This is a genomic window from Amycolatopsis sp. NBRC 101858 (genome assembly GCF_030269325.1).
GTDB classification, from domain to species: domain Bacteria; phylum Actinomycetota; class Actinomycetes; order Mycobacteriales; family Pseudonocardiaceae; genus Amycolatopsis; species Amycolatopsis ponsaeliensis.
This window is the reverse complement of sequence record NZ_BSTD01000005.1, coordinates 553,959-664,649: the sequence shown is the minus strand read 5'-3', so window position 1 is coordinate 664,649 and position 110,691 is coordinate 553,959. Positions and strand designations below refer to the sequence as shown.

General features: G+C 69.9%; 113 protein-coding genes and 2 pseudogenes (2 of these 115 running past the window's edge). 55 read left to right on the top strand and 60 right to left on the bottom strand.

The window, feature by feature from the left end; all coding sequences use genetic code 11:
• Positions 1 to 839: the 3' portion of a hypothetical protein gene (locus QSK39_RS37325; RefSeq protein WP_285482522.1), read on the top strand. The gene continues 460 nt to the left of window position 1, outside the view; 839 of the gene's 1,299 nt are visible here — the last part of the coding sequence; the start codon falls outside the window, past its left edge; its stop codon occupies positions 837 to 839.
• On the opposite strand, the gene QSK39_RS37320 is transcribed toward QSK39_RS37325, so the two are convergent.
• The 8 genes from QSK39_RS37320 to QSK39_RS37285 form a co-directional block, all read right to left on the bottom strand.
• On the bottom strand, positions 805 to 1,995 hold the full coding sequence (locus QSK39_RS37320; RefSeq protein WP_285482521.1) for a sensor histidine kinase: 1,191 nt from the start codon (positions 1,993 to 1,995) through the stop codon (positions 805 to 807). The two genes, QSK39_RS37325 and QSK39_RS37320, sit on opposite strands and share 35 nt — an antisense overlap.
• Complete coding sequence (locus tag QSK39_RS37315) at positions 1,992 to 2,639, bottom strand: response regulator transcription factor (RefSeq protein ID WP_285482520.1); 648 nt, start codon at positions 2,637 to 2,639, stop codon at positions 1,992 to 1,994. Before QSK39_RS37315 ends, QSK39_RS37320 begins: the two co-directional genes overlap by 4 nt.
• 64 nt (positions 2,640 to 2,703) lie before the next feature.
• A complete protein-coding gene (locus tag QSK39_RS37310; protein ID WP_285482519.1) occupies positions 2,704 to 3,984 on the bottom strand; it encodes a cation:proton antiporter in 1,281 nt (426 codons plus the stop codon).
• Positions 3,981 to 5,246, bottom strand: a complete 1,266-nt coding sequence (locus QSK39_RS37305) for a cytochrome P450 family protein (protein ID WP_285482518.1) — start codon at positions 5,244 to 5,246, stop codon at positions 3,981 to 3,983. Before QSK39_RS37305 ends, QSK39_RS37310 begins: the two co-directional genes overlap by 4 nt.
• Positions 5,243 to 6,313 carry an alpha-hydroxy acid oxidase gene (locus QSK39_RS37300; RefSeq protein WP_285482517.1) on the bottom strand — a complete coding sequence of 357 codons (1,071 nt, stop codon included), beginning with the start codon at positions 6,311 to 6,313 and terminating at the stop codon, positions 5,243 to 5,245. The genes QSK39_RS37305 and QSK39_RS37300 overlap by 4 nt, the downstream gene beginning before the upstream one ends.
• Positions 6,313 to 7,851: an NAD(P)-binding domain-containing protein gene (locus QSK39_RS37295; protein ID WP_285482516.1), complete on the bottom strand. Its 1,539-nt coding sequence runs from the start codon at positions 7,849 to 7,851 to the stop codon at positions 6,313 to 6,315. The genes QSK39_RS37300 and QSK39_RS37295 overlap by 1 nt, the downstream gene beginning before the upstream one ends.
• An 83-nt stretch (positions 7,852 to 7,934) precedes the next feature.
• Positions 7,935 to 8,858: an aldo/keto reductase gene (locus tag QSK39_RS37290; RefSeq protein ID WP_285482856.1), complete on the bottom strand. Its 924-nt coding sequence runs from the start codon at positions 8,856 to 8,858 to the stop codon at positions 7,935 to 7,937.
• 50 nt (positions 8,859 to 8,908) lie between these two features.
• A complete protein-coding gene (locus tag QSK39_RS37285) occupies positions 8,909 to 9,310 on the bottom strand; it encodes a MerR family transcriptional regulator (protein WP_285482515.1) in 402 nt (133 codons plus the stop codon).
• Between the two features lie 84 nt (positions 9,311 to 9,394).
• On the opposite strand from QSK39_RS37285, the gene QSK39_RS37280 reads away from it, so the two are divergent.
• On the top strand, positions 9,395 to 9,997 hold the full coding sequence (locus QSK39_RS37280) for a TetR/AcrR family transcriptional regulator (protein WP_285482514.1): 603 nt from the start codon (positions 9,395 to 9,397) through the stop codon (positions 9,995 to 9,997).
• On the opposite strand, the gene QSK39_RS37275 is transcribed toward QSK39_RS37280, so the two are convergent.
• Together QSK39_RS37275 and QSK39_RS37270 are read right to left on the bottom strand one after the other, a co-directional pair.
• Positions 9,984 to 11,240 (bottom strand): hypothetical protein, encoded by a 1,257-nt coding sequence (locus QSK39_RS37275; protein ID WP_285482513.1) that lies wholly within the window; start codon positions 11,238 to 11,240, stop codon positions 9,984 to 9,986. The two genes, QSK39_RS37280 and QSK39_RS37275, sit on opposite strands and share 14 nt — an antisense overlap.
• A complete protein-coding gene (locus QSK39_RS37270) occupies positions 11,237 to 11,779 on the bottom strand; it encodes an RNA polymerase sigma factor (protein WP_285482512.1) in 543 nt (180 codons plus the stop codon). Before QSK39_RS37270 ends, QSK39_RS37275 begins: the two co-directional genes overlap by 4 nt.
• Before the next feature lie 133 nt (positions 11,780 to 11,912).
• Between QSK39_RS37270 and QSK39_RS37265 the strand changes: the two genes are divergently transcribed.
• Positions 11,913 to 13,316: a hypothetical protein gene (locus QSK39_RS37265; RefSeq protein WP_285482511.1), complete on the top strand. Its 1,404-nt coding sequence runs from the start codon at positions 11,913 to 11,915 to the stop codon at positions 13,314 to 13,316.
• Here QSK39_RS37265 and QSK39_RS37260 read toward each other — a convergent pair.
• From QSK39_RS37260 to QSK39_RS37250, 3 genes are read right to left on the bottom strand one after another with little or no spacing between them, the layout of a single operon-like run.
• Positions 13,298 to 14,242: a pentapeptide repeat-containing protein gene (locus QSK39_RS37260; RefSeq protein WP_285482510.1), complete on the bottom strand. Its 945-nt coding sequence runs from the start codon at positions 14,240 to 14,242 to the stop codon at positions 13,298 to 13,300. The genes QSK39_RS37265 and QSK39_RS37260 overlap by 19 nt on opposite strands.
• Before the next feature lie 4 nt (positions 14,243 to 14,246).
• Positions 14,247 to 14,870, bottom strand: a complete 624-nt coding sequence (gene upp, locus QSK39_RS37255; RefSeq protein ID WP_285482509.1) for a uracil phosphoribosyltransferase — start codon at positions 14,868 to 14,870, stop codon at positions 14,247 to 14,249.
• Positions 14,871 to 14,875: 5 nt separating this feature from the next.
• Positions 14,876 to 15,310, bottom strand: a complete 435-nt coding sequence (locus tag QSK39_RS37250; protein ID WP_285482508.1) for a protein-tyrosine phosphatase family protein — start codon at positions 15,308 to 15,310, stop codon at positions 14,876 to 14,878.
• 85 nt (positions 15,311 to 15,395) lie between these two features.
• On the opposite strand from QSK39_RS37250, the gene QSK39_RS37245 reads away from it, so the two are divergent.
• The 8 genes from QSK39_RS37245 to QSK39_RS37210 all read left to right on the top strand — a co-directional run bounded on the left by QSK39_RS37245 (position 15,396) and on the right by QSK39_RS37210 (position 21,882).
• Entirely contained in the window at positions 15,396 to 16,010 is a 615-nt protein-coding gene (locus QSK39_RS37245; RefSeq protein WP_285482855.1) for a DUF1707 SHOCT-like domain-containing protein, read from the top strand.
• Positions 16,011 to 16,094: 84 nt separating this feature from the next.
• On the top strand, positions 16,095 to 17,069 hold the full coding sequence (deoC, locus tag QSK39_RS37240; RefSeq protein ID WP_284747996.1) for a deoxyribose-phosphate aldolase: 975 nt from the start codon (positions 16,095 to 16,097) through the stop codon (positions 17,067 to 17,069).
• A complete protein-coding gene (locus QSK39_RS37235) occupies positions 17,069 to 18,502 on the top strand; it encodes an aldehyde dehydrogenase family protein (RefSeq protein WP_285482507.1) in 1,434 nt (477 codons plus the stop codon). Before deoC ends, QSK39_RS37235 begins: the two co-directional genes overlap by 1 nt.
• A complete protein-coding gene (locus QSK39_RS37230) occupies positions 18,495 to 19,361 on the top strand; it encodes an aldehyde dehydrogenase family protein (protein WP_285482506.1) in 867 nt (288 codons plus the stop codon). Before QSK39_RS37235 ends, QSK39_RS37230 begins: the two co-directional genes overlap by 8 nt.
• A gap of 138 nt (positions 19,362 to 19,499) precedes the next feature.
• Positions 19,500 to 20,216: a hypothetical protein gene (locus QSK39_RS37225; RefSeq protein ID WP_285482505.1), complete on the top strand. Its 717-nt coding sequence runs from the start codon at positions 19,500 to 19,502 to the stop codon at positions 20,214 to 20,216.
• A complete protein-coding gene (locus QSK39_RS37220) occupies positions 20,213 to 20,527 on the top strand; it encodes a hypothetical protein (protein ID WP_285482504.1) in 315 nt (104 codons plus the stop codon). Before QSK39_RS37225 ends, QSK39_RS37220 begins: the two co-directional genes overlap by 4 nt.
• A gap of 24 nt (positions 20,528 to 20,551) precedes the next feature.
• Positions 20,552 to 21,298 carry a hypothetical protein gene (locus QSK39_RS37215; protein WP_285482503.1) on the top strand — a complete coding sequence of 249 codons (747 nt, stop codon included), beginning with the start codon at positions 20,552 to 20,554 and terminating at the stop codon, positions 21,296 to 21,298.
• The gene (locus tag QSK39_RS37210) at positions 21,280 to 21,882 is read left to right on the top strand and encodes a hypothetical protein (protein ID WP_285482502.1); all 603 of its coding nucleotides are present in this window, start codon (positions 21,280 to 21,282) and stop codon (positions 21,880 to 21,882) included. The genes QSK39_RS37215 and QSK39_RS37210 overlap by 19 nt, the downstream gene beginning before the upstream one ends.
• Here the strand turns inward: QSK39_RS37210 and QSK39_RS37205 are convergent.
• Together QSK39_RS37205 and QSK39_RS37200 are read right to left on the bottom strand one after the other, a co-directional pair.
• Positions 21,848 to 22,702: a GH12 family glycosyl hydrolase domain-containing protein gene (locus QSK39_RS37205; RefSeq protein ID WP_285482501.1), complete on the bottom strand. Its 855-nt coding sequence runs from the start codon at positions 22,700 to 22,702 to the stop codon at positions 21,848 to 21,850. The two genes, QSK39_RS37210 and QSK39_RS37205, sit on opposite strands and share 35 nt — an antisense overlap.
• 74 nt (positions 22,703 to 22,776) lie before the next feature.
• A complete protein-coding gene (locus QSK39_RS37200; RefSeq protein WP_285482500.1) occupies positions 22,777 to 23,427 on the bottom strand; it encodes a TetR/AcrR family transcriptional regulator in 651 nt (216 codons plus the stop codon).
• A 179-nt stretch (positions 23,428 to 23,606) separates the two neighbouring features.
• Between QSK39_RS37200 and QSK39_RS37195 the strand changes: the two genes are divergently transcribed.
• The 6 genes from QSK39_RS37195 (at position 23,607) to QSK39_RS37170 (ending at position 28,726) form a co-directional block, all read left to right on the top strand.
• Positions 23,607 to 24,830 (top strand): cytochrome P450, encoded by a 1,224-nt coding sequence (locus tag QSK39_RS37195; protein WP_285482499.1) that lies wholly within the window; start codon positions 23,607 to 23,609, stop codon positions 24,828 to 24,830.
• Between the two features lie 10 nt (positions 24,831 to 24,840).
• Positions 24,841 to 26,040, top strand: a complete 1,200-nt coding sequence (locus tag QSK39_RS37190; RefSeq protein ID WP_285482498.1) for a cytochrome P450 — start codon at positions 24,841 to 24,843, stop codon at positions 26,038 to 26,040.
• A 34-nt stretch (positions 26,041 to 26,074) separates the two neighbouring features.
• Positions 26,075 to 26,269, top strand: coding sequence for a ferredoxin (locus QSK39_RS37185; protein WP_285482497.1), 195 nt, complete (start codon positions 26,075 to 26,077; stop codon positions 26,267 to 26,269).
• Between the two features lie 194 nt (positions 26,270 to 26,463).
• Positions 26,464 to 26,820 carry a WXG100 family type VII secretion target gene (locus tag QSK39_RS37180; RefSeq protein ID WP_285482496.1) on the top strand — a complete coding sequence of 119 codons (357 nt, stop codon included), beginning with the start codon at positions 26,464 to 26,466 and terminating at the stop codon, positions 26,818 to 26,820.
• On the top strand, positions 26,817 to 28,121 hold the full coding sequence (locus QSK39_RS37175; RefSeq protein WP_285482495.1) for a putative T7SS-secreted protein: 1,305 nt from the start codon (positions 26,817 to 26,819) through the stop codon (positions 28,119 to 28,121). Before QSK39_RS37180 ends, QSK39_RS37175 begins: the two co-directional genes overlap by 4 nt.
• Entirely contained in the window at positions 28,121 to 28,726 is a 606-nt protein-coding gene (locus QSK39_RS37170; RefSeq protein WP_285482494.1) for a hypothetical protein, read from the top strand. The genes QSK39_RS37175 and QSK39_RS37170 overlap by 1 nt, the downstream gene beginning before the upstream one ends.
• A gap of 60 nt (positions 28,727 to 28,786) precedes the next feature.
• On the opposite strand, the gene QSK39_RS37165 is transcribed toward QSK39_RS37170, so the two are convergent.
• The 5 genes from QSK39_RS37165 to QSK39_RS37145 are packed head-to-tail and all read right to left on the bottom strand — an operon-like array spanning position 28,787 to position 33,965.
• A complete protein-coding gene (locus QSK39_RS37165; protein WP_285482493.1) occupies positions 28,787 to 29,860 on the bottom strand; it encodes an ABC transporter ATP-binding protein in 1,074 nt (357 codons plus the stop codon).
• A gap of 2 nt (positions 29,861 to 29,862) precedes the next feature.
• Complete coding sequence (locus tag QSK39_RS37160) at positions 29,863 to 30,705, bottom strand: carbohydrate ABC transporter permease (protein WP_285482492.1); 843 nt, start codon at positions 30,703 to 30,705, stop codon at positions 29,863 to 29,865.
• Complete coding sequence (locus tag QSK39_RS37155) at positions 30,702 to 31,634, bottom strand: carbohydrate ABC transporter permease (protein WP_284747982.1); 933 nt, start codon at positions 31,632 to 31,634, stop codon at positions 30,702 to 30,704. The genes QSK39_RS37160 and QSK39_RS37155 overlap by 4 nt, the downstream gene beginning before the upstream one ends.
• On the bottom strand, positions 31,634 to 32,968 hold the full coding sequence (locus QSK39_RS37150; protein ID WP_285482491.1) for an ABC transporter substrate-binding protein: 1,335 nt from the start codon (positions 32,966 to 32,968) through the stop codon (positions 31,634 to 31,636). Before QSK39_RS37150 ends, QSK39_RS37155 begins: the two co-directional genes overlap by 1 nt.
• Entirely contained in the window at positions 32,961 to 33,965 is a 1,005-nt protein-coding gene (locus QSK39_RS37145) for a zinc-dependent alcohol dehydrogenase family protein (protein ID WP_285482490.1), read from the bottom strand. Before QSK39_RS37145 ends, QSK39_RS37150 begins: the two co-directional genes overlap by 8 nt.
• 128 nt (positions 33,966 to 34,093) lie before the next feature.
• Here QSK39_RS37145 and QSK39_RS37140 point away from each other — a divergent pair, with 128 nt between their 5' ends.
• On the top strand, positions 34,094 to 35,074 hold the full coding sequence (locus tag QSK39_RS37140; protein WP_285482489.1) for a sugar-binding transcriptional regulator: 981 nt from the start codon (positions 34,094 to 34,096) through the stop codon (positions 35,072 to 35,074).
• A gap of 129 nt (positions 35,075 to 35,203) precedes the next feature.
• Positions 35,204 to 35,854, top strand: a complete 651-nt coding sequence (locus tag QSK39_RS37135) for a hypothetical protein (protein ID WP_285482488.1) — start codon at positions 35,204 to 35,206, stop codon at positions 35,852 to 35,854.
• Here the strand turns inward: QSK39_RS37135 and QSK39_RS37130 are convergent.
• Positions 35,745 to 36,068 (bottom strand): winged helix-turn-helix transcriptional regulator, encoded by a 324-nt coding sequence (locus QSK39_RS37130; protein ID WP_285482487.1) that lies wholly within the window; start codon positions 36,066 to 36,068, stop codon positions 35,745 to 35,747. The genes QSK39_RS37135 and QSK39_RS37130 overlap by 110 nt on opposite strands.
• 68 nt (positions 36,069 to 36,136) lie before the next feature.
• Here QSK39_RS37130 and QSK39_RS37125 point away from each other — a divergent pair, with 68 nt between their 5' ends.
• Both QSK39_RS37125 and QSK39_RS37120 read left to right on the top strand, forming a co-directional pair.
• Entirely contained in the window at positions 36,137 to 36,724 is a 588-nt protein-coding gene (locus tag QSK39_RS37125) for an NADPH-dependent F420 reductase (protein WP_285482486.1), read from the top strand.
• Between the two features lie 10 nt (positions 36,725 to 36,734).
• Positions 36,735 to 37,475: a suppressor of fused domain protein gene (locus QSK39_RS37120; RefSeq protein ID WP_285482485.1), complete on the top strand. Its 741-nt coding sequence runs from the start codon at positions 36,735 to 36,737 to the stop codon at positions 37,473 to 37,475.
• Here QSK39_RS37120 and QSK39_RS37115 read toward each other — a convergent pair.
• Together QSK39_RS37115 and QSK39_RS37110 are read right to left on the bottom strand one after the other, a co-directional pair.
• Positions 37,438 to 38,553 carry a C45 family autoproteolytic acyltransferase/hydrolase gene (locus tag QSK39_RS37115; protein WP_285482484.1) on the bottom strand — a complete coding sequence of 372 codons (1,116 nt, stop codon included), beginning with the start codon at positions 38,551 to 38,553 and terminating at the stop codon, positions 37,438 to 37,440. The two genes, QSK39_RS37120 and QSK39_RS37115, sit on opposite strands and share 38 nt — an antisense overlap.
• 38 nt (positions 38,554 to 38,591) lie before the next feature.
• Complete coding sequence (locus QSK39_RS37110; protein WP_285482483.1) at positions 38,592 to 41,096, bottom strand: DEAD/DEAH box helicase; 2,505 nt, start codon at positions 41,094 to 41,096, stop codon at positions 38,592 to 38,594.
• A 151-nt stretch (positions 41,097 to 41,247) separates the two neighbouring features.
• On the opposite strand from QSK39_RS37110, the gene QSK39_RS37105 reads away from it, so the two are divergent.
• Positions 41,248 to 42,513 (top strand): SatS C-terminal domain-containing protein, encoded by a 1,266-nt coding sequence (locus tag QSK39_RS37105; RefSeq protein WP_285482482.1) that lies wholly within the window; start codon positions 41,248 to 41,250, stop codon positions 42,511 to 42,513.
• A gap of 363 nt (positions 42,514 to 42,876) precedes the next feature.
• Here QSK39_RS37105 and QSK39_RS37100 read toward each other — a convergent pair whose 3' ends face one another.
• The gene (locus tag QSK39_RS37100; RefSeq protein WP_285482854.1) at positions 42,877 to 44,082 is read right to left on the bottom strand and encodes an MFS transporter; all 1,206 of its coding nucleotides are present in this window, start codon (positions 44,080 to 44,082) and stop codon (positions 42,877 to 42,879) included.
• Positions 44,083 to 44,173: 91 nt separating this feature from the next.
• Positions 44,174 to 45,268: an adenosine deaminase gene (locus QSK39_RS37095; RefSeq protein ID WP_285482481.1), complete on the bottom strand. Its 1,095-nt coding sequence runs from the start codon at positions 45,266 to 45,268 to the stop codon at positions 44,174 to 44,176.
• A 212-nt stretch (positions 45,269 to 45,480) separates the two neighbouring features.
• Between QSK39_RS37095 and QSK39_RS37090 the strand changes: the two genes are divergently transcribed.
• Complete coding sequence (locus QSK39_RS37090; RefSeq protein WP_285482480.1) at positions 45,481 to 46,605, top strand: coiled-coil domain-containing protein; 1,125 nt, start codon at positions 45,481 to 45,483, stop codon at positions 46,603 to 46,605.
• 93 nt (positions 46,606 to 46,698) lie between these two features.
• Here the strand turns inward: QSK39_RS37090 and QSK39_RS37085 are convergent, their stop codons facing one another.
• From QSK39_RS37085 to QSK39_RS37055, 7 genes are all read right to left on the bottom strand, one after another.
• Entirely contained in the window at positions 46,699 to 47,982 is a 1,284-nt protein-coding gene (locus QSK39_RS37085; protein ID WP_285482479.1) for a thymidine phosphorylase, read from the bottom strand.
• Complete coding sequence (locus tag QSK39_RS37080; protein ID WP_285482478.1) at positions 47,979 to 48,368, bottom strand: cytidine deaminase; 390 nt, start codon at positions 48,366 to 48,368, stop codon at positions 47,979 to 47,981. The genes QSK39_RS37085 and QSK39_RS37080 overlap by 4 nt, the downstream gene beginning before the upstream one ends.
• Positions 48,368 to 49,645 carry an ABC transporter permease gene (locus QSK39_RS37075; RefSeq protein WP_285482477.1) on the bottom strand — a complete coding sequence of 426 codons (1,278 nt, stop codon included), beginning with the start codon at positions 49,643 to 49,645 and terminating at the stop codon, positions 48,368 to 48,370. The genes QSK39_RS37080 and QSK39_RS37075 overlap by 1 nt, the downstream gene beginning before the upstream one ends.
• Complete coding sequence (locus QSK39_RS37070; RefSeq protein WP_285482476.1) at positions 49,645 to 50,742, bottom strand: ABC transporter permease; 1,098 nt, start codon at positions 50,740 to 50,742, stop codon at positions 49,645 to 49,647. The genes QSK39_RS37075 and QSK39_RS37070 overlap by 1 nt, the downstream gene beginning before the upstream one ends.
• Positions 50,739 to 52,310, bottom strand: coding sequence for an ABC transporter ATP-binding protein (locus tag QSK39_RS37065; RefSeq protein WP_285482475.1), 1,572 nt, complete (start codon positions 52,308 to 52,310; stop codon positions 50,739 to 50,741). The genes QSK39_RS37070 and QSK39_RS37065 overlap by 4 nt, the downstream gene beginning before the upstream one ends.
• 78 nt (positions 52,311 to 52,388) lie before the next feature.
• Positions 52,389 to 53,531, bottom strand: coding sequence for a BMP family lipoprotein (locus QSK39_RS37060; RefSeq protein WP_285482474.1), 1,143 nt, complete (start codon positions 53,529 to 53,531; stop codon positions 52,389 to 52,391).
• A gap of 321 nt (positions 53,532 to 53,852) precedes the next feature.
• On the bottom strand, positions 53,853 to 55,844 hold the full coding sequence (locus QSK39_RS37055; RefSeq protein WP_285482473.1) for an NPCBM/NEW2 domain-containing protein: 1,992 nt from the start codon (positions 55,842 to 55,844) through the stop codon (positions 53,853 to 53,855).
• A 395-nt stretch (positions 55,845 to 56,239) separates the two neighbouring features.
• Here QSK39_RS37055 and sdhC point away from each other — a divergent pair, with 395 nt between their 5' ends.
• Genes sdhC through QSK39_RS37035 form a run of 4 tightly spaced genes read left to right on the top strand, consistent with a single transcriptional unit; the run spans position 56,240 to position 59,641 of the window.
• A complete protein-coding gene (gene sdhC, locus QSK39_RS37050) occupies positions 56,240 to 56,683 on the top strand; it encodes a succinate dehydrogenase, cytochrome b556 subunit (protein ID WP_086861784.1) in 444 nt (147 codons plus the stop codon).
• Position 56,684: 1 nt separating this feature from the next.
• Entirely contained in the window at positions 56,685 to 57,098 is a 414-nt protein-coding gene (locus QSK39_RS37045; RefSeq protein WP_247060758.1) for a succinate dehydrogenase hydrophobic membrane anchor subunit, read from the top strand.
• A gap of 18 nt (positions 57,099 to 57,116) precedes the next feature.
• Positions 57,117 to 58,871, top strand: coding sequence for a succinate dehydrogenase flavoprotein subunit (gene sdhA, locus QSK39_RS37040; protein WP_285482472.1), 1,755 nt, complete (start codon positions 57,117 to 57,119; stop codon positions 58,869 to 58,871).
• A complete protein-coding gene (locus QSK39_RS37035; RefSeq protein WP_285482471.1) occupies positions 58,871 to 59,641 on the top strand; it encodes a succinate dehydrogenase iron-sulfur subunit in 771 nt (256 codons plus the stop codon). The genes sdhA and QSK39_RS37035 overlap by 1 nt, the downstream gene beginning before the upstream one ends.
• Before the next feature lie 377 nt (positions 59,642 to 60,018).
• On the opposite strand, the gene QSK39_RS37030 is transcribed toward QSK39_RS37035, so the two are convergent.
• A complete protein-coding gene (locus tag QSK39_RS37030; RefSeq protein WP_285482470.1) occupies positions 60,019 to 61,419 on the bottom strand; it encodes a S8 family peptidase in 1,401 nt (466 codons plus the stop codon).
• A 63-nt stretch (positions 61,420 to 61,482) separates the two neighbouring features.
• A complete protein-coding gene (locus QSK39_RS37025) occupies positions 61,483 to 61,719 on the bottom strand; it encodes an SCO4848 family membrane protein (protein ID WP_285482469.1) in 237 nt (78 codons plus the stop codon).
• A 43-nt stretch (positions 61,720 to 61,762) separates the two neighbouring features.
• Here QSK39_RS37025 and QSK39_RS37020 point away from each other — a divergent pair, with 43 nt between their 5' ends.
• The gene (locus QSK39_RS37020; RefSeq protein ID WP_285482468.1) at positions 61,763 to 63,001 is read left to right on the top strand and encodes a D-alanyl-D-alanine carboxypeptidase family protein; all 1,239 of its coding nucleotides are present in this window, start codon (positions 61,763 to 61,765) and stop codon (positions 62,999 to 63,001) included.
• On the opposite strand, the gene QSK39_RS37015 is transcribed toward QSK39_RS37020, so the two are convergent.
• From QSK39_RS37015 to QSK39_RS36985, 7 genes are all read right to left on the bottom strand, one after another.
• Positions 62,998 to 63,444: a winged helix-turn-helix transcriptional regulator gene (locus tag QSK39_RS37015; RefSeq protein ID WP_285482467.1), complete on the bottom strand. Its 447-nt coding sequence runs from the start codon at positions 63,442 to 63,444 to the stop codon at positions 62,998 to 63,000. The genes QSK39_RS37020 and QSK39_RS37015 overlap by 4 nt on opposite strands.
• Positions 63,441 to 64,445 carry an NADP-dependent oxidoreductase gene (locus tag QSK39_RS37010; protein WP_285482466.1) on the bottom strand — a complete coding sequence of 335 codons (1,005 nt, stop codon included), beginning with the start codon at positions 64,443 to 64,445 and terminating at the stop codon, positions 63,441 to 63,443. The genes QSK39_RS37015 and QSK39_RS37010 overlap by 4 nt, the downstream gene beginning before the upstream one ends.
• A gap of 8 nt (positions 64,446 to 64,453) precedes the next feature.
• Entirely contained in the window at positions 64,454 to 65,560 is a 1,107-nt protein-coding gene (locus tag QSK39_RS37005) for an acyl-CoA dehydrogenase family protein (RefSeq protein WP_285482465.1), read from the bottom strand.
• 56 nt (positions 65,561 to 65,616) lie between these two features.
• The gene (gene yhjD, locus QSK39_RS37000; protein ID WP_285482464.1) at positions 65,617 to 66,627 is read right to left on the bottom strand and encodes an inner membrane protein YhjD; all 1,011 of its coding nucleotides are present in this window, start codon (positions 66,625 to 66,627) and stop codon (positions 65,617 to 65,619) included.
• A 45-nt stretch (positions 66,628 to 66,672) separates the two neighbouring features.
• Positions 66,673 to 67,176, bottom strand: a complete 504-nt coding sequence (locus QSK39_RS36995) for an ATP-binding protein (protein ID WP_285482463.1) — start codon at positions 67,174 to 67,176, stop codon at positions 66,673 to 66,675.
• Positions 67,173 to 68,207, bottom strand: coding sequence for a tryptophan--tRNA ligase (trpS, locus tag QSK39_RS36990; RefSeq protein WP_285482462.1), 1,035 nt, complete (start codon positions 68,205 to 68,207; stop codon positions 67,173 to 67,175). Before trpS ends, QSK39_RS36995 begins: the two co-directional genes overlap by 4 nt.
• Positions 68,208 to 68,667: 460 nt before the next feature.
• A complete protein-coding gene (locus QSK39_RS36985; protein ID WP_284745529.1) occupies positions 68,668 to 69,018 on the bottom strand; it encodes a hypothetical protein in 351 nt (116 codons plus the stop codon).
• A gap of 468 nt (positions 69,019 to 69,486) precedes the next feature.
• Here QSK39_RS36985 and QSK39_RS36980 point away from each other — a divergent pair, with 468 nt between their 5' ends.
• The gene (locus QSK39_RS36980) at positions 69,487 to 70,215 is read left to right on the top strand and encodes a chitinase (RefSeq protein ID WP_285482461.1); all 729 of its coding nucleotides are present in this window, start codon (positions 69,487 to 69,489) and stop codon (positions 70,213 to 70,215) included.
• Positions 70,216 to 70,273: 58 nt separating this feature from the next.
• Here the strand turns inward: QSK39_RS36980 and QSK39_RS36975 are convergent, their stop codons facing one another.
• A complete protein-coding gene (locus QSK39_RS36975) occupies positions 70,274 to 70,774 on the bottom strand; it encodes a MarR family winged helix-turn-helix transcriptional regulator (protein WP_285482460.1) in 501 nt (166 codons plus the stop codon).
• Positions 70,775 to 70,856: 82 nt separating this feature from the next.
• On the opposite strand from QSK39_RS36975, the gene QSK39_RS36970 reads away from it, so the two are divergent.
• On the top strand, positions 70,857 to 71,333 hold the full coding sequence (locus QSK39_RS36970) for a cupin domain-containing protein (RefSeq protein WP_285482459.1): 477 nt from the start codon (positions 70,857 to 70,859) through the stop codon (positions 71,331 to 71,333).
• Here QSK39_RS36970 and QSK39_RS36965 read toward each other — a convergent pair.
• A complete protein-coding gene (locus QSK39_RS36965) occupies positions 71,330 to 72,136 on the bottom strand; it encodes an exodeoxyribonuclease III (RefSeq protein ID WP_285482853.1) in 807 nt (268 codons plus the stop codon). The genes QSK39_RS36970 and QSK39_RS36965 overlap by 4 nt on opposite strands.
• 34 nt (positions 72,137 to 72,170) lie before the next feature.
• Between QSK39_RS36965 and QSK39_RS36960 the strand changes: the two genes are divergently transcribed.
• From QSK39_RS36960 to QSK39_RS36950, 3 genes are all read left to right on the top strand, one after another.
• Positions 72,171 to 72,908, top strand: coding sequence for an MBL fold metallo-hydrolase (locus QSK39_RS36960; RefSeq protein ID WP_285482458.1), 738 nt, complete (start codon positions 72,171 to 72,173; stop codon positions 72,906 to 72,908).
• Positions 72,909 to 73,394: 486 nt separating this feature from the next.
• Positions 73,395 to 73,970 carry a TetR/AcrR family transcriptional regulator gene (locus tag QSK39_RS36955; protein ID WP_285482457.1) on the top strand — a complete coding sequence of 192 codons (576 nt, stop codon included), beginning with the start codon at positions 73,395 to 73,397 and terminating at the stop codon, positions 73,968 to 73,970.
• A 79-nt stretch (positions 73,971 to 74,049) separates the two neighbouring features.
• Positions 74,050 to 74,598 carry a permease gene (locus QSK39_RS36950; RefSeq protein ID WP_285482456.1) on the top strand — a complete coding sequence of 183 codons (549 nt, stop codon included), beginning with the start codon at positions 74,050 to 74,052 and terminating at the stop codon, positions 74,596 to 74,598.
• A 9-nt stretch (positions 74,599 to 74,607) separates the two neighbouring features.
• Here QSK39_RS36950 and QSK39_RS36945 read toward each other — a convergent pair whose 3' ends face one another.
• Together QSK39_RS36945 and QSK39_RS36940 are read right to left on the bottom strand one after the other, a co-directional pair.
• Positions 74,608 to 74,904 carry an SH3 domain-containing protein gene (locus tag QSK39_RS36945; RefSeq protein ID WP_284745521.1) on the bottom strand — a complete coding sequence of 99 codons (297 nt, stop codon included), beginning with the start codon at positions 74,902 to 74,904 and terminating at the stop codon, positions 74,608 to 74,610.
• A 180-nt stretch (positions 74,905 to 75,084) separates the two neighbouring features.
• A complete protein-coding gene (locus QSK39_RS36940; protein WP_285482455.1) occupies positions 75,085 to 76,308 on the bottom strand; it encodes an NADP-dependent isocitrate dehydrogenase in 1,224 nt (407 codons plus the stop codon).
• 259 nt (positions 76,309 to 76,567) lie between these two features.
• Here QSK39_RS36940 and QSK39_RS36935 point away from each other — a divergent pair, with 259 nt between their 5' ends.
• From QSK39_RS36935 to QSK39_RS36925, 3 genes are read left to right on the top strand one after another with little or no spacing between them, the layout of a single operon-like run.
• Positions 76,568 to 77,077, top strand: a complete 510-nt coding sequence (locus QSK39_RS36935; RefSeq protein ID WP_285482454.1) for a hypothetical protein — start codon at positions 76,568 to 76,570, stop codon at positions 77,075 to 77,077.
• Between the two features lie 25 nt (positions 77,078 to 77,102).
• Positions 77,103 to 77,483 carry a DUF2203 domain-containing protein gene (locus QSK39_RS36930; RefSeq protein ID WP_284745518.1) on the top strand — a complete coding sequence of 127 codons (381 nt, stop codon included), beginning with the start codon at positions 77,103 to 77,105 and terminating at the stop codon, positions 77,481 to 77,483.
• Positions 77,484 to 77,492: 9 nt separating this feature from the next.
• Positions 77,493 to 78,110 (top strand): class I SAM-dependent methyltransferase, encoded by a 618-nt coding sequence (locus tag QSK39_RS36925; protein ID WP_285482453.1) that lies wholly within the window; start codon positions 77,493 to 77,495, stop codon positions 78,108 to 78,110.
• Between the two features lie 21 nt (positions 78,111 to 78,131).
• Here the strand turns inward: QSK39_RS36925 and QSK39_RS36920 are convergent, their stop codons facing one another.
• Complete coding sequence (locus tag QSK39_RS36920; protein ID WP_285482452.1) at positions 78,132 to 78,620, bottom strand: hypothetical protein; 489 nt, start codon at positions 78,618 to 78,620, stop codon at positions 78,132 to 78,134.
• A 78-nt stretch (positions 78,621 to 78,698) separates the two neighbouring features.
• Positions 78,699 to 79,112, bottom strand: coding sequence for a DUF2000 domain-containing protein (locus tag QSK39_RS36915; protein WP_285482451.1), 414 nt, complete (start codon positions 79,110 to 79,112; stop codon positions 78,699 to 78,701).
• 50 nt (positions 79,113 to 79,162) lie between these two features.
• On the opposite strand from QSK39_RS36915, the gene QSK39_RS36910 reads away from it, so the two are divergent.
• From QSK39_RS36910 to QSK39_RS36900, 3 genes and pseudogenes are all read left to right on the top strand, one after another.
• Positions 79,163 to 79,939, top strand: coding sequence for a helix-turn-helix transcriptional regulator (locus QSK39_RS36910; RefSeq protein WP_285482450.1), 777 nt, complete (start codon positions 79,163 to 79,165; stop codon positions 79,937 to 79,939).
• 30 nt (positions 79,940 to 79,969) lie between these two features.
• Positions 79,970 to 80,068: pseudogene (locus tag QSK39_RS36905) on the top strand (HhH-GPD-type base excision DNA repair protein); the annotation flags it as partial.
• 133 nt (positions 80,069 to 80,201) lie between these two features.
• Complete coding sequence (locus tag QSK39_RS36900) at positions 80,202 to 80,783, top strand: HhH-GPD-type base excision DNA repair protein (RefSeq protein WP_285482449.1); 582 nt, start codon at positions 80,202 to 80,204, stop codon at positions 80,781 to 80,783.
• 389 nt (positions 80,784 to 81,172) lie between these two features.
• On the opposite strand, the gene QSK39_RS36895 is transcribed toward QSK39_RS36900, so the two are convergent.
• Entirely contained in the window at positions 81,173 to 81,580 is a 408-nt protein-coding gene (locus QSK39_RS36895) for a hypothetical protein (RefSeq protein ID WP_285482448.1), read from the bottom strand.
• Between the two features lie 69 nt (positions 81,581 to 81,649).
• On the opposite strand from QSK39_RS36895, the gene QSK39_RS36890 reads away from it, so the two are divergent.
• From QSK39_RS36890 to QSK39_RS36870, 5 genes are all read left to right on the top strand, one after another.
• Positions 81,650 to 81,790, top strand: a complete 141-nt coding sequence (locus QSK39_RS36890) for a hypothetical protein (RefSeq protein ID WP_285482447.1) — start codon at positions 81,650 to 81,652, stop codon at positions 81,788 to 81,790.
• A gap of 25 nt (positions 81,791 to 81,815) precedes the next feature.
• A complete protein-coding gene (locus QSK39_RS36885) occupies positions 81,816 to 82,832 on the top strand; it encodes an SMODS domain-containing nucleotidyltransferase (RefSeq protein WP_285482446.1) in 1,017 nt (338 codons plus the stop codon).
• Between the two features lie 62 nt (positions 82,833 to 82,894).
• Positions 82,895 to 85,045, top strand: coding sequence for a ThiF family adenylyltransferase (locus QSK39_RS36880; RefSeq protein ID WP_285482445.1), 2,151 nt, complete (start codon positions 82,895 to 82,897; stop codon positions 85,043 to 85,045).
• Positions 85,046 to 85,074: 29 nt separating this feature from the next.
• Entirely contained in the window at positions 85,075 to 85,848 is a 774-nt protein-coding gene (locus QSK39_RS36875; RefSeq protein WP_285482444.1) for an SAVED domain-containing protein, read from the top strand.
• Positions 85,848 to 87,236 carry a nucleotide-binding domain-containing protein gene (locus QSK39_RS36870; RefSeq protein WP_285482443.1) on the top strand — a complete coding sequence of 463 codons (1,389 nt, stop codon included), beginning with the start codon at positions 85,848 to 85,850 and terminating at the stop codon, positions 87,234 to 87,236. The genes QSK39_RS36875 and QSK39_RS36870 overlap by 1 nt, the downstream gene beginning before the upstream one ends.
• Before the next feature lie 122 nt (positions 87,237 to 87,358).
• On the opposite strand, the gene QSK39_RS36865 is transcribed toward QSK39_RS36870, so the two are convergent.
• Positions 87,359 to 89,614 carry an ATP-binding protein gene (locus QSK39_RS36865; protein WP_285482442.1) on the bottom strand — a complete coding sequence of 752 codons (2,256 nt, stop codon included), beginning with the start codon at positions 89,612 to 89,614 and terminating at the stop codon, positions 87,359 to 87,361.
• A 297-nt stretch (positions 89,615 to 89,911) separates the two neighbouring features.
• Here QSK39_RS36865 and QSK39_RS36860 point away from each other — a divergent pair.
• A pseudogene (locus QSK39_RS36860) lies at positions 89,912 to 90,409 on the top strand (HhH-GPD-type base excision DNA repair protein); the annotation flags it as partial.
• A gap of 56 nt (positions 90,410 to 90,465) precedes the next feature.
• On the opposite strand, the gene QSK39_RS36855 reads toward QSK39_RS36860, so the two are convergent.
• A complete protein-coding gene (locus QSK39_RS36855; RefSeq protein ID WP_285482441.1) occupies positions 90,466 to 90,900 on the bottom strand; it encodes a TrmH family RNA methyltransferase in 435 nt (144 codons plus the stop codon).
• Between the two features lie 194 nt (positions 90,901 to 91,094).
• Here QSK39_RS36855 and QSK39_RS36850 point away from each other — a divergent pair, with 194 nt between their 5' ends.
• Positions 91,095 to 91,283, top strand: a complete 189-nt coding sequence (locus tag QSK39_RS36850) for a DUF1918 domain-containing protein (RefSeq protein WP_284745509.1) — start codon at positions 91,095 to 91,097, stop codon at positions 91,281 to 91,283.
• Positions 91,284 to 91,545: 262 nt separating this feature from the next.
• Here the strand turns inward: QSK39_RS36850 and QSK39_RS36845 are convergent, their stop codons facing one another.
• Positions 91,546 to 92,721, bottom strand: coding sequence for an MFS transporter (locus QSK39_RS36845; protein ID WP_285482440.1), 1,176 nt, complete (start codon positions 92,719 to 92,721; stop codon positions 91,546 to 91,548).
• Positions 92,722 to 92,830: 109 nt separating this feature from the next.
• Between QSK39_RS36845 and QSK39_RS36840 the strand changes: the two genes are divergently transcribed.
• On the top strand, positions 92,831 to 93,154 hold the full coding sequence (locus QSK39_RS36840) for an ArsR/SmtB family transcription factor (protein WP_285482439.1): 324 nt from the start codon (positions 92,831 to 92,833) through the stop codon (positions 93,152 to 93,154).
• A gap of 194 nt (positions 93,155 to 93,348) precedes the next feature.
• A complete protein-coding gene (locus QSK39_RS36835) occupies positions 93,349 to 94,530 on the top strand; it encodes an MFS transporter (protein WP_285482438.1) in 1,182 nt (393 codons plus the stop codon).
• Here QSK39_RS36835 and QSK39_RS36830 read toward each other — a convergent pair.
• The gene (locus tag QSK39_RS36830) at positions 94,527 to 94,850 is read right to left on the bottom strand and encodes a DUF3017 domain-containing protein (RefSeq protein ID WP_285482437.1); all 324 of its coding nucleotides are present in this window, start codon (positions 94,848 to 94,850) and stop codon (positions 94,527 to 94,529) included. The two genes, QSK39_RS36835 and QSK39_RS36830, sit on opposite strands and share 4 nt — an antisense overlap.
• A complete protein-coding gene (locus QSK39_RS36825) occupies positions 94,847 to 95,713 on the bottom strand; it encodes a bifunctional methylenetetrahydrofolate dehydrogenase/methenyltetrahydrofolate cyclohydrolase (protein ID WP_285482436.1) in 867 nt (288 codons plus the stop codon). Before QSK39_RS36825 ends, QSK39_RS36830 begins: the two co-directional genes overlap by 4 nt.
• Positions 95,714 to 95,901: 188 nt before the next feature.
• On the opposite strand from QSK39_RS36825, the gene QSK39_RS36820 reads away from it, so the two are divergent.
• Positions 95,902 to 98,682, top strand: coding sequence for a glycohydrolase toxin TNT-related protein (locus QSK39_RS36820; RefSeq protein ID WP_285482435.1), 2,781 nt, complete (start codon positions 95,902 to 95,904; stop codon positions 98,680 to 98,682).
• A 40-nt stretch (positions 98,683 to 98,722) separates the two neighbouring features.
• Here the strand turns inward: QSK39_RS36820 and QSK39_RS36815 are convergent, their stop codons facing one another.
• Positions 98,723 to 99,310: a pentapeptide repeat-containing protein gene (locus QSK39_RS36815; RefSeq protein WP_285482434.1), complete on the bottom strand. Its 588-nt coding sequence runs from the start codon at positions 99,308 to 99,310 to the stop codon at positions 98,723 to 98,725.
• A 28-nt stretch (positions 99,311 to 99,338) separates the two neighbouring features.
• Complete coding sequence (locus tag QSK39_RS36810) at positions 99,339 to 99,797, bottom strand: VOC family protein (protein ID WP_285482433.1); 459 nt, start codon at positions 99,795 to 99,797, stop codon at positions 99,339 to 99,341.
• A 75-nt stretch (positions 99,798 to 99,872) separates the two neighbouring features.
• Between QSK39_RS36810 and QSK39_RS36805 the strand changes: the two genes are divergently transcribed.
• From QSK39_RS36805 to QSK39_RS36795, 3 genes are read left to right on the top strand one after another with little or no spacing between them, the layout of a single operon-like run.
• Positions 99,873 to 100,682 (top strand): helix-turn-helix domain-containing protein, encoded by an 810-nt coding sequence (locus QSK39_RS36805; RefSeq protein ID WP_285482432.1) that lies wholly within the window; start codon positions 99,873 to 99,875, stop codon positions 100,680 to 100,682.
• Complete coding sequence (locus QSK39_RS36800) at positions 100,651 to 101,079, top strand: acyl-CoA thioesterase (protein WP_285482431.1); 429 nt, start codon at positions 100,651 to 100,653, stop codon at positions 101,077 to 101,079. Before QSK39_RS36805 ends, QSK39_RS36800 begins: the two co-directional genes overlap by 32 nt.
• Positions 101,080 to 101,111: 32 nt before the next feature.
• Positions 101,112 to 101,840 carry a class I SAM-dependent methyltransferase gene (locus QSK39_RS36795; protein WP_285482430.1) on the top strand — a complete coding sequence of 243 codons (729 nt, stop codon included), beginning with the start codon at positions 101,112 to 101,114 and terminating at the stop codon, positions 101,838 to 101,840.
• Here QSK39_RS36795 and QSK39_RS36790 read toward each other — a convergent pair.
• From QSK39_RS36790 to QSK39_RS36770, 5 genes are all read right to left on the bottom strand, one after another.
• A complete protein-coding gene (locus tag QSK39_RS36790) occupies positions 101,833 to 105,138 on the bottom strand; it encodes an error-prone DNA polymerase (protein WP_285482429.1) in 3,306 nt (1,101 codons plus the stop codon). The two genes, QSK39_RS36795 and QSK39_RS36790, sit on opposite strands and share 8 nt — an antisense overlap.
• Positions 105,139 to 105,663 (bottom strand): hypothetical protein, encoded by a 525-nt coding sequence (locus QSK39_RS36785; RefSeq protein ID WP_285482428.1) that lies wholly within the window; start codon positions 105,661 to 105,663, stop codon positions 105,139 to 105,141.
• 2 nt (positions 105,664 to 105,665) lie between these two features.
• Positions 105,666 to 107,228, bottom strand: coding sequence for a DNA polymerase Y family protein (locus tag QSK39_RS36780; protein WP_285482852.1), 1,563 nt, complete (start codon positions 107,226 to 107,228; stop codon positions 105,666 to 105,668).
• A gap of 280 nt (positions 107,229 to 107,508) precedes the next feature.
• Positions 107,509 to 108,234 carry a DnaE2-dependent mutagenesis accessory factor ImuA' gene (imuA', locus tag QSK39_RS36775; RefSeq protein ID WP_285482427.1) on the bottom strand — a complete coding sequence of 242 codons (726 nt, stop codon included), beginning with the start codon at positions 108,232 to 108,234 and terminating at the stop codon, positions 107,509 to 107,511.
• 153 nt (positions 108,235 to 108,387) lie between these two features.
• A complete protein-coding gene (locus tag QSK39_RS36770; RefSeq protein ID WP_285482426.1) occupies positions 108,388 to 108,948 on the bottom strand; it encodes an HD domain-containing protein in 561 nt (186 codons plus the stop codon).
• Positions 108,949 to 109,003: 55 nt separating this feature from the next.
• Here QSK39_RS36770 and QSK39_RS36765 point away from each other — a divergent pair, with 55 nt between their 5' ends.
• From QSK39_RS36765 to QSK39_RS36755, 3 genes are all read left to right on the top strand, one after another.
• Positions 109,004 to 109,471 (top strand): GNAT family N-acetyltransferase, encoded by a 468-nt coding sequence (locus tag QSK39_RS36765; RefSeq protein WP_285482425.1) that lies wholly within the window; start codon positions 109,004 to 109,006, stop codon positions 109,469 to 109,471.
• Between the two features lie 68 nt (positions 109,472 to 109,539).
• Positions 109,540 to 110,289: a hypothetical protein gene (locus QSK39_RS36760; protein ID WP_285482424.1), complete on the top strand. Its 750-nt coding sequence runs from the start codon at positions 109,540 to 109,542 to the stop codon at positions 110,287 to 110,289.
• Positions 110,286 to 110,691 carry the 5' portion of a GNAT family N-acetyltransferase gene (locus QSK39_RS36755; RefSeq protein WP_285482423.1) on the top strand. It continues 110 nt past the right edge of the window, so only the first 406 of its 516 coding nucleotides appear in the window; its start codon is at positions 110,286 to 110,288; its stop codon lies off the right edge, out of view. Before QSK39_RS36760 ends, QSK39_RS36755 begins: the two co-directional genes overlap by 4 nt.

Below are 110,691 nucleotides of genomic sequence, written 5' to 3'. Positions count from 1 at the left end.
TTCACGGGGAAGCGATCGGGCTCTTGTCCCGCGAACGGCTGCTGGACATTTCGCTGCGGGACCAGGACTTCGTGGTTCGCGCGCTGTGCGGCACCGTGCTGCTGGACCGCGGCGAATGCGTCGAGGAACTGCTGGCGGCCGGGGCACCGAAGGTCCGGATGCGGGCCCTGACCCTGGTCGGCCGGGCCGAGGAGTACTTGGCCGACCGGACTTCCGCCGTGCGCTCGATGGCCCAGAGCTTGGTGCTCAAGGCGGGCGGCGACCCGGCCGCGCACTACCGCGTCATGCCGGTCTCCCCCGGCATGCTCGCCGGGCTCGGCGAGACCGGGTCCGCCGTCGACGCCGAGTTGCTGGAACGGCACCTCACCGACGGTCGCCCGCTGATCCGGCGGACGGCGGTCCGCGGCCTGCGCCGGGTCGCGCCGGAGTCTCCGGCGGTCGAGCCGTTGCTGACCGACCCATCGCCCGCGGTGACCCGCGAGGTGGTGGCCTTCCTGCGTGGCAGGCCGAGCAGGACGGCCTCCTGGCAAGCCCTGCTGGCGGAGGGGCATCCTCCGCACACGCGACGCGCGGCGGCGACGCTGCTGCGCGCCGGTGATCCCTGGCGGCGGCTGCACACGGACCTCGCCCTGCTGGCGGACCCGGACCTGCGCGCGGCCGCCGAGCAGGACCTCCACGCCTGGGCGCAGCACTCGAGCGGGATCTACACCGCGCCGTCCCCGGGGCTGGCGGCCGAGATCGAGGCGCTGCTCCCGCTCGCACCGGGGGAACCCGCCCGGCTGATCAGGTTCAGCTTGAGCGTCGTCACGCGGGGTCGGCCCGCAGCAGCCGGAGGGTGAACGTGGCCCCGTCGCCGGGACGGCCGGCGGCCGCGATGGTGCCGCCGTGACCCGTCACCACCTCGCGGACCAGGGCCAAGCCCAAGCCGAACCGGCGGCCGTCGCCGTCGGAACCCCGGGCGAACCGCTCGAAGATGCGTTCCGCGTCCGCCGACGGGAAGCCGATGCCCGTGTCGCGGATCCGCAGCTCCACGTGCCTTTCGTCCGGCACGCCCAGCCACACCTCGATCGAGCCGCCCGGTGGGGTGTGGCCCAAAGCGTTGTCCAGCAACGCCGAAAGCACGCGCCGCAGGGCCGTCGGGACGCCTTGCACCACGTACGGCCGCCGCTCCCGGGACACCGCGAGCCGGACCTTGCCCTCCCCCGCGCGGACGGCTTCCGCCGCCACCGCCTCCTCGGCGAGCCCGCCCAGCTCCACCAGCTCGAACTCCGGCCGGTCGCACGCCTGGGCCGACAGCAGCAGGTCTTCGACGACTTCGCCGAGCTCCCGCGTGCCGCGGACCAGCTGCTCGAGGTCGTGCGCGTCGCGGCCGGTCGCGCGCCGGGCCAGCAGCTGCGCGCGGGTGTGCAGCCGGGTCAGCGGGGCGCGCAGTTCGTGGGACGCGTCCGCGACGAACGTCCGCTGCCGGCGCAGCGCGTCGGCCAGGGGCCGGATCGCCCGGCAGGCCAGCACCCGGCCGCACAGCACGGCCGCGAGCAGCGCCAGCACCTCGGCGACCACCAGCCCGGACACCAGCGCCGAACGGTCCTGGATCTGGTACAGCTCCTCGAAGTACGCCTGCGAAACGACACCTCCGCGGTTCTCGACGCGGATCGTGTACGTCATCCCGCCGATCGGGCGCCGTTCCGTGTGGACGTCGCCGGGTGAGGGCACCGTCGCGTTCAGCGCCGCGATCGGCATCCCGGCCGGCGGTGCGCCCGCGGGCGCGTGCAGGACCGGGGTGAACAGCCAGACGCAGCCGGGCGGGGTCGCGGCCGGACCCAGCTCGGTCGTCCTGGCCAGCGTGCGGTCGGCCTCGGCGTGCTGCCGCGACAGCAGCATCGCGTAGGCGATCCCGCCCGCGATCGCCACGAGCATCGACACCACCACGGCGACCTGCGCGGTGATCGCCCACCGCGCCCGCCGCAGGGCTCGCTCCTCCGGGTCGGGTCTCATACGGCGCCGAGCTGGTAGCCGAGGCCGTGCACGGTCCGGACGACGTCGCGGCCGAGCTTGCGCCGCAGATAGTACACATAGGTGTCCACAATGGACTCGCCGGTCGAGTCGGCGAAGACGGCTCCGCGCAGCGACGCGCGCGGGTGGATCGCCTTGGGCCGCTGCGCGAGCGTCCGCAGCAGCTCGAACTCCCGTCCGGACAACGTGATCCGCTCCCCTCGCGGCAGCACGACCTCGTGCCGCTGCAGGTCGAGGGCCGCCGCCCCGAGCGGAAGGCACTCCGCGCCCTCCAGGTCACGACGGCCCAGCGCGCGCAGCCGGGCCAGCAGCTCCTCGGCCTCGAACGGCTTGACGAGGTAGTCGTCGGCACCGGCGTCGAGCCCGCCGACGCGGTCGGCGAGCTCGCCCAGCGCCGAGAGCACCAGGACGCGCGTGGTCACCGCCTGCGCGCGCAGGCGCGCGAGCAGTGCGAGGCCGTCCAGCACCGGGAGGCGGCGGTCGATGATCATCACGTCGTACTGCCCGGTGAGGCCGAGGTGCAGGCCCCGCTGCCCGTCGTGTGCCGCATCGGTTTCGTAGCCTTCGTCCGCGAGGAGCTCGGCGAGCATGCCCGCCAGTTCCCGGTCGTCTTCGACCAGGAGCACTCTCGGTTTTCCGACCCCATCGTGCACGTACCCATACTGGCAGTGATTTTCCGAAATTGAACTGTCAACTTTTCCCGGTTACCGGGACCGGTTCGGCCATCAGGAGCACCTCGGTGCTCCCCTTGCGGGTATCGCGCCGGTCGAGCCAGCTGAGCACCGGCGCCGTCATGACGGTGGTCACCAACGCGACCAGCACCAGCACCGTGAACAACGCCGGCGAGACGATCCCCGCGGCGAGCCCGACGTTGAGCGCGATCAGCTGCATCAGCCCGCGCGCGTTGATCAGCGTGCCGACGCGCAACGCGACCGGCTGCGACTCCCCCACCAGCCGCGCCGCACCCCAGCAGGCACCGAGCTTGCCCACGATCGCGACGACCACGCACAGCACCGCGAACGCGAGCAGCTTCGGGTCGGCGAGCAGCGCGAACCGGGTGTTCAGGCCGGAATAGGTGAAGAACAGCGGGAGGAACACGATCCGCCCGATCGGCATGATCTTCGCGAGCACGGCGTCGGCGGCCGGAACGCGGGGGAACACGATGCCGACGCAGAAGGCGCCGAACACCGCGTACAGCCCGATGATGTCGGTGAACCAGGCGGCCGCGAACAGCGTCAACGCGGTGATCAGCATCTTCTGGTCGGCGGTGATCCGCTCACTGCCCATCGCCTTCGCGAGCACCCGGCGTCCGACGAGCACCAGCAGCAACGCGAACAGCAGGCCGCCGCCGACAGCCAGCGCGACCGGCCCCGCCGAGTCCGCGTGCATGCCCAGCACGACGGCCAGCAGCACCCACGCCAGGACGTCGTCGAGGGCGCCGCAGGCCAGCGCGAGCGAGCCGAACCGGGTGCCGCCGAGCCCGCGTTCGGTGATGATCCGGGCGAGCATCGGGAACGCGGTGATGGCCAGCGCGACCCCGACGAACGCCGCCGACGTCGCGAGCGAGACGCCGTCCTTGGCGATGCCGGCCCAGCTCGTGCCGAACACGGCGACGCCGACCCCGAGCGCGAGCGGCACCACGGTGCCCGCGGCCGAGATCGCGCCGACCGACTTCCCCGAGCCGCGGATGCTGCGGAGGCTGAACTCGTAGCCCGCGCCGAACATGTAGATGACCAGGCCGATCTGCCCGCCGACGTAGAGCAGCGGGCGGATGCCGTCCGGGAACAGCGCCGTCTGCACCCCCGGGAGGAGCAGGCCCAGCAGGGACGGGCCGAGCAGCACGCCGGAGATCATCTCCCCGACCACCGGCGGCTGGCCCAGCCGCACCGCCACCAGGCAGACCAGCCGGCACACCACGAGGATGACCGCGACGGCGAGGAAGAACGCTGGTGCCGCTTCGGTGGGGGTCATGAGTTTCCTCCGGCGAAGTAGGTCGAGCAGAGGGCCTTCTTGCGGGCGTCGAGCACCATGTACGTGCCGAAGACGAGCTGGGCGAAGCTGCGCCAGACGTCTTCCCAGCGGTCGCGGACCGCGATCCACACCAGGGGCGCGCGCTTGCGGCGCGCACCGCGGGGCGTGAGCAGCGCCGGACCGCGGTTGGGGATGGACCGCGTGTGCCCGGCGGTCGAGGCCAGGCTGAACCGGCGCAGGACCTCGCGCGTCACGACCCGCATGGTCGGCGGCGCGAGACCGCGGGCCGGGCAGGCGCGGTTCTGCGCGACGCCGAACGGGATGAACTCGTCCTTCGCGGTCCGGGCCGCGAAGCCCGGGTAGCTGAAGCACAGCACCGTGCCCGCCGGGATGGTCAGGTCCGCCAGGTCGATGTCGGCGGTGGAGATCCGGTGCGCGATGCCGAACAGCGGGTACTCGCGCAGCCCGTCGTCGATGACCCGGTCCAGGTAGGCGTCGTCGTCCGGGTGCTCGGCGAGGTGCCGCTGGACCTCCGGGCGCTGCGCGACGATCATCAGCAGGTGCGCCATCGCCTCGGACATCTGCACGACCGCGGTGTTGAAGAACGTGCCCTGCAGGTAGTAGGCCTGCTCCTCCGGCGTCAGGGACTGCGGCAGCGGGTGCGGGACGTCGGCGAGGCGCCGCCGCAGGTACTTCGTCAGCCGGGCCCGGCGGCGCATGTTCCGCGGCCGCACGCACTTGAGCGCCGAGACGACGTCGTCGGCGTGCCCCACGATGAGGTCGCGCGCCTCGGGCGGGCACGGCTCGTCGAACACCAGCTCGTAGTACAGCTCGGCCCAGATCGGCATCATCGCGTCGCGGAAGCGGACGAGCCCGGGCCGGACGCCGTCCAGCACGTGGGCGGCGACGCGGCGGGCCAGCTCCTCGGAGTCCTTTTTGGACCGCACCAGGATGTGGCGGGTGCACTTGGCGACCTCGTCGTAGCGCGGCCCGGCTTCGAGGTGCTCCTGGTGCACCTCGGGTCCGGGCGCGAGCCAGTACCAGAACAGGTCGGACAGCGCGGCACCGCGGCTGCGGCCGTTGGCCGCCGGGTCGGCGTAGACGCGCCGGAAGTCCTCGACGCCGACCTGCTCCCCCGGGATCGTCACCACGTCCTGGCCGTTGACCAGCGAGAAGATCCGCATCCGCAGCGCGACGACCCGGCTGGGCAGCCACGCCGGCGCCGTCACCACCGCGGCCGCGGCAAGCGCTTTCCCGATCATCGCCGCACCTGGTCCGGGGTCAGGTCCGCCGGGTGCCGGCCACCGCACATGGCCAGCGCCTGGTCGAAGTCGTCGCGCAGCAGCTCCAGGACCCGCGTGACGCCTTCGCGCCCGCCCGCGGCCAGGCCCCAGACGACCGGGCGGCCGACGCCGACCGCGTCCGCGCCGAGGGCCAGCGCCTTGACGACGTCGGTGCCGCGGCGGATCCCGCCGTCGAGCAGGACCGGGATCGCGCCGCCGACCGCCGCCGCGATCTCCGGGAGCACGTCGATGGTGGCGGGCACGGTGTCGAGCTGGCGGCCGCCGTGGTTGGACACGACGATCCCGGCGACGCCGTGGTGCACGGCCAGCCGCGCGTCCTCGGGGTGCAGCACGCCCTTGATCAGCACCGGGAGCTTGGTCTTCGACCGCAGCCACGCGATGTGCTCCCAGTTCAACCCGGCCGACATGACGATCTCGCGGACGTGGCTCGCGTTGCCGCCGCTGCGGTTTTCGCCCAGGTTGCGGAGGTTTTCCACGACCAGCCCCGACGGCAGGTCGTGGAAGTCGTTGCGGTCGTCGCGCTCGCGGCGGCCGAGCACCGGCGAGTCCACGGTCACGACGAACGCCTTGACGCCGGCGTCCTCGGCCCGGCGCACGATCGCTTCGGTGAATTCCAGGTCCGGCTGCAGGTAGAGCTGGAACCACAGGCCCGGGTCCGGCGCGACTTCGCGGGCCGCCGCGGCGATGTCCTCGATCGCCGTGGTGGCGGCCATGCTGACGATCATGATCGTGCCCGCCCGGGCCGCCGCGCGGGCGGTCGCGAGCTCGCCGTCGGCGTGCGCCAGCCGGTGGAACGCCGTGGGCGCGACGAGGATCGGCATCGAGGACGACGTCCCGAGCAGCTCGATGCTCAGGTCCCGCTTGTCGCTGCCGCGCAGCACCCGGGGCAGCAGCTTCAGCCGTTTGTACGCGGCTTCGTTGTCGGCCACGGTGAGCTCGTCCTGCGCGCCGCCCGCGAAGTAGTCGTAGTGCACCGGGTCGAGGCGCTGCCGGGCCGCCGCCTCGAACTCCGCGATCGTGCGCATCACAGCTCCCGGGCGAAGAACGCCGTCAGCGGTTCGACGTGCACCTCTTTGTCCCACTCGTTCTCGAGGTTCTCGGTGACGTGGTGGGTCGCGACGAGCTCGCCGCGGCGGTAGTGCCGGACGATCGGGTGCAGGTAGTGGCCTTCGCCGTGGTCGTTGGCCTGGTCCTGGGCGGCGCGGGCGACGAAGTCGAACGGGTCGATCTTGTCGTGGTCGGGGCCGTAGTCGAGGGTGACGACGTAGGCGTCGTCCGGCGGGTCCGCGAGCACCCGGTCGACCGGCACCTCTTCGAGGTAGCGGGCGGTGTCGCCGTCGACGGTGAGGACGTCGCCGAGGAAGCCGAACTGCTGGTACAGCGCGGAAGTCCGGTTGATCCGGGTGATCACGGCGTCGGTCAGCGCGTCCGGTTTGGCGGACAGCTCGGTGCTCGGCCACGGCGTGTCGTGGTGGCGCTCGTTGAGGACCTTGGCCAGCGCGCGGACGCCGTAGCGGAAGCCGTGGATGAACGCGCTCGTGGCCTTCTTGAAGTCGCGGACCTGCGTGATCGTGCCCGCGAAGTAGAGGCCGGGCACGTTGACCGACTCCCAGTCGGGCGTCTGGGCCGGGAAGCGGTCGTCGATGGTGAGCTGCGGGCGGCTGTCCTCGTCGAACAGCGACGCGTCGAACCGGAAACCCGTGCAGCAGATGACGCGGTCGTAGCGGATTTCCTTGATGACCTCGTCGGCGCGGGCGAAGGCGAACTTGACGTGGTAGCCGTCGGCGTCCTTGCGGATCTCGCGGACGTCGCCGTCGAGGATCGCGTGCTGGAGCTTCAGCTGGTACATGTCGAGGATGCCCGCGTTGTAGGCGCGGAGGTGGCCGACGAAGTGGGTGCGCCAGGCGAGCTTCACCGGCCGCGGGCCGCCGACGTGCACGACCGCGGCGGTCTCGATCAGGCTGTCGGCGGTCTCGAAGGCGGAGTTCCCCTTGCCCAGCACGAGAACGCGCTGGCCGGTGAAGCTCTGCGGGTCGATGTCGAAGTCCACGTACTGGTCGACGAGCTCGATGCCGGGGACCTGCGGGATGTGCGGCTTGGTGACGCCGGTGGCCATGATCAGCCGGTGCGCCCGGAACTCTTCGTCGCCGGCGGTGAGAATGAAGACAGCGCTTTCCGGGTCTCGGCGGATGCGCGTCACCCGGGTGTCGTAACGGACATCGATCCGGTGCTTCGCGACGTAATCGGCCAGATAGCGCAAGAGGTCCGGTGCGTCCGGGAAGAGCTTCTCGCTGTAGTCGGTGAACAGGACCGGGTCGGCGTCGCCGTCCGCGAGGATCGAGTTCCAGTCCATCCGCAGGCGCAGCTCCGGGTCGTCGTACCCGGTGTGCTTCTTGTTGATGGAGATGAGCGTCCGGTGCCGGGGAAAGGTCTCGAAGAAGTGGCCGGGCGCGGAACCGGCCTCCAGCACCAGGTACCGGTGCCCGGCGCGGCCGAGGAACTGCCCCAGCTGCAGCCCGGCGGGACCGGCCCCCACCACCAGATAATCGAGCACTTCCGCCACGACGACCTCCTGAGGCTCGGCACCGACCTTGATCGGCGCCGAGCCTGCTCCGGAGATCTCAGAAAAGGCTCAGAAGGAGGTGCTCACTTACCGGCGGCGCGAGCCAGCCGCTCCGGGTAGCGCTCCCCCGCGACGGCTTCGGCGGGCGCCGACGCGGCGATGGCCGCGAGGTCGTCCGCCGTCAGCTCCAGCGAAGCCGCCGCCACGTTCTCCTCCAGGTACTTGCGGCGCTTCGTTCCTGGGATCGGGACGATGTCCTCGCCCTGCGACTGGACCCACGCGAGCGCGAGCTGCCCCGCCGTGACGCCCTTCTCCTCGGCCAGCTTCCGCAGCGCGTCGACGATCGCCATGTTGCGCTCGAAGTTGCCCTCGGCGAACCGCGGCAGGCCGCGGCGCATGTCGTCCTCGGGCAGGTCCTTCATCGACGTCACCGCGCCCGTCAGGAATCCGCGGCCCAGCGGCGAGAACGGCACCACGCCGATGCCGAGCTCCCGGCACGTGTCCAGGATCTCGCCCTCGATGCCCCGGGTCCACAGCGACCACTCGCTCTGCAGAGCCGTGACCGGGTGCACCGCGTGCGCGGCGCGGATCGTCGCCGCGCTCGCCTCGGAAATCCCGGCGTACCGGATCTTCCCGGCCTCCACCAGCGAGGCCAGTGCGCCCCAGGTCTCCTCGATCGGCGTGTCCGGGTCGACGCGGTGCTGGTAGTACAGGTCGATGTGGTCGACGCCGAGCCGGCGCAGCGACTCGTCGCAGCTCTGCTTCACGTACTCCGCGTCGCCGCGGGCCCCCATCGCGCCGTCGGTCCACACGATGCCGAACTTCGTCGCGAGCACGACCTCGTCGCGGCGGCCGGCGATCGCGCGGCCGACCAGCTCCTCGTTGACGCCGTTGGCGTAGACGTTCGCGGTGTCGAGCAGCGTGACGCCGAGGTCGAGGGCCCGGTGGACGGTCGCGATCGACTCTTCGTCGTTGTCGCGGACGCCGTAGGCCTGGCTCATCCCCATGCAGCCGAGTCCCTGGGCGCTGACCTCCAGACCGCCGAGCTTCCTGGTCTTCACGCGGAAATCTCCTCCATGCCGGGTTCGATGCCGAGCACCTTCTGCTCGACCCGTTCGTAGTTTTCGATCTTGTAGTCCAGGACGTCGAGGCAGCCCTGCAGCTCGGCGATCCGCTCGGCGACCGACCGCCGCTGCTCCACCAGCAGGGCCTTGCGGCGGCCCGCGCTGGCGACGCCGTGGCGGCGCAGCGACGCGTACTCGCGCATGCTCTTGATGGGCATCCCGGTGGTGCGGAGCTTCGTCAGGAACCCCAGCCAGCCGAGGTCGTCGTCGGAGTAGGCCCGGCGGCCCGCGGTGTCCCGTGCGGGCGGGTCGAGCAGTTTGATGCGCTCGTAGTACCGGAGAGTGTCGATGGACAGTCCGCTACGTCGCGCGGCTTCCGCTATCGAGTAGCTCATGAGCTCGACACTACGACCTGGAGTGCACTCCAGGTCAAATCCTGGTTCTGGTCAAAAATAACAGCGTTCCGATACGCTGTGTGCATGGCTCGACCACGGACACACGACGAAGCGCTCCGGCTGAAGCTCCTCGACCGCGCCGGGGAGCTCATCGCCGCCGACGGGCCGAAGGCGCTTTCCCTGCGGAAGCTGGCTGCCGACGCCGGGACGTCGACCACCGCCGTGTACTCCCTCTTCGGCAGCAAACCCGATCTGGTGAACGCCCTCTACACCGAAGGGTTCCGCCGCTTCGGCGCCCGGATGGCCGGCACCGTGCTGACCGGCGACCCGGTCGACGACCTCGTCGCGCTCGGCAGCGCCTACCGCACCAGCGCGCTGGCCGACCCCAACCTGTACGGGATCATGTTCACCAGGTCGGTGCCCGGGTTCGAGCCCAACGAAGACGCCGAGAAGCTGGCCCGCAAGACCCTCGAGCCGCTGGAGGCGATCATCCGGAAGGCCATCGCCGACGGCGTCTTCCTCGACGTCCCGCCCGAGACGGTCGCGGTCGGCTGCTGGGCCTTCGTGCACGGGCTCGTCTCGCTCGAGCTCACCGGCAACCTGCCGGAGGAGTTCGACGTCACGGGCTCCTACGAGACGGCCCTGCGCGCGAACGCCTCCGGCTGGCTGCGGCTCACATCTGCATGAGCGACCCGTCGTAGACGACCTTGCCCTGCGCGTCGCGGGCCTGGACGTGGACCATCGCCTCCAGGCTGAGGTGGACGTTCTGCGGGACCCACGTGGCGACCATGCCGTCGACGACATCGGCCTCGACGCTCGTCCCGATCCCGAAGTCGATGGTCGCCTTCACCGCCGTCGTGGGCAGCGCCGCGACGTACGGGCGGCGTGCCTTCCCCTGCGCCGCCTCCGACTCGGTCCCGCCCAAGGTGTCCACCGGCAGGGTGCGCGCCGGCGGGGTCTGGGGTCCGGTGTAGTCGATGTAAGCGCGGTACTTCGTCTTCCCCGGCCGTTGGCGGTCGGGCTGAGCCGCGCAGACCACGACCCGGCCGTCGTGGCGGCCGAGGACCACCTGGTAGCCGTCGGCCTCGAGCAACGGTCCCGGCGCGTACGCCGCGGCGTCGGGGATCACTTCGATCTCCGCGAAGTTCAGGCATTCGCCCAGCGCCCGGCCGGCGGGTGACGTCCGTTCGGCGGTCACCGGCCGGTCGACGGCCATGACCAGCCACGGCGGCGGCGTGGGCAGCACGGTCCCGCCCGGTGCCGGCGGGTTTTCGAGGCTGAGCGTCGTCGTCCAGAGAGCCGACCGGGTCATCGCGACGAACTGGCCGGTGACCGTGGAAGGGCGGATCGACTGCGACATGTTGTCCCCGCCTTCGGTGCGCGAGTCGAGGAACGGAGGCGCCGATCCCGCGTCCACGACCCCGGCGACCACGCCGGTCGCGCTGTGCAGCAGCAGCCCGACGTGTGTGCCCGGCGCGTAGGCGGGGGCGGCTCCCGGGTCCGACAGCGTCACGGTCGTCGCGGTGGTCTCGCAGAACATCGGCTTGCCCGCGGCGGTCACGGCGACCACCGAGTCCGCCCCCAGGACCTCCGTGAACAGCGGGACCCATTCCTCGCGCGGGGGCACGCGGTCCTCCTTGCCCGCCGCTCGCACGGCCGCCCAGCAGCGGTCCAGCGAGGACGTCGCCACCTTTGCGTCCAGGGTGAGGTGGTTTCCCGGGTCCGGGGCCGGCGGCGGGCCGGCGACGGGCTGCTGCCGGATCACCTGCGTCGCGACGACCGCGCCCACGGCCAGCACGACGACGGCGGCCGCGGCGGCGTACCAAACGCGCGTCGGACGGCGCTTCGCGATGCCCTGCCGAACCTCGGCGCGCAGCCGGTCGCGGACGTCGTCCGGCAGCGTCCGCCGCGGTGGAAGGTGGTCGCTCATTTCTCCTCCAGCAGCGTGCGCAGCCGGGTGCGGGCCCGCGACAGGTGGGCGCGGACGGTGACCTCGGCGACGGTCAGCAGCTCGGCCGCGTCGGCGACGCTCAGGTCGCCGAGCAGGCACAGCTCGACGACGGCGCGCTGCGACTTCGGCAGCGTCCGCACGGCTTCGACGATCTCACGCAGCCGCTGCTCGCCGTCGATCCGCGCGGCCACCGCGTCGGCGTGGTCGGACACGACCGGCGGGTCCGGGATCTTGCGGAGCAGCCGCAACCGCCGTCTCGCGCCGCGGTGTTCGTCGCGGGCGGCGTTGCCGGCCACCGTGTAGAGCCACGGCAGGGCGCTGTCCCGGATCAGCGTCACGTCGGCGCGGCGGCGCCAGGCGGTCAGGAAGGTGTTCGACGTGAGGTCCTCCGCGGCGGACCACGAGCCGGTCAGCCGGTAGGCGTGGTTCCAGACGGCTTCGGCGTGCCGTTCGAAGAGTTCGCCGAACGCCGCTTCGTCGCCGCGGGAAGCCCGGTCCCACAGCGCGCGGTCACCCACGACGCGATCACCCGGTGCCCCGTCCTCCACCCGTACCCCCGTCGCATGGCTGGTCACACCCCTCAGTGGCCGGCACCGCCCCGGTTGTTGCGCGCAACTTCCGCGCACCGGGCGGCCACTTCCGGTCGTGATCATGGAGCAGGTCCGGACCACGGACAAGCAGACCCGGCCCTGGCGGCTTCCGGCGGCGGTCGCGGGTGTGTCGGCGGCGGTGTTCCTGCTGGCCCGGCCGCACCTCGTCGACGACACGTTCATCACGCTCGCCTACGCGCGCAACCTCGCGTTCCACGGGCACTGGGGACTGCTGGCCGACGCGACGTCGAACTCGGCGACGTCACCGGCGAACGTTCTCGCACTGGCCGCCCTGACTTTCGTGGTGCGGGACGCCGTCTTGGCGGCCGGAGTGCTGTACGTGCTGTGCCAGGTCGCGCTCGTCCTGGCCCTGCGCCGGCTCGGCACGGCGTTGCCGCGCTGGTTCCCGGCACTGGCGTTCGCGGCGCTGACGGTCAACCCGCTGCTGCTCTCGTCGATCGGGCTGGAGGTCGCGCTGGGTGCCGCGGTGCTCGGGTGGCTGGCCGTGTTCGCCACCGAACGACGGCTGCTCGCCTTCGGTCTCGTAGCGGGCGCGCTCGCGCTCGTGCGGCTGGACCTGCTGATCTTCGCGGTGGTTCTGGGTTTCTCACTGCGTTCCGGACGGGCCTTGTTCGGCGCCGCGCTGGTCGCCGTGCCGTGGTTCGCGTTCAGCTGGGTCGTGCTCGGCGCGGCCGTGCCCGACACGTTCGTGATCAAGACACTGCAAGGCGCCCAACGGGCTTGGGGTGACTGGACTTTCGCCAACGGCCCGCTCTTCTACGCACGGGCCGATTTGTGGATGGCGGTGCTGTCGTTCCTCCCGCTCTTAGCAGTCCCTTTCGCACTCCGGCGGTCGCCGACGCTCCGGCCGTTCGCGCTTCTGGCCCTGGGAGGCGTGCTCTACCACGGGATGTACGTGCTGCTGACGGTTCCGCCGTACCACTGGTACTACGGCCCGGGCATCACCGTGGCGACGATTTTCGCCTGCGCCTGGGCGGCTTCTCATCGCGTCGCGACCGGTTGCGTCCTCGCGGTGGTGGTCGCTTCGGTGGTCGCGTACGCGGCTCCGGGACTGCCCCGGGAGTTCGCGCCGCTGACGTCGAACTACGCCTCGACGGCGAAGTACGCCGAGATCGGCCGCGACCTGCACGCGCTGGCCGGGTCACGCGTCGTCGGCAGCGCCGGGGAGATCGGTGTGCTGGCCTACACCTGCGAGTGCGCGATCGTCGACGTCTTCGCCGACCGCGGCCTGCTCCCCGCGGCCATCGACGCCCGCGGCGCCGGCGACCGGTGGGTCCGCGCGGCGCTGCGGGTGGACTACGCGTTCTTCGACTTCGACGTCCGGCCACGACGGCCCGACCTGGTGCTGCGCCGGCTGCCGAGCCCGCCGCCGGACGCGCTGGCCCATTGGACGCTCGACGCGCCGACGCTGGGCCGGCAGGAGCTCTACTTGGTGCCGTCCTGAGGGAATCGCGCGTCCGCCAGGTCGAGTTCGGCGTGTTCGCCGCCCTCGAAGTCGGCTCCCCCTTCGAAATTCGTGTGGGAACACTGGAACAGGCCGCCTGAGCGAATCCGGGTGAAGCGGACGTCGCGGGCGAAGTGCGCCCAGGAGAAGAACGCACCCTCCTCGAACACCGACTGGTCGAAGTTCGCGATGTCACCGAACTCCGTGCCGTAGAACCCGGCCCGGCGTGTGAAGGTCGTGCCGCGGATGTGGACCGCGCCGACGAACTCGGCGCGGCTGAAGTCCGCGGCGGCCAGGGTGCAGCCGCTCAGCCGGAAGTCGACGAGGACGGCCCGCTGCAGGTCGACCGACATCCCCGGCCAGAAGCCCGGTTCGTCGTGGCTCAGGTGCGTCTTGAGCAGTTCCTGCGCGGCCAGCCGGACCAGGAGCTCGGGATCCTCTTCGTCCTTGAGTTCGGCGCCGGTCCGGCCACGCAGTCCCGTCGGCGGTGCCTTGAACGGCATCCGCAGGTACGCGCACAGGACGTTGACGATCGTCTGGCGCTGCTTCGGGTTGTCCTGCCCGAGCCGTTCCAGCGCGTAGAGCCCGCCGAGCCGCACCGGCGCCTTGTCGCTGCCGAGCTGCTCGACGGCCTTCGTGTACAGCTCGGTGACCCGCCGCTCCTCGAGGTCGCGTTCGGTCACGCCCGCGACGCGGGTCGTCTCGGCAAGCTGCAGCTCCATCGTGCGCTGGCGGCGCGTCGCGAGCCACAGCGCGAAGACGCCGCCGGCACCCGCGCCGATGCCGAACGCCGTCTTGACGGCGTCGATGCGCACCGGCGCGTCCGGCGACCCGGACCAGCCCAGCAGCAACCACAGCAGACCGGCCGTGACGACCGCGACCACGCCGGCGGCCGCGGCCACCCACCGCCACTTGAGGAGGGGCAAGGCCTCAGACAGCGCCGTACTGGCGGTCACCCGCGTCGCCGAGGCCCGGGACGATGAAGCCCGAGTCGTTGAGGCGCTCGTCGATGCTGGCGGTGACGACGCGGACGGGCAGGCCGGTCTTTTCCAGGTGCGCCAGGCCTTCCGGCGCGGCCAGGGCGCAGATGGCCGTGACGTCGTCGGCGCCGCGGTCGGTGAGCAGCCGGATCGTGTACTCCATCGAGCCGCCGGTGGCGAGCATCGGGTCGAGCACCAGCACCGGCCGGTCGGCGAGCGACTCCGGCAGCGATTCGAGGTACGGCGTCGGCTTCAGCGTCTCCTCGTCGCGCGCGAGGCCGACGAAGCCCATCTGCGCGTCCGGGATCAGCTTGTGCGCCTGGTCGGCCATGCCGAGGCCGGCCCGCAGCACCGGGACGAGCAGCGGCGGCTTGGCCAGCTTGTAGCCCTCGGTGCGCGCGACCGGCGTGTGGATCCGCTCGGTCTTGACCGGCACGTCGCGCGTGGCTTCGTAGACCAGCATGACGGTCAGCTCGTGCAGCGCGGCCCGGAACGCGGCGCTGTCCGTGCGCGCGTCGCGCATCGTGGAGAGCCGGGCCTTCGCGAGGGGGTGATCGACGACGTGCACATCCATGCGGGTCAATCTAGCCGCCCCGCGAAGCTTTTCACCCAGCCGCGCTGCCAGGGCGTTTCGACGGCGCGTTCGTGGTAGTGCTCGCGCACCCAGGCGATGGCTCGGTCCGCGGGGACGCCGGAGAGGATCGCCAGGCAGGACATCACCGTGCCGGTCCGCCCGGCACCGCCGTAGCAGGCGACTTCGACGGTTTCGACCTTCGCTCGCTCGTGCAGGGCCTTGATCTTTTCGCGGGCGTCGGCGGGTTTGACGGGCAGCAGGAAGTCCGGCCAGGTGACCCATTCGTGCGGCCAGGTGATGCCCCCGCCGTACTTGCGCCGCAACCGGCTCGTCCCCAGGTACAGCCCGAAGTCCGGCTCGGATTCGTCCGGCCGCGGGCGACCCAGCCCGCGGCCGCGGACCCGGACGCCGTCCGGGAATTCCACTGTTGTCGACCCCATCGGGCCAGTGTCCTCCGGAAGGTGGACACGCAGGGTGGTTTTCGCCGCTAAGCTCCGCCGGGTGAGCGAACTGACGCCCGACCAGATGAGGGCTTCCGACGCGGACCGCGAGCGCGTCGCGCAGGTGCTGCACAACGCCCTTTCGGAAGGGCGGATCACCGTGAACGAGCTGGAAGAGCGGCTCTCGACGGTGTACGCGGCGAAAGTGGTGGGTGAGCTCAAGCCGGTGACGGCGGACCTGCCGACGTCCTCCGCCGCGCTCGAACCGGCGCCGACGCGGGCCTTGGGCTTCCCCGACCAGCGCATCGGCGGCCACCCGGGCAGCCCGGTGTCGATCGGCGTGCTGTCGGGAGCGGTCCGCAAGGGCAGCTGGGTCCTCCCGCCCCAGCACAACAGCTTCGCGTTCTGGGGCGGCGCGGAGATCGACCTGCGCCAGGCCCGGTTCGCGGACCGCAACTGCACGATCACCGCGGTCGCCATCATGGGCGGCATCCAGATCACGGTCCCGGACGACATCAACGTCGACGTGACGGGGATCGGCTTCATGGGCGGGTTCGTCCTGGAGGACAAGTCGGGAGCCCCACCGGCCCCGGCGACGGCACCGACGGTGAAGATCAACGGCCTGGCCTTCTGGGGCGGGGTGGTCGTCTACCGGAAGCCGGCCAAGCGGGTCGAACCGCCGCAGATCGAGGGGGCCTGACCTCGACGTTGTGACGCGTCGCGCACCCAGCGTCACACCCGATGGGGGCTCGCGCTGTCGGACCCGCCGCCTAGACTCAGGCCCATGACAGCCACGACCAGTACGTCAGCGGCGCCGGCCACCCCGGCACCGCTGGTGGACGCGACTCGCGACGACGCGAGCCTGCGCCGCTTCCTGCTCGGGCTGCCCGGTGTCGACCAGGTCGGCGTCGAGCAGCGCGCGGCGGGCCTCGGCACGCGCAGCATCAAGAAGGACGCCAAGCGGTGGGCCATCGACACCGCCATCTCCATGGTCGACCTGACCACGCTGGAGGGCGCCGACACCCACGGCAAGGTCCGGGCGCTCGCCGCGAAGGCCGTCCGCCCCGACCCCGAGCGCCAGGACACCCCGCGCGTCGCCGCCGTCTGCGTGTACCCGGACATGGTCGCCACCGCCGTCGAGGCGCTGAAGGGCAGCGGCGTCCACGTCGCGAGCGTCGCCACCGGCTTCCCCGCGGGCCGCACCTCGCGGGAGATCAAGCTGGCCGACACGAAGATCGCCGTCGACGCGGGCGCGCACGAAGTCGACATGGTGATCGACCGCGGCGCCTTCCTCGAGGGCCGCTACATGGACGTCTTCGAGGAGATCCAGGCCATCAAGGCTGCCTGCGGCGACGCCCACCTCAAGGTCATCCTCGAAACCGGTGAGCTGGCGACCTACGACAACGTGCGGCGCGCGTCGTGGCTGGCGCTGCTGGCCGGCGGTGACTTCATCAAGACCTCCACCGGCAAGGTCTCCCCCGCCGCGACGCTGCCGGTCACCCACATCATGCTGCAGGCCGTCCACGACTGGCACGTCCAGACCGGCGAGCTGCGCGGCGTCAAGCCCGCGGGCGGCATCCGGACCACGAAGGACGCGATCAAGTACCTCGTCGCGGTGCACGAGGTCGCCGGCGAGCAGTGGCTGGTCCCGGACCTCTTCCGCTTCGGCGCGTCCAGCCTGCTCAACGACCTGCTGCTGCAGCGCCGCACCCAGGTGGACGGCCACTACAGCGGCCCCGACTACGTGACGGTGGACTGATGCCTGTTTTCGAGTACGCACCGGCGCCCGAGTCGCGCGCCATCGCGAACCTGAAGGACCACTACAAGCCCTTCATCAACGGTGAGTTCGTCGACGGCTCGGGCGAGCCGCTCAAGACGATCAACCCGGCCACCGAAGAGGTCCTGGCCGAGGTCGGCACCGCGTCGAAGTCCGATGTGGACATCGCGGTCAAGGCCGCGCGCAAGGCGTACGACACCGTATGGTCGAAGATGCCGGGCACCGAGCGCGCGAAGTACCTCTTCCGCATCGCACGGCTGATCCAGGAGCGTTCGCGCGAACTGGCGGTGCTGGAGAGCCTCGACAACGGCAAGCCGATCAAGGAGTCGCGCGACTCCGACATCCCGACCGCCGCGGCGCACTTCTTCTACCACGCCGGCTGGGCCGACAAGCTGGACTACGCGGGCTACGGGCCCAACCCGCGGCCGCTGGGCGTCGCGGGCCAGATCATCCCGTGGAACTTCCCGCTGCTGATGCTGGCGTGGAAGATCGCCCCGGCGCTGGCCACCGGCAACACGGTCGTGCTGAAGCCGGCCGAGACGACGCCGTTGACCGCCCTGGTGTTCGCGGAGATCTGCCGGCAGGCGGAGCTGCCGCCGGGCGTGGTCAACATCCTGCCGGGCGCGGGCGACATCGGCGCGTCCCTCGTGGAGCACGCCGGCATCGACAAGATCGCCTTCACCGGCTCGACGGAGGTCGGCAAGGCGATCCAGCGCGAGGTCGCGGGCACGCCGAAGAAGCTGACGCTGGAGCTGGGCGGCAAGGCCGCGAACATCGTGTTCGAAGACGCGCCGCTCGACCAGGCCATCGAAGGCATCGTCAACGGCATCTTCTTCAACCAGGGGCACGTCTGCTGCGCGGGCTCGCGGCTGCTGGTGCAGGAGTCCGTCGCCGAAGAGGTGCTCGAGAAGCTGCGCTACCGCGTCTCGACGTTGCGCGTCGGCGACCCGCTGGACAAGAACACCGACGTCGGCGCGATCAACTCGGCGGAGCAGCTGGCGAAGATCCGCGGGCTCGTCGAGTCCGGGGACGCCGAAGGCGCGCAGCGCTGGACCAGCCCGTGCCCGGTGCCGGACCGCGGGTTCTTCTTCGCCCCGACGGTGTTCGCGAACGTGCACCAGTCGATGCGGATCGCGCGCGAGGAGATCTTCGGGCCGGTGCTGTCGGTGCTGACGTTCCGCACGCCGGACGAGGCCGTCTCGAAGGCCAACAACACGCCGTACGGGCTTTCGGCCGGCATCTGGACCGAAAAGGGCTCCCGGATCCTGTGGATGGCGAACCAGCTGCGCGCCGGCGTGGTCTGGGCCAACACGTTCAACCGCTTCGACCCCACCGCCCCCTTCGGCGGCTACCAGGAATCCGGCTTCGGGCGCGAAGGCGGCCGCACCGGGCTGGAGGCGTACCTCGATGTCTGATCGCATTTCCGTCGCCAAGACGTACAAGCTGTACGTGGGCGGCAAGTTCCCGCGCTCGGAGTCCGGCCGGGTCTACCCGGTGACCGACGCGAAGGGCAAGTTCCTGGCCAACGCGGCGCACGCGTCCCGCAAGGACGTCCGCGACGCGGTGGTGGCGGCCCGCAAGGCGTTCCCGGGCTGGTCGTCGGCGACGGCGTACAACCGCGGCCAGGTGCTGTACCGGGTGGCCGAGGTGCTGGAAGGCCGCCGCGACCAGTTCATCGCGGAGGTCTCGGCATCCGAGGGCCTGTCGGCGAAGAAGGCCGAGTCCACAGTGGACGCGGCGATCGACCGCTGGGTCTGGTACGCGGGCTGGACGGACAAGATCGCGTCGGTCCTGGGATCGGCCAACCCGGTGGCGGGACCGTACTTCTCGTTCACGGTCCCGGAGCCGACCGGCGTGGTGGGCATCCTGGCGCCGCAGGGATCGTCGTTGCTGGGCTTGGTCGAGGTCTTGGCCCCGGTCCTGGCGACGGGCTCGACGGCGGTGGTGGTCTCGAGCGCGGAGAGGCCCCTGCCGGCGATCACGCTGTCGGAGGTCCTGGCGACGTCGGACGTCCCGGGCGGAGTGGCGAACATCCTGACTGGACGGGCGTCGGAGCTGGGGCCGTGGCTGGCCTCGCACGGCGACGTGAACGCGCTGGACCCGACAGGTGCCGCGCCTGATGAGCGCGTGGAGTTGGCGCGCGAAGCGGCGAACACGGTGAAGCGGGTACTGACGGTCCCGTCGGCCGAGCCGGACTGGACAACGGCCCCGGACCTGACCCGGCTGCGGCGCTACCTGGAGGCGAAGACGGTCTGGCACCCACTGGGCGTCTGAGTTCCCGAACGGAGGCCACCACCCGGACGAACCCGGGTGGTGGCCTCCGTCGCTTTCCCGATCTTCGGCTGACGCCCGCCTCGATCACCGGTACAGTCCCAGCCAGGTACGGAGCGTGACGCATCGGGGAGGGTGCAGATGCCGGACGACGAAGAGTGGGCTTTCGAGGCAGAAATCAACCTCTGGGACGACGGCGAGAGCCCAGCGCAGGCGCAGGAAGACGAACCGGAGCCGAGCGGGCCAACCGGCCGCGACCCGGATCGGGTGGTGACGGTCGTCGTCTCTGCAGAGGGCGCGATCCTGCAGGTCGAGCTCGCTGCGGACTGGAAGAGCAAGGTCGACCCCCGCGCACTGGACATGAGCGTGCTGACCGCCGCCAACGCGGCGACCATCGACGCACTGCTGCGGCACGCCGAGGACGTTCGGAGGAATCCGCCCTCTCCGCCCCGTGGGAATGAGGACGAAAGCCCGCTCACTGCCCAGGACGTCCTCCGGCTCGGCGATGCCGTCCTAGCGGAAGTCGACGAAATTTCGGCCCGCCTGGAGGTCACCGACCGCCCGGTCGCCGCGACGAGTTCCGGCGGACATGTCTCGGGGAGTGCCCAGAGCGGACGCTACGTCGGCTTGGACATCGATCCGACCTGGGCCTCGATAGCGAGGAACGCGGAGGTCGAGGCCGAACTGACCGAGGTCTTGAAGTCGCTCCACCGCGATTCGGTGCCGGACGGCACGGGTCGTCAGATCGGAAAGGCCACGGCCGAGCTCCTGAGCCTGGTCCACGATCCCGACCGATTGATCCGCCGTGTTCAGGGTGCAAGGTCCGCCGGCATCGAACGGAGAGGTGAAGACGGATGAGTGACATCGAAGTCGCCTTGGAGGCCCTGCAGTCGGACGCTGCCGCCTGGGACGAAGCCGCCGGCGGACTCGGCGAGGCAGGGGCCGTGGTCGCGCCGCTCGGTCTGACGCCGGCAGATGTCATGAGCTACGCAGCGGGCCGGGGTTTCGACCACCAGTACGGACTGACCCTCGCCAAACTCGAAGACTCCCTTCGGCGGGGCGCTCTCAACTTCCACCGGATATCGGACAGCCTCCACCGGGGCGCCGCGATGTACCGGGTCTCCGAAGAAGAACACCAGCGGAAGCTGCGTCAGGCCGGCGGACGCTGACGGCGCGAGGGGGGAACCAGAACGATGACCAACGACGTGATCGACCAAGCGCTCGCCGGGTACGACAAGTTCAGGCAGCTCGTGGAAGAGCTGTTCCAGCGGGCCCGCGACATGCTGTCCTGGATCCCGGACGCTCTGGCCGACCTGGTCAAGCCGATCCGCGACGGTCTCGCCTTCATCGGGGACAAGGTCGCCGAATTCGAGAAGGCCCACGAGAAGTTCGAGCGGGACAAAGGCGACCCCGACAAGCTACGGGCCTACGCTGCCGAGTGGGGTGACAAGTTCACGCAGCGACTCGACACGGCCGCCGGCTCTTTGGATCCGGCATCCATGAAAACCACGCTGTACTGGAGCGGTCCCGCGGCCGAAACCTACAAGATCGCGCTGTCGGAACAGCTCAAGAAGGTCGACGCCGCCAAGGACCTCGGCAGGCAGATGCGTGACTCGCTCACCAACCTCGCCAATGCCGTCGAGACGTTCTGGCTGACCTACAACTCGATCATCTGGGGTCTGGTCGGGGCGACCGGGGCTGCCATCGTCAGTGCGGCGACCGTCGTCGGGCTACCGGCGGCGCTCGGCATCCTCAGCGCGGAGATCGCGGCCGGTATTCCCGCGATATTCGCGATCATCAGCGTGATCGATACGACAGTGGACACCATCCAGAACGAGCTGGTGGCGATCCACGACAAAGCCGACGACCTCGGCGAAGGCTGGCAGCCGACCGACACGAGCACTATGTCGCACCCGGGTGATTGGCGGACGGCCGGATGATCGGCTCCGCTCCGGTGCCCAGTATCTGGATCCCGCCGAAACTGGCACACCGGATCCGCCGCGTCAGCACCGCCGCCGGCGCTGTCACCTTGGCCGCCGCTCTCGTGGTCGGCGTCGGCATGCCGATGATCGGCCCGGCCCTGCCCACCGCGACGAGCCCGGTCACCATGCTCACCACCAGCTCCGGCATCTTCCTCGGGCTGTTTCTGGCGGTCTCCGGAGTGACGATGACCGTGGCCCGCGGTTGGGTCTCGCTCGGCCGGCACCCAGGTGGCAGGGACTTCATCCTCGACGCCCGCCCGGCGGCGACCGGATCCGTCGTCCTGGTCTCGGCGGCCGTGGCCTCGATCCTCTCCGCACTGTTCTTCTACACGAGCTACACCGCCACCATCACCTGGTCCAGCGGCCCCCACCCGGCCAACGTCCACCCGGTGACGCCGTCGATCGCGCTGTTCCTGCTGCTGCCCGCGCTCGCCGTCGGCCTGACGCTGGCCAATCTCGTGGTCGGCTGGCGGTTGTTCCGCCCTTCCCAGCAGACCATCCGCCGCGCTAGCTCATCGTCACCGAGAAGTCCGTCAGCGTGAACCTCGCTTTACCCCCGCCCGTCGAGCAGAACTCGATCCCGTAGCCGATCTGGTTCACCGTCGGGTTGGGTGGGATCAGGCCCTTGCCGATCGCGAACGCGATCATCGCCTTCAGGTCCAGGCTTCCCGAGTACTGCGTCGCGCGCGATACGAACGCCACGTACCCGTCGTCGTCGGCCCAGACGTCGTACGTCGCCCCGCCCGCCGTGTACGTCTCCAGCTTGTCGCCGGACGGCCGCTGCTTCAGGTTCTCCGTCCACACCATCAGCTCGCTGACGCCGTTCCCGTCGCCCACGCCGTTCAGCCACAGGTCGTACGCCACGTCGTAGATGCCCACCCCCGGGCCGCGACCGGCGAACGTCGTCTTGATCACCGAATAGTCGTTGAACGGTTTCCCCTTCTGTTCGTTGATGTCCTTGTGCACGTTCGGATAGGTTTTCACCGACGTCGAGTCGGGCTGAGTGGAATCGACGTACCAGTTGTCGTACGCGCACGCGCGCAGCGTTTCCGGGCCCGCCTCGTCCGCGTTCCACATGTTGTTGTGGACGTAGTAGCCACCGTCCGACCAGCCGCCGTCGGTCTCGGACGTCGTGAACTCCGGACTGCGGCAGCCACGCACCGGCGTCGTCGACGGCGGGGTCGGAGTCGGTGCCACCGAAGGAGAAGACGGCGGCGGAGCGACCGACGACGACGCGCTGGGCGACGTCGTCGTGGGAGTCACCGGAGCCGGGATCGACGCCGGTGCCGCGACACCGCCGACCGGGCCGTCACCGCAGCCGGCGACCACCACAATGGGAATCGCCAACACCAAAGCCAGCATTCTTCGTCGCATTTTCCCGCCCGCAACCCGAATTCGGCAGAACGAGGCGGAACCCTAACACGGAAACCAAGGAATCAGCTGTGCTCGTCGGCGGGGTCCAGGTCGTGCGACGTGATCGGGCGGCCCGGGAGCTCCGTGCCCGGCCGCGAGCTGAGGCCGTCGATCATGATCCCGACGCACCGGCGGGCCGCCAGCTCCGCCACGTCCGGGGACTTCGCGCGCACCTGCCGCAGCAGCGTCGCGAACAGGATCGCGATGTCGCCGGAGCCGACGTCGAGGCGCAGCTTCCCCTCGGCCTTGGCGCCGTCGACGAAGTCGTCCAGGACCACCAGGATCTCGTCGCGCAGCCGGCGGACCTCGGGGTCGTTCTTCAGGATCACCAGCGCGCGCGGCGACACCATCGCCAGCTGGACGCTGAGCTGCAGCTCCACCGACTGCCGCAGCAGCCGGGACAGCGCGCTCCACGCCGACGTCTCCTCGGCGGCGATCACGCGGGCGTCGATCAGCACCCGCTCGAAGTTGTCCATCGCGACGGCGCGGACCAGTGCGTCCCGGTCCGGGAACCGCCGGTAGAGCGTGCCGACGCCGACGCCGGCCGCGCGGGCGATCTCCTCCATCGGCACCTCGGGACCGGAAACGGCGAAGATGGTCTTCGCGGCAGCCAGGATCTGGTCGCGGTTGCGCCGCGCGTCCGCCCGCAGGGTGGTCTCGGGGTCTGCCGTCATGCCGTTCGCCTCTCGCTGGATCGCGCGGGGTGATTCTCGCATGGTCAAGCGGCCACGCACTCGAACTCAAGTGAGTCACCCGTTAGCTAGTGGACGACTTCCCTCCACTTCGGTACCTTGGACTGCAGAACCGGAATGTAATCCTCCGCATACTGTAAGTCCGTTTTAGGGGGCCCGAAATGACCGAAGTCGCCGATCCCACCACGAAGGACGAAGTCTTCCCGCTGGAACGCACCTGCCCGTTCGCGCCGCCGCCGGCGTACGGGAAGCTGCGCGAAGCGGGGCCGGTCCAGCGCGTCGAGCTGCAGTCCGGCCAGGAGGCGTGGGCGATCACCCGGCTCGAGGACGTCCGGCAGATGCTCACCGACCCGCGGTTCAGCTCCGACCGGTTCAACCCCGGCTTCCCGTTCCTGACCAAGCAGGGGCGCCCGGTCCGGCGGACCAACTTCACCGCGTCGCTGATCAACATGGACCCGCCGCAGCACGGCGCGGCCCGCCGCGAGGTCGTGGGCGAGTTCACGGTCAAGCGGATGAAGGCGCTCCAGCCGCGGATCCAGCAGATCGTCGACGAGCACATCGACGCGATCCTGGCCGGCCCGAAGCCCGCCGACCTGGTCACCGCGCTCAGCCTGCCGGTGCCGTCGCTGGTCATCTGCGAACTGCTCGGCGTCCCGTACGCCGACCACGACTTCTTCCAGGTCCGCAGCTCGACGCTGCTCAACCGCGACGTCGACCAGGACACCCGGATCAAGGCCGTCGACGAGCTGCAGGAGTACCTCGACCAGCTGGTCACCACCAAGGAGACCGAGCCGGCCGACGACCTGCTCAGCCGCCAGATCGCCAAGCAGCGCGAAGAGCACGGCGAAGCCGACCACGACTCGCTCGTGTCGCTGGCGTTCCTGCTGCTCATCGCCGGCCACGAGACGACGGCGAACATGATCTCGCTCGGCACCGTCGCGCTGCTGGAGAACCCGGACCAGCTCGAGCTGATCAAGAACGACCCCGGCAAGACGCTCGACGCCGTCGAGGAGCTGCTGCGGTACTTCACGATCGCGGAGTTCGCGACGTCGCGGGTCGCCACCGAGGACCTCGAGATCGGCGGCCAGCTGATCCGCGAAGGCGAGGGCGTGCTCGGCCTGAGCTATTCCGGCAACCGCGACCCGGAGGCGTTCGACAACCCGGACGAGCTCGACCTGGAGCGCGGCGCGCGGCACCACGTCGCGTTCGGCTTCGGGCCGCACCAGTGCCTCGGCCAGAACCTGGCCCGGATGGAACTGCAGATCGTCTTCGACACGCTCTTCCGCCGCATCCCGGAGCTGAAGCTGGCCGTGCCCGTCGACCAGCTGCCGTTCAAGCACGATTCGTCGATCTTCGGCCTGTACTGCCTGCCCGTGACCTGGTGAAGGGGACGCCATGACGACAGTCGAGAAGCACGAATTCCCGATGACCCGCACCTGCCCGTTCTCGCCGCCGCCGGCGTACGAGGAGATCCGCGAAGAGGATCCGGTCACGAAGGTGGGGCTGCCCGACGGCGGCTGGGCCTGGGTGGTCAGCAGGCTCGACGACGTCCGGACCGTGCTGAACGACCGGCGGTTCAGCGCCGACCGGCAGCGCCCGGAGTTCCCGCAGCTGGTCAAGGGCGGGTTCCGGCGGCAAGGCGACGAGCGCACCATGATCACCATGGACGCGCCCGAGCACGGGCCGGCCCGCAAGGCCGTGCTCGGCGAGTTCACCGTGCGCCGGATGGAGGCGCTGCGGCCGCGGATCCAGGAGATCGTGGACGGCCAGATCGACGCGCTGCTGGCCGGGCCGAAGCCCGGTGACCTGGTCGAGGCGCTGTCGCTGCCGGTGCCGTCGCTGGTGATCTGCGAGATGCTCGGCGTGCCCTACGCCGACCACGACTTCTTCCAGGAACACACGGCGAAGCTGATCAAGCGCTCGACGACGCCGGAGGAGCGGCGGGCGGCGTTCGACACCATCCGCGGCTACATGGAAGACCTGATCGCGACGAAGGAGGACAACCCGCCGGACGACCTGCTCGGCAGGCAGATCGTCAAGCTCCGCGAAGACGGCACCTACCGGCGGGCTTCGCTGGCCGCGACCGGCTTCCTGCTGCTGGTGGCCGGGCACGAGACGACGGCGAACATGATCTCGCTGTCCACCGTGGCGTTCCTCCGCAACCCCGAGCAGCTGGCGGCGATCAAGGCCGACCCGGGCAAGACACTCGACGCCGTCGAGGAGATGCTGCGCTACTGGACGATCGTCGACGCGGCCACGGCACGCCTGTGCGTCGAGGACGTCGAGGTCGGCGGGCAGCTGATCCGGGCCGGCGAGGGTGTGCTGGCGCTGGGTTACGCGGCGAACCGCGACCCGCGGGCGTTCGAGAACGCCGACGAGCTGGACATCGAGCGCGGCGCGCGCCACCACGTCGCGTTCGGCTTCGGGCCGCACCAGTGCCTCGGCCAGAACCTGGCACGGATGGAACTGCAGATCGTCTTCGACACGCTCTTCCGCCGCATCCCGACGCTGGCGCTGGGCGCGGACGTCGACGACCTGGCGTTCAAGGACGACGCGAACATCTACGGCCTGTACCGGCTGCCGGTGACCTGGTAGAGATCGAACTGCCATCCCACCACAGGAGAGAACCATGAAGATCATCGCGGACACCGGCAAGTGCGTCGGCGCCGGGCAGTGCGTGCTGACCGAGCCCGAGCTGTTCGACCAGAGCGAAGACGACGGCACGGTCATCGTGCTGAACGAGGAGCCGGAGGGAGCGCTGGTCGAGAAGGCTCGCGAAGCGGTGCACGTCTGCCCCAGCCAGGCCCTCTCGCTGCAGGAGTAACGGCCGCGCGACTCCAGCCGTGGGTGGTGAACCCGGGATCCGACCCGGCTCACCACCCACGGTTTTTGCGCTCGAACGGTCGCCTGCCGCGTAACACGGCGTGAGGAACAGCCGATCTGCACAGCTACAACCTTCGGGGGCCAACGGCACCACGGGTACCCGGGGGATGGTCGGCACCGGCGAGGAGACCGTGGATGTCAGGTGGCTACGAGGTCGATCCGGGGCGGATGAGGTCGCTCATCGCCACCTTGGAGCAGGCCCAGGAGCGGATGACCAGCGCGGGCAACGCGCTCAAGGACGCTTCGCCCCACGATCTGGGCAGCCGCGACATCGACGCGGCGGGCGGCCGGTTCCGGGACCGCTGGGAGTACGGCATCGGCAAGATCGGTGCCTTCTCCGGGAGCGTCGCCGAAGGACTGACGCGGGCCGAGCAGGTCTACGCCGAAACGGAGCAGAAGGTCGCCGGCGCGCTCGACCGCGGCGGGCTGGCACCACCGCCGCTCGCCGGTGAGTCGGAGATCTGCCACCGGCTCGACGGGACAACGGCGTGAACTGGGAGCAACTCGAAGACGCCGTCGCCCCGGTGCAGAGCGCGGACTACCCGGCACTGGGGTTCGATCCCGCCCCGGGCGCGGTGGCGCGGGTCGAGGAGATCGCCACCACGTTGAGCGCGGTCGCCACCGAGCTGGGCCAGGCCTGCGACGAGCTGACCGGGCTCGGGAAGTCCGGTGGTTTCTGGGAAGGCGACGGCGCGGACGCCTTCCGCGAGACCGTCGGCAAGGTTCCCGACTACCTGGACAAGGCGCATCGTTCGCTGTCGGGCGCGGCGGGCACGCTCACCGGCTGGGCCGACGACCTGTCCACGCTGCAGCGGCACGCCATCGACCTGGAAACCCAGGCGGAGACGGCCCGATCCCAGTTGACGACGGCTCGGGCCAACCCCCACCTGCAGCTGGCCGGGCAGGTGTTCGCCGGCCCGGCCGAGCTCCACCGGGCCGAGGTGGCGCTCAGCCGCGCGCAGCACGAGCTGGCCCAGGCCCAGCACGGCCTCGACGCGCTCCGGGCGGATGCGAAGCGCCTGCGTGCCCAGCACCTCGAACTGGCCGGGCGGGTCGCCGCCGCACTGCGCAAGGCCACGGACGAGGCCCCGGAAGAACCGGGCTGGCTGGACAAGATCAGCGACGCCGTCGGCAAGATGGTCACCGGCGTCAAGGACCTGGCCGGGAAAGCCTGGGCGTGGACTCAGGAGCACGCCGGCGCCATCGCCGAGGTCGGCACCGTGCTCTCGAAGATCGGCAGTGTGCTGGGGGTCGTGGCCATCGCCACCTCCTGGATCCCGGGCGTCAACGCGGTCACCGCGGCGGCCGCGGTCGGGGTCAGCGCGGCGGCTGCGGGAACGAAGCTGCTGGCCAAAGCGGCCGGCGCCGACGTGTCGTGGTCCGGGATCGGGATGGACGCCATCGGTGTCCTCCCCGGCGGCAAGGCCTTGGCCGGTCTGAAGAACGCGGTTGGTCAAGCCGCGAAAGGCGCCGCTCTCGCGAAAGCGGAGAAGGTCCTTCCGGTGATCAGCAAGGTTCCATTCGTGAAGCAGCAGGTCGTCCACCTGGGTGGTGAGAGCTTCGCTCCCGTCACGCTGGACACTTTGCGCTCCCACCCGGCCGAGGCTCTCCACCAGGCTGCCGAGTACTCCCACGCGAGCGCCGTCAACACGGCGAACCGGCTCCTGAAGGTCGAGCTGGATCCCTTCAGCAGTGCCGGAATCGCCACCGGCGTCGGCATCAACTCCGTGAAAGGCGTGGGGCTGGCCGAAGCGAAGGACTTCGTCAAGGACAAGATCGGCGACCACCGGTAGTGCCCGTTCCGGAGTTCTCGCTGCTCCTGCCCGACGGGTTCCTCACGCTGCCCGCGCGGGAACTCGACGAGACGGGATTCCGCGCGCTGGCCGCCGCGGTGGCGGACCGGTTCGGCTTGGACGGTGAAATCGACCAGGGACTCGCCGAAACGACCGTCATGCTCGCGACGACCGCCGCGGCGGCCCGGGCCGGTGGTTCAGGCCATACCTCCGCCGGGTTCTTCCGGTCCCCCGATGATCCGGACCGGCCGATCATGGTCCTGGTCAGCTGCTTCTTCCTGGAGTCCGGGCATCCGTCGGCCGCCGTGGTGATCACCGGTCTGCGGCAGGTGCACGAAGCCACCGCGTCCGGGCCGGTGAACGTCGTCGAACTCCCGGTGGGCCCGGCGGTGGTCGTGCAGTCCGTCACGCACAGCCAGATCCCGGCCGGCGCGGGCACCGTGCGGATCACCCAGCACGGGATCACCGCGTGGATCCCCGGCCCCGACGGGCTGGTCGGGCTCGCCGTCACCAGCAACAACACCGAGGACTGGGCCCACGTCGCGGAGCTGGCCCACGGGATCTTCGAGACCTTCGCGTGGGCCGGCGCCGGAAGTCAGGAGTAGCGAAGGAAACGGCCACCTCGCGGGTAAGGGGTTCTCGCGAGGTGGCCGTGGCCTGTTCTTTCAGGAGAGGCGCAGCGTTGTCTCCGGGTGGAACGCGTGGGTCTCGCCTTCGCCGCGCAAGCCCACCCGGACGTTGTCGCCCATCCGGGGTGGTGTGCGGCCGTCGACGCGGACGACGAAACGGTCGTCGCCCACCTTGCCGTGCAGGTACGCGTCCGCGCCCAGTTCCTCGACCAGCTCCACCACCAGCTCGAAGCCGCCCTCGGACACCAGCTGCAGCGACTCCGGGCGCACGCCGAAGACCACTTCGCGCAGATCCCCGGCCGCGGACACCACCGACCGCGGCAGCGGGAGCACCACGTCGCCGAGCTGGACGCCGCCTTCGGTCAGCGGCAGCGTTGCCAGGTTCATCGCCGGCGAGCCGATGAAGCCCGCCACGAACGAGTTCGTCGGGTTCTCGTACAGCTCCCGCGGCGACGCGCACTGCTGCAGCACGCCGTCCTTGAGCACCGCGACGCGGTCGCCCATCGTCATCGCCTCGACCTGGTCGTGGGTGACGTAGATGGTCGTCGTGCCCAGGCGCTGCTGCAGCTTCGCGATGTTCGCCCGGGTCTCCACCCGCAGCTTCGCGTCCAGGTTGGACAGTGGCTCGTCCATCAGGAACACGCTGGGCTCGCGCACGATCGCCCGGCCCATCGCGACGCGCTGCCGCTGCCCGCCGGACAGCGCCTTGGGCTTGCGGTCCAGGAATTTGGTCAGGTCCAGCATCTTGGCGGCCTCGGCCACCTTGGCGTCGATGTCCGCTTTGGACAGTCCGCGCAGCTTCAGCGCGAAGCCCATGTTGTCGGCCACCGTCATGTGCGGGTACAGCGCGTAGGACTGGAACACCATCGCGATGTCCCGGTCCTTCGGCGGCAGGTTCGTGACGTCGCGCTCGCCGATGTGGATGGCGCCCTCGTCGACGTCCTCCAGCCCGGCGAGCATCCGCAGCGCCGTCGACTTGCCCGAGCCCGACGGTCCGACCAGGACCAGGAACTCGCCGTCCGGCACCGACAGGTCGAACTTGTCGACCGCCCGCACCTCGTTCGCGCCCGGGTAGATCCGCGACGCCTGTTCGTAACTGACAGCTGCCATGACTACTTCACCGCTCCCATCGACAGGCCCCGGACGAGGTGGTTCTGCGCGATCCAGCCGACGATCATCACCGGCAGCGAAGCCAGCAGCGCGGCGGCGGAAAGCTGGGCCCAGTACAGGCCCTCACTGGTGATGAACCCGACGAGGAACACCGGCACGGTGCCGGCGCGCGCCGCCGTCAGGTTGACCGCGTAGAAGAACTCGGTCCAGGAGAAGATGACGCAGATCAGCGCGGTCGCCGCGATCCCGGGTGCGACCACCGGCATGATGATCTTGCGCAGCAACGTCGGCAGGTTCGCGCCGTCGATCCGGCCCGCCTCGATCATCTCGTGCGGCACTTCCAGGAAGAACGACCGCATCATCCAGATGGCCAGCGGCAGGTTCATCGACGTGTAGAGGATGACCAGCGCCCACACCGTGTCCAGCAGCTCGGTGTTCTGGGAGATGATGTACAGCGGGATGATCGCCGCGACGATCGGCAGCATCTTCGTCGAGAGGAAGAAGCCCAGCGCGTTCGACGTGCCCTTGACCGGCGCCAGCGACAGCGCGTACGCCGCCGGGACGCCGAAGAGCAGCACCAGGATCGTCGAGAGGATCGTGACGAACGCCGAGTTGGAGACGTACGGCAGGAACCCGCCGTTCAGGACGTTCGCGATCTGGTCGAACGTCGGGCTGAACAGCAGCTTCGGCGGGTCGGTGTAGGCGTCCGCTTCCTGCTTGAACGCCGTGAGGATCATCCACAGCAGCGGGAAGACGAACAGGATCGCGAGCACCCAGGTCGCCAGGGTCAGCGAGCCCTTGCCGTACTGCTTCTTGCGGGGACGTCCCGCGACGGCCGTGGTCATTTGATCCCTCCGCTCACGGAGAAGGTGCGGAACATCAAGCGCAGCGCGAAGGTCGCGACGATCATCGTCAGGATCACGACGATGACACCCATCGCCGACGACTGGCCGACGTCGAAGCCTTCGAACGCGCGCTGGTAGATGTAGTACGGCAGGTTCGTGCTGGCCGTGCCCGGCCCGCCCTGGGTCATCAGGAAGATGGCGTCGAAGCTGTTCACGATGTAGATCGCGCCCAGCAGCGTCGCCAGCTGCAGGAACCGGGACAGGTGCGGCAGGGTGATCGAGCCGAACGTGCGCCACCGGCTCGCGCCGTCCACGGAGGCCGCTTCCAGCACCTCCTTGGACTGGCTCTGCAGGCCGGCCAGGATCAGCAGCATCATGAACGGCGTCCACTGCCACACGATCTGCGCCATCACCGAGGCCAGCGGGAACTCCGACAGCCAGTCGGTGTCGGTGCCGAAGACGAAGTGCAGCAACCCGTAGGTCGGGTCGAACACCGTCGTCTTCCACAGCAGCGCGCCCGCCGCGGGCAGGATCAGGAACGGCGTGATCAGCAGCGTGCGGACGACACCGCGGCCGAAGAACTTCCGGTCGAGCAGGATCGCCAGGCCGAGGCCCAGCAGCAGCGCGACCAGCACGCACACCACGGTCAGCAGCACCGTGTTGAGGAGCGCGACCAGGAACGTCGTGTCACTGAAGACGTCGATGTAGTTGTCCAGGCCGACGAAGTGCCGCGAACCCGGCCGGACCAGGTTCCACGACTGGAACGAGTAGAACACGGTGAGCAGGAACGGCAACTGCGTCACGGCGATGACGAAGATCAACGCCGGCAGCAGCGGCAGCCGCCGCTTGGCCGCGGTGCTCAGGCCTTTCTTTTCCTCGGCCTTCGCGTGGGAGTGGGAGGTGGGGGTATCTACCGACAGCGTGGACATCACTGCACCGCCTTGTAGGAGTCGCCCACTGTCTGGGCGTAGTCCTGGGACTGCTTCAGGGCGTCGTCTACCGATTCGCGGCCGGCGATCGCGGCCGACAGCTGCTGGCTCACCCGGGTGCCCAGGTCCTGGAACTCGGGGATGCCGACGAACTGGATGCCGGGGTAGGGCACCGGGTTCGCCATGGCCTTCTGCTGGTTCGCGTCCGCGATACCGTCCAAAGTGGGCTTCGCGTAGGCCTGCGCGGCCTTGGCGTAGTCGGGGATGTCGTAAGTGGACTGACGCACCCCCGGCGGGACGCGGTTCCAGCCGTAAGTCGCGCCGACCTTCTGCACGTACGCCTTGTCGGTCATCCAGGCCATGAACTTCCAGGCCGCGTCCTTGTCCTTGGCGACCTTGGGGATGCCGAGCGCCCAGGTGTAGAGCCAGCCGCTGGCCTGGGTCTTGACGACCGGCGCCGGCGCGTACCCGGACTTGCCGACGATCTTGCTGCTCGACGGGTCCTCGTTGGTGCCCGCCATGACCGTCGCGTCGTACCACATCGCCGCGTTGCCCTGCGTGTAGCGCGTGCCGCACTCGGAGAACCCTGCGCTGGACGCGCCGACCTCGCCGTGCTCGCGGATCAGGTTGACGTAGAAGTTCGCGGCTTCCTTGAACTCCGGCGACGTCAGCTTGGCGTTCCAGTCCTTGTCGAACCACTGGGCGCCGAAGGTGTTGGCCACCGTGGTGAACGGCGCGAGGCTCTCGCCCCAGCCGGGCTTGCCGCGCAGGCAGATGCCCGAGACGCCGGCGGCCTTGTCGTCGAGCTTCGCCGCGTACTCGGCGATCTGCTGCCAGGTCGGCTTGGCCGGCATGGTGATCCCGGCCTTCTCGAAGAGGTCCTTGCGGTAGGCCAGGAACGACGACTCGCCGTAGAACGGCACCGCGTACATCTGGTTCTGGTACGACAGCGACTGCTTGATGCTGGGGATGAAGTCGCCTTCGTCGTAGCCCGGGGTGGCCGCCATGTGCGGTTCGAGGTTCTCGAGCCAGCCGTTGGCCGCCCACTGCGGGGCCTCGTAGTTGCTGATCATCACGACGTCGAACTCGCCGCCCTCGGTGGCCGTCGACGCGGTGATCTTGGCGCGGGCCTGGTTCTCCGGCAGCGAGACGAACTTGAGGTTGATCCCCGTCGCCTTCTCGAACTCCGGGGCGAGGGAGATCGCGTCCTTCATCTGCGGGTTGGACACGATCGCGATGACGAGAGTGCTCCCGCCGGTGCCGACCGAGCCGGCCCCGGCGCACCCGGTGACCAGCAGCGACGTCGCGGCGAGGAGGGTGAGCAGCTTACGCACGGCTACCTCCCGGAAGTACCTGCACCTTGAGGCCCGAGCCGCTGCGCATCTTGGCGAGCGCCTCGGGGTACTGCTCCAGCGGCAACGTGTCCGTGAGCAGCGAATCGGTGTCGATCGCACCGGACGCGACGAGGTCGAGCGCGGTGCCGAAGCTGTGCAGCACGGCCATCGAGCCGACGATGGTGATTTCGTCGTTGTAGATGCGGAACGGCGAAAGCGCGACGCGGGCTTCGGCCGGGGCGACGCCGAAGACGAGCAGCCGGCCGCCGCGGCGGATCGAGTCGAACGCGGCTTCGATGGCGGGGGCGGCGCCGGTGGCGTCGACGGCGACGTCGAACTTCTCGCCGTTCAGGTCGCTGACGTCCTTCGCGGTGGCGACGGCGCCGAGGCTTTTCGCCCGTGGCAACCGGGCTTCGTTGCGGTCGACCACCGTGACCTGCGCGCCGGAGCGCTGCAGCAGCTGCTGCATGATCAGGCCCATGGTGCCGGCGCCGACCACGAGGAAGCGCTCTCCGGCTTCGACGCCGACGCGGCGCACGCCGTGCACCGCGCAGGAGACGGGCTCGACCAGCGCGCCCTGCTCCCAGGTCATCGAGTCGGGCATGCGGTAGCAGGTGGACGACGGGACGGCGACGTACTCGGCGAAGGCGCCGTTGACGGTGTCGCCGGTGGCACCCCAGTTCGCGCAGAGGTTGCCGTGGCCGGCGCGGCACGGGCCGCAGTAGCCGCAGAACAGCGACGGGTCGACGGCGACGCGGTCGCCGATCTTCCACTCGCCCGGCACGTCCGCGCCGAGCTCGACGATCTCCCCGGCGAACTCGTGCCCGGGGACGATGGGATACGGCGTGGGCGGGAAGTGCCCGTCGGCGATGTGCAGGTCGGTCCCGCAGATCCCGCACGCTCCGACCTTGACGACGACCTGACGTTCCCCGGGTTTCGGATCGGGCACCTCGCCGACCCTGATCTCACCGGGCCGGTCGACGATGGCGGCACGCATGCCTAGCCCCTTCCTCGCGCTCATATGAGCGGCGTTGACCTATGGCGTCGAGAACATGTGAAGGCATTACAGGACTGACCTCGGTGTTACGTCAACCTTTCCGGCAGATTTCGGGCTATAGTGCTCATATGAGCGCGTCCAAGAAGCAGTCGTCGCTGACTGAAGCGATCCTGCTGGCCACCATCGCCCGGCGCTTCTACGTGCAGGGACGCTCCAAGCTGGAGATCGCGGACGAGTTCGGCGTCAGCCGCTTCAAAGTCGCGCGCATGCTCGACACGGCCCGGGAGTCCGGCCTGGTCAGAGTCGAGTTCTCGCTGCCCGCGCCGGTCGACCTGGCGCTGTCCGACGAGGTCCGTTCGGCGTACGGGCTGGAGCGAGCCCTGGTGCTCGAACGCTCAACCGAGCGCGAGCCGAGGGAGGTCGTCCGGGCCAAGATCGGGACCCTGTCGGCCCGGCTGCTGGAGGAGATCGCGACCCCTTCGGACGTCATCGGGCTGTCCTGGGCGCGGTCGGTGAACGCGATGACCGAGGCGATCCGGGCGCTGCCGCGGTGCCCGATCGTCCAGCTGTGCGGGGTGCAGGCGGGGATGGACATGCGCGGCCGTTCGGTGGAGACGGTCAGCCGCGTGACCTCGGTGTCCGGCGGCGATGCGTACCCGATCTTCGGCCCGCTGGTGCTGCCGGACCGCCGGACGACGGAAACGCTGCGGCGCCAGCCGGGCATCGCGGAGACGTTCGGGCAGTTCCGCAACCTGACGAAGGCGGTGGTCAGCATCGGCGCGTGGCAGCCGGGCGAGTCGACGGTGTACGACGCGCTGGACGAGGCCGAGCGAGCGGCGATCGCGGCCCGCGGCGCCACGGCGGAGGTCGCGGCCCGGCTGTTCGACGCTTCCGGGAACGCTTTGTCGACCGGGCTGGCCCACCACGTGCTGGCGATCAGCCACGAAGAGCTGACGGCGGTGCCGGAGGTGATCGCTTTGGGCTACAGCCGGCCGAAGGCGGCGGCGGTGGACGCGGTGCTGCGGTCGGGCATGGTCACCACGCTGATCACGGACGCCGCGGCAGCGGTCCCGCTCCTGGCCTTGGCCGCCAAGAACCCGCCGCGCTGATACTCCCGCCGGAGTACCTTTCCGCGGACTTCGTACCCCGGCGGGTGCAGAGCGCGCGGCGCCGGGTCGGGGGCGAAACCCGGGTCGCGCCCGATGTGCGCTCGCGACCGCTCGGCGAGCCTTGAGCGGGTGAAGACTTCCCCACGCTGGCGCCAAGCCGTCGTCTGGCTGCACGTCGTCTCGTCCGTCGCCTGGATGAGCCAGGCCCTCGCCCTCGTCGTGCTGATGTCGGCCGGCGTGCCCTCGATGGCCGACCGGCTCGACTCCGTCCTGCTCGCCCCCATGGCCAACGTCTCCGCGTTCACCGGCCTCGTCCTCGCCGGCGCGACCGCGTGGGGCTACTTCCGGCACTGGTGGGTGCTCACGAAGTTCGCCCTGACGTTCATCCAGCTCTACGCCGGGATCTTCCTGCTCTCCCCCGCGCTGCGCGACTCCGCGGACACCGGCGCCGTCAGCTGGGTACAGATCGCCGGAGCGTCGCTGATGGCGAGCGCGCTCTCGTTCCAGGCGTGGCTCTCGATCGCGAAGCCGGGTCGCAAGACGCCTTGGTCCCCCGCCGCGAAGCCGCCGACGGCACCGACCTGGGTGTTCGTCGCCGGGGTCGCCGCGCCCGCGTTCGACGTCGTCGCCGGGATCCTCGCCGGCTATCCGCTGCCCGCGTTGTCGCTGGTCACGCTGATCGTGCTCGGTCTTGAGCGGCGACGACGGCGTCGCCGTGCTCAGCCGCCCAGCGCCCGAAGCCTTCGATCGGCGCCAGCAGCGTCTCCCCCAAGGGCGTAAGCGCGTACGCGCCTTCGCGACGCTCGACGAGACCGTCGAACTCCAGGCGCCGCAAGGCTTCCGTGAGCACCTTCGCGCTGATTCCGCCGATCGTGCGCCGGAGGTCGACGTGCCGGCGCGGGCCGTGGCGCAGCGCCCACACCACGACCGGGTGCCACGTGTTGGCGACCAGGTCGAACGCGAGCCGCGTCCGGCAGTCGGCGAGGAAGTCCATGGTTACCGTTCGGTTCCTTCCCGGGTTCCTACCGTCGTGCTGGTACCAGCCAAGCACAAGGAGGACGCATGCGGATCGGGATCTTCGGCACGGGCGGGATGGCGGACGCGCTCGGCACGCACTGGGCCCGCGCCGGCCACGAACTGCTGGTGAGCGGCCGCCGCCCCGACGTACTGGCGAAGCAGCTGGGCGCGCGAAGCGGAACCTGGCGCGAAGTGGCTTCACAGGCCGAAGTGCTGCTGCTCGCGCTCCCCGCCGACGCCGTCTTCGAGGTCCTCGCCGAGGCGGGCCCGCTGACCGGCAAGGTCCTGGTCGACTGCACCAACCAGCCGGGCCCGGACGGCGGTCTCCCGCCGGGCACCGCGGTCGCGGCCCGCATCGCGGCCGCGGCGCCGGACGCGCACGTCGTCAAGGCGTTCAACCTGGCCCACGTCGACATCTGGCGCACCCCGCCCCGGTCGCTCACGGTTCCGCTCTGCGGCGACGACCCGGCGGCGCTGGACGTGGTCCGCACGCTGGTCCGCGACGTCGGCTGCAAACCGGTCCTCGGCGGCGGTCTCGACCGCGCGGCGCTGCTGGAGGCGACGGCGGCGTTCGTCATCGGCCTGTGGTTCGCCGGCGAGGACGCCCGCGCGATCCTGGCGCCGGCCGGGTGAGAATGGCCCGGTGGGACTGATCGAGCACCTCGAAGCCCGGCTGGGCGCGCTCACCGGCGGCTGGAAACGCGACGGCTTCCAGGTCGGCGCGTACGCCGGCGCGTTCGGCGCGAAGTGGTTCGCGACCGCCGGGCTGAGCCGGCACCCGCTGCATTCGCGCACGTCAGGGCGGCACCTGCGGCAGGAGCTGATCGTGGGCAGCTACCCGAGCGGGCCCACGGAGGGGCTGCCGCACCTGCTGGGCCAGGTCGCGGGCGAACTGCTCGCGTCCGGGCAGGCACTGCTGCGTGGCGACGTCCTCGGCCCGCGCGGACCGTTCGCGCCGGGCAGCGCGATGGAAGCGCTGTACGCGTCGAGCCCCAGCTACTTCGACGACGAGTTCGCGGTCGCCGAAGTCGACGACGGCGCCCGGGCGGCGATCGTCTGGCTGGTCCCGATCTCGGCCGTGCGAAGCGGCGTACGTCGCTTCGCACGGCTGGAACGCGTTCGAAGACGAACTGGTCCGGCACGACCCGGATCTGCTGGACGTGGGCCGCGCCGGACTCCCGGTGTGCTGACCCGTCAGAGGCCGTATTCGATGGCGGTCGCGTCGGTGCCGTACTCGACCGCGGTGGGCGCCAGCGCGTACTCCACCATCGAGGCGGCCGACGCGGCCGGCGCCAGGCCCACGACCACCGCGGCGGCGACGAAGATCCCGGCCAGCAAACGCTTCATCATGGTCCCTCCCAGGTTGGGCGAACCTCCACGCTAACCCCGGAACCGCCCGGAGCGGTTGCGCCATTGAGCGCACCCACTGCGTCCACGTCGCCCGAGGCCAGGTCCGCCACCCGGGCGTGCAGGGGCGCTCCGCCGCGGGGCACCACCGTCACCGTCCCGTCGGCCAGATCCGTCACCACCGTGCTCAACGTCATCAGCGGGTCGCCGCCGGCCGCGCTGCGGTACACCTCGCCCGTCAACGCCGAGACCAGCCACTTCGCGTCCGGCGCGGCCGGGGCCAGGTGCGCGCACACCTCCGCGCGGGCCAGGCTCTCCTCCGGCGCGACGTCCCACTGCGGCGACAGCTGGCGGAAGTGGTTGGTGTGCCACGAAAGCCCACTGCCCACAGTGGTCACCGCGGTCTCGCTCCCGGCCTTCTCGACCACCGTCACCGCGGGCGAGCCGACCTGCCCCATCGTGTACGCGAACCCGCCCGCCGACGGACGGGAACGCAGCACCGACACCGCTTCCGCCACGGAAGACGCGCGCTGAGCCGTGCGCGCCACGAAGTGCCGTCCGGCGCACGGCGAAGGCGTCACCACGCTCACGCTGTCGATCCCCCACACCAGGCCGTGCGTGGTCAGCGTGACCGTGTTGGCGGGCAGGAAACCCGGGTACCACCAGACGCACACGCCGGGCTCGCCGTCGATCAGCAGGGTCAGGAGCCGCCCGATGCCGTCGAACACCGGGGCGCCGTCCTCGTTGTGGCCCAGCAGCGAGGGCGAACCCACCCACGCCAGGTCCGTGCAGCCGGTGCCGTCGCCCGCGCCGAGGTCGCCGCGCAGGTTGGCCAGCAGCAGGTCGTCGAACGGCACCCCGGCCCCCGCCGCCAGCGCCATCAGCTCGGCGTACGCGTCCGGGTGCTCGACCTGCGACGCCGATTCGACCGCCCGGAACAGCACCGGCGACCGCCGCGCCCGCTCGGCGAGCGGCCAGGACGGCAGTCCCGCCAGGACGGTCCGGATATCGCCGGCAGCGTACGAGCCCAGCGCCCGGAAAGCGGCTTCCCGGGACCCGCTGACGACCGTCCAGCGCACGTCGCCGATCCGGTGCTCCCGCACTGTCGCCACCATGTGATCACGATGACTGAGCAGTCAGGAAATCGCAACGGCTAGTGCGCGCCCACCTCGGTCACCCGGACCACGGCTGCGCCAGCCTCGTCGGACGCCGCCAGGTCGACCTCCGCGCTGATGCCCCAGTCGTGGTCGCCCGCCGGGTCGTCGAAGATCTGGCGCACCTTCCAGACGTCCGGCTGCTGCTCGATCATCAGCAGCGCCGGGCCGCGCGCGTCCGGGCCGGTGCCGAGCGTCTCGTACTCCTCGAAGTAGTCCTCGATCGCGTCTTCCCACGCGTCGGCGTTCCACCCGGACGCCGCGTCCAGCTCGCCGAGCACGTTCCACGCCCGGCGCCCGAACAGCTCGACCCGGCGGAACAGCTCGTTGCGCACCAGCACCCGGAACGCGCGCTCGTTGCGCGTGACGGCCGGCGGCAGCTCCGGCGGCCGGTGCGACACCGGCCCTTCCTCCGTCGGGTGGCGCAGCGCTTCCCACTCGTCCAGGAGACTCGAGTCGACCTGCCGGACGAGCTCGCCGAGCCATTCGATGAGGTCCTGCAGGGGCTCGGTCTTGGCCTCGTCCGGCACCGTGTGGCGCAGCGCGTCGTAGACGTCCGCGAGGTAACGCAGCACCAGGCCTTCCGACCGGGCGAGCTGGTAGAAGCCGATGTACTCGACGAAGTTCATCGCGCGCTCGTACATGTCGCGCACGACGGACTTGGGCGACAGCTCGTAGTCGTCGACCCACGGGTGACCCTGCCGGTAGCTGTGGAACGCGCCCTGCAGCAGCTCTTCGAGGGGCTTCGGGTACGAGACGTTCTCGAGCAGCTCCATCCGCTCGTCGTACTCGATGCCCTCGGCCTTCATGGCGTTCACGGCCTCGCCGCGCGCCTTGAACTGCTGCTGCGACAGCACCGGCCGCGGGTTGTCCACAGTGGATTCCACAGTGGACACGACGTCGAGCGGGTAGCTCGGCGACTCCAGCTCGAACAGGTCGATCGCGGCCAGCGCGAACGGCGAAAGCGGCTGGTTGAGCGCGAAGTCGAACTGCAGGTCGACGGTGAGCCGGATGATCCGGCCCTGCTCGTCCGGTTCGGACAGCCGCTCGACGACCCCGGCGGCGAGCAGCGCGCGGTAGATGGCGATGGCGCGCAGGATGAGCTTGCGCTGCGACGCGCGGTCCTCGTGGTTGTCCTCCAGCAGGTGGCGCATGGAGTCGAACGCGTTGCCCGGCCGCGAAATCACGTTGAGCAGCATCGAGTGCGTGACCTTGAAGCTGGACGTCAGCGGCTCGGGCTCGGCCGCGATCAGCCGGTCGAACGTGCTCTCGGTCCAGTTGACGAAGCCCTCCGGCGCCTTCTTCCGGACGATCTTCTTTTTCTTCTTCGGGTCGTCGCCCGCCTTCTCCAGGGCCTTCGCGTTCTCGACGACGTGGTCGGGCGCCTGCACGACGACGTAGCCGTCGGTGTCGTACCCCGCGCGCCCGGCGCGGCCGGCGATCTGGTGGAACTCGCGCGCCTTCAGGTGGCGCTGGCGGACGCCGTCGTACTTGGTCAGCGCGGAGAAGACCACCGTCCTGATCGGCACGTTGATGCCGACGCCGAGCGTGTCCGTCCCGCAGATCACCTTCAGCAGCCCCGACTGGGCCAAGGTCTCGACCAATCGGCGGTACTTCGGCAGCATCCCGGCGTGGTGGACGCCGATGCCGTGGCGGACCAGCCGCGAGAGCGTCTTGCCGAAGCCGGCGGAGAACCGGAAGTCGCCGAGCAGGTCGGCGATCGCCTCCTTCTCGGCCTTGGTCGTGACGTTGATGCTCATCAGCGTCTGCGCCCGCTCGATCGCCGCGGCCTGCGAGAAGTGCACGACGTAGACCGGCGCCTGGCCGCCGTTGAGCAGCTCGGACATGGTCTCGTGCAGCGGGGTGAGCGCGTACCGGAAGGTCAGCGGCACCGGGCGCTGCACCGACGTGACGACGGCGGTCGGCTTGCCGGTGCGGCGGGTGAGGTCCTTTTCGAAGAAGGACACGTCGCCCAAGGTCGCCGACATCAGGACGAACTGGGCCTTGGGCAGTTCGAGGATCGGGACCTGCCACGCCCAGCCGCGGTCGGGCTCGGAGTAGAAGTGGAACTCGTCGGCCACGACCTGCCCGACGGGCGCCTCGGCACCGAACCGCAACGCGATGTTCGCCAGGATTTCGGCCGTGCAGCAGATGATCGGCGCGTCCGGGTTGACGCTGGAGTCGCCGGTCATCATCCCGACGTTGTCGGCGCCGAAGATCTCGATGAGCTGGAAGAACTTCTCCGACACGAGGGCTTTGATGGGCGCGGTGTAGTAGCTGCGGCGGCCCTGGGCGAGCGCGGTGAAGTGCGCGCCGACGGCGACGAGGCTCTTCCCGGAGCCGGTCGGCGTCGAGAGGATGACGTTCGATCCGGAGACGACCTCCATCACCGCCTCCTCCTGCGCCGGGTACAGCTCGATGCCCCGATCGGCCGTCCAGGTCGTGAACGCTTCGAAGAGGGCGTCGGGGTCGGGATCCGCAGGCAGGAGGTCTGTGAGAGTCATCAGGCGTCCATCGTGCCATCCGCTCGTCGCAAAGTCGGCAGGGGCAATCGCGTCGCGCGTGGTAAACCCGTAGGCTTCGCGGTACCGCGCGTCGATCGGGTGATCCTTCCGGTCACGCGCGCACACGGGCGGTACTCCGGAGGGCTAAGGAATGGCACAGGACATCATCCCGATCGAACTCGGGCTGCCGCAGGGCGACGTCGTCACCCTGTGGGCCCCGCGCTGGCGGGAAGACGGCGAGGAGTGGGAAGCGTTCCTCGGCGACGAGGACGACCTGTACGCCTTCCCGGACGCCGCACACCTGGCCGCCTTCGTCCGCACGTCCGAGCGCCACGACCTGCTGGACCACCCGGCCTGGGACGCCGTGCCGTCGCTGAACGTGCCCGAGCTGATCCCGGACGAGGACCACACGTACGACCTCGTCGGCGTCCCGGAGCTCGTCGCCGAGGAGCCGGACGTCTGGCACATCGCGGAGCTGGCCGAGATCGTCGGCATCGTGCGTTCGCTCGCCGACGTCTGCGACCTCGAAGAGGTGCACGAGATCCTCGACTCGACCGAGGGCTTCTCGCTGCTCGACCAGGGCACGCTCCCGTTCACCGGGAGTGTCGGCGTGCAGGTGTGGAACGACCTGTCCGAGACGGTGTCGCAGAAGTGGGACACCGTGCTCGACGCGATCGACGGCCTGGTGACCGCGCCGGACGTCGACGAGAAGGTGCTGGAGCAGACGGCCGAGGAGCTGGCGGCGTTCCACGAGGAGTCCGCCGAGGCCGAGGCCGGCGCCGAGGGTGAAGAGGACCTCGAGGCGATCGACTCCGCTTCCGATTCGGACGAGGACGACGAAGAAGAGGACGAGGGCCCGGTCGGCTTCTGGGCCGAGGTCGGCATCGACCCGATCAAGATCATCACGTCCGGCGCGGAGTACTACACGCTGCGCTGCTACCTCGACGACGCGCCGGTGTTCCTCGGCAGCGAGGGCGAGATCGACGTGTTCACGTCGGAGAAGGCCCTCGCGCGGGCCCTGGCCGACGGCAAGGACCTGGCCGACACCGACCTCGCGGACGTGTCCACGTGGGACGAGGTCCTGGCGAAGGCGACGGCGGGCGAGCTCGAGGTCGAGGTCGACACCGAGAACACGTACGTGCTGACGGGCCTGGACGCGGACATCGCGGAGGGCCCGGAGGCGATCGACCCGACCCAGCTGGAGCTGGCGGTCGAGCTGATCTCGGACGCGGCGGACTGGGCGGGCGACGACTCGGCCGAGACGGCACTGGCGGGCAACGAAAGCCTGGGCTGGCTGGTGTCGTTCGTCCTGCGCCCGGACCCGACGCGCCTCGAGCCGTCGGCGCCGTTCGACGCCGAGCAGAGCGCGTGGCGCAAGCTCGTCGAGGGGTTCGAGAACCGCCTGACGGTGGCTTGATCTTTTGGTCCGGCGAAGGCCGCCTCCCGACTCCGGGAGGCGGCCTTCGCCGTGTCGTCCCCCCAATCACGCGAGTCGACTGCTCAATCACGCGAGTCGACCCTCCAGGCACGCGAACCGACTCTCTGGGTACGCGAGATGCCCTTCCAGACACGCGTGATGCCCCTGCGATCACGCGTGAAGCCTCTCGCCGCTCGTACCCGGAGGGTCGGCTCACGTACCCAGGCGGTCGGTTCGCGTACCCGGAGGGTCGGCTCACGTACCCAGGCGGTCGGTTCGCGTACCCAGAGGGTCGGCTCGCGTACCCAGCCGGGCATCACGCGTGATTGGAGGGTCGACTCGCGTGATTGGGGGGTCGACACGTCAGTCGTGGGGTTCGGCGCGGACCGGGACCACCAGGACCGCCAGGGCCGGGAACACCGCTGCCACGCAGAACGCCAGTGCGTACCTGCTGTCGCCGATCACCAGGCCCAGCAGGGGCGGGGTCAGCGAGGCCGCGATGTTCTGGCCCGTGTTCTGCGTCCCCATCGCGCGGCCCGACCACGCCAGGCCCGCCAGCTCCGCCGACGCCGTGAAACCCAGGCCGTTGTCGGCCACCGTGATGATCCCCGCCAGGGCCAGCGCCAGCAGCACCACCCACGGCCAAGAAGCGTCGCCGAGGGCCACCAGCAGCATGACGAAGCAGCTCAGCACCGCCAGCTGACGCATCGGGCGCAGTCGGCTGCCCACCCGATCCGACCACCAGCCCGACCCCAGCCGGCCCAACGCGCCCAGCACCTGGACCACCGCCAGGTACCAGCCCGCCGCCAAGGGGCTCCAGTGCTGCACCGCCACCAGGTACGCCGGCGCGAACGCCGACACCGCGAACTGCGGCACCACCAGCAACGCGCTCGCGCCGTGCACCCGCCACAGCGTCGCGTGCCGGTACGGCGACGGCGGCTTCTCGCCAGAAGCCGGCCGAGGCGGGCGCGGTGGGTCCGTCACCAGCCACGCCACCAGCAGCGCGACGACGATCGCCAGCCCGGCCGGCAGCAGCACCGCCGCGCGGAACCCGAAGTGCGCGGCCAGCGGCGGCAGCCCGAGCGCCGCGACGCCGACGCCGAGCGGCTGGGCCGTCTGGCGGATCCCCATCGCGACCCCGCGCTCGGACTTCGCGAACCAGCCCATCACGACGCGACCGCTCGCCGCGTTCACCGAAGCCGTACAGGCGCCGGCCGCCAGGAACACACCAAAGAGAAGCCCGACCGGGTGACTTCCGACCCCGGCGTACACCAGGAGTAACCCCGAGGCACCCAGCCCGAGCGCCATGATCAGACGCTCTCCGTAACGGTCCGCAGCCGCGCCCCACGCGATCAGGGTGAACAGCAGCCCGATGCTCGGCGCCGCGACGACCGTGCCGGCCTGGGCCAGCGTCAGCCCCTCCGCGTCCCGCATGACCGGGACCAGGAACGGGATCCCGTAGAGGAACGAGCAGCTCGCGGTCTGCGCGGCGAGACCGAGCGCGAGGATGAGCCACCGTCGTGAACTCGCCTGCACCCGTTCGACCGAACCGTCCGCGGCCTGCGCCATCTTCGCCACCGTCTCAATATCTGAGAACAACTTCCTATATGGTGAACGATAGTTGGCAAGGCTAAGGACCGCAACCACCTTGCGGAGCAGGTCAGCTCAGCGCGGCGTACCCGGGCTTGACGACGTCGTCGATCAGCGCGAGCCGGGCGTCGAAATCGATGAACGCGGATTTCATCGCGTTGATCGTGAACCACCGGAAGTCGTCGAGGCCATACCCGAAGGCCTCGTGCAGCGCGGCGAATTCGCTGGTCATCGTGCACCCGCTCATCAGCCGGTTGTCCGTGTTCACGGTCACCCGGAAGCGAAGCCGCTTGAGCAGGGCGAGCGGGTGCTCGCCGATCGAGCGCACCGTGCCTGTTTGGACGTTCGACGTCGGGCAGATCTCCAGCGGGATGCGGCGGTCACGGACATAGGCCGCCAACCGTCCAAGGTGGACCGTCCCGTCGGCGTCGGTCTTGATGTCCTCGACGATCCGCACGCCGTGCCCGAGCCGCTCGGCGCCGCAGTGCTGAATCGCCTCCCAAATGGACGGAAGTCCGAACGCTTCGCCCGCATGAATGGTGAAATGCGCATTGTTCTGGCGCAAATACTCGAAAGCGTCGAGATTGCGGGTCGGCGGGAATCCGTCCTCCGGTCCGGCGATGTCGAACCCGACCACGCCGGCGTCGCGGTAGCGGACGGCCAGGTTCGCGATCTCGAGGGCCCTGGCGTGCTGGCGCATCGCGCAGAGCAACGTCCCGACGCGGATCGAACCGCCGTTCGCGGCCACGCGCCGTGTGCCCTCCGTGAACCCCGCCTGGACGGCCTCGACCACCGTATCGAGTGACAGTCCGCGTTCGACGAACAACTCCGGTGCGTAGCGCACCTCGGCGTAGACGACGCCGTCGGCGGCCAGGTCCTCGACCGCTTCCGCGGCGACCCTGACCAGGGATTCCTCCGTTTGCATCACTCCGCAGGTGTGCGCGAAGGTCTCGAGGTAGGACACGAGTGAGCCGGAGTCCGCCGCACGGCGGAACCACGTGCCCAGCTCGGCCGGGTCGGTGGTGGGCAGACCGGCGTAGCCGGTGGCTTCGGCGAGCTCGGCGACCGTGGCCGGGCGGAGGCCGCCGTCGAGGTGGTCGTGCAGGAGGACCTTCGGCGCACGGCGGAGCGTCTCGCTGGTCAGAACAGGGCTTTCGTCAGGCATCCCCCAACGGTAACCTCGTTGTCATTCCCCTACATGGACGTAACTCTCAGGCTCCGGTCAACGCTCAGCGTTGACGATCATGCGACGAATCGGCCATCCGGGGGCAGCCTCCGTAATACGCGCTTCACGGGGGCCATACGCACAGCAATTTCGCAATCGTTAAGCTTCGTGGCACGTCCCTCCATTTCCCCGCCGACGAAGGACACACAGCAGTGACCACTGACAACCACATTGCCGCCCCGTCCTTCGACCGGATGCGCAACATGCTGGTGCGCGCGGCCGAAGTGCGTGAGAGCGAGCAGCAGCAGATCTTCGACGCGCTCGACGACATCTACGCCCGCCTCGCGCCGGTGGACTCGCTGGGCGCGGTCCGCAAGCGGCTGTCCGAGATGCCCGACCGCACCGAGGTCAGCGTCCTCGCCGAGCGCCTCGACGAGACGATGTCGCGGCTCGAGGCCCAGGACAACGCGATCGCCGCACTGACCCGTGCCGTCGAGAGCATCGTCGACAAGCTGGCCAAGCCGTTCGCGCAGCTCGACGGCCGGCTCGACGGCATGGCCGCCCGCTTCGAGGGCGTCGCGGGCCGGATGGACGGACTCGAGGACAAACTCCAGAACATCCACCGCCGGATCGACGAGGTCGGCAGCCACCTCGACAAGCAGGACGCGAAGCTCGACTCGATCCCGCAGTCGGTGCACGGCCCGGTCCGCGAGCGGATCGAGCAGGCCGAGGCGTCGCTGCGCGAGCGCGTCGACCACGCCGACCACGAGCTGCGGGGCAAGGTCGACGAGCTGAGCCGCACGACGCACGAGCGCATCGGCGAGCTGGACCGCGTCACCGGCGAGCGCATCGGCGCGAACACCGAGGCGCTCAAGACGGCGCTGACCGAGACCGGCGAGATGATCGACGCCTCGGACCGCCTGGAGAAGCTCGGCAACCGCCTCGAGACGGTCACCACCCGCCTCGACGAGCTGGCCGGCCGCCTCGACAAGGTAGAAGACGGCTTCCTCTCCGGCATCGGCGACCTCGACGGCGCGCTCAAGGCCGGGCTGTCCAAGGTCGAGGGCACGCTGTCCAAGCAGCCGGACACCGACTCGGTCGACACGCTGGTCCGCAAGAGCAACGACGAGAGCGTCCGCCGCATCGGCGGCCAGCTCGACGAGGCGATGGCGACGTTCGCGGAGCTGATGCTCGGCGGCGGCCCGGCCGTCCAGCAGATCGCCCCGCCCCCGCCGGCCCCGCGCCAGCCGCGGCGCAGCTCCCGCAACGGCCGCGCCCCGAAGCCGGCCGACGCCAAGGCCAAGCCGGGCGAAGGCGCGGAAGAAGCCACGGAGTAGGACTACGCGAAGAAGCCCCCGCCGGAACTTCCGGTGGGGGCTTCTTCATGCGTCAGACGTCACTCAGTCGGGTGATCATCATCGCGATGATCATCACACCGTGCCGCGGATCGTCTCCCGGACGATCGGGCCCGGCTCGGGCGCCTCAGAGGCGACCGCGAAGCCGCCTTCGAGAGCTGCCAGGGCCGCCGGAACCGCTTCCGGGGTGTCCGTGTGCAGCTCCAGCAGCGGCTCACCCTCGGTGACCGGGTCACCGGGCTTGGCCAGGCACAGGATGCCCGCCGCGGCCTGGACCGGGTCCTCCTTGCGGGCCCGGCCCGCGCCCAGCCGCCACGCCGCGACACCCACCGCGTACGCGTCCAGCGAAGCCAGCACACCCGAAGCCGGCGCGACGACCGTGTGGACGTGCGACGGCGTCGGCAACGGCGCCGACGGGTCGCCGCCCTGAGCGGAGATCATCCGGCACCACGTCTCGTACGCCTCGCCGGAAGCCAGCACCGCGGCCGGGTCGACGTCGAGACCGGCCAGCGCCAGCATCTCCCGCGCCAACGCCAGCGTCAGCGAAACGACGTCCGCGGGCCCGCCACCCTGGAGCACGGAAACCGACTCCGCGACCTCCACCGCGTTCCCGACCGCGCGTCCCAGCGGGACGTTCATGTCGGTCAGCAGCGCCGTCGTCGGGACGCCGTGGTCGACGCCGATCGAAGTCAACGTCGAGGCCAAGGTCCGGGCCTGGTCCAGGGTCTTCATGAACGCGCCCGACCCGAACTTGACGTCCAGGACCAGCCCGGACGCGCCCTCCGCGATCTTCTTGCTCATGATCGAGCTGGCGATCAGCGGGATCGACTCCACAGTGGACGTCACGTCGCGCAGCGCGTACAGCTTCTTGTCCGCCGGCGCGAGCCCGGACGTCGCCGCGCAGACCACCGCGCCGACGTCCTCCAGCTGACGAGCGATCTCCTCGGTGGACAGCGAAGCGCGCCACCCCGGGATCGACTCCAGCTTGTCGAGTGTCCCGCCGGTGTGCCCGAGCCCGCGCCCGGACAGCTGCGGCACCGCCGCGCCGCACGCCGCCACCAACGGCGCCAGCGGCAGCGTGATCTTGTCGCCGACCCCGCCCGTCGAGTGCTTGTCGACCGTCGGCCGCGAGACGTCCAAGGAGAGCCGCTCGCCGGAGGAGATCATCGCGCCGGTCCACCGCGAGATCTCGCCGGAGTCCATGCCCCGCAAGAAGATCGCCATGGCCAGCGCCGACATCTGCTCTTCGGCGACCACGCCGTGGGTGTAGGCGTCGACGACCCAGTCGATCTGCTCGTCCGAGAGCCGGCCGCCGTCCCGCTTGGTCCGGATGACGTCGACCGCCGCGAACCCCGTCACGGCAGGTCGTCCGGGCCGAAGGCGTCCGGCAGCACGTCCGACATCGGCAGGATGCCGCTGGGCGTGTCCACCAGGCAGGCGGAACCGCCCAGCTCGAACAGGATCTGCCGGCAGCGCCCGCACGGCATCAGCAGGTCACCGGCGCCGCTGCGGCACGCGACGGCGACCAGCTTGCCGCCGCCGGACAGCCGCAGCTGCCCGGCCATCGTGCATTCGGCGCAGAGCCCGAGCCCGTACGACGCGTTCTCGACGTTGCACCCGGTGACCACGCGACCGTCGTCGACGATCCCGGCGACCCCGACGTGCAGGCCCGAATAAGGCGCGTACGCATGGGAAGCGGCCTCGATCGCCTGAGCGCGCAGAGCGTCCCAGTCTATTGTGGACACTAGTCTTCACCCCGCCGGTACGGCTGCCCGTCGGCCTTCGGCGGCCGCAGCCGCTGCGAAGCCACGGCCAGCACGATCAGCGTCACGAAGTGCGCGGTGTACGGGATCAGGTCCGACGGCAGCGTGTCGTTGGACCAGTAGATCGCGTACAGCACGCCCGCGCCGACGACGCCGAGCCCGGCCGCGATCCACTGGCGGCGGAACAACTGCACCACGACGATCACGCCGACCAGGATCACCGCGCCGTACAGCAGCGCGAGCACCGCTTCGCCACCGCCGGCGAGCTGCAGGCCGTCCGCGTAACCGAACAGCGCCGCGCCGCCGAGCAGGCCACCCGGGCGCCAGTTGCCGAAGATCATCGCCGCGAGGCCGATGTACCCGCGGCCGTTCGTCTGGTTCTCCAGGTAGTCCGCGCCGCCGCGCAGCAGCACCAGCGACGCGCCACCCATGCCGGCCAGCGCACCGGAGATGAGCATCGCGATGTACTTGTGCCGGTAGACGTTGACGCCCAGGGACTCCGCGGCCACCGGGTTTTCGCCGCACGAGCGCAGCCGCAGGCCGAAGCGGGTCTTCCAGAGCACCCAGAAGCTCACCGGCACGAGGATGATCGCGATCATCGTCAGCGGCGCCACCTCGGTGACCAGGCCGCGCAGGATGCCGGCGACGTCGGAGATCCCGACGCGCTGCTCCTTCTCGAGGTCACCGAGCCAGTCGGACAGGCCCGAAGCCGAGTAGGTGTCGAACTTCGGCACCACCGGCGACTGCCGCGGGTTGCCCGACAGCGGCTCGAAGACCAGGTTCGCCAGGTACTTCGTCACGCCGAGGCCGAGCAGGTTGATCGCGACGCCGGAGACGATGTGGTTGACGTTGAACGTCACCGTCGCCACCGCGTGCAGCAGCCCGCCCAGCGCGCCGAAGACGATCGCGGCCAGCAGGCCGGCCCAGACGCCGCCGTAGTACGAACCCCAGGCGGCACCCCAGGTCCCGAGGATCATCATGCCCTCGAGGCCGATGTTGACGACGCCCGCGCGTTCGGCCCAGAGACCGCCGAGCGCGCACAGCAGGATCGGCAGCGCCAGGCGCAACGCCGTCGAGGAAGTGTTCGACGAGGTCAGCGCGGCGACGCCGGTGGAGTACGACGCCGTCGAGACGACGGCGATGGCGATGACGGCCCAGATGACCCCGCGCAGCCAGCCGGGGATCCGGGACCGCTTGCGGTGCACCGGCATGGTGCCGGGGCTGCCCGCGTCGGGCCGGGAGACGTCGGTGACGACCATCAGACCGCACCCCCTTCGGCGACCGAAGCGCCCTTGCGGCCGTTGCCGGCGAGTGCCCGGCCCACCCTGCGTTGTTCGGCGGCCAGGTCGGCCCGGCGCACGACCTCGTACGCCACGACGACCGACAGCACGATGATGCCCTGCATGATCGTCGCGATCTCCTTGGACACGTTGATCTGCTCCAGCGACACCGCGGAGGTGTCGAGGAACGCCCACAGCAGCGCGCCGAGCGCGATGCCGCCGGGGTGGTTGCGGCCCAGCAGCGCGACGGCGATGCCGGTGAAGCCGTACATCTGGGTCGAGGTGATGCCGTAGGTGTAGTCGCGGCCGAGCAGCTCCGGCATCGCGACCAGACCCGCGACACCGCCGGAGAGCAGCATCGCGATCAGCGTCATCTTCTTGGCGTTGACACCACCCGCGGCGGCCGCGGTGGTCGACTCGCCGGAGGCCTTGAGCTCGAAGCCGAACCGCGTGCGGTTGAGCATGAACCAGTAGGCGGCACCGATGATCGCGGCGATGACCACGAACCCGAAGAGCGTCCCCGAGCCGAGCGGGATGCCCGGGATCCGGCCGGACGGCGCGATCTCGCGGGTCCCGATGTTGTTGCCCCGCTGCACGCCGAACTGGTCGGCGTTGATGAGGAAGGCGATGATCCCGCCGACGATCGCGTTCAGCATGATCGTCGCGATCACCTCGCTCACCCCGCGGGTGACCTTGAGGATCGCCGGGATGGCCGCGTACGCCGCACCGGCGACGACCGCGACGATGAGGATGACCAGCGTGTGGATCACCGGCGGGAGCTGCAGCGCGCCGCCGGCGATGGCCGCGACGACCGCGGCGAACCGGTACTGGCCCTCGACCCCGATGTTGAAGAGGTTCATCTGGAAGCCGATGGCGACCGCGAGCCCGGACAGGTAGTACACGGTCGCGAGGTTCACGGTGTCGACCGCGGTCGAGCCCTTGAACATCTGGCCGATCATCGTGCCGTAGGCCTGGAGCGGGTCGGCCCCCGAGATGATCAGGGCGATCGCCGACAGCAGCACGGCGAACACGATCGCCAGCAGCGGTGGCAGCAGTTTCGTGCGCCAGGAGGTCATTCGTCGTCACCCTCTCCGGCGCCGGTCATCGCCGAACCCAGTTCTTGCGGAGTCACCGTGGCGGGGTCGGCCTCGCTGACGAGCCGCCCGCGCAGCATGACGCGGATCGTGTCGGACAGGCCGATGAGCTCGTCGAGGTCGGCCGAGATCAGCAGCACGGCGAGGCCGGCCGCGCGGGCCTGGCGGATGTTCTCCCAGATCAGCGCCTGCGCGCCGACGTCGACACCGCGGGTCGGGTGCGACGCGATCAGCAGCACCGGGTTGCCGGACAGCTCCCGCCCGACGATCAGCTTCTGCTGGTTTCCGCCCGAGAGCGCCGCGGCGGGGACGTCGATCCCCGGCGTGCGGACGTCGTACTCGCGCACGATCCGCTCGGTGTCCGCGCGCGTGCCCGCGATGTCGAGCAACTGTCCCTTGGAGACCGGTTCGCGGGTCTGGTAGCCGAGGATCCGGTTGACCCACAACGGTTGCGTGAGCAGCAGGCTGTGCCGCGTGCGGTCTTCGGCGATGTAGCCGATGCCGGCCTCGCGCCGCGCCAGCGTGCCCGCCTTCGTCAGGTCGCGTGCTTTCCCTTCGGCGTCGACCAGCTCGATCGTGCCGCCGGTCGGCTTGCGCATGCCCATGATGGTCTCGACGAGCTCGGTCTGGCCGTTGCCCTCGACACCGGCGACGCCGAGCACCTCGCCCGCGCGCACGGTGAACGTGACGTCGTCGAGCGCGTTGCGGTCGGACCCCTCGGCGCCCAGCGTCAGCCCGGTCAGCCGCAGCACGGCGCGGTCGGTGACGGTGGACTCGCGGGTCTCCGGGCTGGGCAGCTCCGAGCCGACCATCATCTCCGCGAGCTGGCGCGAAGTGATGGTCTTCGGGTCGGCCGTGCCCACGGTCGTGCCGCGCCGGATCACCGTGACGGTGTCGGCGATCGCGCGCACCTCGTCGAGCTTGTGCGAGATGAAGAGGAACGTGTAGCCGTCGCCCTTCATCTCCCGGACGGTCGCGAACAGCGCGTCGACCTCCTGCGGCACGAGCACCGCGGTCGGCTCGTCCAGGATGATGATCTTCGCCCCGCGGTAGAGCACCTTGACGATCTCGACGCGCTGGCGGTCGGCCACGCCCAGCTCTTCGAGCAGGGTGTCGGGCTTGGCGTGCAGCCCGGTCCGCTCGGCCAGCTCGGCCAGCCGCGCCCGGGCGGCGCGCCCGATGCCGTGCAGGCCCTCGGCGCCGAGGAACACGTTCTCGCCGACCGTGAGGTTGTCGGCCAGCATGAAGTGCTGGTGCACCATGCCGATCCCGGCGCGGATGGCGTCCTGCGGGTTGCGCAGCTTCACCTCGTCGCCGTTGATCGCGATCGTGCCCTCGTCCGGCGGCTGCATGCCGTAGAGGATCTTCATCAGGGTGGACTTGCCGGCGCCGTTCTCGCCACAGATGGCGTGCACCTCGCCCGCGGCGACGGTGAGGTTGACGTCGGAGTTGGCCACCACGCCGGGGAAACGTTTGGTGATCCCGGTCAGCTGGACGGCGGGGACGCCCCGGTCGGGGACGGCCTCGGCCGGGGCCTCGGCAGTGCTCATGGGCGGGAGAATTCCATATCTCGTTAAACACGTCAGGGCTCGGAGGGGAAATCCCTCCGAGCCCCGGCGCGTAGTGAGCTACTTCTGCGGCTTGTCCGAAACGGTGATCGCGCCCGAGATGATCTGGGCCTTGTAGCCGTCCAGGACGTCCTTGATGTCGTCGACCTTGCCACCGGAGGTGGCGTAGCCGACGCCGTCGACCTTGAGGTCGAACCGCTTCGGCAGGACGGTCAGGTCGCCCTTCGCGACGGCCTGGATGTAGTCGAACACCGCGACGTCGACGCGCTTGAGCATGGACGTGATGATGACGTCCTTGTCGGCCGCGACGGTCTTCTGGTTGTACTGGTCGGAGTCGACGCCGATGGCCAGCGCGTTGCCCGACTTGGCGGCGTCGAAGACGCCCTTACCGGAGGCGCCGGCGGCGTGGTAGATCACGTCCGCGCCCTTGGCGATCTCGGCCGCGGCCTTGGCGTTGCCCTTCGGCGGGTCCTGGAACCCGGAGAAGTCACCGGCCGGGGTGAGGTACTCGTCCTCGATCTTGATCTTGGACGAAACCGTCTTCGCGCCCTGCAGGAAGCCGGCCTCGAACTTCTGGATCAGCGGGGTGTTGACACCGCCGACGAAGCCGATGTGGCAGCTCTTGCTCTTGTACGCGGCGGCGACGCCGGCCAGGAACGAACCCTGCTCCTCGGCGAAGACCAGCGGCGTGACGTTCGGGAGCGTGATCGAGTCGTCGTCGACGATCGCGAACTTGGTGTTCGGGTACTTGGCGGCGACGGCCTTGACCGAGTCGGCGTAGGCGAAGCCGACCGCGACGATCGGGTTCAAGCCCTGGGAGGCCATCTGGTCGAGGCGCTGCTGCTTGGCCGACTCGGCCTCGCTGGCGGACGCGGTGCTTTCGTTCACCGTGGTCACGCCCAGCTCGGACTTCGCCTTGTCGGTGCCCGCGGCGGCGGCGTCGTTGAACGACGCGTCACCCCGGCCGCCCACGTCGAAGGCCAGGCCGATCTTCAGCTTGCTGCCGTCGACCTTGCCGCCGGCGGCGGCGGTGCTGCTCGACGCGGCGGGCGCGGCGGGCGGCTTCTGCGCGGTGACGCAGTCCGAGCCACCCGACGAAGGCGCGGCGCTGTTGTTGCTGCTACCACCGGCCGAGTCCTTGGCGCACCCGGCCAGGGCGAGCACCCCGGCCATGGCCGCGGCGGCCAGCGCGGTTCCACGCATGCGACGCAACGTGTGTCTCCCTCCCCGCTGATCCAGCGGATGGTCAAGGGCACGACCCGGCCCACTGCCGGGTCGACCGCCAGACCGTACCCAACGGACAGGAAAGCGCCATAGGAACGGCACGCTACGTAACACAAACGTTTACTCACGAGTCGCGCGCGCGACTGGACGTACACCGCCCGTGATCATCGGGCCGTACGGAGACCTACTTTCGGCGGGTTCGACGTCTCGGGGACGGTCGAAATGCCATTTCGTGTCACTCAGTGTGCCGGACTGACCGGAAGGTGAGCCAGTCCAGTCACTCTGTGAGATGACGGCCATTCAGGCGCAGGTGAGCCGCGCCGCGGCCCAGTCGCTGCGGTCGTAGGAGTTGCCGTCACCGCCGTCGGTGATCACCAACCGCAGGTACCGGGCGCCGTGGAGGTCCGCCGCCAGCGGGAGCGCCGGGTCCTGCCACGTCCGGACGCCGGTCGCGGCGACCCGGGAGCCGTCCGCGTAGACCTCGAACGTCGCCGAGCCCTGCTTGTTCGTCGCCTCGCGTTCGTCGTCGACGCCGACGTCCGCGGTGAACGCCGTGCAGCGGCCGCCCAGGTAGAAGACGACCTCGCTCGGGGCGTGGGCGCCGAGACCCTTGGCGTAGACGGCGCCGTTGATCGTCAGGGGCTTGCCGTCGCCCGCCGGGATGCTGCCGTTGGACATGTCGCGCTCGACCGGGCCGTAGCCGTTCTTCTCCGCCGCCCAGCGCAGGTCACTGGCCCAGGCCGGGCCGCCGGGTGGCGCCGCGGGCACGGTCAGCTGCTGGTCACCGGCCCAGTCCACCCGGCCGAACCCGATCGTGCGGTAGGTGACGCCGCCGTGCAGCACCGCCGTCGTCCCTTCGGTGCCGGCCGGTGGGGTGACCCGCCAGCGTGCCGCAGCCCGGTCGCCGGTGCCGAGCACGAACGCCCGCGGCCGGGACAGCTGTTCGACGCGCCAGCCGGCCGGCGCGGTCAGCGTGACGCGCGGGTCGAACACCGGGACCCGGGCCTCGTCGGTCGCGGACACCGTGACCTCGAACGGCTTCCCGGCGGGAGTGATCTCGCCCGGCACGCCGGGCACCGGCGCCGTCAGCTCGACACCGGTGCTCACGAGCGGCGCGTTCCGCAGCCAGGAGCCACCCGCGTGGACCCGGTACACGACCGTCGCGTGCGGCGGGACGACCGCCGAGATCCGGCCGGCGGTCTGCAGGTCGCGGTGGGCCCAGAGGTCGCGGGCGGAGTACCCGGCGGCCTTCGGGAGGCCGACGGCGGCCGCGGTGGTGCCGATCGGCGCGCTGGAGGTCGTTTCGTTGAAGAGCGCGACCGCGACGTCGCCGTTCGCGAGGGGCTTGGCGAAGACCCAGTGACCGTCCTGGTTGGACAGCACGCGCGCCTGGACCCCGCGGCGGTCCTGGTCGAGGGCGATGACCTCGGCGTTGCGCAGGACGTCGAAGTTCGCCGGCGACACCTTGCGCAGGTCGGCGCCGATCAGCAGCGGGGCGGCCATCACGGCCCACAACGAGAAGTGGGACTGGTACTCCGCGGTTGTCATGCCGCCGTTGCCGACCTCGAGCATGTCGGGATCGTTCCAGTGGCCCGGACCGGCATACGGCGCGAGCGGTGCGTTCGCCTTGAGGATCTGGACCATCTTCGCCCAGTTGTCCTTGATGTCACCGGTGGTGCGCCACAGGTGCCCGACGTCCGCACCCCACTCCCACGGCTTGTTCTCGCCCCACTCGCAGAGCGAGTACACGATCGGGCGACCGGTCTTCGCCAGTGCGTCGCGCATCTTCGTGTAGCGCTCGAGCGCGGGCCGTCCCTCGTTGTTGCAGTTGTCGTACTTGAGGTAGTCGACGCCCCAGTCCGCGAACGTCTGCGCGTCGACCTCCTCGTGGTCGAGCGCGCCGGGCTGGGTCTTCGCGCAGGTCAGCGTGCCCGCACTGGTGTAGATGCCGAACTTGAGGCCCTTCGAGTGGACGTAGTCGGCCAGCGCCTTGATCCCGTTCGGGAACCGCGCCTTGTTCGCCTGCATCCGGCCTTCGGCGTCGCGTGCCGGCTCGGCCCAGCAGTCGTCGACGTTGACGTACTGGTAGCCGGCGGCCTTCAGGCCCTGGGCGACGAAGATGTCCGCGGTGTCGCGGATGATCCGCTCGTCGACCGCGCAGCCGGTGGTGTTCCAGTTGTTGAAGCCCATCGGCGGGGTCAGCGCCAGCCCGTCCGGCAGTGCCCGGGCGGGCGTGACCACCGCCACGGGGAGCAGTACCGCGACGGCGATCACCAAGCCGAGTCGTCGCACCAGAACGTCACCCCATCGTGAGAGATCCGATGTATGTGGCAGCGACAGTAGGAATGACTCGACTGTTGGTCAACAACAAACCGGTCACACCAGCCTATTGGTCTAGTGCATCAGATATCAGATGGCGAAGAGGTCAGATCTCCAGTGACCGCGGCGAGCCCGGGCGCCACACCGCCGAGTGTGCTGCGCCACACCGCCGGGTGGCGGTACGGGAGTACCGGTGTCTGGTCCATCACAGAGGGGAACCCGGAGGTGAGCCGCTTGCCGGGTGCGGGTCTAGCATCCGATTCATCCAGGCTCGATGACGTTGATCTCGGCATGCTCGTCCGTTCCGGAGCGACTGCGGACCTCACCGGCCACCGGGCGCACAGTCAGACGTTGGAGGCCGTTCACCGATGTCCACCACGGCGAGCACTGCCACTGAGGCAGGAGCGAGCGATCGGGCGGGTGCCTCACGCCGGCAGGGGACCTTCTACCGGGGCGACCCCGGCATGTGGTCCTGGGTGCTGCACCGCATCACCGGCGTGCTCACATTCTTCTTCCTGTTCGTGCACGTGCTCGACACCGCGCTGGTACGCGTGTCGCCGAACACCTACGACCAGGTCATCGAGACCTACAAGACCCCGATCGTCAACCTCCTCGAGGTGGGCCTGGTCGGCGCGGTCCTCTTCCACGCGCTGAACGGCATCCGCGTCATGCTGGTCGACTTCTGGTCGAAGGGCCCGAAGCTGCAGAAGGCCATGCTCTGGGTGATCGGCGTGGTCTGGGTCGTCGTGATGGTCCCCGGTGCCTTCTTCATGCTGAAGCGCACCGTCGAAACGCTCTTCGGGGGTAACTGACATGGCCGACCTCGCCCTCGCGAACCCCCGCGCGCCGAAGCGCCCCGCCGCCCGCCGCAGCAACTTCGAGCTCTACAGCTGGCTGTTCATGCGGATCTCCGGCCTCGCCCTGATCATCCTGGTGCTCGGCCACCTGCTGATCATGAACATCCTCGACGGCGGTGTGCACCGGATCAACTGGGGCTTCGTCGCCGGCCGCTGGGCCTCGCCGTTCTGGCAGTTCTGGGACCTGGCCATGCTCTGGCTGGCCGAGATCCACGGCGGCAACGGCCTGCGCACCATCATCGACGACTACGCGCGCAAGGACAGCACGCGGTTCTGGCTGAAGATCCTGCTCTACGTCTCGATGGTGCTGATCCTGGCCGTCGGCACGATGGTGATCTTCACCTTCGACCCGAACATGCCCGCGAACTGACCCCGGAGACCTCCCACCATGCAGTTCCACAAGTACGACGTGGTGATCGTCGGCGCCGGCGGCGCCGGGATGCGCGCGGCCATCGAGTCCGGCCAGCGCACCCGCACGGCGGTCCTCACCAAGCTCTACCCGACCCGGTCCCACACCGGCGCGGCCCAGGGCGGCATGTGCGCCGCGCTGGCGAACGTCGAAGAGGACAACTGGGAGTGGCACACCTTCGACACGATCAAGGGCGGCGACTACCTGGTCGACCAGGACGCCGCGGAGATCATGGCGAAGGAGGCCATCGACGCGGTCCTCGACCTCGAGAAGATGGGCCTGCCGTTCAACCGCACGCCCGAGGGCAAGATCGACCAGCGCCGCTTCGGCGGGCACACGCGTGACCACGGCAAGGCCGCGGTGCGCCGCGCCTGCTACGCCGCGGACCGCACCGGGCACATGATCCTGCAGACGCTGTACCAGAACTGCGTCAAGTACGGCACGGAGTTCTTCAACGAGTTCTACGTGCTCGACCTGGTCACCAGCCCGGACGAGAACGGCAACCCGGTCGCCTCCGGCGTCGTCGCCTACGAGCTGGCCACCGGCGAGCTGCACGTCTTCCAGGCGAAGTCGATCGTGATGGCCACCGGCGGCGCGGGCAAGATCTTCAAGACGACGTCGAACGCGCACACCCTCACCGGCGACGGCCTCGGCATCATCTTCCGCAAGGGCCTGCCGCTGGAGGACATGGAGTTCTTCCAGTTCCACCCGACCGGCCTCGCGGGCCTGGGCATCCTGATCTCCGAAGCCGTCCGCGGCGAGGGCGGGATCCTGCGCAACGCGTCCGGCGAGCGGTTCATGGAGCGCTACGCCCCCACCATCAAGGACCTCGCGCCGCGCGACATCGTGGCGCGGTCGATGGTGCAGGAAGTGCTGCAGGGGCGCGGGTGCGGGCCGAACAAGGACTACGTCGTCCTGGACGTCACGCACATCCCCGAGGAGACGCTGAACGCGAAGCTCCCGGACATCATGGAGTTCTCCCGGACCTACTTGGGCGTCGACCCGGTCAAGGAGCCGGTGCCGGTGTTCCCGACCTGCCACTACGTGATGGGCGGCATCCCGACCAACATCCACGGCGAAGCGCTGCGGGACAACGAGAACGTCATCCCGGGCCTGTACGCCGCAGGCGAGGTCGCGTGCGTGTCCGTGCACGGCTCGAACCGCCTGGGCACGAACTCGCTGCTGGACATCAACGTGTTCGGCCGCCGCGCCGGCATCGCGGCCGCGGAGTACGCGCTGGCGCACGAGCACGTCGAGCTGCCCGACAACCCGACCACGCTGGTCGAGGAGCAGCTGGCCGGCCTGCTGTCGGAGCACGGCGACGAGCGCGTCGCCGACATCCGCAAGGAAATGCAGCAGACGATGGACTCGCACGCGTCGGTGTACCGGACCGAAGACACGCTGAAGCAGGCGCTGACCGACATCCAGGCGCTGAAGGCCCGGTACGAGCGGATCACCGTGGCGGACAAGGGCAAGCGGTACAACACCGACCTGCTCGAAGCCGTCGAGCTGGGCTTCCTGCTGGAGCTGGCCGAGGTGCTGATCGTCGGCGCGATCGCGCGCAAGGAGTCCCGCGGCGGCCACGCCCGCGAGGACTACCCGACCCGCGACGACACGAACTTCATGCGGCACACCATGGCGTACAAGCAGGGCACCGGCCTGGCGTCCGACATCCGGCTCGACTACAAGCCGGTTACCTTCACCCGCTACGAACCGATGGAGCGGAAGTACTGATGACTGCCATTGCCGAAGCTCCTTCGTCTTCCGCGTCCGACGAGCACACCCCGATCACGGTCACGCTGAAGATCCTGCGGTTCAACCCCGAGGTGGATTCGGAGCCGCACTGGGAGTCCTACGACGTCCCGGCGCAGCGCACCGACCGGCTGCTGAACCTGCTGTTCTACGTCAAGGACTACATCGACGGCACGTTCTCGTTCCGCCGTTCGTGCGCCCACGGCGTGTGCGGGTCCGACGCGATGCAGATCAACGGCATCAACCGCCTGGCGTGCAAGGTCCTGATGAAGGACCTGCTGGAATCGGGCGGCAAGAAGACCACGATCACGATCGCCCCGATCAAGGGCCTGACGACGTTGAAGGACCTGTACGTCGACATGGACCCGTTCTTCGAGGCGTACCGGGCGATCAAGCCGTACTTGATCACCTACGGGAACGAGCCGACCCGCGAGCGGATCCAGTCCCAGGCGGACCGCGACCGGTTCGACGACACGACCAAGTGCATCCTGTGTGCGTGCTGCACTTCGTCGTGCCCGGTGTACTGGAACGACGGCTCGTACTTCGGCCCGGCGGCGATCGTGAACGCGCACCGCTTCATCTTCGACTCCCGAGATGAGGGAGCCGAGGAGCGCCTGGACATCCTGAACGACGGCGAGGGTGTCTGGCGCTGCCGGACGACGTTCAACTGCACGGACGCCTGCCCGCGCGGGATCCAGGTGACCAAGGCGATCCAGGAAGTGAAGCGAGCACTGCTCTTCAAGCGCGTCTGACGCGTTCAGCAACACCGAAGGGCCCTCCGGCGACTATGCCGGAGGGCCCTTCGGTTCGCCGGAGAGGTAAGCAACCGCCGGCCGGCAGCGCAAGCCGACCACGAGGTCACCAGACCTGCTTCCCTTCGCGCTACAGAGCAAAGCATGTCCTCGCCGGACGGGCAGGCTCCGGGATGGCCGGCCGTCTCGCTGTCCTCTCACTTCTGAGAGGTGGGCCGCTGGGTGGTCATCCCGTCGCCTGGACGAGGCCTATCACTTTGAGCCGGGCCCGCAAGCTTGCGTCGCTGTCTCGCGTTGCACTGTGGGTTGCGGGCCCGGCTCAAAGTGATTTCACGGCCTCAGGCGACGGGATGACCACCCTGCTCCTTTGTCGGGAGTCAGCGGACCGCGTCCAGGGCGTTGACCAGGCCGTGGCCGTAGTACGAGTTGTTCTTCGCCGGTCCCGTGCACGCCGTCTCCGCGGCCGCGCACTTCACCGGGTCCGCCTCTCCCGCCAGCACCCGGGCCAGCAGCTGCGGCGGAATCCCGCGGAACTTCGAAGCCAGCAGGGCCGCGACCCCCGCCGCGTGCGGGGACGCCATCGACGTGCCGCACTTCGAGCCGTAAAGCCCGCCGAACACCGTCGTCGACAGGGGGCACGACGGGCCCTCGCCGGACGGCGGCAGCTGGGAGAAGTCGCCGCCCGGGGCAGTCACGTCGATGGAGCCGTAGTTGCTGAACGACGACTTCGTGCCCGCGTACCCCACCGACGACACCGTCACGACCCCGTCGATCGCCTTCGGGAGGATGCCGCACGACTTGTCCACCGGGTGCGGGCGGTTCGGGTCCGTTGTCTGGGCGGTCGTGTCGAAGCCCGAGTTGCCCGCCGCCGACACGTTCAGGACACCGTGGTGCGTCGAGAACTCGATCGCGCGGCGCACTGCCTCGTACGCCGCCGCGTCGCCCGGTTCGCGAGAGCAGAAGAACATGCCCGGGTCGATGTAGTAGCTGTTGTTCGTCACCGGGAAGCCGTGCTTGGCCGCCCACACGAACCCGCAGACCGCCGACTCCGGGAAGATGTACCCGTCGTCGTTGACGACCTTCACCGACGCCAGCTTGACCCCCGGCGCGATGCCGGTGAAGCCCGCCGCCGGGTCCTTGCCCGCGATCGTGCCCGCCACGTGCGTTCCGTGGTCGGACGTCGTCGGGGCCCACGACGCCGGGGAAGTGTCCGCGGCACCCGTGATGCAGCCGGCCGACTCGGAAGGCGAAACGGCGGCCTTGAGCGCCGGGTGCGTCGCGTCGATGCCCGAGTCCAGCACGCCGACCGTCACCGAACGGCTGCCCTGGTACTTCTTGTTCGCCTCCGGCGCGTGGATCGCCTTCATGTCCCACTGCTGGGCGGACAGATCACCGGAAGCGGCGAACGTGCGCGTGTCCTCCAGCGTCCGGACCGCGCCCAGCGAACGCGCCGAAGCCGCGGCCCCCTGGGAAGCCACGTCCTTTCCGCCCGAATAAGCCCGGTAGACGCCGATCTTCTGCTGGAAGTCCGCGTTGCGCGAGGTGGCGATCGCGACGCCGATCTCGCCGTAGTACGCCACCTTCGTGCCGCACTTGGCCGCCAGCTCCTTGTCGACCGACGACGCGCGCGTGCCCGGCTGGTAGGTCACCACGTACGTGTACGGCGTGCTCGTCGTGTCACAGGCGACCGGCGCGGCCTCGGCGGCCGGTGCCGCGGCGAACAGGCCGCCCCCGACGGCCAGCACGAGCGGAGCCGCCATTCGGCGTAAACGGGACATTCCACCTCCAGAGTCAGTGGCGTCAACCTAAACCGGCCCCGGGGACCGCGCCACCGACCAAAGTCAGGAGGAGACGCGGGATGCGCGCAGCGCCCGCCAGCCCAGCACGCCGATGATCGTCCCGAGCACGAACGACACGACCGTCAGCACCGCGTGCACCACGAAGTACGCGGTCGGCGAGCCGTCGGGGGTCCAGGACTGGTCGCTCGCCCACAGGTTCTTGGCGAACGTGATCCAGATGATCCACGACCACACGCCGAAGGCCAGCAGGAACAGCGAGGTGCCTCGCGAAATGCGCATGCCCCTGAGTATGCGACGCGCGCCTCGGCGCTAGATTGCGTGGGTGCACTCCGCTGTCTCCCGGTCGCTCAAGGTCTTCACGACGACGCTCGCCGCCGCCCTCCTGGCCATGAGCACCCCGGCGCTCGCCGCCGCGGCGCCGCAGCCGGGCCAGTGCGCGAACCGCCAGGCGCCGCCGGCCCCCGTCGACACGTCGGAGAAGCCCGCGCCGGGCAAGCAGGCCCCGCCGGCGCTGGCCGTGCCCGCCGAACCGGTCGGCGGCCCGCGGATGGCCGAGTGCGGCCTGGTCACCCCGGACGGCGCGCTCAACCCGCCGGACGGCAACACCGCGGCGTCGTGGGTGGTGCAGGACCTCGACACCGGCGCGGTGATCGCGGCGAAGGACCCGCACGCCCGCGAGCGGCCCGCGTCGCTGATCAAGACGCTGCTCGCGCTCGTCGTGGTCACCCAGCTGAACCCGCAGCAGGTGCTCGTCGCGACGAAGGAGGACGCCGAGCAGGAGTGCACCTGCGTCGGCCTCGTCGCCGGCGGGCAGTACACCGTCGACCAGCTGCTGCACGGCCTGCTGATGCACTCGGGCAACGACGTCGCGCACGCGTTCGCCACGGCACTCGGCGGGGTGGACTCCGCGGTCACCAAGATGAACGCGCTGGCCGCCCGCATCGGCGCGCACGACACGCGCGCCGCGACGCCGTCGGGGCTCGACGGGCCGGGCATGTCGACCTCGGCCTACGACCTGAGCCTGGTCTTCCACTACGCGATGAAGCAGCCGGAGTTCGCGAAGGTCGTCTCGACGAAGAACTTCGAAATCCCGGCGACCGGCGGAAAACCGGCCATCCCGGTCTACAACGACAACAAGCTGCTCGGCGTCTACCCCGGCTTCCTCGGCGGCAAGACCGGCTTCACCGACGACGCCCGCCATACCTACGTCGGCGCGGCGCAGCAGAAGGGCAAGCGGCTCGCGGTCGTCATGCTGCGCGCCGAGCAGAAGCCGACGAAGGTCGTCGACCAGGCGGCCAAGCTGCTCGACTACGGCTTCGCACTGGAGGCCGACCGCGCCGCGCCGGTCGGCCGGATCAGCTACCAGGCCCCGGTCGCGACCGACACGGGCAGCACGCCGACCGTGCTCCCCGACGGCAGCGTCAGCAGCGGGACGTCCACGGCCGCGGCGGCCAAGGAGGACCCGTTCGGCGTCACCGGCTGGATCATCACGCTGGTGGTGTTCCTGATCATCGTCGGCGTGTTCGTGGTCGGGCGGCAGCGCAAGAAGGCCGCGAACTAGCGGAAACCGGGGCCGGGCTCCGGGGTCACCTTGTCGGTGGCGATCGCGCCGCCGCAGTGTCCACACGCGACATACGTCTCGGCGACTTCACCGCAGTCGTTGTGCCGCAGCAGGATCGGCGGCCCCTCCGGACCGGCGAGGTGCTTGTCGCCCCACTGCATCAGCGTGGCGACGGCGCCGAAGAGGTCCCGCCCGGCCTGCGTGAGGTGGTACTCGGGACGGTCCGGCACCTCTTCCACGCGCGCCAGCACGCCCGCCTCGACGAGGGTCTTCAGCCGGGCGGACAACGTCGGGCGCGGGATCGACAGGTTGCGCGCGAACTCGCCGTAGCGCCGCACGCCGAAGAACGACTCCCGCAGGATGAGCAGGCTCCAGCGCTCGCCGACCAGGTCGAGCGCGCGCCCGACCGAGTCCGCCGTGAAGCGGTGCGCCAGGTCGGTCACAGCGCCAGCACCAGCTTGCCGGTGTTCTCGCCGCGGAACAGCTTGAGCAGCGTCTCCGGGAACTTCGCGATCCCGCCCTCGACGACGTCTTCGCGCGACTTCAGCTTGCCCTCGCGCACCCAGCCGGCCAGCGCTTCGATCGCTTCGGGGTACCGGTCGGTGTAGTCGGAGAAGACGAACCCGGTCATCGAGGCCCGGCGCACCAGCAGCTGCATGTAGTTGGCCGGGCCGCGCGGCCCCTCGGTGCTGTTGTACTGCGAAACCGCGCCGCTCAGCACGATCCGCGCACCGCGCGCGAGCCGGGCCAGCGCCGCTTCGAGGACCTCGCCGCCGACGTTGTCGAAGAAGACGTCGATCCCGTCGGGCGCGTGCTCCTTGAGGTCCGCGCGGACGTTCCCGGCGCGGTGGTCGACGGCGGCGTCGAAGCCGTACTCCTCGACCAGCGTCCGGCACTTCTCCGGGCCGCCGGCGATGCCGACGACGCGGCAGCCGTGGATCTTGGCGAGCTGCCCGACGACGATCCCGACCGACCCGGCCGCGGCGGACACCACGACGGTCTGACCCGGCTCCGGGCGGCCGACGTCGAACAGCCCGAAGTAAGCGGTGATCCCGCTGATCCCGAGCGTGCCGAGGAACGACGGCGCCGGTGCGACCGCCGTGTCGACGATCGTGACGCCCTTGCCGTCCGAAACGGCGTAGTTCTGGACGCCGAAGGTGCCGAAGACGTCCTGACCGGCCTTGAAGGCGGGGTGGCGCGACTCGGTGACGCGGGCGATCCCGGCCGCGCGCATGACCTCGCCGATCCCCACCGGCGGCACGTACGACCGGCCGGCGTTCATCCACGTGCGCATCGCGGGGTCCACCGAGAGGTACCGGACCTCGACCAGGAACTCCCCCTCGCCGGGCAACGGGACGGCTTCCTCGGTGTACTGCCAGTCGGTGTCCTTCGGCAGTCCGGCCGCCGGGCGGGCGGCGAGGCGGTACTGGGCGTTGACGGGCACGGGACTCCTCAGAGCTGTTCGGTGCGGGCGGGGACGCCCAGCAGGAGCTTGCCGGACAGCTCGAAGCTGGCCGGGTTGACCTGGAAGTGGGCGGTCGCGGTGTGGGCGTCGCGGAACCGGCGCTGCAGCGGCGAAGTCTCGTAGATCGCCGCGCCGCCGCCCAGGTCGTACATGCTTTCGGCGACCTTCGCGGCGGTGCGCGTGACGTGCGTGGCGGCCAGGCGCAGGCCGAGTTTCAGCCGGTCCGGCACCGGTTCCGTGCCCTGCGCGGCCTGCCAGGCGTCGTCGATGCTCGTGTAGTAGAGCAGCCGCGTGGCGCGCAGGGCGGCTTCCGCCTCGGCGACGGCGGCCTGGGTCTGCGACCGTTCGGCCAGCGACCGGCTGGAGCCGAGCGGCTTGCGCGTCGAGGCGAGCTCGACGAGGTCGTCGATCGCGCCGCGCGCGTTGCCCAGCGCGGCCGCCGCGACCGAGAGCGCGAAGTAGCCGAAGAGCGGGAAGCGGTGCAGCGCAACGGCTTCCGCGGGCGGGCCGCCCATCACCGAGAAGACGCGGTGCTCGGGGACGAACAGCTCGTCGGCCACGCAGTCGTGGCTACCGGTGCCGCGCAGGCCGTTGGTGTGCCAGGTGTCGAGGACTTCGATTTCGGCCTTCGGCAACGCGGCGACGTACAGCTCGCCTTCGTGCACGAACCCGGCGAAAAGCCAGTCGCAGTGCGGAATGCCGCTGCAGAACGGCCAGCGTCCCGAGACGATGTAACCGCCGTCCGTTTTCTTACCGGCCCCGCGCGGCGCCCAAACGCCCGCGGCGACGGTCTTCGGGTCGCCGAAGACCTCCTCGGCGCACTTCGGCGGGGCGTAGGCCGAGAGCAGGCTGCTCGTCACGGCGATCGAGACGCACCAGCCGGCCGAGGCGTCGCCGCGCGCGACGGTCTCCGCCGTCTCGAGACTGACGGCGGGTGGCGCTTCCGGGCCGCCCAGGTGGCCGGGGACGCCGCTGCGCAGGAGCTGGGCGTCGGTCAGCTTCGCGACCAGCTCGGCCGGCAGCGCGCGGTTCTGCTCGGTGACGGGCGCGAGCGTCTGGGCGAGGGCAGCGCACTCGCGGGCGGCGTCCAGCATGAAACCTCCGGTTCAGATTTCTTACCGGTTCAGTTTCTTTACCGACCCGCTCGCTGTCAAGGCTTGCGGCGGCCACCCAGCCACGCGAGCAGCGCGCCGGCGCTGAACGCACCCGCGACGGCGCCGAGTCCCGGGCCGCGCTGCACGCTGACGCTCTGCTCGAGCCGCACGGGCGGCGGGGGCACGACGATCTTGCGCTCGTTCTCCTTGGCCGTCGCGGTCCACGCCGTGACGAGCAGGAGGAAGCGCGAGACGAAGTTGGCGAACACGAGCAGGCCGATGACCGGCCCGAACAGCGCGAACGCCGGCGACTTCGTGACGCTGGCCAGGTAGAAGGTGGCGGCCTGCTGCAGGATGACGAACCCGATGGAAGCGAACACCGCGCCTTTGACGGCACTGCGCAACGCGACGCGTTCGCGCGGCAGGCGCGCGATGACCCAGAGGAAGACGAGGGTGTTGGCGGCCAGGCCGAGCACGATGGTCGCGATCCGGAGCAGGACCTTCGCCCAGGTCTCGTCCGCCAGCCCGACGAGCCCGAGCAGGAAGTTCCCGACCCCACCGCCGACCGCGGTCAGCGCGAACGAGACGACGAGCGCGACCCCGAGGCCGACGAGCGCGACGAGGTCCTTGAGCGTCTGCTTGACGACGGGCTGCGGCTGTTTTTCCTGGCCCCACTGCGCGGTGAGGGCGTCCCGGAGGTTCGACATCCAGCCGACGCCCGAGTAGAGCGCGATGAGCAGACCGAAGATCCCGATGCCGCTGCCCGCGTTGATCGCGGCGTCCACGATGCTCTGGACGAGCTTGCTCAGGCCCGAAGGCACGGAGTTGTTGATGCTCTCGGTGATCTTGCCGATGATCGTCTGGTCGTGGTTGACGACCAGCCCGACCACGGCGAAGGCGACCATCAGGATCGGGATGACCGACAGCACGCTGAAGTAGGTGATGGCGGCGGCGTAGTGGTTGCCGTACCGCTCGGTGAAGGCCTCGTTCGCCCGGATCAGGTGATCGAGCCACGGGTACTTCCGCCGCAACCGCGGCAGGAGCTTTTCCTTCTCTTCGTTCGCCACTGTGAAACGCTAACCACGCCTGGTGACTCCCGCAACGCGAGCGGTCTACGTGAGGGAGGCGAGGAGGGCCGCGTAGGCGTCCTCGTCGCGCAGGATCACCGCCCCGGGGCGCGTCGCGGCGTACTCGGCCACGCGGTCGTAGGCCTCCGCCAGTTCTTCATCCGTGAGCGGCTCCGCTGTCTCGATCTCCGACGACCCGCGCCCCGCGAAGCGCCGCCGGGTCTCCTCGCGGCCGGGCAGGAGCACGATCTCGCGGAAGCTCGCACCCGTCTCGGCGGCCAGCGCTTCGAGCCGCTCAGCGAAGCCCGGGCGGGCCAGCAGCTGCGGCACCACGACGTCGTAGCCCGCGGTCAAGTGCGTGCGCGCCGCCGCCGTCGCGAGGTCGCGTGCCAGCAGACCGGCCTCGCCGGGCGTTGCGCGCCGGCCGCCGATCATCGCGCGGATGCGGTCCACGTCCAGGGCCAGCGCCGGTGGGTGGGCGTCGGCGTAGCGCCGGGCGAGCGTCGACTTGCCGCTGCCCGGCGGGCCGTTCAGCAGGATCAGCTTCACCGCACCGGCGGCAGGAACCCGATCCGCTGGTACGTCTTGGCCAGCGTCTTCGAAGCCACGTCGCGGGCGCGCTCCGCACCCGCCGCGAGGACCTTGTCCAGCTCCGCGACATCGTCCAAATAGGACTGCGCACGGTGCTGAACGGGGGTCACCCACTCGACGAACACCTCGCCGAGGTCCTTCTTCAGGTCGCCGTAACCCTTGCCCTCGTACGCCGCTTCGAGGTCCGCGATCGTCCGGTCGGTCAGGGCCGAGTAGATCGTCAGCAGGTTCGACACGCCCGCCTTGTTCTCGGTGTCGAACTTGACCTCGCGGCCGGTGTCGGTGACCGCCGAGCGGATCTTCTTCGCCGAGCGCTTCGGGTCCTCGAGCAGCTCCACGATCCCGTTGGCGCTGGAGGCCGACTTGCTCATCTTGGCCGTCGGGTCCTGGAGGTCGTAGATCTTCGCCGTGTCCTTGATGATGTACGGCTCCGGCACGACGAACGTCTTGCCCAGCCGGTTGTTGAAGCGCTGCGCGAGGTCGCGCGTCAGCTCCAGGTGCTGGCGCTGGTCCTCGCCGACCGGGACCGCGTCGGCCTGGTAGAGCAGGATGTCCGCGGCCTGCAGGATCGGGTACGTGAAGAGGCCGACGCTGGAGCGGTCGGAACCCTGCTTCGCGGACTTGTCCTTGAACTGCGTCATCCGGCCGGCCTCGCCGAACCCGGTCTGGCACTCCATGACCCAGCTCAGCTGGGCGTGCTCCGGGACGTGGCTCTGCACGAACAGGGCGCTGCGCCGCGGGTCGATGCCGATGGCGAGCAGCTGCGCGGCCGAGACGCGGGTGCGCTGCCGCAGCACCTTCGGGTCCTGCTCGACGGTGATGGCATGCAGGTCGACGACGCAGTAGAACGGCTCGTGGGTGTCCTGCAGCCGCACCCACTGGCGCAGCGCACCGAGGTAGTTGCCGAGGTGGAACGAGTCGGCGGTGGGCTGGATCCCGGACAGGACCCGCGGACGGCGTTCAGCGGCGACGGTCTGCTCTTCGGACACGTGAGGATTCTTCCAGGCCGGGCCGCGTGGTGGGTGCCGAGGGGGCCCAAGCTGGGGATTCTTCCAAGCTGCGCGGCGCGGCGGACATCGCGACGGTCAACTCGCGTGACGGGGAGGTCGGCTCGCGTACCCGGAGAGTCGGCTCGCGTACCTGGAAGGACGACTCGCGTACCCGGAGAGTCGGCTCGCGTACCTGGAAGGTCAACTCGCCTACCCGGAGAGTCGGCTCGCGTACCTGGAAGGTCAACTCGCCTACCCGGAGAGTCGGCTCGCGTACCTGGAAGGTCAACTCGCGTACCAGGAGAGTCGGTCCGCGTACCTGGAAGGTCGGCTCGCGTAACTGAAGGGTCGACTCACGTGATTGGGGAGCCGACACGCGTGATTGGCGAGTCGACACGCGTGATTGGGGAGCCGACACGGTGTCGTTTGGGCGAGCTTGTGCCGTGTGTGGCGGGTGGGGTCAGGCGTGGGGGTGCTGGGTGAGGAACGGGCGGGTCGGCGTGGCGTCGGGCTCGCCGAGGACCGCTTCGGCCATCGCCGTGACCGGGCCGGGTGCTTCCGGGACCGCCGGGGCGGCCTCCGCGACGCGGGCCTTGCGGCGCTGGCGCAGCACACCCAGCGTCATGCCGACGATGCCGAGCGCGACCGCCACCAGCCCGACCGGGCCGAGCACGCCGAAGCTCTCCGCGCCCGAGTCCGCCTGCGCGGTCACGACGTCGGCGAACGCGTTCCCGCCGCCGGCCAGGAGCAGCGCGGCCGGGACGAGCGCGACCACCGCGGCCGCGCGGGACGCGCGCAGCGTGGACCGCATCAGGGTTCGACCTGGGTTGCGCACCGGAGTGCCTCCCGCGATTGACGAGCGCAGTGTACTTACCGAAAGACTCACCCATACGAGTGAGAAGCTGCGTGCTGCTGGTCAAAAAGCTACCGAGTGTGTCAAGACCCGAGGGTACCGACCGACTCGGCGGCCGAGACTAGCGCCCAACCGAGAACACGACCCCGGCGCCCCCGCGGTTCAGGCCGCCACCCGAGTGGGTGTTGCGGAAGACGGAACGCTCCTACACAAAGTAGAGAATGACCGGTCGTTGTCCGGCCGTTCATCACCCGTTCATCGCAATCCGAGCTCACCCTCTGCCATTCGCCGCAGTCACCACTGCTCCGATCGCGCAGTCTTAGTCGGAAAACGATTAACACGAAAGTGATTGGTCTATACCTCTTGGTGTAACCCATTCGGCTCGGTCGGACCGCGCACGACCGGCGTGATCAAGAGGAGTCCCGAATGTCGATTACCCGGTTCCTGAAGCGCACCGGCGTGGCGGTGAGCGCGCTCACCGCGGCGGCCGCCGCCGTCGTGCTCCCGGCCACCACCGCGTCCGCCGCGGCGGACGCCTCCTTCGTCGTCAGCGAGGCCCAGTTCGACCAGATCTTCCCGAGCCGCAACAGCTTCTACACCTACAGCGGCCTGACCGACGCGCTGTCGGCCTACCCCGGCTTCGCCAACACCGGCGACGACACCGTCAAGAAGCAGGAAGCGGCGGCGTTCCTGGCGAACGTCAACCACGAGACCGGCGGCCTCGTCTACGTCGTCGAGCAGAACACCGCGAACTACCCGCACTACTGCGACGCGAGCCAGCCCTACGGCTGCCCGGCCGGCCAGGCCGCGTACTACGGCCGCGGCCCGATTCAGCTCAGCTGGAACTTCAACTACAAGGCCGCCGGCGACGCGCTCGGCATCGACCTGTTGGGCAACCCGTACCAGGTCGAGCAGGACGCGGCCGTCGCGTGGAAGACCGGGCTCTGGTACTGGAACACGCAGAGCGGCCCGGGCACGATGACGCCGCACGACGCGATGGTCAACCAGCGCGGCTTCGGCGAGACCATCCGCAGCATCAACGGCTCGATCGAGTGCAACGGCGGCAACCCGGCGCAGGTCCAGAGCCGGATCGACAAGTACACGCAGATCACCGGGATCCTCGGGGTCCCGACCGGTGACAACCTGTCCTGCTGAGCCGGGCGCGGCGAGAAGGGCCTTCCCGGCACACCGCCGGGAAGGCCCTTTTTCGTGGTCAGGCTTGGGGATCCAGGTGTTCCAGGAGCTTGCGCAGGACGTCGTCGAGCAGGCCCAGGTCCTTTCCGGACAGTCCCGACAGCAGCTCGGACACGTTCGCGGTGTGCGCGGTCATCGCGGCGTCGACGGCGTCGAAACCCTGGTCCGTCAAGCGGATCCGGAAGCTGCGGCGGTCGTTCGGGTCCAGCGCGCGCTCGACGAACCCGGCCTTCTCCAGCCGGTCGAGGCGGCTCGTCATGCCGGCGCGGGACATCATCAGCGTCGCGGACAGCTCGGACGGGATCAGCGTGTAGGGCTTGCCGGACCGGCGCAGCGCGGCCAGGACGTCGAACTCCCCGCGCTGCAGGCCGAACTTGCCGAACACCCGCTCCTGGGCCGGGCCGAGCACCAGCGCCAGCCGGCCCATCCGGCCGGCCACGCCGATGGCGGTCAGGTCGAGGTCGGGGCGTTCGCGGTGCCAGGCCGACACGACGGCGTCGACGGCGTCTTCGTCACTCACCCCGCCCACTCTATTCGACGCCAGCACTATTCGCCGCCTGATAGTTTGACAACGAACTATCAGGCGTGGAACCATCATCGGCATGACGACATTGCTGGTACGCCACGACGAAGCCGAGCAGCTCGGCTCGACCCCCGACACGATGACCCTGCTCGCGGACGTCTCCCAGACCGGCGGGCACCTGAGCACGAACCGCGCGTCGCTGGGCCGCGGACGCGACGGCGCGACGCCGCACTTCCACACCGCGTCGGCCGAGATGTTCTTCATGCTCGACGGCGAGCTGGAGGTGTTGAACGGCGAAGAGGTCGTGACGGTGCGGACGGGCGACATGCTGTTCGTGCCACCGCACAACCACCACGCGTTCGGCGCGACCGAACGATCGGGCGCGGACGTGCTGATCGTGTTCACGCCCGGCGTCGAGCGCTTCGAGTACTTCCGGATGATCGACCGGATCCGGCGCGGCGAGGCGTCGCCGGCGGAGATCCTGGCGTCGCAGGACCGGTTCGACAACCACTTCGTGGACAGCGCGACCTGGCGCGCCGCCCGCGCGGCGGCCTAGATGTCGTAGGTGGCGGTGACCGGCGCGTGGTCGGACCAGCGCTGGTCGTAGGCGGCGGCGCGTTCGACGACGACGTCGACGACCTTCTCGGCGAGGCCCGGGGTCGCGAGCTGGCAGTCGATGCGCCAGCCGGAGTCGTTGTCGAAGGCCTGGCCGCGGTAGGACCACCAGGTGTAGGGGCCGGGGCCTTCGGGGTCGAGGCGGCGCTGGACGTCGGTGTAGCCGGCCTCGGCGTAGACGCGGCCGAGCCACTCGCGTTCTTCGGGGAGGAAGCCGGAGTTCTTGCGGTTGCCGCGCCAGTTCTTCAGGTCGGCGTTGTCGTAGGCGATGTTCCAGTCCCCCACGACGACCACCTCGCGCCCGGCCGCGGCGGCCTTGGCGCGGAGCTCGACGAGGTAGGGCAGGAACGCGGCCATGAAGCGTTCCTTCTCGTCCTGGCGCTCGGTGCCGACGTCCCCGCTGGGCAGGTAGAGGCTCGCGACCACGACGTTCGGCAGGTGGACTTCGAGGTAGCGGCCGCTGTCCTCGAACTCGGGCTCCCCGAAGCCGATCCGGACCTCTTCGGGCTCGGTGCGGCTGTAGACGGCGACGCCGTTGCGTCCCTTCACGGCGGAGGGGGCGTGCACCGCGAACCAGCCCTCGGGTTCGACGACCTCGGCGGGCAGCTGCTCCGCCGTGGCGCGCACCTCCTGGCAGCAGACGACGTCGGCCTTCGTGGCGGCGAGCCACTCGACGAAGCCCTTTTTGGCGGCGGCGCGGAGGCCGTTGACGTTCACGGTGGAGACGGTCAGCACGCACCGCACGCTACCCGGTGGCCGCTCTGCCAGACTGCCGGGCATGGGTGAGCTGACGGTGCTGGGCAGCTGCGGCGGGTTTCCCGAGCCCGGGCGGGCGTGCGCGGGGTTCCTGTTGTCGCACAACGGGTTCCGCGTCGTCCTCGACCTCGGGTACGGCGCGGCGTCGCGCCTGTTCGCGCACGGGCTGCCCGACGCCGTGGTGGTGACGCACGAGCACCCCGACCACTGCGCGGACGTGAGCGCGCTCGGGCGGGCCTGGTACTACACGGTCCAGGCCGGCAGCGGATCGCCGCGGTTGCCGTTGTACTGCACGCCCGGCACGCTCCGGCGCTTGGCGGCGATGGAGCCGCGACCACACCCGTCGGAGCTGTTCGAGGTGCACGACCTCGGCGCACCGGCCGACATCGGACCGTTCCGGCTCACGACCCACGAGCTGCCGCACTACCTGCCGAACTTCGGCGTGCGGCTGACGACGCCCGGGCTCACGGTGGCCTACACCGGGGACACGGGACCGTCGCCGGCGCTGGCGGACCTCGGCCGCGACGCGGACCTGTTCATCTGCGACGCCACCCTCCGCACCCCACCGGCGGAGGGAGAGCCCCGCTTTCTGATGACCGCGGCGGAGGCGGGCCACTGGGCCGAGCGAGCCGGAGCCCGCCGGCTCATGCTGACCCACTTCTGGCCAGGCACCGACCGCGAGGCGGCGGCCGCCGAGGCACGCGCCGAGTTCGGCGGCGAGGTGCTGGTCGCGGACGAGGACCTGACCGTCGCGCTCTGACGGCTGCGCGGGTCGAGGCTGCCCGGGACGGCTTGCGGCCGCTCGGGCACAGCCAGGAGGCCCGCTCACCCAGCCGCTTCGGTCCCGCCGGACCCCGCCTCGCGTGCCGGTGTCGAGCCTGCACGCTGACGAGTGCTGCGATGGCGCCGCCGCCCCACGCCCTGGCCAAGCGCCGACGAGCCCTCACCTCGCACTCGGCAGGCCGGAGGAGTCTCGCCGCCGCGTTCGGACCCCCGTCCGAGCGCGGTCCCCGGGCTCCACTCCTCCAGCCCTCGTGCCCGCGGAACTCCCCCTGGAGACCCCGCGGACACCTCGCCTCAGCCCATGCCGCATTCAGTTGTCGTCCGTCCCCGGACGGTGCCGCACCTCCGTTCACCTGCGTCTTCCAGCTCGGAAAAGTTCTATCAGCCACCACCGACAAAAACCGCGCCTTGACGCCCGAAGCTACGACCATTAGCTTTAAAGCTATGCCAAGTAGCCAACCCGATGTCCCCTAGGGCGGGACTGACCACCGAAGCGGTGGTCACCCTGGCCCTCGAGATCGTCGACGAGTCCGGCGTCGAAGCGCTGACCCTCGCCAAGGTCGCGGAACGCGCTGGAGTAGCCGCGCCCTCGCTCTACAAGCACGTCAAAAACCTCGCCGACCTGCGGCGGCTCATCGACCTCAAAGTCGTCCGGGAAATGGCCGACGCACTGAGAACCGCCGGCACCGGACGCGAAGGCCCGGCGGCGGTGAGCGCCCTCGCCGACGCCTATCGCGCCTACCTGCTGCGCCACCCGCACCGCACCAACGCCCTGACGACCAACCCCGACGCATCGGACACCGAGCTCAGCCGGGCCACCCATGCCGTCGCCGAGGTCGTCTTCGCCGTGCTCAGGCCGTTCGGCTTCGACCACGTCCAGGCCGTCCACGCCACCCGCTGCATCCGCGCCGCCGTGCACGGGTTCGCCGGGCTCGAAGCGTCCGGCGGCTTCGGGCGGCCCGAAGACGTCGGCCGGAGCTTCGAAGTCCTCAAATCCATGCTCGTCCAAGGCCTCACGAACTACGCGGAGAAACCATGAGCTTCATCCTCGCCGTACTCCTCTTCACCGTCGGGCTCGGCGTGCTCGACGCCCGCTTCCCCTGGACGGAGGCCCGCAGATGATCGCCGGGCACTTCGGGCTCGCGGCCGCCGTCAAGGCGGGCCGGCCGGCCATCCCCGTGTGGACGCTCATGCTCGCCACCGCCTGGCTCGACGTCGTCTTCGTGCCGCTCTACCTCAGCGGCATCGAGACGGTCGACGGCGAGGGCTACGGCGGCGGCGTCATCCACGCCGTCTACACGCATTCGCTCGTCGGCGCGCTCGTCCTGGCCGCCCTCTTCGGAGCCGTCGCGGCCCACTGGCTCGGGCGCCAGGCCGGGCTCATCCTCGGCGGTGTCGTCTTCTCGCACTGGCTGCTCGACCTCGTCGTGCACCGCGCCGACCTGCCGATCCTGCCCGGCAACGCCGGCGACCTGCCGACGTTCGGCTTCGGGCTCTGGCGGCTGCCCGCGGTCTCGGCCGTCGTCGAGCTGCTGATGCTGGCCATCGGCATCGGCCTCTACTGGCGGGAGGCCGCGAAGCGCGACCCGAAGCGCGCCCGCACGCTGGGCCTGTCGGCCGCGGCCTTCGGCGTCATCACCCTCACGGCCGACCTGCTCGGCGTCTGAGGAGCGGGCTCAGCAGGCGGACCCGGCGACCGGTTCGGTGAACGCGGCGGCGACCCACTTGTCGTCGGCCACCTTCCGGAAGCCGTTCTGCACGCCCGGCAGCGCGTCGAACTGGGCGTCGCGCAGGTACTTGCCGACGACCTTCGCGTTGCCGTCGGCCGTCTCGCGGGCGTTGAGGACGTCCGCGGTCACGGTCACCTTGCAGCCGGTGGCCGAAGCTCCCGAAGCCTGCTTGTCCGTGTTCATCACGTAGACGATGACGACCAGGACGATGGCGCCCAAGATGAGCAGAGTCTTCTTCGACATGCCTTCCTCCAACCGCGTGCCCCGTCCCCCGCCAAGGGTAGGCAATCCTTTACCCGGACCGACAGCGCCGGACGCAGCAACCACCCGGAGGCGCCAGTGCCCATCCCCCACCGGTAACGCACCGTGTACGAAAAGAGCCCCCTTCCCGGCGAACCGGAAAGGGGGCTCCTTCGGCGGAACTCAGCCCTGGGCGATCTTCTTGGCCAGGTTGTCGTCCAGCGTCGCGAGGAACTCCTCGGTCGTCTGGAACGGCTGGTCCTTGCTGATCAGCAGCGCCAGGTCCTTCGTCATCTGACCGCTCTCGACGGTCTCGACGACGACCTCTTCGAGCTTGTTCGCGAAGCCGATCAGCTCCTGGTTGCCGTCCAGCTTGCCGCGGTGCTCGAGGCCCCGGGTCCAGGCGTAGATCGACGCGATCGGGTTCGTCGAGGTCGGCTTGCCCTGCTGGTGCTGGCGGTAGTGCCGGGTGACCGTGCCATGCGCGGCCTCGGCCTCGACGGTCTTGCCGTCCGGCGTGCGCAGCACCGACGTCATCAGGCCGAGCGAGCCGAAGCCCTGCGCGACCGTGTCGGACTGGACGTCACCGTCGTAGTTCTTGCACGCCCAGACGTAGCCGCCCTCCCACTTCATCGCCGCGGCGACCATGTCGTCGATCAGGCGGTGCTCGTAGGAGATGCCCTTGGCGTCGAAGTCGGCCTTGAACTCGTTCTGGAAGATCTCCTCGAACACGTCCTTGAACTGGCCGTCGTAGGCCTTGAGGATGGTGTTCTTGGTGGAGAGGTAGACCGGCAGGCCGCGGTCGAGGCCGTACTGCAGCGACGCGCGCGCGAAGTCCTCGATCGACTTCTTGAAGTTGTACATCCCCATGGCGACGCCGCCGCCCTCGGGGAACTTCGCGACCTCGAACTCCATCGGCTCGGAGCCGTCTTCCGGCGTGTAGCTGATGGTCAGCGTGCCCGGGCCGGGGACCTTGAAGTTGGTCGCCTTGTACTGGTCGCCGTGGGCGTGGCGGCCGATGATGATCGGCTTCGTCCACGTCGGCACCAGCCGCGGGATGTTCTGGATGACGATCGGCTCGCGGAAGATCACGCCGCCGAGGATGTTGCGGATCGTCCCGTTCGGGGACAGCCACATCTTCTTGAGGCCGAACTCTTCGACGCGGGCCTCGTCCGGGGTGATCGTGGCGCACTTGACGCCCACGCCGTGCCGCTTGATCGCGTTCGCGGAGTCGACCGTGACCTGGTCGTCGGTGCGGTCCCGCTCCTCGATGCCCAGGTCGTAGTAGTCCAGGTTCACGTCCAGGTACGGGTGGATCAGCTTGTCCTTGATGAACTGCCAGATGATGCGGGTCATCTCATCGCCGTCGAGTTCGACGACGGTGCCCTGGACCTTGATCTTGGCCATGAGCAGCGGTGCTCCTTCCGCGGATCTTCGCGTTCTTCTTCAATAAGTCTCGCCGGTAGCGGTACAAGCGTACTGCTTGATAGGGCCGACTGGGTCAAGCAGTGGCCGGTATCAAGTCTCCACCCGCCGAATGTGGTACGGCTCACCGGGCACGACCCGCCGTTCGGCCGATCCGACCGCTCGCCGAGCGAGCGTCGCGCTTCCGGGTGAACCAGGGCACGATGCCATCCGTGAACTCATCATGCGGGAGGTGACGGCCATGTCGACCCATCGGTACGGCGAATACGAAGACGATTACGAGGACTACGACGACACGACGGAAGCGCTCGACGAACGGCCGCGCCGCGGTGTCGCCCACCTGGTCAGCGCGCTGGGCGGGCTGCTGCTCACGCCGGTCGCACTGGGCCTGCTGAGCTGGGGCGGGCTGCGCCAGCAGCAGCTGATCCAGGCGACGCTGAGCACCAACCGCGACCCGCTGGGCATCGCGCTGCTGGCCGGCGGGGCGATCCTGCTGCTCGTCGTCGCGGCGCTCGGCGCGCTGTCGGCGGTCGGCCCGATCCTCGGCGGGCTGATCTACGGCGTGCTGCCCGGCGTCGCGGCGATGGCCGTGCCCGACTGGGGGTTCCGGCTGGTGAACCTCATGCCGAAGAGTGACATCGCGTACGGCGTGATGGACTTCCTCTTCATCGGCGGCTTGCTCGGCGTGGGGTTCCTGCTGGTCGGCAGCGGACTGGCCAACGCGCTGGTGCGGCGGCGCCGGGAGGCCTGAACCGCGCCGGTGGGATCATCGGCCGATGGGTTTGTTCACCGTCGCGGAGGCATGCGACGAACTGGCACGGCTGCGGCCGGTCCTCGACGAACTGGTGCGCGTCCGGGCCGACGCGGCCGAGCTCGCGGCGTCGCTGCGCCCGGGCGGGCGGGAGACCGAGCTGGGCGGGCTGCCCGAGTGGAAGGCCGCGCAGGCCCGGCTCGACGACCTGATGACGACGGTCCAGCGCACCGGCGCCGAGCTCAAGGGGTTCGCGCCGCTGCTGGTCGACTTCCCGGCCGAGCTCGACGGGACCGACGTGCTGCTGTGCTGGCTCGAGGGTGACCGCGAGCTGAGCTGGTACCACCGCGCCGACCTGGGCTTCGCCGGCCGCCGTCCGCTGAAAATCGCTGGTCGGCCCGGCTAGGTTGGGTCCGTGGACCACGACGCGAGGGCAGCCCTCTTCGACAGCACGGCCGAGCACTACGACGAAGACACCTTCCACGCCCGGGTCGCGGACGAGCTGGTCTCGCCGCTGCCACCCGAGCCGGACCTCGTGCTGGACGTCGCGACGGGGACGGGCTTCGCGGCGTACGCGGCGTTGCGGCTGAAGCCGTCTCGCGTGCTGGCTGTCGATCTCTCGCCGGCGATGCTGGCCCAGGCGACGGCGAAGGCGGCCGAGCTGGATCCGTCGGGGCTGATCACGTGGCAGGTCGGGCCGGCGGTGCCGATGCCTTCCCCGGACGGGTCGGCCGACGTCGTGCTGTGCGCGTCCTCGCTGCACTTCCTGGGGGCGGTCGCGTTCGCGGACTGGCGGCGGGTGCTGCGGCCGGGTGGCCGGCTGGCGTTCTCGGTCGTGTCGGGGGCGCGGTTCCGGCCTTCGGGGGCCTTCGCGGAGTTCGTGCCGAAGGACATCACGTTCCCGACCGACGACGCCGAGGCAGCGGCACTGGCCACGTCGGCCGGGTTCGTGGACGTTACGGCGCGGACTTTCACGTACCAGGGCCCGGACCGGGTCCGGAGCACGTTCGTGGTGCACGCGACGGCCCCGTGAACGTGCCGCCAGTGGTGCAGCTCAGGCCGTGAAGTGGACCTCCCCGCGGGTGGCCGGGCCGTCCGGGCTGCCGCAGCGCTGGATGAACGTCGCGTCCACTCCCGTCGCGTCGAGGCGGTCGATCGTGAAGTCCGCGTAGTCGTCGCCACACGCGAGGCCGCCCGTGTAGACGAAGATCCCTGGGGTGCTCAGTGCCGGGTCGCTCTGGCCGCGGAACCGCGCGCCCGTGTACGTCCCCGTGTGCAGGGTCTCGCCCGCCGGTGCGCTCAGCTCGACGTGCAGGTCCTTCAGCCCCGACTGGACGTCGATCTTCAGCACGCCGTTGTACTCCCAGACGGTGATCTCGTCGCCCGGCGCCGCGTAGTGGGCGCTGCCCTGCAGCGGTCCCGCGCCGGCTTCCGAGGTGTAGTCCACCGTCTGCAGCGGATCCGCCGAAGCGACCGGGACCAGCGCCCAGCCCAGCCCGGCCGCCGCCGACAGGACCACGCAGGCACGACGAAGTGAAGTCACGGAACCTCCCCATCCCGAGGCCGCCCGATGCGGCGTCATCGATCATGCTGCCAGCGCGACCGATGCCGGGGACAGGTCTCAACGGTGCAATGAAGCGCCCTTGAGGATCTTGTCCACCGCGTTCTTCGGGCCGTGCACCGCCAGCCCGGCCAGCGTCAGCTTCTCCCCCGGCACCGCGCGGACCGCCGCCCGGTTGTCGACGTCGTTGCCCGTGTGGAACAGCTCGTCGGTGAAAATGGAAATCCGCAGGCCGCGGCCCAGTGCGCGGGTGTGCGCCGCCGTCAGGACGGCCGCGGTGCCCGAGAACACCATCACCGGCTGGCCGAACATCGGCAGGTACTCGGTGTCGTCGGCGTCGCGGTACGGCTCGCCCATCAGCTCCGGCGTCACGTGGGCGATGCCGCTCACCAGGAACGCCGTGACGTTCAGCCGCTGCCAAGACGCCAGGTCGTCGCGGAGCAGGACGGCGATCTTCGTGTCGAAAGAACTCATGCCGGAAAGACTCGCCCGCCGGCCACCCGCGCGTCTTGTACGTTCTTGACATGGCGGACGTCGAAGCTTGGCGGCCGGCGGTCCCGGGGATCGCCGAGGTCTTCCACGCGCGCTTCATCACGCACGCCTACCCGCTGCACACCCACGACACGTGGACGCTGCTGATCGTCGACGACGGCGTCATCCGCTACGACCTCGACCGCCACCACCACGGCGCACTCGGGCCGGCCGTGACGCTGCTGCCGCCGAACGTCGCGCACGACGGGCGCGCCGCGACCAGCCACGGCTTCCGCAAGCGCGTGCTCTACCTGGAGACGTCGGTGCTGGGCGAGGACCTCATCGGCGCCGCGGTCGACCAGCCGAGCGTCGCCGACGGGCTGCTGCGCACCCGCATCCACCAGCTGCACGTGTCGCTGGCCGAGCCGGGCGATGCACTCGAGGCCGAAAGCCGCCTCGCGCTGGTCGCCGAGTGCCTCCACACCCACCTCGGCCGGCCGGCCGTGCACGAGCCGAAGCGCGGCCTCGCCGACGATCTGCGCGACCTCCTCGACGCGAGGCTGCCCGAAGCGCTGACGCTGGCCGAAGCGGCCGAGACGCTCGGCGCGCATCCGGCGCACCTCGTCCGCTGCTTCGGGGCGCGGTTCGGCCTGCCGCCGCACCGCTACCTGACGGGCCGCCGCGTCGACCGGGCGCGCCGGCTGCTGCTCGACGGCTCGCCGGCCGCCGAGGTCGCCGCCGTCGCCGGGTTCACCGACCAGGCCCACCTCACCCGGCACTTCAAGCGGTACCTGGGCACCACACCGTCGAGGTACTCGAAGGCTCGTTGACCTGCCCGCCGGTTGTGTCAAGATGGCCGCATGCTGCGCGAACTGCACCTGACCGGCGACCCGGCCGCCGACAAGCTGCTCAACGAGGACCCGTTCGCCCTGCTCGTCGGGATGCTCCTGGACCAGCAGAAGTCAACACTCTGGAAGTCACACCGTTGAGTGACACCGCCCGCCGCGGCAGTGGCCCGCGGTGCCTCCGTCCCAGGCCACTGGGCGTGACACGGACCCTCTAAGCAATCACGTCTCCTGTCAGGATGCCAACATGCTGCGCGAGCTCCACCTCACCGGCGACCCGGCCGCCGACAAGCTGCTCAACGACGACCCCTTCGCCCTGCTCACGGGCATGCTTCTAGATCAGCAATATCCCATGGAACACGCCTTCGCCGGCCCACGGAAGATCGCCGACCGCATGGACGGCTTCTCCCTCGCCAAGATCGCCGCCACCGACGTCAACACCTTCGTCGAGATGTGCGTCGTACCGCCCGCCATCCACCGCTACGGCGGCTCCATGGCCCGCCGCGTCCACGCACTCGCCCAGCACATCATCGAAAACTACGACGGCCGCACCGAAGGCATCTGGCTCGACGGCCGCCCCAAGCCCGACGGCCCGGAAGTTCTCAAGCGCCTGAAGGCCCTGCCGGGGTTCGGCGAGCAGAAGGCCAAGATCTTCCTCGCCCTGCTCGGCAAGCAACGCGGCGTCACCCCGAAGGGCTGGCGCGAAACCGCCGGCGCGTACGGCGACCGCGGCTCCCGGCGATCCATCGCCGACGTCACCAACAGCGAAACCCTCGCCGAGGTCCGTGTCTTCAAGAAGGCCGCCAAAGCCGCCGCGAAAGCTGACTGAAGTCGGCCAGCTGACGGACGTTCTGGGAAATAACCCGCTGCATGCAACTTCGGCGACAGTAGCCCCTCTACGACTGCGGTCGCTGAGAAGGCTCATCGCCTCCGATGTACTCGCTTGCGCATGGCTGGTGACTGACCGCTCAACAGGATCGGTACAGAAACGCAGCCGCCGTCACGCCGAGCAAGAGGTCGAACACACAGGCGGATATCGGCGAGGTGGCTGGCGGGCCACGTAAAAAGTGTCGGACCCCCAGGCTAAGCTTGCGGACCAAGTAGGAATCCCCGGTGCTCGTGCACACGGGGCGACGAGTACCGGGGTCCGTCCAGATTGGCGTCAGGAACGTACCGCGGGTCCACGAACGGGTGACAGATGGCCGCCCGAATTGTGACCTAGGTCTCTTCGCTGCGTGCGCTTGGGTACTCCACACGCAGCTGAGGGACCAGGTGAAACTGACAAACGCGCCACATCACAAACCGCCGGTCGATCGAAGAGTCGCGCAGGTTCGCCACCGAGCCGGATGTGACGTGCCTCGGCGACAAGAACCAGTCCAGCAAGGCCGCGCCTTTCCGGATTCTCTCCCTGCCCAGCCCGGCCGACAAGTCAGCCGCCTTCGACGAGGTCATCGACTGCTCGACCGGCAAACCCGCGAACGCAGGCGCGAGGCCGGGCGCGAGCAGGCCCCCATCGTCGCCGCGTCCTTCCTCCTCGAGTAGGCGGAAACCGACATGATCGCGGCGCGACTCGGAGCCGGAGTCATCTCCGATCTCGAGCTCACCGTGACCCGCGATTTCTGTCACGACACTCGCTACTGGAACATCCGGTGCAGCGAAAGGTCATGGTCGACCACCTATACAAGCTCGCTCGGCATGAACACAGCCGCGACCGCGGGCCTGGGCGAAGCGAGCACGGTCGCCAGCTTGAGCGCGGAGTTCGAGCTTGATCTCCTGCTCAACTTCGGCCCACGCGAGTCGCCCTACCTGTATCTCGAACAGTCGACCCGGCCCTGATGCGTCCCGACGATAGGAACCTCCGGTGAAGCACACAAACTACTTCGACGAGTTCCTCGCGAACACCGTCAACCTCAGCAAGTTCAACCTCGAAACGTTGGAAGAGCGGGTCGAGTCGATCTATAAGGCACTCAAGGCCGACCCCGACCTCGGCCCGCGGATCGTCAAGAAGATCCCGCAGGGCTCGTGGGCGCAGAAGACGATCATCAGTCCGCAGAACGGCAAGCCGTTTGACGCCGATTTCCTGCTGGAGATGCGAGAGGAAGCGGACTGGGCGGGTGACGTCAAGAAGTACATCTCGACCGTCTACAAGGTGATTCACAACCACTCCATCTACGGCAACATGCCGCACAACAAGAAGTGCCGGTGTGTGTATGTCGAGTACGCGAACAACGCGATGCACGTCGACATCGTCCCGTTCGTGGTCCTCGCCGACGGCACCCAGAACATCGTCAACAGGGACGACAACTGCTGGGAGCGCACCAATCCGGGAGGTTTCACTACGTGGATGCAGGAGAAAGACAAGATCACTGGCAGGAATCTCCGCAAGGTGATCCGCCTGGTGAAGTTCCTGCGTGACCACAAGAACTCCTTCACGGGAACGAAATCGATCCTGATCACCACCCTACTCGGCGAGCGAGTCGAGGAGTGGAAGAAGCTCGGCGATCCCGGCTACTACTCGGATGTGCCCACGGCGCTACTCCACCTCATGTCCGACCTGGACGAGTGGCTCCAAGCTCGCCCCTACAAGCCCTCCATCTCTGATCCCTCCGGATCCGGAGTGACCTTTGACCACAGGTGGTCCCAGGAGACTTACGCCTACTTCCGGGACCGTGTCCACGTTCACGCCGCGGAGATCAAAGAGGCGTACGACGAGACCAACGAGGAGTCGAGTGTCGCCAAGTGGCAGGCGCTCTTCGGCGACAAGTTCCAGGCGCCCGCCGCTTCGTCTTCCAGCAGCAAGTTCGGTGCTGCCGGTGCTGCCGGCGCCGGAGCTGGCGAGGTGTCCTGGTCGTCTGGCCGGTCGGGTCGCGCCGGTTGAACCGCCAGCGAAGGCCGCGGCGTTCCCGCTGGCAGCGGGTCGCGGTTGAGGAACTGCGCAAGGTGAGCTCAGCGCTGCCTGAGGACTTCGCTGTCAGCGGACGCCCTATGCTTCACTGGTCCGGCAATCTCCTCGTGCCGATCAGACTCAGAACATCGAACCTCGTTCACCATCCGGGTGGGCTGAAGCTGAACGACCACGAGGATTTCGTCCTGTGGATTGGGGAGACCGACTTCTCTCCGCCGCTGGTGGAAATCCAGCACGACAGGTTCGTCGGCTTTCCGCACGTGCTGCATGGCCGTCAGCTGTGCATCTACCTTGACACGGCACGAGAGTGGAACCCGCGGCTCGGAGTGAGCAGTGCCGTAGACCGTCTCTACGACTGGTTGAAAGACGCAGCAGCCAACCGCTTCGATCCGAATACGTCACTGTTCCACGCGGTCGGAGGAGTTCCCTATGGCTCCCGCAGACTGCCTACGGTCGTCGTCCGACACGACTGCCCAATGATTCGGGCGCAGTCGGGCTACCTCGTCAAGCGCACCGACCACCGGCTGGACCTCCACCTCGAGCGCACGCAGTCAGAGCAGGTGCAGATACCGGTCATCAGCTTGATGATGCCGCTGCCTCTGGGGATCGGGCACACGTTCACCGAGGTGCTCGCGCGGCTCGACGATCCTTTCGCGGACTCCTGGCTGGGCACCTATGCGAAGCACCCGCCGCAGTCGCCGGTCTTCCTCACCGCGCTCGCGGCCAGTGCATCTCGGATGCCCGAAGGCAGCCCGCAGATGTTCGTGCTCACCGTCCCGCATCCGGCCGGCGGGCCCCCACACGTACTGGTCGGGATGATTCCTGGCGACGCCGCGGACCGGCTGCGGCACCATGTGCGGAGCCGTCGGACGCCTCTGATCGCTGTCAAGAAAAGGACCTTTGACCTCGAGACCCCGGTGGAGTGGTGCCCCGTGTCCGACGAACGAAGCGCTGTCACCACCCGCCGCGACAGCGCTAGTCCCGTGAACGCGTTCCATGGCAAGACGGTGCATGTATGGGGCTGCGGCGGTCTCGGCTCGTGGATCGCCGAGTTCCTCACGCGTGCCGGAGTACAGCGACTCGTACTGTGCGATCCAGGCACGATCACGGGTGGCCTCCTGGTCCGGCAGAACTTCACCGAACTCGACGTCGGCAATGGGAAGGCGGAGGCCCTACGAGAACGCATTCTCACGATCCGCGACGACATCGAGGTGGACGCCCACTCCGGAATCTTCCCCGAAGACTTGCCAGCGACGTTCGCCACCGCTCACGTCGTGATCGATGCGACGGTCTCCCTCCGGATCGGTCAACTCCTCGACCAGATGGCGTCGCCGGCAGCTCGACCGTTGATCGCTCAAGTCGCCACCGACGTCAAAACCGGCACGCTGGGCGTCCTCAGCGTCAGCGCTTCCGGAAGCTCGCTGGGTGCCAACGAAATCGACCGTCGGGTCGGGATGGTAGTCAAAGCGGATGGAGAGCTCGAACCTTTCCACACGTTCTGGACGGAGGTGCGAGACGTCGACGAACTCGTCCCGACCCGCGGCTGCTCCGTGCCAACGTTTCACGGATCGGCGGCAGACATGGCTGCGGTCGCCGCGTCCCTCACGAGTCTGCTGGCGAACCACGTCTCGGCGGCGGTACCAGTCTCGGGGACGCATCTGATCGCCCTCCCGCACTCCCAGGTCGGCCCCTGCCACAGGTTTATCCGGCCCGACTCAACATCGCAGGGACGCGGACTTGCTGACACTTCCATTGAATCAGGTACGGCGAGCTGTGACCGTCGGCCGGTCAAGCTGAGCAGCGTGAGATGCCGCGAAGAAATCTACTATTCAAGGGGAAGGCTGAGATGGCGGTCAACGAAAGCGAGAAGCGCAAACTGTGGGTGCGTGCGGGCGGCAGATGCACGCTGTGCAAGACGTACTTGCTCGAGGGAAGCCTCACCTACAAGGAGGTCTTCGTCGGCGAAGCCGCACACATCGTCGGGCAGAAAGAGTCGACGACTTCCGCCCGCGGCATTGATCCGCTTCCCAGCGAGGATCGCGACCTGGCTGAAAACCTCGCTCTCGCCTGCGCGTCCTGCCACACCGAGATCGACAAACTCCTGGTCGCGGAGCTTATCAATAAAGAGTTTCTCCGGCAGCGCAAACAGGAACACGAAGACGAGATCCGCCACCAGACCTCGCTAACACAGTCCCGACGTACTGTCATCCTCCGGATGGCCGGCGACATTCGTGGCGACCGGATGGAGCTACCGAAGGACACCGCGGTGGAGGCCGTCATCAGGTCCGGAGGTCGATTCCCGGTCTTCCCCGAAGCTTATGATCAGAAGAGCGTCGAGATCGACCTGCGCGGCATCGACGGTGAGGAGGATGCCAGCGGAACGTACTACGAGGCAGCCGCCACAAAGATCAACAACGCTATCGATTGGCGCGTCCACCCAGGGGTCCTGTCCGGGGACATCCAGCACATGAGCGTTCTCGCCATCGCGAGACTGCCGCTACTGGTGTATCTGGGCACGAAGCTCGACGACGGCGTCCCAACTGACGTGTACCAGCGTCAACGCTCCACCCAGAACTGGGTCTGGTCTGACAATGATCCTGGCACGACCTTCGACCTTACCCACCCCCGTGACGGGGCCAGCATCGATGACGCGGTACTCGTCACGAATCTCTCCGGAACCACCCCACTCAACGAACTGCCCTCACGGCTCGACGCGGCAGCGGTCTTCCAAATGGATCCCCACCCTGGCCCAGCCGAAGACCTTTTCGCCCACCCTGCCGTGCTCGCCAGGTTCGAGGCTGCGGTCCGGGACTTCTTCACCTCCCTCGAAAGCACCCACAAGCACCTCAAGCGCGTTCACCTCATCGGCGCGATGCCCGTTTCGCCTGCAGTGGCACTCGGGCGGATCCTCAAGAGCACGGGCCTGCGCCCGGCCGTGGTCACCTACGACCGGACAGCCAACGGCTATGTCCAGGCGCTGGAGGTCTGATGGACTTCGAAGCACACTTCCAAGGGTTCCTAATTTCCGCCGTCAATCTCAAGCCATGGAAGCTTGACCTGCTCGACACGAGGGTTGGCGCGATCACGAACGCGTTCCAGGCTGACGCCGAAGTCGGATCGACGTATAAGGAACACAGCCCACAGGGATCCTGGGCACAACAGACCATCATCAACCCAGTCGATGCCTTCGACGAGTTCGACGCCGACATTCTCCTTCACCTCGAGCAGGACGACGACTGCAACGACAATCCCAAGAAGTACCTGCAGCGAGTTCGAGCGGCATACAAACGCCATACCACTTACAAGTCAATGGTCCTGCGCAAAAACCGGTGCGTCCGCATCGAGTACGCCAACGACTGCCACGTGGACGTTGTCCCCGCCATCACGCTCGCGGACGGCCGGCAGCTGATCATCAACTACGCCGAGAACGCCTTCGAGGAGACGAACCCAGTCGGTTTCGCTGACTGGATGAAGGAACGCGACGACATTACCGGTGGCAACCTGCGCAGGGTCATCCGCCTGTTCAAGTGGTTGCGTGACTACAAGAACACGTTCAGCTGCCCCTCGATCATCCTGACGGTGATGCTCGGCAATCGGGTGCGGTACTGGGACAGCGATACCCGCTACGCCGACATCCCCACCACCTTGGTTCACCTGCTTGAAGACCTCGTTACATGGCTCGACGGACACGTCGCCATGCCACTACTCGACGACCCCAGCTGTCCCGGCACCAACTTCAACCACCGATGGAAAGACCCCGCCAAGTACGAGACGTTCAAGAAGAAGGCCGCAGACTACGCGACTTGGGCACGCGAGGCCTACGAACTGCAGGAGGACGACGACCAAGCCGCCCTAGCTGCGTGGCAGAAGCTGTTCGGGCCCGAGTTCGCAGCAGACGAAGTCAAGAATGCTCGCTCGCAGGTCATTGCCCATAAAGCGCTACTCGCATCTCCCATGCCGCGCGAAGCGTCCAGCAACGTTCAGAGCAGGGACGTGGCTCCGCACGAGGAGTTCATCCAACACAGGTTCAGCTCGGTGACTTTACGTTATGACGCACGGATCGACGCCGTTGTCCTAGGAAGCTATCCCAAGAACTTGCGGCGAATGCGTGTCGTCCCCCGCCATCGCGATCTCCGCTTCCATCTCGTCATGGACGCTCCCGAGCCGTATGAGGTGCTGTGGAAGGTTCGCAACCACGGTGCGGAGGCGTCACGGGTCCCCGGTGAGTTACGCGGTCAGATCCGGCGCGGAGGAAACGAGGGTCGAAACATGCACCGCGAGTCGACACGTTACCGGGGCACTCACTACGTCGAGGCGTACGTGGTGAAAAACGGCGTAGTGGTCGCGAGCGATCATCACGACGTGAAGATCATCTGATTGCAGGTTTCGCCCTTCGATGCACTCGCGCGCGGCCAAGTCGACCGACGCCTCGCCCGCCGGCCGTCACCGACGTCGTGACCCGCAACACGCGCGACGGTCGAAGAACGATGTTGATGTGCTCACTTTTCGCGGAACGTCGAGAACATCGAATCAGTGCGTTGAGGATGATCCACCGGAGTCGGAGCCACCGGCACTTGTGCGGGCGAGATGCTGTCGGGTTCCGGTTCCCGGTCGAAGTACTCCCGGGCGCGGTCGTACTCCTCCTCGAGACCGTGGTCCTCCGTCTCCAGATAGGCCAGGATCTCGTCGAGTGTCTCCTCGTCGATGTCTGCTTCGTGATCCGGATCGGCCCACTTCTGCAGTTCTGCGATGGCCAGTTCGTGCTTCCGGTCTTCGACCTGATGCTCTGCCACTTCCGCCAGTTCGGGGCTCAACTGCAGGAGGTCGTCCAGGATCGCCAGCAGCCGCTGGAGATCCTCCCAGCCGTAGATCTCGGACATCGCGGCCGAGAAGGTCCATTCCGCGAGCTTCCTGGCATGGAGACGCCACTCCGGCACGGATGACGCCGCAACATCGCCCGTCAGCTGGTAGAGCGTGCTCGCGCTGGTGTGCGAGTCGTCCCCGAGCTCCGCGAGGAACACATCACCGATCGACGCGAGCTCGGCGGACTCACCTGTTTTCCCGAGCGCGACGATGAACTCCACTTCGGCCGCTGCGTTGTCGTAGCGGTATTCGCCGAGGAGCGCCCCCGATTCCTGTATCCGGACGATCGCATCATGAAACCGGTGGACCCGGTCGACGACCGCGGTGCGCAGAGCGGGCCGATTCGACCGAGTGGCCGCCGTCCAAACGGTGACGAGCTGGTCCAGGTACACCGCCGAACCGCACAGTGCTTCGATGAGCTCCGGATGCCTGGCCAAATGACCGTGGAGGAAGTCGACGATCGAAGGGTTGCTGAACTCAACCCGGCCGCCCCGCCCTTCCCCGAACTTCGCAATGACAGGTTCGAGACGGCGCAGTGACCGGCGAAACCTGCGGTCGGCGTCGGACGTCGCACTCAGCCCGGCGTGCGCGCGCCAGGCATCGCGCAGCAGGTCGTGGTCCGCAGAGCGGTTGGCCGTGTAGAGCGTGAGCACTAGGGCCAGCGCATCCGCGTCGAGTACGTCTTCGATGAGCCTTTCCCACAGGTGGGCCGGATTCTCGAAGTTCTGCAGAATGGCAGCCGCGACGTTCCCGGATTCATCCGGCGGGAACTCGACGATCTCGGCGATCGCGTGTTCCAGCAGCCGCGGGCTGTAGTTGCGGTGGTGGATGATCGACCTGTACACGGCCTGCTCCGCCAGTTGGGCACGTTGGCCCGGATCCAGGTCGGAGAAATAGACGTGGTTGTAGAAGATCTCCGCCCGGATGTCCGAGGTCAAGGCCGCCGCATCGACGGTGCACTCGTAGGGGTCGAGGCCGCGGGCGTCCAAGCGCTCGTGGTGTTCCCGCGCTTGCTTGACGAGATAGTTCCGACTGGTGAGGACCAGGCGCTTGGTCGGTGAGTTCTTCATCATGCGCAACAGCCGGGGCAGCTCTTGGTTCGCCAGCCGGGCCGCACCTTCGTCCAGCGTCGTCTGGCCGATCAAGTCGTCGACGAAGAAGATCTGCTTTTCGTCGTCGTCCCACATGCGGTGAACGTCGTCCAGCCGGTTGGTGGCTTCGACGATCGTGAAGCCTTCGGCTTGGTGGTCAGCCAGGAGAACGTGGGCCAGCGTGGTCTTGCCTACGCCGGGCGGACCAGCGATGAGACAGCTGTGCTGTTCGTCGAGCAATCGCCGGGCATGGTCCCGGCCGGGATGAGGGGCGAAGCGCCGCAAGCTCTCGTCTATGTCGAGCGCGAGAGCCCGGGATCGGAGCAGGATGTCCCGGTTCAGCAGCGAACCGAGCACGGCGGTGCTGGCGAGCCAGAGCCGGATGTGCCGGCGCACGATCTCAGGGTGTTTCCGAAGCAAGGCCGCGACCTCGGACGCCCCGTAGATGTCCCCGGGAGAACGCACGAAATCCGAAAAGATCTCGGCGATCTCATCCTTCGCGCTGACAGTGAGATCCACGGTCGTGGCGACGAGATAGCGATCCGGCGCGAGGCGTTTGACCTTGGGAAGCTCCGCCTTCCGAAGGTGTCTGATCAGGGCCTTGCTACCGGACTTCATCCAGTGTTTGCACTGAATGACCGTTTTGCGCCCCGAGGCTGGAGCGATGTACCTGAGGTCGATCCCACCATCGCGGCCAGGGGCGAACACTTCGAGTGGGCGATCGAGGACGATCTCGAAGAGGTCCTTACAGAGCTCCTCGAAGTCGAAGTCGGTCAAGCGGCCGAGGTCGTACCCATCCACTCTCGAACTCTACCTGTGTAGTCCAACGGCTCCCGTCGTCTGTTCGGCGACTGGCAAGCGACCTCAGAGAGGGCCGCGGACGCCGAGAACGATTCTGTCGGCGACGCCTACGGGCTTCAGACCAGGATCAAGCACCTGACCGGTCTCGTTCAACGCAAGCGCTCCACCGACGCTGCACCTGCCCGGTCACAGCAAGCCCCACACAAGGCCACCACCGCCAGCTCACGGCACGGCACAGTTCAGCTCTCCAACTACGAAAAGTGGCGGCCTGAAGACTTTAGGTGACATTTCCCCTTCGTCCTCGACCAGCAGTACCCGATGGAGCACGCCTTCGCCGGCCCGCGGAAGATCGCCGACCGGATGGACGGCTTCGCGCTGGCGAAGATCGCCGCGACCGACGTGGAGACGTTCGTCGAGATGTGCGTCGTGCCGCCGGCCATCCACCGCTACGGCGGCTCGATGGCCCGCCGCGTCCACGCGCTCGCCCAGCACATCATCGAGAACTACGACGGCCGGACCGAGGGCATCTGGCTCGACGGCCGCCCGAAGCCCGACGGCCCGGAAGTCCTGAAGCGGCTGCGGGCGCTGCCCGGGTTCGGCGAGCAAAAGGCGAAGATCTTCCTCGCCCTGCTGGGCAAGCAGCGCGGCGTCCAGCCGAAGGGCTGGCGCGAGGCGGCCGGGTCGTACGGCGACCGCGGCTCACGCCGGTCGATCGCCGACGTCACCAGCGCCGAGACGCTCGGCGAGGTCCGCGCGTTCAAGAAGGCCGCCAAGGCCGCGGCCAAGACGGGCTGACGCACCCGGACGTCCACTCGGGACCGTTGTCGATGTCCGAAGTGGACTCGACCTGCTCACAGCAGCCCGGCGAGTTTGTACAGCACCAGACTCCCCGCCACCGCGACGTTCAGGCTCGCACCGGTGCCCACCATCGGGATTTCGACGACGGTGTCGAGCAGGTCGAGCGCCTCGGGCGGGATGCCGGTCTGCTCGTGGCCGAGCACGGCGATCGTGCGCCCGCGGGCGGCGGGGAGATCCGCCAGCCGCACCGATTCCTCCGCCAGTTCGACGCCGACGACCCGCGTGCCCGCCGCGCGCTCGCGGGCCAGCCAGCCCGGTGGGTCGTGCACCCAGTGCACGCATGCCGGGCGCCGCAACGTGTTTCCGCGTCTCAACGCCTCGGGCACCCACGGGAACCGCGGCACCGCCAGGCACGCGCCGACGGCGTCACAGGTGCGCAGGAGCGTGCCGAGATTCGCGCCGTGCAACGGCCAGAGCGGGGCGGCCACCAGGTGACCCCAACAGGAATGTGCGGTGGTGCGCCGGGACTTCCGCAGCTCGCGTGGCGTGCGGACCCGGATCGCGGGGCTCACCGGCGCCGAGGCGCGGCGCCTCCGATTTCGCTGTTCATACCGGGATTCTAACCCGTTCGCCGGGACCGCGGAACGATCCGCGCTCCTACTCTGGACCCGGAGGTGCAGTCATGCACGCAGGAGTGGGAGACGAAATCCAGGTACACGGCCGTACCGTCGGCTCGGCGGAACAGCGCGGCGAAATCCTCGAGGTCCGCGGGCCCGACGGCGCCCCGCCCTACCTGGTGCGGTTCGCCGACGGGCACGAAGCCCTCGTCTACCCGGGCCCGGACTGCGAAGTCCAGGCCCACGCCGACTAGGGCGTGTCCGGTAAGTGATCTGGCCACGGTGATCGCGGGCAAAGCGTATTCGCATCCCTCGGCCCGTCAGGCGATGCGGACCCGGCGGATCACCTTCGTCAGCCCGGAGCGCGATGACCAGGTCGCCCGCCGCAAGGGCAAAGCCCCCGTGGCGGGCGAGCACCGGCCTTCGACACCGAGGTCTACAAGCAGCGCAACGTGGTCGAGCGGTGCTCCAGCCGGCTAAACCGTTTCGTGGACTCGGCTACCCGCAGGACAGCTCCTAGACGGTGACCTCTTCCCGCGGCGCGCGGACGCGGCCCCACGCGGTGCCGACGAGCACCAGTGCCACCAGGGTCAGCGCCGCCGCGACCTCGGGCAGCACCAGTGGCCCGCCGGACGTCAGGACCGCGCCCCCGACCACGCCGGACAGCCCGACGCCGAGGTAGATCGCCGACGCGTTGAGCGAGAGCACCAGGCCCGCGTGGCCCGGGGCCAGCTCGATCAGGCGGTGCTGCACCGGCGGGCTGAACGACCACGTCGCCACGCCCCACAGGAACAGCGCCACGCCGGCCGCGATCGGGGTTGTCGTCGCGACCGGCAGCAGCGCCAGCACGACGGTGATCCCGGCCGTCACGACGAGCAGCGGCGCGCGCGAACCCCAGCGGTCGGCCGCCCGGCCGCCGGCGAAGTTGCCGACCGCGCCGCCGACGCCGTAGCAGAAGAGCAGGATCGTGACGGCCGTGCCGTGGAGGCCCGCGGTCGCGGCCAGCAGCGGGGACACGAACGTGTAGACCATGAACGCGGCGAGGCACCCGAGGACCGTCACGGCCAGCATGACGAGCACGCGCGGGTCGCGGCCGGCGGCGAACCGTTCGGCCAGGGTGACCCGCGGCGGCGCGGCGACCGACGGCAGCGCCATCCGCACGGCCAGCGCGCTCGCCAGCGAGAACGCGGCGACCAGCGCGAACGCCGTCCGGTAGCCGAGGTGCTGCGAGATGAGACTGCCCAGCGGCACGCCGAAGATGAGCGCGACGGTCAGCCCGCCGAACACGAGCGCGATCGCGCGGCCCCGGCGTTCCGGGCTGGTCAGCTGGGCCGCGACGGCACTCGCCGCCGGGGTGAACACCGCGGCGCCGATCGCGGTCACCACCCGGGCCAGCAGGAGCGTGCCGTAGCCGGGCGCGAGCGCGGCGAACAGGTTGCCGGCGGCGGTCACGGCGAGCGCGGCGACCAGCAGCGTCCGGCGCTCCCAGGTGCCGGTGACGGCGGCGAAGATCGGCGAGCCGACCGCGTACGCGATGGCGAAGGCGGTGACGAGCTGCGCCGCGGCGGTGGCCGAGACGTGCAGCTCACCGGTCAGCGCCGGCAGCAGCCCGGCCACGATGTACCCGCTGGTCCCGACGCCGAACGCGCCGAAGGCCAGCACCGAGATCCTCGAGGACGAGGGTGTGGACATGGGTGAGTCCCCCAAGCGGAGCGGGTGATTGGTTCGACGAACGTCGTAGTTCGACCATCACCGTACTACGCCCCTCCGACAATTTCGACCGGCGTCGTACAATGGCCTCATGGCCAAGACCGCCGCGCTGCCGCCGATCGTTCACCCGGAGCTGGACGAGATCACCGTCGAAGGGGTGCTCCGCGCCCTGGCCGACCCGGTGCGGCTGGGCATCGTCCGCCAGCTCGCGGCGGCGGACTGCGAGCTCGCGTGCGGCGCGCTCACCGTCCCGGTGACCAAGTCCACAATCACCCACCACCTGAGCATCCTGCGCCAGGCCGGCGTCGTGGCCGGCCGCCAGGAGGGGACGACCCGGTTCAACTCGTTGCGCCGCAACGATCTCGACGCCCTGTTCCCCGGCCTGCTGAACGGCGTCCTGGCCGCTCCGCGCTGATCATCGCGTTACGGTGTGGATCGTCACCCGCTATCGGGATGACAACGCACCCCTTCCCTTGTTGGACTGTGCGTAGGACAGCCGACGGCGCTGGGGCCGCAGGGCTGTCCTCTTTTGTGTCCACCGACTGAACCGATCCAGTACGCAACCCCGGATCGGCCAAGTAATCGTTTACCCACCTTGGAAGGAGTGCCGTGCCCGTCGCGCTGCTCGCGCTCGCCATCGGAGCCTTCGGCATCGGGACCACCGAGTTCGTCATGATGGGCGTGCTGCCCCAGGCGGCCGCCGACTTCGGCGTCGACATCCCGACCGCCGGCTACCTCATCTCCGCCTACGCCCTCGGCGTCGTCGTCGGCGCCCCGCTGCTCACCGCGGTCGCCGTCCGGCTGCCGCGCAAGACCATGCTGCTGGCCATGATGGGCCTGTTCACCCTGGGCAACGCCCTCTTCGCGCTGTCCCCCAACCAGGAGTTCGGCGTCGCGTTCCGGTTCCTGGCCGGCCTACCCCACGGCGCGTTCTTCGGCGCGGGCGCGGTCGTCGCGTCCAGCCTCGTCGGGCCGGGCCAGCGCGCCAAGGCCGTGTCGCTGATGTTCCTCGGCCTGACCCTGGCGAACGTCATCGGCGTGCCGCTGGGCACGCTGCTGGGCCAGCAGGTCGGCTGGCGCGCCACCTTCGGCGTCGTCGCCGTGATCGGCCTGGTCGCCGCCGCGGCCATCGCGAAGCTGGTGCCCCACCAGGGCCGGCCCGCCGACGCGTCGCTGCGCACCGAGCTCGGCGCGTTCAAGCGGCCGCAGGTGCACCTCGCGCTGGCGATCGTCACGTTCGGACTCGGCGGCGTCTTCGCCTGCCTGTCCTACATCACGCCGATGCTGACCGACGTCGCCGGCTACTCGCCGTCGAACGTCACCCTGCTGCTGTCCCTGGCCGGGGTCGGCATGACGATCGGCAACCTGCTCGGCGGCCGCCTGGCCGACCGCGCGCTGATGCCGGGCCTGTACGCCGCGCTGCTGGCGCTGGCCTGCGTGCTCGGGATCTTCACGATCACCGCGCAGGGCAAGGTCGGCGCGGCGATCACGATCTTCTTCGTCGGCGTCGCCGGGTTCATGATCGGCCCGATGATGCAGGCGCGGATCATGGAGAAGGCGGGCGGCACACCGTCCCTGGTGTCGGCCGCCGTCCAGTCCGCGTTCAACATCGCCAACTCGATCGGGGCCTACCTCGGCGGCCTGGTGATCGCCGGCGGGCTCGGCCTGGTCGCCCCGAACTGGGTCGGCGCGTTGCTGGCCGTCTTCGGACTGTCGCTGGCGATCGTGTCGGGCACTTTGGACCGTCGCGAGGCCAAGGCCGAACGGCGTGAGCTCGCGATGGCTTCCTAGCTCGAACTGAGCGGGCCGCCGATGATCGTCAGGGCCACGTACAGCACCGCCGCCGCGAGGCCGGTGTAGGTCACGATGTCGACGACCTTGCCGCGGATCGCGAGCAGCCCGGCCCGCTCCGTCGGCAGCACCGCCCGCAGCACCCCGGCGAGGAGGAGTGCGGCGCCGATCAGCGCCGCGCCCTCCCGCCAGTGGTACTGGACGATCCGCAGCACCGCGACGGCCACCACCAGCAGCACCACCGCGAACGGCAGCTGGGTGAACCTGGCCCGTCCGCCCCGGCGGTCGTGCACGTCCCGCCGGTCCTCGGTCATCGTCATCGGCCCTGGAGACCTTGGACCGAGCGCTCCGCCGCTTCGACGACGTTGCTCACCAGCATCGCCCGGGTCATCGGCCCGACCCCGCCGGGGTTCGGCGAAATCCAGCCGGCCACCTCGGCCACGTCCGGGTGAACATCACCGGTGAGCTTGCCGTCCACGTGGGACACGCCCACGTCGAGCACCGCGGCGCCCGGCGCGACCATGTCCGGCGTGATGATCCCCGGCACGCCGGCCGCGGCGACCACGATGTCCGCCCGGCGGACCTCGGCGGCGAGGTCGCGGGTGCCGGTGTGGCACAAGGTGACGGTCGAGTTCTCGCTGCGGCGGGTCAGCAGCAGGCCCAGCGTCCGGCCGACGGTGATGCCGCGGCCGACCACGGTGACGCGTGCGCCGTTCAGCTCGACGCCGTGGCGCTTGAGCAGCTCGATGATCCCGTACGGCGTGCACGGCAGCGCGCCCTGCTGGCCGAGCACCAGCCGGCCGAGGCTGACCGGGGCGAGGCCGTCGGCGTCCTTCTCCGGGTCGATGCGCTCGAGCACGCGGTTCGCGTCGAGGTGCTTCGGCAGCGGCAGCTGGACGATGTAGCCGTGGCAGGACGGGTCGGCGTTCAGCTCGTCGACGACGGCTTCGAGCTTCTCCTGGGTGATGTCGGCCGGCAGGTCGCGGCGGATCGAGTTGATCCCGATCTTTCCGCTGTCGGCGTGCTTCATCCGCACGTACGAGTGCGACCCCGGGTCGTCGCCGACCAGGACGGTGCCCAGGCCCGGCGTCACCCCCTTCGCGGCCAGCGCCGCGACGCGCGGCTCGAGCTCCGCGAAAATGGCGTTCTTGGTGGCCTTGCCGTCGAGAATCTTCGCCGTCACGGGGCCCATTCTGGCAAAGCGACCCCCGCGCGTCGCTTCCAGGCGCGCGTGGTCGCAGCCCGTAGAGTGATCGTCACCCCCACACGGTCCACTCGCGACGCTGCCCGCGATCAAGCTGTGATCTACCGCACGTCGCATCGCACGAGGTCAGGCCGGGTGCCGCCGGGTAGCCGAGCGGCAAAACCCACATGCGGGGTGCACTCGCGCGCGCGAACAGTCAAAATGTCCCCGTGGCACAACCGACGACGCAGCTGAACGCGACCGAGCAGGACACCCTGGTCAAGCAGATCGGACTTGCCCTGCTCCGTGCCGCCCCGCGCGACTGGCGCAAGGTCACCGCGGAGTACCGAGCCGTCGGGAGGTACCACGAGCTCGCCGGCCAGATCGTCACCGAGGACGGCACGGTGCACGAGTGGCTCGCCACCCACGACATCGCGACCCTCTTCGGCAGGCTGCGCGGGGGCATGTACCGCGACGGCCGCGGGACGTGGTTCAACGCGCGCTACCAGCTCGACCACCCGTCCAGCTACAACCTCGAGTACAACCGCGACGAGCCGGTGTGGAACCTCGTGCCGCCGCCGCAGGCCTACTCGGACGAGCTGCGGATGTTCCCGCGCACCGAGGACAACGTGCCCGAGTGGCTGATCCGGCGGATGTCCGGGCTCGGCCCGGAGCAGCCGGGGCCGCACTTCCGGATCGCCCGGATCTTCGACACGATCGGCCCCGCCGGCCGTCCGGTGATCAACCGCCCCGACCTCGAGGTCGAGGAGCAGGACCGGCTGCTGGAGTACCTCGACCACGCCCCGCTCGTCGTCACCGAGCGCGGCTACGACATCGACCGGCTGGCCGCGGCGCCCGAGGCCACCGTGCCGGTCGCCTTCCACAGCGACGGCCAGTGGATCTGGCCCGCCGCCGTCAACTTCTACCTGCGCAAGTACGGCGTTTCGCCCGAGTCGGACCTGGTCGAGCACGTCCGCACGGTCGGCTTCAAGCTGCCGCTGGTCGACGAGCCGACGCTGCAGGCCGCCGGCGCGTACCTGACCCGCGGCAACCAGCCGCCCCCGCAGCAGCAGCGCCCGGCCGGGCCGCCGCCCCAGGGACCGCCGCCGCAGGGCCCGCCGCCCCAGCAGCAGGCGCCCGCGGGCCCGCCGCCGACCCTGGTCGCGCCGGCGGTGCCGGTCGCGCCGCCCCAGCAGCACCAGGAGCCGCCCGCGCCGGTGGAACCGGCGGCCCACGCCCCCGAGCCGGAAGCCCCGGCCGAGGAGCACGCCTACGCCGAAGAGACCGCGTTCGCCGAAGAGGGCTACGACGACCAGGAGTTCGACGACCGCTTCGCCGAGGAGGACTCCTACGGCGAGGAGGAGTACGAACACCCCGAGCACGCCGCCGGCTCCAACGGCACTTCGCCGGAGCCGGGCCGGGTGCCCGACCTCGAGGAGACCGCGGAGTACGTCCCCGACCAGCCGATCGGGAGCGAGGACGAGCCGCACGAGGACGAGGGCCGGTTCGACGACGAGCAGGCGGCGGAGCCCACCTCCCACCGCGAGGACGACGCGCACCCCGCGTTCGACCCCGGTCCCCACCGGGACGACGAGCCGGCGCACGCGGCGTTCCAGCCCGATCAGGAGCAGGCCGACGAGCCCGCCCACGCGGCGTTCCAGCCGGATCAGGACGAGCCGGCGCACGCGGCCTTCGCGCCCGCCCAGGACGAGCCGGCGTTCACGCCGGGCCGGTCCCGGCCGGACGAGGCGCCGCGCGGCGGGTTCCAGCCGCCGGAGCGTCCCGATTTCGACCCCGGCCCGCCGACCATGATCACCCAGACCGAGGTGCCCGGCGTGCTGCCGGTGCCGGAGCCGCCGGCACCCGAACCCGAGCCGGCCCCCCGCTCGGGCCGCCGTGCGCTGCGCCGCGAGACCCCGGACCACCCCGTGCTCGCCGGCCTGCAGACCAAGCTGGACGAGCTCGAGGTGCCCGAAAGCGGCTACAAGCTGGGTGAGCCCGCCGAGCACGGGTGGAGCGTCGAGCAGGTCGACGACGGCTGGCGCGTCGGCTGGTACGACGGCAAGCTCAGCAACCCCGCGGTGTTCGGCGACGCCGAGGACGCGGCCGCGTTCATGCTCGGCAAGCTGCTGCTCAACCCGGAGGGCCACGTGCCCGAGGAGCCGCCCGCTCCCGAGCCGGAACCGGAGCCCGAACCCGAGCCGGAACCGGTGCCGCAGCGGGTCGTCGCGACGCTGTCGCCGGAGGTCGCGACCGGCTCGTACCCGGTCCGCAAGCCGGAGCCGGTGCCCGCCCAGGAGCAGACGGCGTTCACGAGCGCCGAGGAGCTGTTCGGCGACCTCGAGGACGACGAGCCGCCGGCCCCGCCGCGCCAGCCCGCGCCGGTCCCGGCCGGGCCACCGCCCGTGGCCCAGCAGCAGGCCGGTCCGCCGCCCGCGCCGCCCCGGCGTGAGCCGCCGTCGGCGCCGACCGTCCTGGCGGCCCCGGTGTCGCCGGGTGCCCCGCCGATGGGCGTTCCGGCCGCACCGCCGGTGCCACCGGCACCGCCCGCACCGCCGCGCCGTGAGGAGCCGGCCCGCCCGGCCGTCAACGGCGGTGGTGGCGGTGGCCAGCAGCAGTGGCCGATCGGCCCGATGTCCGGCGAGCCGCCGCTGACGCTCTTCCGCGGCAAGGAGCTGCGCGAGCTGCCCGCGGGCAGCGAGCTGGACCGCTTCGGCGGCCCGAACGGCAACCTGACGTACGCGGCGGGGACGCCGTTCGCCGAGCGGTCCCTGGTGCCCGAGTGGGTGAACCGGCCGTACCACGTCTACCGCGTGCAGCGGCCGCTCGAGGCGCTGGCCGGCGTCGCGATCCCGTGGTTCAACCAGCCGGGTGGCGGGTCGGCGTACCTGCTGCCGGCGTCGATCGAAGAGCTCGTCGCCGAGGGCGACCTGATCGAGCTCGACCCGGGCGAACCCCCGATCGACTGATCTCCCGCGAAGGCCCCGGCGCTGCCGGGGCCTTCGCGTTTCAGCGGACGACGAGCCCGTGGGCGGCGGCGAAGGCGATGGCCGTCTCGACGTCGACCTCGGCACCGCGCAGATCGGCCTGGACCAAGGCGTTCGCGTCGAGACGCGCACCGCGCAGGTCCGCGCCGTCGAGCTTCGCGGCCTGGAGCCGGGCGCCGGTCAGGTCGCTGCCGCGCAGGTCGGCGCCGGCGAGGTCGGCCTCGGTCAGGTTGGCTTCGCGCAGCCGCAGCCCGGAGAGGCCCAGCTTGCGCAGCCGCGCTTTCGCGAGCGACGCCAGCGAGAGGTCGCACTCGGTGAGGGCGATGCCGGCGAACCCGCACTCGGCGAACGACGAGCCGAGCAGCGAGCACGACGTCCACCGGCTTTCGACGAGCACCGAGCGGTCGAAGGTGCACGAGCGGAACGCGGACGCGTCGTGCCGCGAGCGCGACAGATCGGCCCGGCCGAAATCGCAGTCGTCGAAGGTGCAGCCGCGCGTGCGCAGCCCGCTCAGGTCCGCGCCGGTGAAGTCGCACCCGGTGAACCGGCGCTTTTCCCACCACTGCCCGGACAACACCGCTTCGCGGTAGTCCTCCCCGGTCTCCAGCACGGCCCCAGGGTGCCACACACGCCGGCGGCTAGAGCTGCGCACCCTGGACGTAGTTCATCGCCTCGACGTACTCGGGCAGCTGCGCGCGCCGCGCCATTTCGGCTTCGTCCAGGTTCTCCAGGCGGGTCTGGATCCACCACAGGTTGCCGAAGGGATCGCGCACGCGCCCGACCCGGTCACCGAAGAACAAAACGGTCTGGCGGGTCACCTCGATCGCCCCCGCTTCGATCGCTCGTCGCTGCGTTTCTTCGCTGTCCGGCACGTAAAGCCGGAGGAACGCCGGGGTCGCGGCCCAACCGTCCGGCGAGTCGAACGCCATCACGACCGCGTCGCCGATGCGGGCCTCCGCGTGGCCGATCTTGCCGTCTTCGCCCACGACGCGGCCGAGCTCTTCGGCGCCGAACGCGCGCTTCAGGAAGTCGAGCAGTCCGGCGGTGTCGTGGCCGATGATCCACGGGGTGACCGTCGTGTAGCCGTCGGGAACCATGTTTCCTCCTCAGTCGGGGTGGCCCCGACCGTACGATCGAAATAGGACAGTTCCTGACCGCTGCATACTGGGCCCATGGGAGTTCCGCTGCGGCCGCTCGCGGCGCGGTCGGTCTACCGCGAAGTCGCGCCGCCCGCCGCGCTCGCCGGGGTCCTGGCCTGCGGCTGGCACGGGCGCACCGGCTGGGCGCGGCCGCTGCGCGTGCTCCCCGACGGCTGCGCGGACCTCGTCTGGGACGGCGACGCGCTCACCGTGGTCGTCACCGTCGGCGCTCCCCTGCGGCTGTGGGTGCCGGAGGCAGCGTCCCGCGTCGGCGTGCGGCTGCGGTGCGGGGCCGCGGCCGCCGTGCTCGGCACGTCGATGCCGGAACTGCCGGCCGTGACGCGGCTGAGCGACCTCTGGGGCGCGGACGCCCGGCGCGCCGAGGACCAGCTCGCGTCCTCCGATCCCGTTGCCCAGCGTGGAATCCTCGAGACGCTCGTCGCCCGCCGGAGTGCGACGCCGGACCGGCGGGTGCTGGCAGCCGTGCGAGCCCTCGGCGCGACCGCGCGGACGTCCGACGTCGCCGTGGGGATCAGCGAACGCACGTTGCGGCGGCACTTCGTCCACGCCGTCGGTGCCGGGCCGAAGCAGCTGCACCGCGTCCGGCGGTTCCAGCGGTTCCTGCGCTCCTTGGAGTCGCTTGCGGCCGGCCGGGCGTCGCTGGCCGGTGTCGCCGCCGGGCTCGGGTACGCCGACCAGTCGCACCTCGGCCGCGAATGCCGTCGCCTGTCCGGCTCCTCCCCCGCGGCGCTCGTGCGCGTGGCCGAAAAGTTCCAGACGCCGCCCCGGCCCGCGCGCCACGATCGTCCCCATGTTCCGAGTCACCATCGCGGTGCGCGCTGACGACCTCGACGTCAACGGCCACGTCCGCGGCCCGGCCTACCTCGCCTACGCCGACCACGCGCGCTGGGTGTGCGTGCGGGCGGCGGGCATCGACCCGGCCGAGCTGACCGCGCGCCGGATCGGCCCGGTCAACCTGGAGACGACCGTGCGGTTCCACCGCGAGCTCGTCCCGGGCAGCGAGGTCTCGGTCAGCTGCGCGTTCCAGTGGGGCGAGGGCAAGACTTCCCGCGTGGTGCAGGAGTTCCACGCCCCGGACGGCACGCTCGTCGCTTCGGTGTCTTCGGTCTCGGGTCTGCTGGACCTCGACCGGCGGCGGCTGCTCCCCGACCCCGGCTCGCACTGGCGCTCACTCGCGAAGCACCCCGAACTGCTCGGCCTGGCCCCGAAAACCGCGTGAGCTTTCCCGGGCGGCTCACTACGGTGACGACCGTGCCCGACCACGACTATGTCGATCCTTACCTCGCCTCGCTCTACGACGCCATGAACCCGCGCGAGAGCAGCGGCGACTTCGCGTTCTACCTGCCGATGATCATGGCGGCGGAGTCGGTGCTCGACGTCGGCTGCGGTACCGGTTCCCTGCTGCATTGGGCGCGCGAGTCCGGCCACGAAGGACGGCTCGTCGGCCTCGATCCCGCCGAAGGCATGCTCATCCAGGCCCGCCGCCGGGACGACATCGAGTGGGTGCACGGCGATTTGTCGACCGTGGCTTGGGACAGCGAGTTCGACTTCGCCGTGATGACCGGGCACGCGTTCCAGGTGCTGCTCACCGACGACGAACTGCGCACGGCGTTCTCGGCGATCCGGCGGGCATTGCGCCCCGGCGGCCGGTTCGGCTTCGACACCCGCAACCCGGCGGCCCGCGCCTGGGAGCGCTGGACGCCGTCGAACGTCTGGGAAGCCGGCGAAGTGCGGTCGTGGAACGACGCCGGGCCGTTCGAGAACGGGTACGTCAGCTTCAAGACGACGTACGAGAGTCCGGCATGGGACGCGCCGCAGTACAGCAAGAGCACCTTGCGGTTCCTGGACGTTCCTTCCCTGGGCGAGTTCGTCGCGGAGGCCGGCTTGATCGTCGACGAGCAGTACGGCTACTGGGATCGCACCCCGGTGACCGAGGACAGCCCCGAGATCGTCACGATCGTGCGGCGTCCCCTCACCTGAAGTCCCGCGACTTCGCCTTGATCCGCATCGGCAGCGCCTCGACGCGGTCGGCGAGGACGCTCACGACGCCGTCGGCCTTCTCCACCACCCCGCGGATCAGCAGCGCCGGGCTGGCCCGCGCGACACGGTGGTAGCGCTGCCACAGGCCGAGCGTGCAGATCACGTTGACCATCCCCGTCTCGTCCTCGATGTTGAGGAAGGTGACCCCGCCCGCGGTCGCCGGGCGCTGCCGGTGCGTGACGGCGCCGCCGATCAGCACGCGCGCGCCGTCTTCGAGGTCGGCCAGGCCGTTCGCCGGGACGACGCCGAGCGCGTCGAGGCGGTCGCGGATGAACTCGGTCGGGTAGCTGTCCGGCGAGACCCCGGTCGCCCAGACGTCGGCCGCCGCGAGGTCGAGGCCGTCCATCCCGGGCAGCACCGGGGCCGTCCCGCCGACCAGGCCCGGCAGCTTCTCCGGGCGTTCCCCGGCGACGGCGCCCGCGGTCCACAGCGCCTGCCGGCGGTCGCCGCCGAACCCGGCGAACGCGCCCGCCGTGGCCAGCGCCTCGATCTGCGGGGTCTTCAGCCGCACGCGGCGGGCGACGTCGGCCATGTCGGTGAAGTCGCCGTTCGCTTGTCTTTCGGCCACGATCCCCTTCGCGACGTCCTCGCCGATCATCCGGACGGTGCTCAGCCCGGTGCGCACAGCGTGTCCGTTGTCCGGCAACGGTTCCAGCGTCGCGTGCGGGAGGCTGCGGTTGATGTCCGGGCCGTGCACGGTGACGCCGTGGCGCCGCGCGTCGGCGACCAGTGACTGCGGTGAGTAGAAGCCCATCGGCTGCGCACGCAGCAGGCCCGCCAGGAACGCGTCCGGGTGGTAATACTTGAAGTAGGCGCTGGAAAACACGAGGTGCGCGAAGCTCAGCGCGTGGCTTTCCGGGAAGCCGAAGTTGGCGAAGGCCTTGAGCTTCAGGAAGATCTTCTGCGCCAGCTCGTCTTCGACCCCGTTCGCGGCGGCGCCTTCGAGGAACCGCTGCCGCAGCCGGTCCATCTTCCGGTCCGAGCGCTTCGACCCCATCGCGTGCCGCAGCTGGTCGGCCTCCGCCGCGGTGAAGTTCGCGACGTCGAGCGCGATCTGCATCATCTGCTCCTGGAACAGCGGCACGCCTTTGGTTTTGTGCAGCGCGTTTTCCAGCAGTGGGTGGTCGTACTCCCACTCCTCGATGCCTTGCTTGCGGCGGATGTAGGGGTGCACCGAACCGCCCTGGATCGGGCCGGGCCGGATCAGCGCCACCTCGACCGCGAGGTCGTAGAACTCGGTGGGCCGCAGCCGCGGCAGCGTGGCCAGCTGCGCGCGGCTCTCGACCTGGAACACGCCGATGGCGTCGGCGCGGCGGAGCATGCCGTAGATGTTCTGGTCGGTGAGGTCCAGCTCGGCGAGGTCGATCTTCTCGCCCTTGTACTCCTCGACGAGGTCGAGCATGTAGTGCAGCGCCGAGAGCATGCCGAGACCGAGCAGGTCGAACTTGACGAGCCCGGCGGCCGCGCAGTCCTCCTTCTCCCACTGGATGACGCTGCGATCGGCCATCCGCGCCCACTCGACCGGCACGACCTGGCTCACCGGCTCGTGGCACATGACCATCCCGCCGGAGTGGATGCCCAGGTGACGCGGGAAGTCCTCGAGCGCGAAGGCGAGCTGCACGACGTCGTCCGGGATGTCGTGGTCGTGGTCCTTTTCGGTGCTGCGCAAGGAACCCCAGCGGTCGATCTGCTTGCTCCAGGCGTCCTGCTGGCCCGGCGAGTAGCCCAACGCTCTCGCGGCGTCGCGGACGGCGGACCGGGCGCGGTAGGTGATGACGTTCGCGACCTGGGCGGTTCTCAGGCGGCCGTGCTTCTCGAAGACGTACTGGATGGCCTCCTCGCGGCGGTCGGACTCGATGTCGAGGTCGATGTCGGGGTAGCCGTCGCGGTCCGGGGCGAGGAAGCGTTCGAAGAGCAACTTGTTGGCCACCGAGTCGACCTTCGTGATGCCGAGCGCGTAGCAGACGGCCGAGTTCGCGGCCGAACCCCTGCCCTGGCAAAGGATTTTGTTGTCGTTGCAGAAGCGGACGATGTCCCAGACGATCAGGAAGTACCCCGGGAAGCCGAGGTCTTCGATGATCTCGAGTTCGTGCTCGATCTGGTCGTTCGCCTGCTCTTCGTGTTCTTTGCCGCCGAAGCGCTCCTCTGCGCCTTTTCGGGTGAGTTCGCGCAGGTAGGTCGTCTCGGTGTGGCCTTCGGGGACGTCGAAGGGCGGCAGCTTGGGCGCGATGAGCTTGAGCGGGAACGCGCATTCCATGCCCAGGAGCGCGGAGCGGCGGACGGCGCCGGGGTAGCGCCGGAACAGGACGTCCATTTCGGCACCGCTGCGGAGGAACGCGGTCCCGGCCGCGGGCAGCCAGCCTTCGAGCTCGTCGATGCCGCGGCGGGCGCGGATGGCGGCGAGGGCGTCGGCGAGCGGGGCGCGTTCCGGCCGGGCGTAGTGCGCGGCGGTGGTGGCCACGGTCGGGAGGTGCAGTTCCTCGGCGAGCTTCGTCAGGACGTCGTTGTGGGTACTGTCGAGCGGCTGGCGGTGGTCGGTGAGCTCGACGTAGACGTTGTCCTGGCCGAAGCGGTCTGTCAGTTCTTTCAGTTTCTCCGCGGCGGCCGCCGGGCCGTGCGTGACGAGGGCGGAGCGCACCGCGCCTTTGCGGCAGCCGGTGAGGACGACACACTGCCCGGCGACTTCCTCGGCGACGGCACCGAGGTCGTAGATCGGCTTGCCCTTCTCGGCGTCTTCGTGGATCTGGGCGGCGGTGATGGCGCGGCAGAGGGCCCGGTAGCCCTGGTCACCGCGGGCGAGCAGCAGGAGGTGTTCGCCTTCGGGGTCGGCGACGCCGTTCTGCGGGTTCCGGAGGCCGAAGCTGAGCTCGGTGCCGAAGACGGTGTTGACGCCGAGTTCCCGCGCGGCCTCGGCGAAGCGGACGACGCCGTACATGCCGTCGTGGTCAGTGAGGGCGATGGCATCGAGCTGGAGGCGAGCGGCTTCTTCGACGAGCTCTTCGGGGTGGCTGGCGCCGTCGAGGAAGCTGAAGTTGGAGTGGCAGTGCAGCTCGGCGTAGGGAACGCGGACGGTCTCGCCGCCATCGTCGTTGCGCCGGGTGGGGAGATCACCGGGCCGCTGGTAGGCCTCGCGGCGCCGGCCCCAGGCGGGGCTGTCACCGTGGTCACCGGCCGGCACCCCGCCGGCGAGGGTGCGGGCGAGGTCCTTCCAGCGGACGGGTGGGTTGTTCCAGCCCATCTAGCAACCCCCGGACTCATCCTGCTGCCGGCGGCGACGGTGCCAGCTGCTGGGGTGGTTCCAGCGGCTCCGGGCCTCGGCTTCGGTCAGAGGCCGGGTTTCCGCGGCTTCCTCCGGCCGGCGGCTCCGGGTGTCGGGCTCGGCGGCTGCCTCCCGCAGCCGCCCCGACGGGTGATCCCGGCGGCTCCGGGCCTCGGCCCCGCTGATGCGGCAGCCGTTCTCCTTCGAGGTGCGCGGAACCGGCAGCGTGATCACCGGGCAGACCCACTCCTCCTCGAGTTCGGGTTCGGCGGCGGGCAGCTTCCCGCGAACCGTCCACCTCTCGCCCGAGTCGGGCTGGGGCGCCGGGAGCTGCTCGCCGACCACGGAGCCCTCGTCGGCCGCCGGAGCCCGATCGGCGGCCACCCATCCCCCCTCAGCCGCCGGGGCCGGTACTTCGCGCAGCCACTCGCGCTCTTCCTCAGGCGTTGCTCCCGGTTCGGCGCGCAGCCAGGCTCGGAGCTTGCGTGCGTAGTCCTCGTCCATGCTCAGTCGTACACTCCCTCGACCGTCCACAGTGGATTTTCCGTGCCCGCGCAGTGCACCAGCACCGCATCCGGCGGGTCGTCCGGCTCGCCCGCGACCAGCAGTTGCAGCCGCGCCCGCCGCGGGCCCGGTCTTCGGCGGTCGCCCGCCAGGGGCCACGGCCCCGCCCACCCCACGACCTCCCGGGGCGCGCCGCCGGTGATGCTCAGCCCGCGCGGGACCGCCGTGAGCTGCTCGCGCGCCGTGATGCCCACCGGGCGGCCCTCGGCGTCGAAGACCCGGGCCGGCACCGGGCGGTCGAGAACCGTCGCCGGGGACGGTGCCGGCAGCCGCCCCGGCCACGTCGCGTCCGGCGGCGTCGCCTGCTCGCGCGGGTCGCCCCAGGGCACCAGCCGGACGCGGCCCGCCGGGTCACGGCCACCGTCGAGCAACGGCGTCACTACGCCCTCCGGCCCGAGCAGCCCCTGGACCCGGACGAACGCACGCGCCGCACGTTCGTCGTCCTCGTCGGAACGGCCGTTCTGCCACAGGTCGAGCTGCAGCGACCGGCCTTCGACCGTCTCTTCCGGCTCCAGCCGCAGCCGGACCACACCCGACGTCGGACGCCGGCCCGGCGCCGCGCGCAGCCAGCCTTCGAACTGCCAGCGCACGCGGTCGGCGACCCCGGCGGGCGTCAGCGGTTCCGCGCACCGCCACGCGCGGCCGAGGTGTTCGCCCTCTTCGGTGACCGCGTAGATGCCGAGCCGGGTGCAGGCCAGGCCGTGCCCGGCCAGGCCGGCGCAGAACCGCGTCGCGAGGCCCTTGGCGAGGAACGCGGCGACGTCGACCCGCTCGACGACCGGGTCGAACTCCTCGGTGAGCGTCAGCGCGGGCGGCGGGCGGCGCCGCAGCGGCGGACGTTCGGAGCGGCCCCGCGCCAGCCGGTGGGCGAGGACGCCGGTGGCGCCGAAGCGGTTGACGACGTCGCGCTCCGGGAGGTCCGCGAAGGCGCCGAGCGTCCGCAAGCCGAGCCGCCGCAACAGGTCGACGAGCTCCGCGCGCTCGGCGCCGGGCTGGTCGAGCTCGGTGACGGGCAGCGGGGCGAGGAACTCGGCGACGCGCCCGGGTTCGACGAACTCCCCGCACCGCGCGGCGAGCGTCGCGGCGAAGAGTCCTTCGGCGACGCCGACCTGGCACTCCACGCCGGCCGCGGCGGACACTTCGTCGACGAGCCGCTCGACGAGGGCGTGTTCCCCGCCGAAGTACCCGGCGGCACCGGCGACGGGAACGGCGACGAGCCCCGGCCGCACGACCTCGACCCCGACAACGAGCGCCTCGACAGCCCTCGCGACGGCCTCGAAGAGCCGCGCGTCCCGGCCGTCATCGGCGGCGAAGACGGCCAGGTCCGGGCAGTTCGACTGAGCTTCCCGCCGCCGCATGCCGCGCCGGACACCGTTCCGCCGGGCAACGGCATTGCTGGCGACAACGCGATTAGCGCTGAAAACGGCGGCGGGCGAGGTAACGGCAACACCCCCGACGGCCGCGGCGGCGACTACGGGCCAGTCCGGGCACCAGAGGACGAGCATCCGGGTGGGGAGATCGGAGGAACGCCGCGGCGCGGGGACGGTCATGCCGTCTCCCCGCTCGGGCAGCGAACGTCGGCGGGGCGGGTGTGACGGAGCGGTCGACACGCGTGATCGAAGGGTCGACACGCGTGATTGGAGGGTCGACTCGCGTGATTGCGCGGACGACACGCGGATCCGGATGGACGACACGCGGACCTGGGTGGACGACACGTCGACTTGGGTGGGTGGGCCGTCGGTGGACGGGAATCAAGAGCGGCCGGGGTCCACTTTGGACGGAGGGTCATGCCGTGGCCTCCGCCCGGAGAGCCTGGCCGTGTTCGGCGGAGCCCGCGGAGCGCGCGGAGCCGGCGGAGCCGGCGGAGCTGGGCGGGGCGGGGAGGGACAGCGAAGCTGAGGTTGGGCGGGCCGCCGCGCCGCGGCCGTGGACCCGTACCTCCACCTGGCGCTCACGCAGGTGGCCGTAACCGTCCGCGAGGCCGGACCACGCCGAAAACCGGCACGACAGCTCGACGTCCGCTGCCGGCCACGCGCCGGACGCCAGCAGGACCGCCCCTCGGTGGCGGGCCCGGGCCGACAGCCGCCGCGCCACGGCTGCCTGCACCTTCTCCGCGTTGACCACCACCAGGTCCACGCCGTCGAGCAGCGCCGCGACCACCGCCGGGAGCTCCACGCCCGGATGCCGGACCAGCGCCACCCGGCTGAGGTCGACGCCGTACTCGGCCGCCGCCGCCAGCCCCAGCGACGGCATGCCGACCACAGCCGCCCACGACCCCGCGGCCGTGGCCTCGGCGAGCAGCGCGAACAGCAGCGACGTCCCCCCGTGGACCGCCACCGTGCTCCCGCGCCGGAGCCCGGCGGCGGGCAGCAGCCCGGCGAGCGCCGGGACGACCGGGAGCACCTTCCCCGCCGCCCGCGCACGCTCGGCCTGGGCCGCGACCCGGCTCGCCGTGCTGACCCCGGGCAGGGCCGCCAGCCGGGCCACCGGCGGCTCCACCACAGCGGTCACCGCACGCACCTCCCCACCACGGACTAGGCCGGCGGTCGGGCCTCTCCCAAAACACGACCGACGGCACTGGTTCGCCGCGGGGAAGGCGGCGGTTCCATGTCGAACACCTGTTCGACGTACTCCATAAAACCGCGAACCCCCCGAGGTGTCAAGTCACCCGTCAGTGGGGTACGAACCCTGGAACGCGAGCCGCGAATCGGCCTCCGAAGCGATCCGCGAGAGCTCGTCGTCCAGGGCCATGAACGTCTCCCACGCCGGGCCGCCGAGCCAGGAAACGACCCGCTCCTCCAGCTCCGGCACCCGCTTCGCCTTCCACACCTTGTCGGCCAGGCTGACGAGCAGGTCCTCGCCGGTGACGTCCGGAGCGGACCAAGAACCGTGCGTCCGCGCGAAGCGCGCCAGATCCTCGGAGACCCCGCACGACACCAGCAGCGCGTACCCGGCGGGTTCGTGCGCCGACCCCGGGCCGGACAGCTCCGCCGGGTGCCGGACCTTCCCGATGTCGTGCGTGGCCGCGCCGAACAGCACCGCGGCGGCATCGAACGAAGCGCGCCCCGCCGCCCAGCCGGTCAAGGACAGCGCGACGTCGTGCACCACCCGCAGGTGCGCCCCCAGCCGCGGCGGCGCACCCAGCGCCTCCAGCAGCTCTCGCGCCCGCGAAGGCAGCGGGGCGTATCCGGGGGCGTCCAGGGCGGCACGGAGCAGGTCGGTCACCCCGCCAAGGTAATGAAGTTGCCCGCGCCGAGCTCCGATCGCTAGACAGACGTTCGTGGAGCTCACCGAAGTCCGGCCCGAAGACTGCCCGGAACTGCTCGTCCTGCAACGCTGCTGCTGGGTCCAGGAAGCCGTCCTCAACGACACCCTCGACATCCCCGCGCTGCACGAAACCCTCGAAGACGTCCGCGACTGGACGAAGACCTGGTCGGTGTGGGTCCTGCGGGACGGCCACCGGCTGGTCGGCGCCGTCCGCGCCCGGCTCGAGGGCGACCGCTGGGAGCTCGGCCGGCTGATGGTCGCGCCGGACCTCGCCGGCCGCGGGCTCGGCCGCCGGCTGCTCGAGCACGCCGAGGCGCACGTCCCCGCCGAGGCACGCCGGTTCGCCCTCTTCACCGGGGCCCGCAGCACCCGCAACATCACGCTCTACCAGCGGGCCGGCTACCGGCTCACCGACGCACCCGAAGCCGGCGGGCACATCAGCGGCGCCGTGTACCTGGAGAAAAACGTCACACAGCGCTAAAAACCCGGTCCGCCCGCCTGACGCTGCGGCGTCGGCTAGATTCCCCGGTGGACTTCTGGGGGTGGGCGATGACCAAACGGCCGGTTCTGTGGATCGCCGGGGCGCTGGTGGCCGCGGGTGCGGTGCTGGCCGTCGTGCTCACCGCGGGCGGCGGGGTGCCGGGCGCCAAGGCCGCGGCCCCCGGGCCGACGACGATGGGCGTGGAATGGCGCTCGTTCCGCGCCGACGTCACCGGGATCCGCCCTGGACCGGAGGAAACCAGCCTGTTCGTGCAGGTCGCCCTGCCCGGCAAGGACCCCGGCTGTGTCCGGGAGCCGCGCATCGAGCAGGTCGTGGAGACCAAGACCGACGTCCGCGCCGACGTCGTCTACTCGACCCGGCCCGCGGCGGGCGGCTGCCAGGACAAGGTGCCCGCCGAGCTGCTGCTGGCCACGGCCACCCCGGTCGCCGACCGCACCGTGATCCTCAACGGCGACAACGGCAACGCCTGGCACAAGCTCGGGGCCGGCTGGGGCCACTGCGCGCCCCAGGGCACCTGCGCCCCGCCCGCCGACCACTGCGATCCGGCCTGGATCGGGGCCGCGGTGTCCGCGACGGGCGCCGAGAGCGCGGGCACCACCCGCGTCTGCGACCCGGCCTGGCTGGTCCTCGACCTGCTGGTGCACCAGACCGACCCGCCCGCCCGCGCGGTCTTCCGCTGGAGCGACGCGGGCTGGACGTCGTTCGCGCAGGTCAAGTCGGCCGGCTGCCCGGAGATCCGGGCGGCCGACCCGAAGTTCCCCGTCGCGCTCTGCAAGACGCTGCCCGCGCCCGCGTGACCGTCGCGCTGCGGCCCTTCCTCGAGGAGGACCTGCCGGTCCTGGACCGCTTCGCGACCGACCCGGCGGTCCTGGGCGCCCACCAGTGGACCGGGTTCACGGACCCGCGGGTGCGCCGCCGCCGCTGGGCCGAGGACGGCTACCTCGGCCCGCACGACACGGCGCTGGCCGTGACGGCGGACGACGTGGTCGCCGGCATGGCGAGCTGGGAAGCGGCCGACCGCGGCGGACCCGCGGGTGGCTGCTTCGAGATCGGCCTGACGCTGCTGCCGGAACACCGCGGCCAGGGCGTCGGCCTGGCCGCGCACCGGCTGCTCGTCGCGCACCTCTTCGCGGTCACCCGCGCCCATCGGCTCGAGGCGTTCACCGACGGCGGCAACGTCGCCGAGCAGAAGACGCTGG

What these genes read in the sequence shown, in the direction of transcription:
- QSK39_RS37320 (WP_285482521.1), bottom strand. Translation starts at nt 1,995, where the DNA reads ATGAGACCCGACCCGGAGGAGCGAGCCCTGCGGCGGGCGCGGTGGGCG.
- QSK39_RS37310 (WP_285482519.1), bottom strand. Translation starts at nt 3,984, where the DNA reads ATGACCCCCACCGAAGCGGCACCAGCGTTCTTCCTCGCCGTCGCGGTC.
- QSK39_RS37305 (WP_285482518.1), bottom strand. Translation starts at nt 5,246, where the DNA reads ATGATCGGGAAAGCGCTTGCCGCGGCCGCGGTGGTGACGGCGCCGGCG.
- QSK39_RS37300 (WP_285482517.1), bottom strand. Translation starts at nt 6,313, where the DNA reads ATGCGCACGATCGCGGAGTTCGAGGCGGCGGCCCGGCAGCGCCTCGAC.
- QSK39_RS37290 (WP_285482856.1), bottom strand. Translation starts at nt 8,858, where the DNA reads ATGGGGATGAGCCAGGCCTACGGCGTCCGCGACAACGACGAAGAGTCG.
- QSK39_RS37285 (WP_285482515.1), bottom strand. Translation starts at nt 9,310, where the DNA reads ATGAGCTACTCGATAGCGGAAGCCGCGCGACGTAGCGGACTGTCCATC.
- QSK39_RS37280 (WP_285482514.1), top strand. Translation starts at nt 9,395, where the DNA reads ATGGCTCGACCACGGACACACGACGAAGCGCTCCGGCTGAAGCTCCTC.
- QSK39_RS37275 (WP_285482513.1), bottom strand. Translation starts at nt 11,240, where the DNA reads ATGAGCGACCACCTTCCACCGCGGCGGACGCTGCCGGACGACGTCCGC.
- QSK39_RS37265 (WP_285482511.1), top strand. Translation starts at nt 11,913, where the DNA reads ATGGAGCAGGTCCGGACCACGGACAAGCAGACCCGGCCCTGGCGGCTT.
- upp (WP_285482509.1), bottom strand. Translation starts at nt 14,870, where the DNA reads ATGGATGTGCACGTCGTCGATCACCCCCTCGCGAAGGCCCGGCTCTCC.
- QSK39_RS37250 (WP_285482508.1), bottom strand. Translation starts at nt 15,310, where the DNA reads ATGGGGTCGACAACAGTGGAATTCCCGGACGGCGTCCGGGTCCGCGGC.
- QSK39_RS37245 (WP_285482855.1), top strand. Translation starts at nt 15,396, where the DNA reads ATGAGGGCTTCCGACGCGGACCGCGAGCGCGTCGCGCAGGTGCTGCAC.
- deoC (WP_284747996.1), top strand. Translation starts at nt 16,095, where the DNA reads ATGACAGCCACGACCAGTACGTCAGCGGCGCCGGCCACCCCGGCACCG.
- QSK39_RS37235 (WP_285482507.1), top strand. Translation starts at nt 17,069, where the DNA reads ATGCCTGTTTTCGAGTACGCACCGGCGCCCGAGTCGCGCGCCATCGCG.
- QSK39_RS37230 (WP_285482506.1), top strand. Translation starts at nt 18,495, where the DNA reads ATGTCTGATCGCATTTCCGTCGCCAAGACGTACAAGCTGTACGTGGGC.
- QSK39_RS37225 (WP_285482505.1), top strand. Translation starts at nt 19,500, where the DNA reads ATGCCGGACGACGAAGAGTGGGCTTTCGAGGCAGAAATCAACCTCTGG.
- QSK39_RS37220 (WP_285482504.1), top strand. Translation starts at nt 20,213, where the DNA reads ATGAGTGACATCGAAGTCGCCTTGGAGGCCCTGCAGTCGGACGCTGCC.
- QSK39_RS37215 (WP_285482503.1), top strand. Translation starts at nt 20,552, where the DNA reads ATGACCAACGACGTGATCGACCAAGCGCTCGCCGGGTACGACAAGTTC.
- QSK39_RS37205 (WP_285482501.1), bottom strand. Translation starts at nt 22,702, where the DNA reads ATGCTGGCTTTGGTGTTGGCGATTCCCATTGTGGTGGTCGCCGGCTGC.
- QSK39_RS37200 (WP_285482500.1), bottom strand. Translation starts at nt 23,427, where the DNA reads ATGACGGCAGACCCCGAGACCACCCTGCGGGCGGACGCGCGGCGCAAC.
- QSK39_RS37195 (WP_285482499.1), top strand. Translation starts at nt 23,607, where the DNA reads ATGACCGAAGTCGCCGATCCCACCACGAAGGACGAAGTCTTCCCGCTG.
- QSK39_RS37190 (WP_285482498.1), top strand. Translation starts at nt 24,841, where the DNA reads ATGACGACAGTCGAGAAGCACGAATTCCCGATGACCCGCACCTGCCCG.
- QSK39_RS37185 (WP_285482497.1), top strand. Translation starts at nt 26,075, where the DNA reads ATGAAGATCATCGCGGACACCGGCAAGTGCGTCGGCGCCGGGCAGTGC.
- QSK39_RS37180 (WP_285482496.1), top strand. Translation starts at nt 26,464, where the DNA reads ATGTCAGGTGGCTACGAGGTCGATCCGGGGCGGATGAGGTCGCTCATC.
- QSK39_RS37165 (WP_285482493.1), bottom strand. Translation starts at nt 29,860, where the DNA reads ATGGCAGCTGTCAGTTACGAACAGGCGTCGCGGATCTACCCGGGCGCG.
- QSK39_RS37160 (WP_285482492.1), bottom strand. Translation starts at nt 30,705, where the DNA reads ATGACCACGGCCGTCGCGGGACGTCCCCGCAAGAAGCAGTACGGCAAG.
- QSK39_RS37155 (WP_284747982.1), bottom strand. Translation starts at nt 31,634, where the DNA reads ATGTCCACGCTGTCGGTAGATACCCCCACCTCCCACTCCCACGCGAAG.
- QSK39_RS37145 (WP_285482490.1), bottom strand. Translation starts at nt 33,965, where the DNA reads ATGCGTGCCGCCATCGTCGACCGGCCCGGTGAGATCAGGGTCGGCGAG.
- QSK39_RS37140 (WP_285482489.1), top strand. Translation starts at nt 34,094, where the DNA reads ATGAGCGCGTCCAAGAAGCAGTCGTCGCTGACTGAAGCGATCCTGCTG.
- QSK39_RS37130 (WP_285482487.1), bottom strand. Translation starts at nt 36,068, where the DNA reads ATGGACTTCCTCGCCGACTGCCGGACGCGGCTCGCGTTCGACCTGGTC.
- QSK39_RS37125 (WP_285482486.1), top strand. Translation starts at nt 36,137, where the DNA reads ATGCGGATCGGGATCTTCGGCACGGGCGGGATGGCGGACGCGCTCGGC.
- QSK39_RS37115 (WP_285482484.1), bottom strand. Translation starts at nt 38,553, where the DNA reads ATGGTGGCGACAGTGCGGGAGCACCGGATCGGCGACGTGCGCTGGACG.
- QSK39_RS37110 (WP_285482483.1), bottom strand. Translation starts at nt 41,096, where the DNA reads ATGACTCTCACAGACCTCCTGCCTGCGGATCCCGACCCCGACGCCCTC.
- QSK39_RS37105 (WP_285482482.1), top strand. Translation starts at nt 41,248, where the DNA reads ATGGCACAGGACATCATCCCGATCGAACTCGGGCTGCCGCAGGGCGAC.
- QSK39_RS37100 (WP_285482854.1), bottom strand. Translation starts at nt 44,082, where the DNA reads ATGGCGCAGGCCGCGGACGGTTCGGTCGAACGGGTGCAGGCGAGTTCA.
- QSK39_RS37095 (WP_285482481.1), bottom strand. Translation starts at nt 45,268, where the DNA reads ATGCCTGACGAAAGCCCTGTTCTGACCAGCGAGACGCTCCGCCGTGCG.
- QSK39_RS37075 (WP_285482477.1), bottom strand. Translation starts at nt 49,645, where the DNA reads ATGGTCGTCACCGACGTCTCCCGGCCCGACGCGGGCAGCCCCGGCACC.
- QSK39_RS37070 (WP_285482476.1), bottom strand. Translation starts at nt 50,742, where the DNA reads ATGACCTCCTGGCGCACGAAACTGCTGCCACCGCTGCTGGCGATCGTG.
- QSK39_RS37065 (WP_285482475.1), bottom strand. Translation starts at nt 52,310, where the DNA reads ATGAGCACTGCCGAGGCCCCGGCCGAGGCCGTCCCCGACCGGGGCGTC.
- QSK39_RS37060 (WP_285482474.1), bottom strand. Translation starts at nt 53,531, where the DNA reads ATGCGTGGAACCGCGCTGGCCGCCGCGGCCATGGCCGGGGTGCTCGCC.
- sdhC (WP_086861784.1), top strand. Translation starts at nt 56,240, where the DNA reads ATGTCCACCACGGCGAGCACTGCCACTGAGGCAGGAGCGAGCGATCGG.
- QSK39_RS37045 (WP_247060758.1), top strand. Translation starts at nt 56,685, where the DNA reads ATGGCCGACCTCGCCCTCGCGAACCCCCGCGCGCCGAAGCGCCCCGCC.
- sdhA (WP_285482472.1), top strand. Translation starts at nt 57,117, where the DNA reads ATGCAGTTCCACAAGTACGACGTGGTGATCGTCGGCGCCGGCGGCGCC.
- QSK39_RS37035 (WP_285482471.1), top strand. Translation starts at nt 58,871, where the DNA reads ATGACTGCCATTGCCGAAGCTCCTTCGTCTTCCGCGTCCGACGAGCAC.
- QSK39_RS37030 (WP_285482470.1), bottom strand. Translation starts at nt 61,419, where the DNA reads ATGTCCCGTTTACGCCGAATGGCGGCTCCGCTCGTGCTGGCCGTCGGG.
- QSK39_RS37025 (WP_285482469.1), bottom strand. Translation starts at nt 61,719, where the DNA reads ATGCGCATTTCGCGAGGCACCTCGCTGTTCCTGCTGGCCTTCGGCGTG.
- QSK39_RS37005 (WP_285482465.1), bottom strand. Translation starts at nt 65,560, where the DNA reads ATGCTGGACGCCGCCCGCGAGTGCGCTGCCCTCGCCCAGACGCTCGCG.
- QSK39_RS36985 (WP_284745529.1), bottom strand. Translation starts at nt 69,018, where the DNA reads ATGCGGTCCACGCTGCGCGCGTCCCGCGCGGCCGCGGTGGTCGCGCTC.
- QSK39_RS36980 (WP_285482461.1), top strand. Translation starts at nt 69,487, where the DNA reads ATGTCGATTACCCGGTTCCTGAAGCGCACCGGCGTGGCGGTGAGCGCG.
- QSK39_RS36970 (WP_285482459.1), top strand. Translation starts at nt 70,857, where the DNA reads ATGACGACATTGCTGGTACGCCACGACGAAGCCGAGCAGCTCGGCTCG.
- QSK39_RS36960 (WP_285482458.1), top strand. Translation starts at nt 72,171, where the DNA reads ATGGGTGAGCTGACGGTGCTGGGCAGCTGCGGCGGGTTTCCCGAGCCC.
- QSK39_RS36955 (WP_285482457.1), top strand. Translation starts at nt 73,395, where the DNA reads ATGTCCCCTAGGGCGGGACTGACCACCGAAGCGGTGGTCACCCTGGCC.
- QSK39_RS36950 (WP_285482456.1), top strand. Translation starts at nt 74,050, where the DNA reads ATGATCGCCGGGCACTTCGGGCTCGCGGCCGCCGTCAAGGCGGGCCGG.
- QSK39_RS36945 (WP_284745521.1), bottom strand. Translation starts at nt 74,904, where the DNA reads ATGTCGAAGAAGACTCTGCTCATCTTGGGCGCCATCGTCCTGGTCGTC.
- QSK39_RS36940 (WP_285482455.1), bottom strand. Translation starts at nt 76,308, where the DNA reads ATGGCCAAGATCAAGGTCCAGGGCACCGTCGTCGAACTCGACGGCGAT.
- QSK39_RS36935 (WP_285482454.1), top strand. Translation starts at nt 76,568, where the DNA reads ATGTCGACCCATCGGTACGGCGAATACGAAGACGATTACGAGGACTAC.
- QSK39_RS36930 (WP_284745518.1), top strand. Translation starts at nt 77,103, where the DNA reads ATGGGTTTGTTCACCGTCGCGGAGGCATGCGACGAACTGGCACGGCTG.
- QSK39_RS36915 (WP_285482451.1), bottom strand. Translation starts at nt 79,112, where the DNA reads ATGAGTTCTTTCGACACGAAGATCGCCGTCCTGCTCCGCGACGACCTG.
- QSK39_RS36910 (WP_285482450.1), top strand. Translation starts at nt 79,163, where the DNA reads ATGGCGGACGTCGAAGCTTGGCGGCCGGCGGTCCCGGGGATCGCCGAG.
- QSK39_RS36900 (WP_285482449.1), top strand. Translation starts at nt 80,202, where the DNA reads ATGCTGCGCGAGCTCCACCTCACCGGCGACCCGGCCGCCGACAAGCTG.
- QSK39_RS36890 (WP_285482447.1), top strand. Translation starts at nt 81,650, where the DNA reads ATGAACACAGCCGCGACCGCGGGCCTGGGCGAAGCGAGCACGGTCGCC.
- QSK39_RS36875 (WP_285482444.1), top strand. Translation starts at nt 85,075, where the DNA reads ATGGCCGGCGACATTCGTGGCGACCGGATGGAGCTACCGAAGGACACC.
- QSK39_RS36870 (WP_285482443.1), top strand. Translation starts at nt 85,848, where the DNA reads ATGGACTTCGAAGCACACTTCCAAGGGTTCCTAATTTCCGCCGTCAAT.
- QSK39_RS36850 (WP_284745509.1), top strand. Translation starts at nt 91,095, where the DNA reads ATGCACGCAGGAGTGGGAGACGAAATCCAGGTACACGGCCGTACCGTC.
- QSK39_RS36845 (WP_285482440.1), bottom strand. Translation starts at nt 92,721, where the DNA reads ATGTCCACACCCTCGTCCTCGAGGATCTCGGTGCTGGCCTTCGGCGCG.
- QSK39_RS36840 (WP_285482439.1), top strand. Translation starts at nt 92,831, where the DNA reads ATGGCCAAGACCGCCGCGCTGCCGCCGATCGTTCACCCGGAGCTGGAC.
- QSK39_RS36830 (WP_285482437.1), bottom strand. Translation starts at nt 94,850, where the DNA reads ATGACGATGACCGAGGACCGGCGGGACGTGCACGACCGCCGGGGCGGA.
- QSK39_RS36820 (WP_285482435.1), top strand. Translation starts at nt 95,902, where the DNA reads ATGCGGGGTGCACTCGCGCGCGCGAACAGTCAAAATGTCCCCGTGGCA.
- QSK39_RS36810 (WP_285482433.1), bottom strand. Translation starts at nt 99,797, where the DNA reads ATGGTTCCCGACGGCTACACGACGGTCACCCCGTGGATCATCGGCCAC.
- QSK39_RS36805 (WP_285482432.1), top strand. Translation starts at nt 99,873, where the DNA reads ATGGGAGTTCCGCTGCGGCCGCTCGCGGCGCGGTCGGTCTACCGCGAA.
- QSK39_RS36800 (WP_285482431.1), top strand. Translation starts at nt 100,651, where the DNA reads ATGTTCCGAGTCACCATCGCGGTGCGCGCTGACGACCTCGACGTCAAC.
- QSK39_RS36790 (WP_285482429.1), bottom strand. Translation starts at nt 105,138, where the DNA reads ATGGGCTGGAACAACCCACCCGTCCGCTGGAAGGACCTCGCCCGCACC.
- QSK39_RS36785 (WP_285482428.1), bottom strand. Translation starts at nt 105,663, where the DNA reads ATGGACGAGGACTACGCACGCAAGCTCCGAGCCTGGCTGCGCGCCGAA.
- QSK39_RS36780 (WP_285482852.1), bottom strand. Translation starts at nt 107,228, where the DNA reads ATGCTCGTCCTCTGGTGCCCGGACTGGCCCGTAGTCGCCGCCGCGGCC.
- QSK39_RS36760 (WP_285482424.1), top strand. Translation starts at nt 109,540, where the DNA reads ATGACCAAACGGCCGGTTCTGTGGATCGCCGGGGCGCTGGTGGCCGCG.